This is a genomic window from Serratia sp. PL7, from assembly GCF_945957435.1.
Genome location: NZ_CAMFLB010000009.1, coordinates 113,022 through 228,364, shown reverse-complemented (window position 1 = coordinate 228,364; position 115,343 = coordinate 113,022). Strand labels below are relative to the sequence as shown.

At 59.5% G+C, this 115,343-nt stretch carries 101 protein-coding genes, 2 tRNA genes and 1 other RNA gene (2 of these 104 cut by a window edge); 63 read left to right on the top strand and 41 right to left on the bottom strand.

Annotation, left to right across the window (positions count from 1 at the left end):
• The 4 genes from N6G83_RS30210 to N6G83_RS30195 form a co-directional block, all read right to left on the bottom strand.
• Positions 1 to 452, bottom strand: the 5' end (the start) of a protein-coding gene (locus tag N6G83_RS30210; RefSeq protein ID WP_260516049.1) for a LacI family DNA-binding transcriptional regulator. It extends 565 nt beyond the left edge of the window; only the first 452 of its 1,017 coding nucleotides appear in the window; the start codon lies at positions 450 to 452; the stop codon falls past the left edge of the window.
• A 142-nt stretch (positions 453 to 594) separates the two neighbouring features.
• Positions 595 to 1,257, bottom strand: a complete 663-nt coding sequence (locus N6G83_RS30205; protein ID WP_016929583.1) for an OmpA family lipoprotein — start codon at positions 1,255 to 1,257, stop codon at positions 595 to 597.
• 246 nt (positions 1,258 to 1,503) lie between these two features.
• Positions 1,504 to 1,956, bottom strand: coding sequence for an N-acetyltransferase (locus tag N6G83_RS30200; protein WP_043140746.1), 453 nt, complete (start codon positions 1,954 to 1,956; stop codon positions 1,504 to 1,506).
• The gene (locus tag N6G83_RS30195) at positions 1,953 to 2,519 is read right to left on the bottom strand and encodes a DNA-3-methyladenine glycosylase I (protein ID WP_025304776.1); all 567 of its coding nucleotides are present in this window, start codon (positions 2,517 to 2,519) and stop codon (positions 1,953 to 1,955) included. The genes N6G83_RS30200 and N6G83_RS30195 overlap by 4 nt, the downstream gene beginning before the upstream one ends.
• 196 nt (positions 2,520 to 2,715) lie before the next feature.
• Between N6G83_RS30195 and N6G83_RS30190 the strand changes: the two genes are divergently transcribed.
• The 8 genes from N6G83_RS30190 (at position 2,716) to N6G83_RS30155 (ending at position 13,759) form a co-directional block, all read left to right on the top strand.
• Positions 2,716 to 4,704: an autotransporter outer membrane beta-barrel domain-containing protein gene (locus tag N6G83_RS30190; RefSeq protein ID WP_260516016.1), complete on the top strand. Its 1,989-nt coding sequence runs from the start codon at positions 2,716 to 2,718 to the stop codon at positions 4,702 to 4,704.
• Between the two features lie 330 nt (positions 4,705 to 5,034).
• Complete coding sequence (locus N6G83_RS30185; RefSeq protein WP_127146956.1) at positions 5,035 to 5,214, top strand: hypothetical protein; 180 nt, start codon at positions 5,035 to 5,037, stop codon at positions 5,212 to 5,214.
• 221 nt (positions 5,215 to 5,435) lie between these two features.
• The gene (gene glyQ / locus N6G83_RS30180; RefSeq protein WP_043140757.1) at positions 5,436 to 6,353 is read left to right on the top strand and encodes a glycine--tRNA ligase subunit alpha; all 918 of its coding nucleotides are present in this window, start codon (positions 5,436 to 5,438) and stop codon (positions 6,351 to 6,353) included.
• A 9-nt stretch (positions 6,354 to 6,362) separates the two neighbouring features.
• Positions 6,363 to 8,432 carry a glycine--tRNA ligase subunit beta gene (gene glyS, locus N6G83_RS30175; RefSeq protein WP_025304779.1) on the top strand — a complete coding sequence of 690 codons (2,070 nt, stop codon included), beginning with the start codon at positions 6,363 to 6,365 and terminating at the stop codon, positions 8,430 to 8,432.
• A 295-nt stretch (positions 8,433 to 8,727) separates the two neighbouring features.
• Positions 8,728 to 9,447, top strand: coding sequence for a DUF3053 domain-containing protein (locus tag N6G83_RS30170; protein ID WP_025304780.1), 720 nt, complete (start codon positions 8,728 to 8,730; stop codon positions 9,445 to 9,447).
• A 542-nt stretch (positions 9,448 to 9,989) separates the two neighbouring features.
• Positions 9,990 to 11,909 (top strand): PTS mannitol transporter subunit IICBA, encoded by a 1,920-nt coding sequence (locus N6G83_RS30165; RefSeq protein ID WP_025304781.1) that lies wholly within the window; start codon positions 9,990 to 9,992, stop codon positions 11,907 to 11,909.
• Positions 11,910 to 11,967: 58 nt separating this feature from the next.
• Positions 11,968 to 13,113, top strand: a complete 1,146-nt coding sequence (locus N6G83_RS30160; RefSeq protein ID WP_049209024.1) for a mannitol-1-phosphate 5-dehydrogenase — start codon at positions 11,968 to 11,970, stop codon at positions 13,111 to 13,113.
• A 94-nt stretch (positions 13,114 to 13,207) separates the two neighbouring features.
• The gene (locus N6G83_RS30155; RefSeq protein WP_016929575.1) at positions 13,208 to 13,759 is read left to right on the top strand and encodes an MltR family transcriptional regulator; all 552 of its coding nucleotides are present in this window, start codon (positions 13,208 to 13,210) and stop codon (positions 13,757 to 13,759) included.
• On the opposite strand, the gene N6G83_RS30150 is transcribed toward N6G83_RS30155, so the two are convergent.
• A complete protein-coding gene (locus N6G83_RS30150; RefSeq protein WP_025304783.1) occupies positions 13,756 to 14,364 on the bottom strand; it encodes a LysE family translocator in 609 nt (202 codons plus the stop codon). The two genes, N6G83_RS30155 and N6G83_RS30150, sit on opposite strands and share 4 nt — an antisense overlap.
• A 142-nt stretch (positions 14,365 to 14,506) precedes the next feature.
• On the opposite strand from N6G83_RS30150, the gene N6G83_RS30145 reads away from it, so the two are divergent.
• Positions 14,507 to 15,973, top strand: a complete 1,467-nt coding sequence (locus N6G83_RS30145) for a PLP-dependent aminotransferase family protein (protein WP_025304784.1) — start codon at positions 14,507 to 14,509, stop codon at positions 15,971 to 15,973.
• A gap of 73 nt (positions 15,974 to 16,046) precedes the next feature.
• Positions 16,047 to 16,409 carry a YibL family ribosome-associated protein gene (locus N6G83_RS30140; protein WP_025304785.1) on the top strand — a complete coding sequence of 121 codons (363 nt, stop codon included), beginning with the start codon at positions 16,047 to 16,049 and terminating at the stop codon, positions 16,407 to 16,409.
• An 11-nt stretch (positions 16,410 to 16,420) separates the two neighbouring features.
• Here N6G83_RS30140 and N6G83_RS30135 read toward each other — a convergent pair whose 3' ends face one another.
• The 4 genes from N6G83_RS30135 to sodA all read right to left on the bottom strand — a co-directional run bounded on the left by N6G83_RS30135 (position 16,421) and on the right by sodA (position 20,747).
• The gene (locus N6G83_RS30135) at positions 16,421 to 17,200 is read right to left on the bottom strand and encodes a class I SAM-dependent methyltransferase (protein ID WP_060448332.1); all 780 of its coding nucleotides are present in this window, start codon (positions 17,198 to 17,200) and stop codon (positions 16,421 to 16,423) included.
• A gap of 102 nt (positions 17,201 to 17,302) precedes the next feature.
• Positions 17,303 to 17,974, bottom strand: a complete 672-nt coding sequence (yiiM, locus tag N6G83_RS30130; protein ID WP_025304787.1) for a 6-hydroxyaminopurine reductase — start codon at positions 17,972 to 17,974, stop codon at positions 17,303 to 17,305.
• Positions 17,975 to 18,072: 98 nt separating this feature from the next.
• Positions 18,073 to 20,001, bottom strand: coding sequence for a methyl-accepting chemotaxis protein (locus N6G83_RS30125; protein ID WP_025304788.1), 1,929 nt, complete (start codon positions 19,999 to 20,001; stop codon positions 18,073 to 18,075).
• Positions 20,002 to 20,126: 125 nt separating this feature from the next.
• Positions 20,127 to 20,747, bottom strand: a complete 621-nt coding sequence (sodA, locus tag N6G83_RS30120; RefSeq protein ID WP_004934003.1) for a superoxide dismutase [Mn] — start codon at positions 20,745 to 20,747, stop codon at positions 20,127 to 20,129.
• A 417-nt stretch (positions 20,748 to 21,164) separates the two neighbouring features.
• Here sodA and fdnG point away from each other — a divergent pair, with 417 nt between their 5' ends.
• The 8 genes from fdnG (at position 21,165) to selB (ending at position 31,413) form a co-directional block, all read left to right on the top strand.
• Entirely contained in the window at positions 21,165 to 24,212 is a 3,048-nt protein-coding gene (fdnG, locus tag N6G83_RS30115) for a formate dehydrogenase-N subunit alpha (protein WP_144334737.1), read from the top strand.
• A gap of 12 nt (positions 24,213 to 24,224) precedes the next feature.
• Complete coding sequence (gene fdxH, locus N6G83_RS30110; RefSeq protein ID WP_033649532.1) at positions 24,225 to 25,127, top strand: formate dehydrogenase subunit beta; 903 nt, start codon at positions 24,225 to 24,227, stop codon at positions 25,125 to 25,127.
• Positions 25,124 to 25,759 carry a formate dehydrogenase cytochrome b556 subunit gene (fdoI, locus tag N6G83_RS30105; RefSeq protein WP_004934017.1) on the top strand — a complete coding sequence of 212 codons (636 nt, stop codon included), beginning with the start codon at positions 25,124 to 25,126 and terminating at the stop codon, positions 25,757 to 25,759. Before fdxH ends, fdoI begins: the two co-directional genes overlap by 4 nt.
• Positions 25,759 to 26,688: a formate dehydrogenase accessory protein FdhE gene (gene fdhE / locus N6G83_RS30100; RefSeq protein ID WP_043140774.1), complete on the top strand. Its 930-nt coding sequence runs from the start codon at positions 25,759 to 25,761 to the stop codon at positions 26,686 to 26,688. The genes fdoI and fdhE overlap by 1 nt, the downstream gene beginning before the upstream one ends.
• Before the next feature lie 114 nt (positions 26,689 to 26,802).
• Positions 26,803 to 27,450: a DcrB-related protein gene (locus tag N6G83_RS30095; protein WP_025304791.1), complete on the top strand. Its 648-nt coding sequence runs from the start codon at positions 26,803 to 26,805 to the stop codon at positions 27,448 to 27,450.
• 40 nt (positions 27,451 to 27,490) lie between these two features.
• Complete coding sequence (locus N6G83_RS30090; protein WP_025304792.1) at positions 27,491 to 28,096, top strand: glutathione S-transferase; 606 nt, start codon at positions 27,491 to 27,493, stop codon at positions 28,094 to 28,096.
• Positions 28,097 to 28,165: 69 nt separating this feature from the next.
• Positions 28,166 to 29,560, top strand: coding sequence for an L-seryl-tRNA(Sec) selenium transferase (gene selA, locus N6G83_RS30085; protein ID WP_238968827.1), 1,395 nt, complete (start codon positions 28,166 to 28,168; stop codon positions 29,558 to 29,560).
• On the top strand, positions 29,557 to 31,413 hold the full coding sequence (selB, locus tag N6G83_RS30080) for a selenocysteine-specific translation elongation factor (protein WP_260516007.1): 1,857 nt from the start codon (positions 29,557 to 29,559) through the stop codon (positions 31,411 to 31,413). The genes selA and selB overlap by 4 nt, the downstream gene beginning before the upstream one ends.
• On the opposite strand, the gene N6G83_RS30075 is transcribed toward selB, so the two are convergent.
• Positions 31,403 to 32,314: a LysR family transcriptional regulator gene (locus tag N6G83_RS30075; protein ID WP_049209019.1), complete on the bottom strand. Its 912-nt coding sequence runs from the start codon at positions 32,312 to 32,314 to the stop codon at positions 31,403 to 31,405. The genes selB and N6G83_RS30075 overlap by 11 nt on opposite strands.
• Positions 32,315 to 32,435: 121 nt before the next feature.
• Here N6G83_RS30075 and N6G83_RS30070 point away from each other — a divergent pair, with 121 nt between their 5' ends.
• Entirely contained in the window at positions 32,436 to 33,062 is a 627-nt protein-coding gene (locus N6G83_RS30070) for a LysE family translocator (RefSeq protein WP_260516006.1), read from the top strand.
• A gap of 54 nt (positions 33,063 to 33,116) precedes the next feature.
• Here the strand turns inward: N6G83_RS30070 and N6G83_RS30065 are convergent, their stop codons facing one another.
• A complete protein-coding gene (locus tag N6G83_RS30065) occupies positions 33,117 to 34,364 on the bottom strand; it encodes an MFS transporter (RefSeq protein WP_049204735.1) in 1,248 nt (415 codons plus the stop codon).
• Positions 34,365 to 34,581: 217 nt separating this feature from the next.
• Here N6G83_RS30065 and N6G83_RS30060 point away from each other — a divergent pair, with 217 nt between their 5' ends.
• Positions 34,582 to 35,574 (top strand): acyltransferase, encoded by a 993-nt coding sequence (locus tag N6G83_RS30060; protein ID WP_197835789.1) that lies wholly within the window; start codon positions 34,582 to 34,584, stop codon positions 35,572 to 35,574.
• Here N6G83_RS30060 and N6G83_RS30055 read toward each other — a convergent pair.
• From N6G83_RS30055 to N6G83_RS30045, 3 genes are all read right to left on the bottom strand, one after another.
• Positions 35,569 to 36,492, bottom strand: a complete 924-nt coding sequence (locus N6G83_RS30055) for a GlxA family transcriptional regulator (RefSeq protein ID WP_141996943.1) — start codon at positions 36,490 to 36,492, stop codon at positions 35,569 to 35,571. The genes N6G83_RS30060 and N6G83_RS30055 overlap by 6 nt on opposite strands.
• Before the next feature lie 2 nt (positions 36,493 to 36,494).
• Entirely contained in the window at positions 36,495 to 37,046 is a 552-nt protein-coding gene (locus N6G83_RS30050) for an isochorismatase family protein (protein ID WP_033652293.1), read from the bottom strand.
• A gap of 100 nt (positions 37,047 to 37,146) precedes the next feature.
• Entirely contained in the window at positions 37,147 to 38,535 is a 1,389-nt protein-coding gene (locus N6G83_RS30045; protein WP_033652292.1) for an amidohydrolase family protein, read from the bottom strand.
• Positions 38,536 to 38,742: 207 nt separating this feature from the next.
• Between N6G83_RS30045 and N6G83_RS30040 the strand changes: the two genes are divergently transcribed.
• Together N6G83_RS30040 and N6G83_RS30035 are read left to right on the top strand one after the other, a co-directional pair.
• A complete protein-coding gene (locus N6G83_RS30040) occupies positions 38,743 to 39,363 on the top strand; it encodes a nucleotidyltransferase domain-containing protein (protein ID WP_197828555.1) in 621 nt (206 codons plus the stop codon).
• Positions 39,314 to 39,754, top strand: a complete 441-nt coding sequence (locus N6G83_RS30035; protein ID WP_260516004.1) for a DNA-binding protein — start codon at positions 39,314 to 39,316, stop codon at positions 39,752 to 39,754. The genes N6G83_RS30040 and N6G83_RS30035 overlap by 50 nt, the downstream gene beginning before the upstream one ends.
• A gap of 6 nt (positions 39,755 to 39,760) precedes the next feature.
• Here N6G83_RS30035 and N6G83_RS30030 read toward each other — a convergent pair whose 3' ends face one another.
• Positions 39,761 to 40,615, bottom strand: a complete 855-nt coding sequence (locus N6G83_RS30030) for a LysR family transcriptional regulator (RefSeq protein ID WP_260516003.1) — start codon at positions 40,613 to 40,615, stop codon at positions 39,761 to 39,763.
• Positions 40,616 to 40,741: 126 nt separating this feature from the next.
• Here N6G83_RS30030 and N6G83_RS30025 point away from each other — a divergent pair, with 126 nt between their 5' ends.
• The 3 genes from N6G83_RS30025 (at position 40,742) to N6G83_RS30015 (ending at position 43,553) form a co-directional block, all read left to right on the top strand.
• Entirely contained in the window at positions 40,742 to 41,941 is a 1,200-nt protein-coding gene (locus N6G83_RS30025; RefSeq protein WP_308317717.1) for a cyanate transporter, read from the top strand.
• A gap of 75 nt (positions 41,942 to 42,016) precedes the next feature.
• Positions 42,017 to 43,360, top strand: a complete 1,344-nt coding sequence (locus tag N6G83_RS30020) for an esterase-like activity of phytase family protein (RefSeq protein WP_025304806.1) — start codon at positions 42,017 to 42,019, stop codon at positions 43,358 to 43,360.
• A 98-nt stretch (positions 43,361 to 43,458) separates the two neighbouring features.
• Positions 43,459 to 43,553 (top strand) — tRNA-Sec (locus N6G83_RS30015).
• A gap of 938 nt (positions 43,554 to 44,491) precedes the next feature.
• Here N6G83_RS30015 and N6G83_RS30010 read toward each other — a convergent pair.
• On the bottom strand, positions 44,492 to 45,280 hold the full coding sequence (locus N6G83_RS30010) for a MipA/OmpV family protein (protein ID WP_260516001.1): 789 nt from the start codon (positions 45,278 to 45,280) through the stop codon (positions 44,492 to 44,494).
• A 127-nt stretch (positions 45,281 to 45,407) separates the two neighbouring features.
• Here N6G83_RS30010 and N6G83_RS30005 point away from each other — a divergent pair, with 127 nt between their 5' ends.
• Positions 45,408 to 46,106, top strand: a complete 699-nt coding sequence (locus N6G83_RS30005; protein WP_043140865.1) for a response regulator — start codon at positions 45,408 to 45,410, stop codon at positions 46,104 to 46,106.
• Entirely contained in the window at positions 46,103 to 47,278 is a 1,176-nt protein-coding gene (locus N6G83_RS30000; protein WP_049295041.1) for a sensor histidine kinase, read from the top strand. Before N6G83_RS30005 ends, N6G83_RS30000 begins: the two co-directional genes overlap by 4 nt.
• Positions 47,279 to 47,313: 35 nt before the next feature.
• Here N6G83_RS30000 and N6G83_RS29995 read toward each other — a convergent pair whose 3' ends face one another.
• Positions 47,314 to 48,216, bottom strand: a complete 903-nt coding sequence (locus N6G83_RS29995; RefSeq protein ID WP_025304814.1) for a LysR family transcriptional regulator — start codon at positions 48,214 to 48,216, stop codon at positions 47,314 to 47,316.
• Between the two features lie 140 nt (positions 48,217 to 48,356).
• Between N6G83_RS29995 and N6G83_RS29990 the strand changes: the two genes are divergently transcribed.
• From N6G83_RS29990 to N6G83_RS29970, 5 genes are read left to right on the top strand one after another with little or no spacing between them, the layout of a single operon-like run.
• Entirely contained in the window at positions 48,357 to 49,892 is a 1,536-nt protein-coding gene (locus N6G83_RS29990; RefSeq protein ID WP_260516000.1) for an MFS transporter, read from the top strand.
• Between the two features lie 41 nt (positions 49,893 to 49,933).
• Positions 49,934 to 50,977, top strand: coding sequence for an HlyD family secretion protein (locus tag N6G83_RS29985; protein WP_043140870.1), 1,044 nt, complete (start codon positions 49,934 to 49,936; stop codon positions 50,975 to 50,977).
• Positions 50,974 to 52,419, top strand: coding sequence for an efflux transporter outer membrane subunit (locus tag N6G83_RS29980; protein ID WP_025304816.1), 1,446 nt, complete (start codon positions 50,974 to 50,976; stop codon positions 52,417 to 52,419). The genes N6G83_RS29985 and N6G83_RS29980 overlap by 4 nt, the downstream gene beginning before the upstream one ends.
• Positions 52,400 to 53,173, top strand: coding sequence for a siderophore-interacting protein (locus tag N6G83_RS29975; RefSeq protein ID WP_025304817.1), 774 nt, complete (start codon positions 52,400 to 52,402; stop codon positions 53,171 to 53,173). Before N6G83_RS29980 ends, N6G83_RS29975 begins: the two co-directional genes overlap by 20 nt.
• A gap of 21 nt (positions 53,174 to 53,194) precedes the next feature.
• A complete protein-coding gene (locus N6G83_RS29970) occupies positions 53,195 to 53,638 on the top strand; it encodes a universal stress protein (RefSeq protein ID WP_025304818.1) in 444 nt (147 codons plus the stop codon).
• 14 nt (positions 53,639 to 53,652) lie between these two features.
• On the opposite strand, the gene N6G83_RS29965 is transcribed toward N6G83_RS29970, so the two are convergent.
• From N6G83_RS29965 to N6G83_RS29890, 16 genes are all read right to left on the bottom strand, one after another.
• Positions 53,653 to 54,282, bottom strand: coding sequence for a hypothetical protein (locus tag N6G83_RS29965; protein WP_060434853.1), 630 nt, complete (start codon positions 54,280 to 54,282; stop codon positions 53,653 to 53,655).
• Positions 54,275 to 55,942: a hypothetical protein gene (locus N6G83_RS29960; RefSeq protein WP_260515997.1), complete on the bottom strand. Its 1,668-nt coding sequence runs from the start codon at positions 55,940 to 55,942 to the stop codon at positions 54,275 to 54,277. The genes N6G83_RS29965 and N6G83_RS29960 overlap by 8 nt, the downstream gene beginning before the upstream one ends.
• 12 nt (positions 55,943 to 55,954) lie before the next feature.
• On the bottom strand, positions 55,955 to 56,482 hold the full coding sequence (gene tadF, locus N6G83_RS29955) for a tight adherence pilus pseudopilin TadF (RefSeq protein ID WP_197832504.1): 528 nt from the start codon (positions 56,480 to 56,482) through the stop codon (positions 55,955 to 55,957).
• Positions 56,466 to 56,933 carry a TadE/TadG family type IV pilus assembly protein gene (locus tag N6G83_RS29950; protein ID WP_260524078.1) on the bottom strand — a complete coding sequence of 156 codons (468 nt, stop codon included), beginning with the start codon at positions 56,931 to 56,933 and terminating at the stop codon, positions 56,466 to 56,468. The genes tadF and N6G83_RS29950 overlap by 17 nt, the downstream gene beginning before the upstream one ends.
• Positions 56,930 to 57,688, bottom strand: coding sequence for a tetratricopeptide repeat protein (locus N6G83_RS29945; RefSeq protein ID WP_260515996.1), 759 nt, complete (start codon positions 57,686 to 57,688; stop codon positions 56,930 to 56,932). The genes N6G83_RS29950 and N6G83_RS29945 overlap by 4 nt, the downstream gene beginning before the upstream one ends.
• Positions 57,688 to 58,599, bottom strand: a complete 912-nt coding sequence (locus tag N6G83_RS29940; RefSeq protein WP_260515995.1) for a type II secretion system F family protein — start codon at positions 58,597 to 58,599, stop codon at positions 57,688 to 57,690. Before N6G83_RS29940 ends, N6G83_RS29945 begins: the two co-directional genes overlap by 1 nt.
• Positions 58,596 to 59,501 carry a type II secretion system F family protein gene (locus tag N6G83_RS29935; RefSeq protein ID WP_049205748.1) on the bottom strand — a complete coding sequence of 302 codons (906 nt, stop codon included), beginning with the start codon at positions 59,499 to 59,501 and terminating at the stop codon, positions 58,596 to 58,598. The genes N6G83_RS29940 and N6G83_RS29935 overlap by 4 nt, the downstream gene beginning before the upstream one ends.
• The gene (locus tag N6G83_RS29930) at positions 59,494 to 60,747 is read right to left on the bottom strand and encodes a CpaF family protein (protein WP_043140903.1); all 1,254 of its coding nucleotides are present in this window, start codon (positions 60,745 to 60,747) and stop codon (positions 59,494 to 59,496) included. The genes N6G83_RS29935 and N6G83_RS29930 overlap by 8 nt, the downstream gene beginning before the upstream one ends.
• A 4-nt stretch (positions 60,748 to 60,751) precedes the next feature.
• Positions 60,752 to 61,765, bottom strand: coding sequence for a hypothetical protein (locus N6G83_RS29925; RefSeq protein WP_260524077.1), 1,014 nt, complete (start codon positions 61,763 to 61,765; stop codon positions 60,752 to 60,754).
• 128 nt (positions 61,766 to 61,893) lie between these two features.
• Positions 61,894 to 62,358, bottom strand: a complete 465-nt coding sequence (locus tag N6G83_RS29920; protein ID WP_260515992.1) for a hypothetical protein — start codon at positions 62,356 to 62,358, stop codon at positions 61,894 to 61,896.
• Positions 62,345 to 63,616, bottom strand: a complete 1,272-nt coding sequence (locus N6G83_RS29915) for a type II and III secretion system protein family protein (RefSeq protein WP_142105465.1) — start codon at positions 63,614 to 63,616, stop codon at positions 62,345 to 62,347. The genes N6G83_RS29920 and N6G83_RS29915 overlap by 14 nt, the downstream gene beginning before the upstream one ends.
• The gene (locus tag N6G83_RS29910) at positions 63,597 to 64,556 is read right to left on the bottom strand and encodes a hypothetical protein (RefSeq protein ID WP_049205749.1); all 960 of its coding nucleotides are present in this window, start codon (positions 64,554 to 64,556) and stop codon (positions 63,597 to 63,599) included. Before N6G83_RS29910 ends, N6G83_RS29915 begins: the two co-directional genes overlap by 20 nt.
• A 12-nt stretch (positions 64,557 to 64,568) precedes the next feature.
• Entirely contained in the window at positions 64,569 to 65,012 is a 444-nt protein-coding gene (locus N6G83_RS29905) for a prepilin peptidase (protein WP_072269879.1), read from the bottom strand.
• Between the two features lie 56 nt (positions 65,013 to 65,068).
• A complete protein-coding gene (locus tag N6G83_RS29900) occupies positions 65,069 to 65,299 on the bottom strand; it encodes a Flp family type IVb pilin (RefSeq protein WP_049205753.1) in 231 nt (76 codons plus the stop codon).
• A 145-nt stretch (positions 65,300 to 65,444) separates the two neighbouring features.
• Positions 65,445 to 65,957, bottom strand: a complete 513-nt coding sequence (locus tag N6G83_RS29895; protein WP_141996979.1) for a hypothetical protein — start codon at positions 65,955 to 65,957, stop codon at positions 65,445 to 65,447.
• A complete protein-coding gene (locus N6G83_RS29890; RefSeq protein ID WP_049205755.1) occupies positions 65,899 to 66,624 on the bottom strand; it encodes a transcriptional regulator in 726 nt (241 codons plus the stop codon). Before N6G83_RS29890 ends, N6G83_RS29895 begins: the two co-directional genes overlap by 59 nt.
• Positions 66,625 to 67,034: 410 nt before the next feature.
• Here N6G83_RS29890 and N6G83_RS29885 point away from each other — a divergent pair, with 410 nt between their 5' ends.
• On the top strand, positions 67,035 to 67,547 hold the full coding sequence (locus N6G83_RS29885; protein WP_127146890.1) for a DUF962 domain-containing protein: 513 nt from the start codon (positions 67,035 to 67,037) through the stop codon (positions 67,545 to 67,547).
• 1 nt (position 67,548) lies between these two features.
• Positions 67,549 to 68,292 (top strand): nucleotidyltransferase domain-containing protein, encoded by a 744-nt coding sequence (locus N6G83_RS29880; protein ID WP_089181517.1) that lies wholly within the window; start codon positions 67,549 to 67,551, stop codon positions 68,290 to 68,292.
• A gap of 31 nt (positions 68,293 to 68,323) precedes the next feature.
• Here the strand turns inward: N6G83_RS29880 and N6G83_RS29875 are convergent, their stop codons facing one another.
• Entirely contained in the window at positions 68,324 to 69,424 is a 1,101-nt protein-coding gene (locus N6G83_RS29875) for an alkene reductase (protein ID WP_025304821.1), read from the bottom strand.
• A 379-nt stretch (positions 69,425 to 69,803) separates the two neighbouring features.
• Here N6G83_RS29875 and N6G83_RS29870 point away from each other — a divergent pair, with 379 nt between their 5' ends.
• A complete protein-coding gene (locus N6G83_RS29870) occupies positions 69,804 to 70,970 on the top strand; it encodes an MFS transporter (RefSeq protein ID WP_260524076.1) in 1,167 nt (388 codons plus the stop codon).
• A gap of 33 nt (positions 70,971 to 71,003) precedes the next feature.
• Here the strand turns inward: N6G83_RS29870 and N6G83_RS29865 are convergent, their stop codons facing one another.
• Positions 71,004 to 71,753: an NAD-dependent epimerase/dehydratase family protein gene (locus N6G83_RS29865; RefSeq protein WP_043142321.1), complete on the bottom strand. Its 750-nt coding sequence runs from the start codon at positions 71,751 to 71,753 to the stop codon at positions 71,004 to 71,006.
• A 93-nt stretch (positions 71,754 to 71,846) separates the two neighbouring features.
• Positions 71,847 to 72,710, bottom strand: a complete 864-nt coding sequence (locus tag N6G83_RS29860; RefSeq protein WP_260515989.1) for a LysR family transcriptional regulator — start codon at positions 72,708 to 72,710, stop codon at positions 71,847 to 71,849.
• A gap of 114 nt (positions 72,711 to 72,824) precedes the next feature.
• Between N6G83_RS29860 and N6G83_RS29855 the strand changes: the two genes are divergently transcribed.
• From N6G83_RS29855 to N6G83_RS29840, 4 genes are all read left to right on the top strand, one after another.
• Positions 72,825 to 73,583: an SDR family NAD(P)-dependent oxidoreductase gene (locus tag N6G83_RS29855; protein WP_043142316.1), complete on the top strand. Its 759-nt coding sequence runs from the start codon at positions 72,825 to 72,827 to the stop codon at positions 73,581 to 73,583.
• Positions 73,584 to 73,843: 260 nt separating this feature from the next.
• A complete protein-coding gene (gene bglF / locus N6G83_RS29850; RefSeq protein WP_025304826.1) occupies positions 73,844 to 75,706 on the top strand; it encodes a PTS beta-glucoside transporter subunit IIABC in 1,863 nt (620 codons plus the stop codon).
• Between the two features lie 14 nt (positions 75,707 to 75,720).
• On the top strand, positions 75,721 to 77,124 hold the full coding sequence (locus tag N6G83_RS29845; RefSeq protein WP_049295046.1) for a glycoside hydrolase family 1 protein: 1,404 nt from the start codon (positions 75,721 to 75,723) through the stop codon (positions 77,122 to 77,124).
• Positions 77,125 to 77,275: 151 nt separating this feature from the next.
• Positions 77,276 to 78,646 (top strand): carbohydrate porin, encoded by a 1,371-nt coding sequence (locus N6G83_RS29840; protein ID WP_373276040.1) that lies wholly within the window; start codon positions 77,276 to 77,278, stop codon positions 78,644 to 78,646.
• Here the strand turns inward: N6G83_RS29840 and N6G83_RS29835 are convergent, their stop codons facing one another.
• Positions 78,647 to 79,246: an HD domain-containing protein gene (locus N6G83_RS29835; protein WP_025304829.1), complete on the bottom strand. Its 600-nt coding sequence runs from the start codon at positions 79,244 to 79,246 to the stop codon at positions 78,647 to 78,649.
• A 96-nt stretch (positions 79,247 to 79,342) separates the two neighbouring features.
• Here N6G83_RS29835 and N6G83_RS29830 point away from each other — a divergent pair, with 96 nt between their 5' ends.
• The 14 genes from N6G83_RS29830 (at position 79,343) to dppF (ending at position 94,768) form a co-directional block, all read left to right on the top strand.
• Positions 79,343 to 79,807, top strand: a complete 465-nt coding sequence (locus tag N6G83_RS29830; RefSeq protein ID WP_025304830.1) for a MarR family winged helix-turn-helix transcriptional regulator — start codon at positions 79,343 to 79,345, stop codon at positions 79,805 to 79,807.
• A 160-nt stretch (positions 79,808 to 79,967) separates the two neighbouring features.
• Complete coding sequence (locus N6G83_RS29825) at positions 79,968 to 80,393, top strand: organic hydroperoxide resistance protein (RefSeq protein ID WP_004934114.1); 426 nt, start codon at positions 79,968 to 79,970, stop codon at positions 80,391 to 80,393.
• A gap of 225 nt (positions 80,394 to 80,618) precedes the next feature.
• Positions 80,619 to 82,313: a kdo(2)-lipid A phosphoethanolamine 7''-transferase gene (eptB, locus tag N6G83_RS29820; protein WP_099816926.1), complete on the top strand. Its 1,695-nt coding sequence runs from the start codon at positions 80,619 to 80,621 to the stop codon at positions 82,311 to 82,313.
• A gap of 123 nt (positions 82,314 to 82,436) precedes the next feature.
• The gene (gene uhpA / locus N6G83_RS29815; RefSeq protein ID WP_025304832.1) at positions 82,437 to 83,027 is read left to right on the top strand and encodes a transcriptional regulator UhpA; all 591 of its coding nucleotides are present in this window, start codon (positions 82,437 to 82,439) and stop codon (positions 83,025 to 83,027) included.
• Positions 83,024 to 84,568: a signal transduction histidine-protein kinase/phosphatase UhpB gene (uhpB, locus tag N6G83_RS29810; RefSeq protein WP_060434829.1), complete on the top strand. Its 1,545-nt coding sequence runs from the start codon at positions 83,024 to 83,026 to the stop codon at positions 84,566 to 84,568. The genes uhpA and uhpB overlap by 4 nt, the downstream gene beginning before the upstream one ends.
• A gap of 95 nt (positions 84,569 to 84,663) precedes the next feature.
• On the top strand, positions 84,664 to 85,995 hold the full coding sequence (locus N6G83_RS29805; protein WP_089181519.1) for an MFS transporter: 1,332 nt from the start codon (positions 84,664 to 84,666) through the stop codon (positions 85,993 to 85,995).
• 120 nt (positions 85,996 to 86,115) lie between these two features.
• A tRNA-Pro gene (locus N6G83_RS29800) sits at positions 86,116 to 86,192 on the top strand.
• A 36-nt stretch (positions 86,193 to 86,228) separates the two neighbouring features.
• Positions 86,229 to 86,357, top strand: a non-coding RNA gene (locus N6G83_RS29795) — RtT sRNA.
• A 424-nt stretch (positions 86,358 to 86,781) separates the two neighbouring features.
• Complete coding sequence (locus N6G83_RS29790) at positions 86,782 to 88,473, top strand: glycosyl hydrolase family 18 protein (protein ID WP_049203656.1); 1,692 nt, start codon at positions 86,782 to 86,784, stop codon at positions 88,471 to 88,473.
• Positions 88,474 to 89,074: 601 nt separating this feature from the next.
• On the top strand, positions 89,075 to 90,682 hold the full coding sequence (dppA, locus tag N6G83_RS29785) for a dipeptide ABC transporter periplasmic-binding protein DppA (RefSeq protein WP_025304836.1): 1,608 nt from the start codon (positions 89,075 to 89,077) through the stop codon (positions 90,680 to 90,682).
• 170 nt (positions 90,683 to 90,852) lie between these two features.
• Positions 90,853 to 91,872 carry a dipeptide ABC transporter permease DppB gene (gene dppB / locus N6G83_RS29780; RefSeq protein WP_038630050.1) on the top strand — a complete coding sequence of 340 codons (1,020 nt, stop codon included), beginning with the start codon at positions 90,853 to 90,855 and terminating at the stop codon, positions 91,870 to 91,872.
• 11 nt (positions 91,873 to 91,883) lie between these two features.
• Positions 91,884 to 92,786, top strand: a complete 903-nt coding sequence (gene dppC / locus N6G83_RS29775) for a dipeptide ABC transporter permease DppC (RefSeq protein WP_025304838.1) — start codon at positions 91,884 to 91,886, stop codon at positions 92,784 to 92,786.
• A 15-nt stretch (positions 92,787 to 92,801) separates the two neighbouring features.
• Complete coding sequence (gene dppD, locus N6G83_RS29770; RefSeq protein ID WP_004934132.1) at positions 92,802 to 93,782, top strand: dipeptide ABC transporter ATP-binding protein; 981 nt, start codon at positions 92,802 to 92,804, stop codon at positions 93,780 to 93,782.
• On the top strand, positions 93,779 to 94,768 hold the full coding sequence (dppF, locus tag N6G83_RS29765) for a dipeptide ABC transporter ATP-binding subunit DppF (protein ID WP_260515988.1): 990 nt from the start codon (positions 93,779 to 93,781) through the stop codon (positions 94,766 to 94,768). Before dppD ends, dppF begins: the two co-directional genes overlap by 4 nt.
• A 297-nt stretch (positions 94,769 to 95,065) precedes the next feature.
• Here the strand turns inward: dppF and bcsG are convergent, their stop codons facing one another.
• The 3 genes from bcsG to bcsE are packed head-to-tail and all read right to left on the bottom strand — an operon-like array spanning position 95,066 to position 98,476.
• Positions 95,066 to 96,721: a cellulose biosynthesis protein BcsG gene (gene bcsG / locus N6G83_RS29760; protein ID WP_260515986.1), complete on the bottom strand. Its 1,656-nt coding sequence runs from the start codon at positions 96,719 to 96,721 to the stop codon at positions 95,066 to 95,068.
• Positions 96,718 to 96,921: a cellulose biosynthesis protein BcsF gene (bcsF, locus tag N6G83_RS29755; RefSeq protein WP_004934139.1), complete on the bottom strand. Its 204-nt coding sequence runs from the start codon at positions 96,919 to 96,921 to the stop codon at positions 96,718 to 96,720. The genes bcsG and bcsF overlap by 4 nt, the downstream gene beginning before the upstream one ends.
• Entirely contained in the window at positions 96,908 to 98,476 is a 1,569-nt protein-coding gene (gene bcsE, locus N6G83_RS29750) for a cellulose biosynthesis protein BcsE (protein WP_149570506.1), read from the bottom strand. Before bcsE ends, bcsF begins: the two co-directional genes overlap by 14 nt.
• Positions 98,477 to 98,665: 189 nt before the next feature.
• On the opposite strand from bcsE, the gene bcsR reads away from it, so the two are divergent.
• The 9 genes from bcsR (at position 98,666) to N6G83_RS29705 (ending at position 114,701) form a co-directional block, all read left to right on the top strand.
• On the top strand, positions 98,666 to 98,857 hold the full coding sequence (bcsR, locus tag N6G83_RS29745) for a cellulose biosynthesis protein BcsR (RefSeq protein WP_043142275.1): 192 nt from the start codon (positions 98,666 to 98,668) through the stop codon (positions 98,855 to 98,857).
• A gap of 3 nt (positions 98,858 to 98,860) precedes the next feature.
• Entirely contained in the window at positions 98,861 to 99,601 is a 741-nt protein-coding gene (gene bcsQ / locus N6G83_RS29740) for a cellulose biosynthesis protein BcsQ (RefSeq protein WP_025304844.1), read from the top strand.
• The gene (gene bcsA / locus N6G83_RS29735) at positions 99,598 to 102,201 is read left to right on the top strand and encodes a UDP-forming cellulose synthase catalytic subunit (RefSeq protein ID WP_260515984.1); all 2,604 of its coding nucleotides are present in this window, start codon (positions 99,598 to 99,600) and stop codon (positions 102,199 to 102,201) included. Before bcsQ ends, bcsA begins: the two co-directional genes overlap by 4 nt.
• A gap of 62 nt (positions 102,202 to 102,263) precedes the next feature.
• A complete protein-coding gene (bcsB, locus tag N6G83_RS29730) occupies positions 102,264 to 104,570 on the top strand; it encodes a cellulose biosynthesis cyclic di-GMP-binding regulatory protein BcsB (RefSeq protein WP_260515983.1) in 2,307 nt (768 codons plus the stop codon).
• A 5-nt stretch (positions 104,571 to 104,575) separates the two neighbouring features.
• Positions 104,576 to 105,688, top strand: coding sequence for a cellulose synthase complex periplasmic endoglucanase BcsZ (bcsZ, locus tag N6G83_RS29725; RefSeq protein ID WP_025304847.1), 1,113 nt, complete (start codon positions 104,576 to 104,578; stop codon positions 105,686 to 105,688).
• Positions 105,670 to 109,143: a cellulose synthase complex outer membrane protein BcsC gene (gene bcsC / locus N6G83_RS29720; RefSeq protein ID WP_260515982.1), complete on the top strand. Its 3,474-nt coding sequence runs from the start codon at positions 105,670 to 105,672 to the stop codon at positions 109,141 to 109,143. Before bcsZ ends, bcsC begins: the two co-directional genes overlap by 19 nt.
• 228 nt (positions 109,144 to 109,371) lie before the next feature.
• A complete protein-coding gene (gene hmsP / locus N6G83_RS29715; RefSeq protein ID WP_025304849.1) occupies positions 109,372 to 111,378 on the top strand; it encodes a biofilm formation regulator HmsP in 2,007 nt (668 codons plus the stop codon).
• 273 nt (positions 111,379 to 111,651) lie between these two features.
• Positions 111,652 to 112,938, top strand: a complete 1,287-nt coding sequence (locus N6G83_RS29710) for a dicarboxylate/amino acid:cation symporter (protein WP_016929514.1) — start codon at positions 111,652 to 111,654, stop codon at positions 112,936 to 112,938.
• A 260-nt stretch (positions 112,939 to 113,198) separates the two neighbouring features.
• Entirely contained in the window at positions 113,199 to 114,701 is a 1,503-nt protein-coding gene (locus tag N6G83_RS29705; RefSeq protein WP_025304850.1) for a M16 family metallopeptidase, read from the top strand.
• A gap of 26 nt (positions 114,702 to 114,727) precedes the next feature.
• Here N6G83_RS29705 and ppiC read toward each other — a convergent pair whose 3' ends face one another.
• Positions 114,728 to 115,009 carry a peptidylprolyl isomerase PpiC gene (gene ppiC, locus N6G83_RS29700; RefSeq protein WP_004934175.1) on the bottom strand — a complete coding sequence of 94 codons (282 nt, stop codon included), beginning with the start codon at positions 115,007 to 115,009 and terminating at the stop codon, positions 114,728 to 114,730.
• A gap of 109 nt (positions 115,010 to 115,118) precedes the next feature.
• On the opposite strand from ppiC, the gene rep reads away from it, so the two are divergent.
• On the top strand, positions 115,119 to 115,343 hold the 5' portion of the coding sequence (gene rep / locus N6G83_RS29695; protein WP_043142264.1) for a DNA helicase Rep. Its footprint extends 1,800 nt past the window's final position; only the first 225 of its 2,025 coding nucleotides appear in the window; its start codon is at positions 115,119 to 115,121; its stop codon lies beyond the right edge, outside the window.

Here is a 115,343-nt window from a genome sequence, read left to right as displayed (position 1 = left end):
TCGATCAGCACCATGGGCAGCATCGACTGTTGCAGCGTGGATAATGCTTCCTCGCGCATGCCGACCGCGTTGACCACGATGCCTTCTACCCGGTAACTGCTGAGCAGCTGCAGGTAGTGCTGTTCCTGATTGACTTCGTTGTTGGTGTTACACACCAGCAGGGTAAAACCGTGTTGACGGCAGGCGGCCTCGATGCCGCGCATCACGTCCACCGAATAGGGGTTGGTGATATCGGCGAGGATCAGGCCGATCAGGCGGGTCTGGCCGCCCTTCAGGCTGCGCGCCATCTGGCTTGGCCGGTAGTCGAGCTGCTGGATAGCCTGTTCGATGCGCTGTTTGAGATCGTCGGAAAGCAGGTGCTGTTCACCATTCAGATAGCGCGATACGCTGGTCTTGCCGGTTTTGGCGATGCTGGCCACATCGCTGATGGTGGCGCGTCCTGAGGTGCGCATTGCCTTGCCTGTGCTCACAGCCGATCCCTCCTGCGGTTAATTGCCAAGGAGACTACCATACCCGATGTGCGAGCGGGAATATTGAAGGATAAGGAGAAAGTCGGGAGGAAGCGGCGGGGCACCGGTGGCGCCCCGCACGGGATTACTGCAGCGGGCTGAGGGTGATCTCGACGCGGCGGTTTTGCGCCTTGCCTTCCGCGGTGCTGTTGGAGGCGATCGGGTTGTCCGGGCCGGCACCGGTGGTGCGGATACGGTTCGCCGCCACGCCCTGGGTGATCAGCGCGCTGGCTACGCCGTCGGCGCGCTGCTGCGACAGGTTCATGTTGAGCGAGCGGGAGCCGGTGCTGTCGGTGTAGCCGACCACGTTGACCGCGGTTTTCGGATACTCTTTCAGCACCATGGCGACGCCGGTCAGGGTGTTGGCGCCCGCCGGTTTGAGCGTGGCGCTGCTGCTGTCGAAGGTCACATTATTCGGCATGTTCAGCACGATGTTGTCGCCCTGGCGGGTGACGCTGACGCCGGTACCTTTCATCTTGTCGCGCAGTTTGGCTTCCTGCACGTCCATGTAATAGCCTGCGCCGCCGCCGAGGGCTGCACCGGCCGCTGCGCCGATCAGCGCGCCCTTGCCGCGATCTTTCTTGGAAGAGGACAGCACGCCGACGCCGGCGCCCAGTGCGGCACCGAGGCCCGCGCCGATGCCGGATTTACCGACTTCGGATTCGCCGGTGTAAGGGTTGGTGGTACAGGCCGACAGCGTGAGCGCGACGCTCACTGCGCCGGCAATAATTGCAATGCGTTTTTTCATGTTCTTGTCCTTAATGGCATCAATTCTGTACGCGCCGGCCCAACACGGGGGCGCAAAAAGTAGGCGACGCAGGTGGGGCCCGCATCACCGCGCTACTATGACGCGTTGGCTCGCCGGCAGTTCCGGAGAAAAACGTGACAAATGATGAGCGCGGGTAAGTGCTGGGGGAGTTATGCGATAAAACGCCGGGCGGCGCCATGCAGCGGATTCCTAATTGCGCGCCGCCAGGGCGCGAATGCGCCTTTTTTAACCGTAACCGGTTGAATTCTCGATTGCCGGCCAGTTCATGATCAGCGTATAGGCTTGGGTTTCGTCGTTAAACAGGCGTTGCGTCACCTGAAAACCGTGCTTGTGGTAGAACGCGCAGGCTCGCAGGTTCTGCTGATACACCTCCAGGCTGAGCCGGCGGTAGCGCTGCTGCACGTGCGTCATCAGCGCCTGGGCGACGCCGCGGCCGTGATACGCCCGATCGACGAACAGCGCGCCGATGAACTGCTCGTCCAGCACGCTGATAAAGCCGACGATCTCGTCGTTATGCCAGCAGGCCCAGCTTTGCGCGCGCGGCAGGTAGTTTTCCCGCACCAGTGCGGCGCTCTCATGCCAGTATTTTTCCGCCACGAACGGATGGGCGGCGATGGTGCTGGGCAGCCACAGCGCCATCAGCCGTTCGATATCCTCCGGGCCACAGGGGCGGATCACCGTGGCTTTGGGTAGCACATGCACCCCGTGAGATGATCGTTCACCAGCCCGCTGGCCTGCATGAAGGCGTAACAGATCGTGGAGCCGATAAACTTGAAGCCGCGCTTTTTCAACGCTTTGGACATGGCGTCGGACTGCTCGGTTTTAGCCGGCACCTGGCTCAGCGCCTGCCAGCGGTTGAGCTGCGGCCGGCCGCCGACGAAGTCCCAGATGAAGGTAACGAAATTCTCGCCGGACGCCTCCATCGCCAGATAGGCTTTGGCGTTGGTGATGATGGCTTCTATCTTGCCGCGGTGGCGGATGATGCCGCTGTCCTGCAGCAGGTTTTCCACGTCCTGCTCGGTCATGGCGGCGACCCGCTGCGGATCGAAACCATGGAAAGCACGCCGGTAATTCTCGCGCTTTTTCAGGACGGTGATCCAGGAAAGGCCGGCCTGCTGCCCCTCCAGACACAGCATTTCAAACAGCTCGCGCGCGTCGGTGGTGGGCGCGCCCCATTCCTTGTCGTGATACTCGAGATACAACGGATCGGCCGTCACCCAACCGCAACGTTCGTCTGCCATCCTGACTGTCCTTATGCTGTGTTTATGAACAGTAATCATCGCTCGAAGCGCCGAACTTGGCAAGCCTCTGATTGTTTTGTCATCAGCCTGCTTGACGTGGTGAAAAAGCCGACAATAGTTACTACATGGCCGGTGGAAAACCGGCCAACGATAAAAACGACATTGCCTTCATTTGCAGGCTCTCAGGAGTCGATTCATGCCTCTAAAAATAACGTGCATGCCCCGCCCGGCGGCGCTTGCAGTGGCGTTGCTTTGCAGTATGACCCTTCCGGCTCAGGCGTACGATCAACTGTACGTCTTTGGCGATAGCCTGAGCGATACCGGCAACAACGGCCGGTTCACCTATGACGGCAGTCAGCACCTGCTGTACGACGAAGCGTTGGCGCAACGCATCGGCGCGGCGCTGGTGGCCTCGGACAACGGTGGTGAAAACTACGCCGCCGGCGGCGCCGTGGCGGTGCCGGGCCTGAACCCGGTCGACAACACCCAGGATCAGGTGCAGCACTACCTGAATCGGGTTAACGGCCAGGCCGATGGCGACGGTTTGTATATTCACTGGATCGGCGGTAACGATTTGGCGGCGGCGGCGCTGAATGCCGCTACCGCGCCCGGCGTGGCCTATAACAGTGCCGCGGCCGCCGCCGCGCAGGTGCATTCGCTGCTGAACGCCGGTGCCGGCACGGTGATCGTGCCGACGGTGCCGAACATCGGCTCCACGCCGCAGCTGATGGAACTGATCATTCAGCAGGCGCTGCCGCCGGTACAGGGGGCGGCGATCCAGGCGGCCTATGCCACGCTTAATTCGGTGGCTACCCCGGACAACGCTTCGCGCACGCAGGCGATCCACGCGGCGTTGGCCGCCGCGGCGAAGCAGGGCAGCGCCATTCCTCAGGTACAGCAGGCGATCGCCGCGCAGCTTATCGCGGCGTATGACAGCCTGAGCGCGCAGGCCGCCCAGCTGACCGATTTCTATAATCAAAGTGAAGACCGTCTGCTGGCGCAGGGCAGCGGCAATATCGTGCGGGTGGACGTCAACAAGCTGTTCGCCGAAGCGATCGCCAATCCGGCGCAGTTCGGCTTCGCCAACACGACCGGCATGGCTTGCCCGGCGGGCGTTTCCTCGGCGGTTTGCCGTTCCGACATGCCCGGCTTCGACGCCGGCCAGTCCTATCTGTTCTCCGACCATTTCCACCCCAGCCCGCAGGCGCACCTGCTGATTGCGGATTATATTCAGGCGGTGTTGGATGGCCCGGCGCAGGTGGTGGCGCTGAATCAGGCGACGGCGGCGATGGCGCGTGACAGCCGCGCCACGCTCGACAGCCGTTTCCAGCAGCTGCGCAACGGCGACAACCCGCAGGGCTCGCTGGGCGTGTTCGGCGGCTACGCCGGCCAGCACTACGACTATGCCGATAATCGGGCGGCGGGGGACGGCAACGCCACCACCCACAACCTGACCGTCGGCGTGGACTATCAACTGACCGACAGCTGGTTGATCGGTGCGTTGATCGCCGGCTCCAACGACGATCAGCATCCTTCCAGCCGTTTTGATTACAAGGCGCGTGGGCTGCTGCTGTCAGCCTTCAGTTCGCTGGCGCTATTCGAGCAGGGCTGGGTCAACGCCGATCTGCACTATGCGACGATGGACTATGACGACATCCGCCGCAGCATGCGGCTGGGGCCGCTGACGCGTACCGAAACCGGTTCGACCACCGGCAAGCAGTGGGGGGCGCGCGTGACCGCCGGCTATGACTTCCCGATCGCCTCTTACCTGACCACCGGGCCGGTGGCGCAGTTCGCCTGGGACTACAGCCGCGTTTCCGGCTACAGCGAAGATGGCGATGACAGCACCGCCATGCGCTTCAACGATCAAACCTATCACTCGCAGATCGGCGCGCTGGGTTGGCGGCTGGATACGCAATTCGGCGTGTTTAACCCTTATGCGGAAGTGAGTTATCAGCATCAGTTCGGCGACGACGTCTACCGCGCCGGCGGCGGCCTGAAATCGACGCAAACCTCGTTTACCCGCGACAGTGCGGGCCAGGACAAAAACTGGGTGGATGTCACGCTGGGGGCCAACATGCCGTTGACGGACAGGGTATCGGCCTTCGCCACCGTTTCGCAAACCGGCGGGCTGAGCAGCGGCGAGCAGTTTATGTATAACGTCGGCGTCAGCGCGCGTTTTTGAATTGGTCATCGGCGCGCTCAAGGGCGCAGGATAGTCATAAGGTCTGATAAGGGATTTATGAGGAAGGCGGCCTGGGGTGAATTATGCGGGCCGCAATGACGTTGGCGGAAATACAAAAAAAAACTGATCCTATGAAAGGATCAGGTAGCCACTTGGCCAACACCAGGGAAAATTTTATTTATTATTGTATAACCAAAGATTAACTGTCAATTTGTTTCTGTGGCCCGTTAGCGCCGTCTTTCATCCCTGGCCGTTCCTCCCATGCCCCGACCGTCGGCACGCCGCGTGATATCGCCTTATTGTTCACGATAATAAGAAATAATCTGGCACTTGATCACATTATCTCTCGATGAGGGGAGTTTTTTAGTTGATAAAATTAACAAAAATAACATTGTCGCAACTTTATCTCGTGGCAAATATAAAGATACACGCACGGAAATCAGCCTGAATTTGACCGGCGAGGGGAGAAATAGCGTTCAGCTAATTGACTATTTAAACGGCGGTGAGTGATATTTTTGTTTAGATACTCTAATGTTTTTGCCGGGTGTGTCTTTCTGGACGGCGAGGCGACCGGCCGGCGCGTTGTCCTTCCCTCGGTGCCCGCCGCGTGAAAATCCAGCGCTTCTCACCCCGATTCGCACTTGTTGCCGGATTCTGGCTGTATATCTTACGGTCAAAGGGTATACTGGCGCATTCCATCTAAATCCACTTGTATCGCGTGCGAATTCAACATGCAAAAGTTTGATACCAAGACCTTCCAGGGCCTGATCCTGACACTGCAGGATTATTGGGCGCGCCAGGGCTGCACCATCGTTCAACCATTGGACATGGAAGTCGGCGCGGGAACCTCACACCCGATGACGTGCCTGCGCGCACTGGGGCCGGAGCCGATGGCGACCGCCTATGTGCAGCCATCCCGTCGCCCGACCGACGGCCGCTACGGCGAAAACCCGAACCGTCTGCAGCACTACTACCAGTTCCAGGTGGTGATTAAGCCATCGCCGGACAACATTCAGGAACTCTACCTGGGCTCGCTGAAAGAGCTGGGTCTGGATCCGACCATCCACGACATTCGCTTCGTGGAAGACAACTGGGAAAACCCGACGCTCGGCGCCTGGGGCCTGGGTTGGGAAGTGTGGCTGAACGGCATGGAAGTGACGCAGTTCACCTACTTCCAGCAGGTCGGCGGCCTGGAGTGCAAGCCGGTGACCGGCGAGATCACCTATGGTCTGGAGCGTCTGGCGATGTACATCCAGGGCGTGGACAGCGTATACGATCTGGTGTGGAGCAACGGCCCGCTGGGTGTCACCACCTACGGCGACGTGTTCCACCAGAACGAAGTGGAGCAATCCACCTACAACTTCGAATACGCCGACGTCGACTTCCTGTTCTCCTGCTTCGAGCAGTACGAGAAAGAAGCCCAATCGCTGCTGGCGCTGGAAAAACCGCTGCCGCTGCCGGCCTACGAACGCATCCTGAAGGCGGGCCATACCTTTAACCTGCTGGACGCGCGCAAGGCGATTTCGGTAACCGAGCGTCAACGCTACATTCTGCGCATCCGCACGCTGACCAAAGCCGTTGCCGAAGCCTACTACGCTTCCCGCGAAGCGCTGGGCTTCCCGATGTGCAACAAGAAGAACGAGAACTAAGAGGCAGCCATGACTCAACAGACTTTCCTGGTGGAAATCGGCACGGAAGAGCTGCCGCCGAAGGCGCTTCGTTCCCTGGCGGAATCTTTCGCCGCCAACTTCACCGCCGAGCTGGACAACGCCGGCCTGGAACACGGTGACGTGAGCTGGTTCGCCGCACCGCGCCGCCTGGCGCTGAAAGTGGCCAACCTGAGCGCGGCACAGGCCGATCGCGAAATTGAAAAACGCGGCCCGGCGATCGCCCAGGCGTTCGACGCCGAAGGTAAACCGAGCAAAGCGGCCGAAGGCTGGGCGCGCGGCTGCGGCATCACCGTCGATCAGGCTGAACGCCTGGTGACCGACAAGGGCGAGTGGTTGATGTACCGCGCCCACGTTAAAGGCCAGTCGGCGCAACAACTGCTGGCCGGCATGGTCAGCACCGCGCTCGGCAAGCTGCCGATCCCGAAACTGATGCGTTGGGGCGACTCCGACGTGCAGTTCGTGCGTCCGGTACATACCGTCACGATGCTGCTGGGCGCCGATCTGATCCCAGGCACCGTGCTGGGCATCGAATCCGCGCGCACCGTGCGCGGCCACCGCTTCATGGGCGAAGCCGAGTTCACCCTCGACAATGCCGACCAATACCCGCAGATCCTGCTGGAGCGCGGCAAAGTGGTCGCCGACTACGAAGCGCGTAAAGCCCTCATCAAGCGCGATGCCGAACTGGCGGCGCAGAAGATTGGCGGCAAGGCCGATCTGAGTGAAAGCCTGCTGGAAGAAGTGGCTTCGCTGGTGGAATGGCCGGTGGTGCTGACCGCCAAATTCGAAGAGAAATTCCTGGCGGTGCCGGCGGAAGCGCTGGTGTACACCATGAAGGGCGACCAGAAGTATTTCCCGGTGTACGACGCCGCGGGCAAACTGCTGCCGAACTTTATCTTCGTAGCCAACATCGAGTCGAAAGACCCGCAGCAGATCATCTCCGGTAACGAGAAGGTGGTGCGTCCGCGTCTGGCCGACGCCGAGTTCTTCTTCAACACCGACCGCAAGAAGCGTCTGGAAGACAACCTGCCGCGCCTGGAAACCGTGCTGTTCCAACAGCAGCTGGGCACCCTGCGCGACAAGACCGACCGCATTCAGGCGCTGGCGGGCTGGGTTGCCGGCCAGATCGGCGCTGACGTCAACCACGCCACCCGCGCGGGCCTGCTGTCGAAGTGCGACCTGATGACCAACATGGTGTTCGAATTCACCGACACCCAGGGCGTGATGGGCATGCACTACGCGCGCCACGACGGTGAGGCGGAAGACGTCGCCGTTGCGCTGAACGAGCAGTATCAGCCGCGCTACGCCGGCGATGCGCTGCCGCAGTCGCTGGTGGCCTGTTCCCTGGCGATCGCCGACAAGATGGACACCCTGGCCGGCATCTTCGGCATCGGTCAGCATCCGAAGGGCGATAAAGACCCGTTTGCGCTGCGCCGTGCCGCGCTGGGCGTGTTGCGTATCATCGTCGAGAAAAACCTGCCGCTGGATCTGCAGACACTGACCGAAGAGGCCGTGCGCCTGTACGGCAGCAAGCTGACCAATGCCAAGGTGGTCGACGAGGTGGTGGAATTCATGCTGGGCCGCTTCCGCGCCTGGTATCAGGAAGAAGGCCACGCGGTCGATACCATTCAGGCGGTGTTGGCGCGCCGTCCGACCAAGCCGGCCGACTTCGACGCGCGCGTCAAGGCGGTATCCCACTTCCGCACGCTGGACGAGGCGGCGGCGCTGGCTGCGGCCAACAAACGCGTCTCCAACATTCTGGCGAAGTCTACCGAAACGCTGAACGACACCGTGCGCGCCTCGGTGCTGAAGGACGCGGCGGAGATCCAGCTGGCGACTCACCTGGTGGTGCTGCGCGACAAGCTGCAGCCGTACTTCGCGGCGGGCAACTACCAGGAAGCGCTGGTGGAACTGGCCGCGCTGCGTGAGCCGGTGGATGCGTTCTTCGACAACGTGATGGTAATGGCGGACGATGCGGAAGTGCGCGTAAACCGCCTGACGCTGCTGAGCAAATTGCGTGAACTGTTCCTGCAGGTGGCGGATATCTCCGTACTGCAGTAAACGGCTCTGTGCTGTGAAAAGGCGCCTGCGGGCGCCTTTTTTATTTCCGTTTCCTGGGTGCGAAGGCAAGGTCGCCTGGCGACTTGGGGAAATTGAAGCGTCCGGTCGCCGACGGCAATGAACCTCAGTGCGTTTTGCGCACGATGTTCAACCGCCTCCGGCCGAGACAATGTTCACCGCAAACGGAATCGCGTATCGGAACGCCGCCAGTTGATCTATTCTTATAGGCGCACGGAGTGCGCAAAAAGGGGCGGAGTCCAATGAAAAAGCAGGTTTATAACAGGAGTTATGTCACATGGCGGTAGGGATCCAGAGCAGAGGTTTCGCGCGTTGGTTGGCACCGGTATTGGCATTGTTGGTGGTCATGCAATTGACCGCCTGCGGCGATAAAGAGCCGGAACAGCGCAAAGCATTTATCGATTACTTACAGAATACCGTGATGCGCAGCGGGGCGAATATCCCCACGCTGAGCGAAGACCAGAAGCAGAAGTTCGGCAACTATGCCGGCGATTACGCGATTTTGGTCGGCTTTTCACAGCAGCTGTCCAAGTCGGTCGGCGCCAGCCTGACCCCGGCGTTGGATCAGATTAACCAGATCCGCACCGCGCAGGACTATCTGAACAAACGCGATGCGCTGCAGCAATCGGTCGGGGCGTTGAACCTGCTGGGCCAGCAGATCCAGTCGGCCAAATCGCAGGCGGATACCGCCCACGCGGCGCTGAAACAGCCTGACGATCTGAAGGCGGTGTACAACCAGGCCTATGACAAAATCGTCACCGCACCGGCCAACGCCTTGATGCCGGCGATCCCGACCACCGCCAGCTTTGTGCAGGATCTGGTGCAGGTCGGCGATTTCCTGCAGAGCCAGGGCAATCAGGTCAGCTTCAACAACAACGGCGTGCAGTTCCGCACCGCGCAGCAGGTGGCGCAGTACAACACCATGATGTCGAATCTGGTGGCCAAACAGCAGAACCTGATGAATGCGCAGAAGACCATTCAAAGCGTGACGCAATAATAACGCGTCCAGGCGCGAAACAGGCCGGCATTGCCGGCCTGTTTTATTTACCCTCAGCGTTTCCAATAGCTTGCTGGTTTATTGCGCAGGCTTCTGTACTACACTTCAATTAATCCATTCATTAGGCAATGTAGTTTTCTTTCATTCATCACTTCGCTAGTTCCCGGCGGGATGAGTGCTCACAGGGAAGATCAAACAGAGCGTTGCGATCGGCGCTGCAGCTAAAAATAAATTGTGACTAATGTCACAATTCAAAAACAAAACGCCAATTTAAAAATGTGATCATAGTCACTTTATTGGGGGTTTTGTGGCGACTTTTTTCTCACTGTGCTTTTTTTACACGTCATAAATGTGATCTTTATCACTATAAATGAGGGTTTGCTGGGGTGTTGTGTGTGACTTGTATCACAAAAAATTCGTGAAGTTCGCGTGACAAAAACAGCGTGATAGAGTCCGTTTCGCATACAGCGGCAACACGGCTGGATCGTCACAACAATAATCACGCGCTCTATTGTCAGCGCGTAACAATAGGGGTGTGTTTTATGTTTTCACCAGACATCAAGGTTAAAGTGCAAAACTTTGGCCGCTTCCTGAGCAACATGGTGATGCCCAACATCGGCGCCTTTATCGCCTGGGGGATTATCACCGCGCTATTCATTCCAACCGGCTGGCTGCCGAATGAAACCTTAGCCAAGCTGGTCGGCCCGATGATCACCTACCTGCTGCCGCTGCTGATCGGTTATACCGGCGGGCGGCTGGTGGGCGGCGATCGCGGCGGCGTCGTGGGTGCCATCACCACCATGGGCGTCATCGTCGGTGCCGACATGCCGATGTTCCTCGGCTCGATGATCGCCGGCCCGCTGGGTGGCTGGGCTATCAAGCATTTCGACCGCTGGGTGGACGGCAAGATCAAAAGCGGCTTTGAAATGCTGGTGAACAACTTCTCCGCCGGCATCATCGGCATGCTGCTGGCGATCCTGGCCTTCCTGGGCATCGGGCCGCTGGTGGAGGTGCTCTCCAAGCTGCTGGCGGCGGGCGTGCACGTGATGGTGAAGAACAACCTGCTGCCACTGGCGTCCATCTTCGTTGAACCGGCGAAAATCCTGTTCCTGAACAACGCCATCAACCACGGCATCTTCTCGCCGCTGGGTATCCAGCAGGCCACGGAAGCCGGCAAGTCGGTGTTCTTCCTGATTGAAGCCAACCCAGGCCCGGGCATGGGCGTGCTGATGGCCTACATGTTCTTCGGCCGCGGCAGCGCCAAGCAATCCGCCGGCGGTGCGGCGATCATTCACTTCCTGGGCGGCATCCACGAAATCTACTTCCCTTACGTGCTGATGAATCCACGTCTGCTGCTGGCGGTGATCCTGGGCGGCATGACCGGCGTATTCACCCTGACGATGCTGAACGGCGGCCTGGTTTCTCCAGCTTCCCCGGGTTCGATCCTGGCGGTGCTGGCGATGACGCCGAAAGGCGCCTACTTCGCCAACATTGCGGCGGTGTGCGCAGCCTTTGCCGTCTCCTTCGTGGTGTCCGCTTTCCTGCTGAAAACCTCCAAAGTGAAAGAGGATGACGATCTGGAAGCCGCGACCCGCCGCATGCAAGAGATGAAATCGCAGTCCAAAGGCGGCGCAGCGGCGCCAGCGTCGGTCGACGGCGATCTGAGCACCGTGCGCAAAATCATCGTCGCCTGCGATGCGGGCATGGGTTCCAGCGCCATGGGCGCCGGGGTGTTGCGCAAGAAAGTGGCGGACGCCGGGCTGAAGAACATCTCGGTGACTAACAGCGCCATCAACAGCCTGCCGGACGATGTGGATCTGGTCATCACGCACCGCGATCTGACCGAGCGCGCGATGCGCCACGCGCCGCAGGCCCAGCACATCTCGCTGACCAACTTCCTCGACAGCAAGCTGTACAGCGATCTGGTCGACCGTTTGGTAGCGGTCAACAAAACCACCGACAACCAGCAGAAGGTGCTGGGCGCGCTGGACGACAGCTTCGAAGCCGGGGAACCGAACCTGTTCAAGCTGAGCGAAAGCAATGTGTTCCTCAACCTGCAGGCTAGCGACAAAGAGCAGGCGATCCGTTTCGCCGGCGAGCAGCTGGTGAAAGGCGGCTACGTCGAGGCGGAGTACGTGCCGGCGATGCTGGAGCGCGAAAAGCTCACCTCCACCTACCTGGGCGAGTCGATCGCCGTGCCGCACGGCACCATCGAGGCCAAAGACCGGGTGCTGCGCACCGGCGTGGTGTTCTGCCAGTACCCGCAGGGCGTGCGCTTCGGCGATGAAGAGGATGAAGTGGCTCGCCTGGTGATCGGCATCGCCGCGCGCAACAACGAGCATATTCAGGTGATCACCAGCCTGACCAACGCGCTGGATGACGAGAGCGTGATTGAGCGGCTGGCGAATACCACCAGCGTCCAGGAAGTGCTGGACCTGCTCGGCGGCAAAAAAGCTGGATAACAGAATCATTTTAAAGGGTGCAGCTTGCTGCACCCTTCGACATTAAGAAGGTAGAGTTATGAAAGCATTACATTTTGGCGCAGGGAATATCGGCCGCGGTTTTATCGGCAAGCTGCTGGCGGACGCCGGGGTTGAACTGACCTTCGCCGACGTCAATCAAACGGTGCTGGATCTGCTGAACAGCCGTAAAAGCTACGCGGTGCACGTGGTGGGCGAGCAAGAACGCGTGGAGCGCGTCAACAACGTTAGCGCCGTCAACAGCGGCAGTGAGGCGGCGGTGGCGCTGATCGCCGAAGCGGATCTGGTGACCACCGCCGTTGGCCCGCAAATTCTCGCCAAAATCGCCGGCACGATCGCCAAAGGGCTGGTGCTGCGTCATCAGCAGGGCAATGTGCAACCGCTGAACATCATCGCCTGCGAGAACATGGTGCGCGGCACCAGCCAGCTGAAACAGCATGTGTTCGCCGCGCTGCCGCAGGATGAGCAGGCATGGGCTGAGCAGCATGTCGGCTTCGTCGATTCGGCGGTCGATCGCATTGTGCCGCCGGCGGACAGCAACGACCCGTTGGAAGTGACGGTGGAAACCTTCAGCGAATGGATCGTCGATCAGACCCAGTTCAAAGGCCAGCCTCCGGCGATCGCCGGTATGGAGCTGACCGATAACCTGATGGCGTTCGTCGAGCGCAAGCTGTTCACCCTCAACACCGGTCACGCCATCACCGCCTACCTCGGCCAACAGGCCGGGCTGCAAACCATTCGTGACGCCATTCTCGACCCGGCGATCCGCCGCGTGGTGAAAGGGGCGATGGAAGAGAGCGGCGCGGTGCTGATCAAACGCTACGGCTTCGACGCCGACAAGCACGCCGCCTACATCAACAAAATCCTCGGCCGCTTCGAAAACCCGTATCTGCACGACGACGTCGAGCGCGTGGGCCGTCAGCCGCTGCGCAAACTGAGCGCTGGCGATCGCCTGATCAAACCGCTGCTGGGTACGCTGGAATACGGCCTGCCGCATGCCAACCTGATCCAGGGCATCGCCGCCGCCATGAGCTACCGTAGCGAACAGGATCCGCAGGCGCTGGAGTTGGCGGAACTGCTGAACACGCTCGGGCCGAAAGCCGCGCTGGCGCAAATTTCCGGCCTGCCGGCGGAAAGCGAGGTTGTAGAAGAGGCCGTTGCTGTGTATAACGCCATGCACAAGTAGAATCGTGATGATGAACACCCGAGCGCAGCTTGCTGCGCTCCTGCAACCCGAGTTCGGCATCGACGGCCCTCCCCACGCCTTTCGAAAAGCGACGATGGAAGAAGCACAGGCATTTGAAAACCAGGTTCTGGAAAAGCTGAACGCGGGCAAAACGGTGCGCAGCTTCCTGATCGCAGCGGTAGAGCTGCTGGCGGAAGCGCTCAACGTGCTGGTGGTGCAGGTATTCCGCAAGGATGACTACGCGGTGAAATATGCCGTCGAACCGCTATTGTCCGGCAGCGGCCCGCTGGGGGAGCTGTCGGTGCGCCTGAAGCTGATGTACGGCCTGGGGGTGATTTCCCGCCACGAATATGAAGACGCCGAGCTGCTGATGGCGATGCGCGAAGAGCTGAACCACGACGGGTCGGAATACCGCTTCGTCGATGACGAAATTCTCGGGCCGTTCGGCGAGCTGCACTGCGTGGCCGCGCTGCCGCCGGTGCCGACCTTCCTGCAGCCGGGCGAGGCGGATGAAGCGCTGATCGCCATGCAGCGCCAGCGCTATCAGCAGATGGTGCGCTCCACCATGGTGCTGTCCATTACCGATCTGATCGCCGGCATCGGCGCCAAACAACCTTCCCGACTCTCTCCTCTCGGCCGCGGCTAAGCAAAGGCCGCGCGCCACTCGTCGAACAACAGCCACAGCGCGGTGGCGGCCATCAGTCCGGACATCACGCCGTTGAAGGCGCGCAGTTTCCAGGTCACTCGCAGCGCGTTGCGCAACCGGTCGCCCAGCACCGCCCACAGCAGCACGCACGGCAGGTTCAGCAGCGCGAAACCGGCGATGACCGACAGCGTATGGACGAAGGTGGCGCCTTCGCGCGGGGTGAACAGGATCGCCACGTTGATCACCATCAGCCAGGCTTTGGGATTGACCGCCTGAAACAGTGCACCGTTGAGCAGGCTCATCGGCTGCGCCTGCTCTTTGGCGTCCGGCGAGGCCGCCTGAAACAGCTTCCATGACAGCCACAGCAGATAGGCGCAGCCGATCACCGCCAGCGGGAGGCGGATGACGCCGGCCCAGCTCAACGCCAGCGCCAGCAGCGGGATAATGATCGCCAGCTGTACCGCACAACCGACACAGATGCCAAACAGCATCGGCAGGGTGCGGCGCAGGCCGAAGTTGACGCCCGACGAGGCCAGCAGCAGGTTGTTGGGGCCGGGGGTGATCGACATGACGGTGACGTAGCTGACAAAGGCGGAGTCCAGCATGGCAGGTTCCTTGAAAATGACGGTGATAACGAGAGGATCAGCATAATCGCTGCAATGGGATGGTGACAGAACCAAAAATCGGATATTGTCATGGTTACAGTTGTGCAAAATGTAAACTGTACCCATTACTTGGAGAGAAACTGTGACCTTGCTCGATGAAACCCCGGATACCCGTTACCTGCAGCTGGCGGATACGTTGGCCGAGGCCATTCGACGCGGCACGCTGCTGCCCGGTGACCGCTTGCCTTCGGTGCGGCGCTGTGCGCAAACGCACCGCGTCAGCATCAATACCGTGGTGTCGGCTTACCGCACGCTGGAGGATCGCGGGCTGATCGAAGCGCGACCGCAGTCGGGGTTTTATGTCCGCAGCACGCTGCCGGCGCTGAAGATGGCCTCGGCGCCCAGCGGCCGTATCGAGCCGCCGGCGGACGACGTGCTGGCGCTGATCGATACGGTATTCGCCGCCCAGCAAAATCCGGCCTTCACTAACATTGCGCTGGCCTGCCCGCAGACCAGCGACTTCTATCCCGGCGGCAAGCTGGGGCGTATGTTGTCTTCTCAGCTGCGCCGCCAGCCGGATCTGATCGGGCAGTATCCGTTGCCGCCCGGCAGCCTACGGCTGCGCCAGCAGATCGCCCGCCGCTCGATGACGCTGGGCATGTTGCTGGAGCCGGGCGACGTAGTGCTGACCCATGGCTGCATGGAGGCGCTGCAGCTGGCGCTGCGCGTCACCACCAAACCGGGTGACTGCGTCGGGCTGGAGTCGCCAACCTATTTCTATCTGCTGCCGCTGCTGGCCAGCCTGGGGCTGAAAGCGCTGGAAATCCCCACCGATCCGCAGCTGGGGCTGTCGCTGGACGCGCTCGAGTTGCTATTGAACGAGAAGCGGCTGAACGCGGTGATCGCCATGCCGACGGTGCAAAACCCGCTGGGTTGCACCATGCCGCTGGCGGCGAAAAAGCGGCTGGCGCGGCTGATGAACGATCATCAGGTGCCGTTGATTGAAGACGGGCTGTATGCCGAGATCCAGTTCGGCGGCGCGCTGTCGCCGGCGGTGAAGGCGTTCGATCGCGACGGCTGGGTGCTGTTTTGCTCCAGCTTCACCAAAACGCTGGCGCCGGATTTTCGCGTCGGCTGGATCTGCGGCGGCCGTTTTCACGAGGCGTTGCGCAAGCTGAAGGCGGTGTCGTCGATGTCCGAGTCGCAGCTGCTGTCGGAAACGCTGGCGACCTTCCTGGAGAGCGGAGGCTACGATCACCATTTGCGCAACCTGCGCAAGCGCTATGCGGCGCAGGTCGACGAGGCGCGGGCGCTGATCGCCCGGCATTTCCCACGCGGCACGCTGGCCACGCAGCCGGCGGGCGGCTTCGTGTTCTGGGTCGAATTCCCTCCCGGCGTGGACAGCGTGGCGCTGTTCCACCAGCTGTTGGAGGAGCAGATCTGTTTGACGCCGGGCACCCTGTATTCCCCCAGCGGGCGCTACCGCAATGCGCTGCGGCTCTCCTGCTGCTACCCGTTCAACGCGCGCTACACCCAGGCGTTGGCCCGGCTCGGCGCCAAGGCCTGCGAGATGAGCGGCCTGCCGCCCGGTATTGCGCAGGACGGGTAACGGCGCGCGCCTTTTGCTACAATGCCGGTATCATTGATTAGCGTGCCATTTTGGGCACAACGGGCCAGAGACCATGAAAGAGAAAGAAAAGGCAGAGATCAAGCGCCTGAGCGACCTGCTGGACGCCTTGAACCACAAAGACGCGACCGTGATCCAACAGGGCAACCCTGAGTTGATCGCGCAGCACACCAAAGAAAAAGAGAAACTGGCGACGGAGATCGAGCGCCTGAAAGACGTGCGTGGCGAGAAGCTGAGCGCCGAAGCGCAGAAGCTGAGCAAGCTGCCGTTCAGCCGCGAGATCACCAAGAAAGAGCAGGCCGATATGGGCGCGCTGAAGAAAAGCGCGCGCGGGCTGATTGTGGTGCACCCGATGACCGCGCTGGGCCGCGAGATGGGCCTGAAAGCGGTCACCGGTTACGCCAAGAAAGCGTTCTGAACCCCCGGGCGTCAGACCTTGGTGGTGAAATACGCCTTGGTCTGATAGGGCACGGTGACCGTGTCCTGGCCCCGCAGTTCCTCTTCTTCCGCCACCAGCTGGCGCAACCGCTCGATAACCTGCTCCTGTTGCGCCTGTGGCAGTGCGGCGATAAAGCTGGTTGAACGTACCCGGTTGTAGATCACGTCCTCCACCGCGCCGCGGTGGCCCAGCATAAAGACCTGCTCCTGCAGCGGTTCAAAGCCTTTGAACGGGAAGAATTTGCGCCATTCGCCGGTATAGAAACGCGGCGCATCCCCTTCGTGGCTGTCGACGATCTGATTCAGTTTACGCACCCAACCGACGCGCGCATCGCGCATGTTCCACACCAGACCGAGTTTGCCGCCGGGCTTGAGAATACGCTGGATTTCCGCCAGCGCCTGCGGCGTGGCGAACCAGTGGAAGGACTGGGCGCACACCACGGCATCGACCGACTCGTCCGGTAGCGGGATCGCGTCGGCGGTGCCCGCCAGCGTTTTCACCTGCGGCAGCGCCGCCGACAATTTTTCCAGCATTTGCGGCACCGGTTCGACGGCGATCACCTGCGCGCCGGTTTCCAGCAGGCGCGGAGTGAACTTGCCGGTACCGGCGCCGAGATCGATGACCGTCATGCCGGCGTGCAGGCCGATAGACTCACGCAGCCAGGCGGCGATTTCCGGCGGGTAATCCGGCCGGCCTTTCACATAGCGATCGGCGTTGGCCTGATAGCCCTCGGCGGCGGCGTGATGAATCGAATGGGTCGGGGTGGTCATATACCTGGCTCCTGGCTGAAAAACACGCGGCTACAGTATAGGCGGAAGAAGAGGGTTAACGCGGCATTCGGCGCACGTTTTTCATCTTTTCCGCCAGCGATTTCAACGGCCGAGCAGGCGACGGTTGAAGTCCTCGAGGCGCCCTTCGGCAAGCCGCGTGAGCATGGTCTTGCTCCAGCTGGCGGAGAGGCCGGCCACCGCCAACAGGCGGCGATATTGTTCCGCGTCGAACGGCATGTGCCAGGCGATGGCGATGGCTTCGGCCACCGACACGTCGCTGTTGCGCGCCGCCAGCTCCAGCGGACGATCGCCGCTGACCGCACCCGGCGAGACCACCCGATACAGCCAGCCGCAGCGGCCGCTTTGCTGCATCAGCACCGAAATATCCTCGATGGCGAAGTGGTAGTTGAGCTTGAAGCACGGCGAGCGCGGCTGGGTGACCTGGATCAGCGCTTCGCCCCAGCGGAAGATGTCGCCCATAAACACATTGTGTTCGGTCAGTCCTTCGGTGGAGATATTCTCGCCGAAGGCCGGGGCGCAAAACTGCTCGGCCTGCGCCGGAAACTGTTCGCGCCAGTGGGCATAATGCTCGCGCGGGTAGTGGCACAGCGCGCGATCCGGCCCGCCGTGGTAGCTTTTCTCGGCTTGCTCGTCGCCTTCCAGGCCGAGCGGCGTGAGCCGGATGGCGCCATCCACCTGGCGTTTGGCGATGGCGCTGGGGCGCCCGCCTTCATAGGGTTGAATATTGCCGATGTAAACGTCTGGGTGATGCATGTGCGCCTCCGTGTCTCGCGTCGAGGGCTCAGCATAGCCTGAGTTGTGTCAGGGGGACATAACAACCCGCCCGAAAATCCTCGGGCGGGGGCGTGGCGTCAGAAGGTGGTCCAGTTCTCCTCCGCTGCGGCGTTGGCGGCCGCGGTTTTTACGGCAGGCGCTTTCGGCGCGGCGGTTTTCACGGCGGTGGGTTCGGTCTGCTCCGCCAAACGGAACACCGAAACGCTCTGCAGCAGCATGTCGGCCTGTTCTTCCAGCGAATCGGCGGCGGCGGCGGACTCTTCCACCAGCGCGGCGTTCTGCTGGGTGGTGTGATCCATCTCGACGATCGCCTGGCCAATCTGGGCGATGCCGCGCGTCTGCTCATCGGAGGCGGCGGCGATTTCAGCCATGATGTCGCGCACGTGGGTGACCGAGCGGACGATCTGTTCCATGGTGTTGCCGGTGCTTTCCACCAGTTCGGTGCCGGTTTTCACCCGGCTGACCGACTCGGCGATCAGCCCTTCGATCTCCTTGGCCGCTTGGGCGCTGCGGCTCGCTAGGCTGCGCACTTCGCTGGCGACCACCGAGAAGCCGCGTCCCTGTTCGCCGGCGCGCGCCGCTTCCACCGCGGCGTTGAGCGCCAGGATGTTGGTCTGGAAGGCAATACCGTTGATCAGGGTGGTAATTTCAGCGATACGCTGCGAACTGCTGGAGATATCGCGCATGGTGCTGACCACGTTCTCCACCAGCTTGCCGCCCTGTTGCGCGGTCTGCGAAGCGTCGGTGGCCAGCTGATTGGCGTGATGGGCATTGTCGGCGTTTTGTTTCACCGTGGCGGTCAGCTGTTCCATGCTGGCCGCGGTTTCTTCGACCGCCGCCGCCTGCTGTTCGGTGCGGGAGGAGAGATCGGTGTTGCCGGCGGCGATTTCCGCGGAGGCGGTGGAGACCTGGCTGACCCCCATCTGGATCTTCTCAATCATGGTGCGCAGATTTTGGCTCATCGCCGCCACCGCGTTCAGCAGTTGTCCCAGCTCGTCGCGGCGGGTGCTGGTCTGCGCCTGGCGCAGATCGCCGCTGGCGATGCGTTCCGCCATCGCCAGCGTGCTGTGCAGCGGACGGGTGATCTGCAGCGTGATACGCCAGGCGATAAGTATCCCGGCGATGATGGCGATCAGGGTGGTGATGCCCATCTGCAGCTGCGCCAGGTTGATGTTGCTGCGCGTCTGCGCCAGTTCGTCCTGCATAAAGGCGTTCACCAGCGTGCCGATCTCATGCGCGCGTTCACCGAGCTGCCGGCTGATCTGCTGTTCGTGCTCATAGGCCGGCAGGTAGGCCGCGATGCGGTTTTTGTAATCGTCCAGGGCGGCCAGCAGCGGTTGCAGCTGCGGGCGCTGCGCGTCGCTGACCCGGCGGCTCAGGGCGTTGGCCGCGTCGCGTGCGTCGTCGATGGCCGCCATCAGCGGCGCTTCGGTTTCTTTGTTCAGGCTCAGCAACAGACCGCGCGCGCCGTAGCGCACCTGGGTCAGCTTCTGGTTCAGTTGAATGAAGGCCAACTGCAGATCGCCGTTGGTGAGCTGGCGCTCCACCTGGCTCAGGCTGGCCTGCACTTCCGACATGTTCCAGCTCTGGCGCACCGCGTCTTTCGCCGAGACCGCCTGCTCAAAGATTTTTTGCTGTTGCTGATATTCCCCAATCAGCGTCACCAGACGCTGCAGATCCTTGCGGCTTTGGGCGTCCCAGTCCAACGCCTGGCCCTGGTCTATCAGTTTGACGGCGTTATCGATATTGGCGCGATTGTTCTGCAGATACTCCGGCTGGTAGGTCTGGCCGTACATGGCGCGGTTGTATTTGGCCTGGTTGATTTCCTCGTTCAGCCGGTTGCTGAAGTCGATGCGATCGGCGCGGGATTCGATGATGTGCAGGTATTGCGCCCCGGTGCCGGCGATGACGACCGCCAACAGCAACAACAGCGCGAAGCCGAGGCCGAGCTTTTTACCTACGGTGAGATGAGTGAACTTTCCTGCTAATGCTTGCAATGCCGCCATAGCGTTTTTCCTTCTCCGGGCGAACGTCAATTGAACAAACCATCGGCAAGAAGTGGTCAAACTTTAGCGGATTTCAGGCAAAAAAATACCCGCCGGCGGCGGGCATCTTCATCAACGGGGGCGAATTACTTCTTCGCGGCGAAGCGTGCGGCGGCTTCATCCCAGTTGACCACGTTCCAGAACGCCTTGATGTAGTCAGGGCGTTTGTTCTGGTATTTCAGGTAGTAAGCGTGTTCCCACACGTCCAGGCCGATGATTGGGAAACCGGAAGCGCCGGCGACGGCTTCGCCCATCAGCGGGCTGTCCTGGTTAGCGGTAGACACCACGGCCAGCTTGCCGTCTTTCAGTACCAGCCAGGCCCAACCGGAACCGAAGCGGGTGGCTGCGGCTTTCTCGAACTCTTCCTGGAATTTCTCAACGCTGCCGAAATCGCGCTCGATGGCCGCTTTCAGATCGCCGCCCAGCGTGGTGCCGGTTTTCAGGTTTTTCCAGAAGAAGCTGTGGTTGGCGTGGCCGCCGGCGTTGTTGCGCATGAAGGTGCGTTTGTCGGCAGGCACTTTATCCAGATCCTGGATCAGCTCTTCAACGCTGTATTTGGCCAGCTCAGGGTAGGCTTCCAGCACGGTGTTGGCGTTGTTGACGTAGGTCTGGTGGTGTTTGGTGTGATGGATTTCCATCGTCTGCTTGTCGAAATGCGGTTCCAGTGCGTCGTAAGCGTACGGCAGGGATGGCAGTGAATAACTCATAATCATCATCTCCAGTGGTGTATGGGCGGCGCAAAGGGCGAGCACCGCGTAAGCAGTCGGATCATTATAGTTAATTAAATGATATTGAAAATGATTATCAATGCCCTGTGAAGTGTGTGGTTAATGAACAAATCGATGCGCTAACATACTGATAGAAGAGGGCGGCGGGTGGCCGCATCAAGCCATCGCCCCGGCACGTGGGTTACTCTCTATACTGTAGGGAGCGCCAAGGTCGAAATGTATCGAAATGTGCCAATGCGTTCACTGAATGAGCACGAGTGTGTAACAACCACAAGCACGCTGTGGTAATATGGCCGGCGTTCGTAGCAAGCATAACAACAGTGACATTCGCGTTTGCCGCGCTAGCGGGGCAGGCGCATTTGAACAATGTGACAATCGAGAGTAAAGGAGACCCCCATGCAGGTCAGCAGAAGGCAGTTCTTTAAGATCTGCGCTGGCGGTATGGCAGGAACGACGGTGGCCGCGCTGGGCTTTGCCCCCGAAGTGGCGTTGGCGGAAACCCGGCAGTACAAACTGCTGCGCGCCCGTGAGACCCGTAATACCTGTACGTATTGTTCCGTCGGCTGTGGGCTGTTGATGTACAGCCTTGGTGATGGCGCCAAAAACGCCAAAGAAAGCATTTTCCATATCGAAGGGGATCCGGATCACCCGGTAAACCGCGGCGCGCTTTGCCCGAAAGGCGCCGGCCTGGTTGACTTCATCCACAGCGAAAGCCGCCTCAAGTACCCGGAATATCGGGCGCCGGGGTCGGACAAATGGCAGCGCATCAGCTGGGACGACGCCTTTACCCGCATCGCCAAGCTGGTGAAAGAAGACCGTGACGCCAACTTCATCAAAACCAACGACCAGGGCGTTACCGTCAACCGTTGGCTGACCACCGGCATGCTGTGCGCCTCGGCCGCCAGCAACGAAACCGGTTTTCTGTCGCAAAAATTTAGTCGCGCTCTCGGCATGCTTGCCGTAGACAACCAGGCGCGTGTCTGACACGGACCAACGGTAGCAAGTCTTGCTCCAACATTTGGTCGCGGTGCGATGACCAACCACTGGGTTGATATCAAGAACGCGAATTTGATTATCGTCATGGGCGGTAATGCGGCGGAAGCGCATCCGGTGGGGTTCCGCTGGGCGATGGAAGCCAAAATACACAACAATGCCAAGCTGATCGTGATCGATCCGCGCTTTACCCGAACCGCATCGGTGGCGGACTTCTACACGCCGATCCGCTCCGGGACCGACATCGCTTTCCTGTCGGGCGTGTTGCTGTATCTGATGACCAACAACAAGTTTAACCGCGAGTACGTCGAGGCCTACACCAACGCCAGCCTGCTGGTGCGGGAAGACTTTGCCTTCGAAGACGGCTTGTTCAGCGGCTACGACGCGGAAAACCGCAAGTACGACAAAACCACCTGGAACTACCAGTTCGACGAGAACGGCTTCGCCAAGCGCGACGTCACGCTGCAGGATCCGCGCTGCGTGTGGAACCTGCTGAAGCAGCACGTGAGCCGCTACACGCCTGACGTGGTGACCAACATCTGCGGCACGCCGAAGGACGATTTCCTCAAGGTGTGCGAATACATCGCCGAAACCTGCGTCGCGGATAAAACCGCTTCGTTCCTGTACGCCCTGGGCTGGACTCAGCACTCGGTCGGCGCGCAGAACATCCGTACCATGGCGATGATCCAGCTGCTGCTCGGCAACATGGGCATGGCGGGCGGCGGCGTCAACGCGCTGCGCGGCCACTCCAACATCCAGGGTCTGACCGATCTCGGCCTGCTGTCGCAGAGCCTGCCGGGCTACATGACGCTGCCGTCGGAGAAACAGACCGATCTCGACACCTACCTGAAGGCCAACACGCCGAAGGCGCTGCTGCCGGGCCAGGTGAACTACTGGGGCAACTACCCGAAATTCTTCGTCAGCATGATGAAGACCTTCTACGGCGACAAGGCGCAGAAGGACAACAGCTGGGGCTTTGACTGGTTGCCGAAGTGGGACAAAGGCTACGACGTGCTGCAGTACTTCGAGATGATGGCGCAGGGCAAGGTCAACGGCTACTTCTGCCAGGGCTTTAACCCGGTGGCGTCGTTCCCGAACAAAAACAAGGTAGTGGCTTCGCTGTCCAAGCTGAAGTTCCTGGTGACCATCGATCCGTTGAACACCGAGACCTCCAACTTCTGGCAGAACCACGGCGAGTTCAACGAGGTGGATCCTTCGCAGATCCAGACCGAAGTGTTCCGCCTGCCGTCCACCTGCTTCGCCGAAGAGAACGGTTCGATCGTCAACTCCGGCCGCTGGCTGCAGTGGCACTGGAAAGGCGCAGACGCCCCGGGCGAAGCGCTGAACGACGGCGAGATCCTGGCGGGCATCTTCAGCCGCCTGCGCGAGATGTATGCGCGCGACGGCGGTGCGGTGCCTGAACAGGTGCTGAACATGACCTGGGACTACCTGACGCCGGACAACCCGGCGCCGGAAGAGGTGGCGCAGGAGAACAACGGCAAGGCGCTGGCGGATCTGCTGGATGCCGACGGCAAAGTGCTGGTGAAAAAAGGCGAGCTGCTCAGCTCGTTTGCGCAGCTGCGCGACGACGGCACCACCGCCAGCGGTTGCTGGATCTTCGCCGGCAGCTGGACGCCGGCCGGCAACCAGATGGCGCGGCGCGACAACGCCGATCCGTCCGGCCTCGGCAATACGCTGGGCTGGGCCTGGGCATGGCCGCTCAACCGCCGCATTCTTTACAACCGCGCCTCGGCGGATCCGCAGGGGAAACCGTGGGATCCAAAACGCCAACTGCTGGAGTGGGACGGCGCCAAGTGGGTCGGGGCCGATATCCCGGACTACAGCACCGCCGCGCCGGGCAGCGACGTCGGGCCGTTCATCATGCAGCCGGAAGGCATGGGCCGCCTGTTCGCCACCGACAAGATGGCGGAAGGACCGTTCCCTGAACACTACGAGCCGTTCGAAACGCCGCTCGGCACCAACCCGCTGCACCCGAACGTGGTGTCCAACCCGGCGGCGCGCGTGTTCAAGGACGATCTGGCGGCGATGGGCAAATCCGACAAGTTCCCGTACGTCGGCACCACCTATCGTCTGACCGAGCACTTCCACTACTGGACCAAGCACGCGCGGCTGAACGCCATCGCGCAGCCGGAGCAGTTCGTGGAGATCGGCGAAAAGCTGGCGGAGAAGAAGGGCATCAAGCAGGGCGATACCGTGAAGGTCAGCTCCAACCGCGGCTACATCAAGGCCAAGGCGGTGGTGACCAAGCGTATTCGCACGCTGCAGGTGCACGGCCAGGAAGTCGACACCATCGGCATCCCGATCCACTGGGGTTACGAAGGGGTGGCGAAGAAAGGCTTTATCGCCAACACGCTGACGCCGTTCGTCGGCGACGCCAATACGCAAACGCCGGAGTTCAAGGCGTTCCTGGTCAACGTGGAAAAGGTGTAACGGAGACGAATCATGGCCATGCAATCTCAAGACATCATTCGTAAATCCGCCACCAATGGTTTCACGCCGGCGCCGCGCGCCCGTGACCACCAGGAAGAAGTGGCCAAACTGATCGATGTCACCACCTGTATCGGCTGCAAGGCCTGTCAGGTGGCCTGTTCCGAATGGAATGACATCCGCGACGAGGTGGGGCACAACGTCGGGGTGTACGATAACCCCGCCGATCTGACCGCCAAATCGTGGACGGTGATGCGCTTCTCCGAGGTGGAGGAAAACGGCAAGCTGGAATGGCTGATCCGCAAGGATGGCTGCATGCACTGCGCCGATCCGGGCTGCCTGAAGGCCTGCCCGTCGGAAGGCGCGATCATTCAGTACGCCAACGGCATCGTCGACTTCCAGTCCGAGCACTGCATCGGCTGCGGCTACTGCATCGCCGGCTGCCCGTTCGACGTGCCGCGCATGAACAAGGACGACAACCGGGTGTACAAGTGCACCCTGTGCGTCGACCGCGTGGACGTCGGCCAGGAACCGGCCTGCGTGAAAACCTGCCCGACCGGCGCCATTCACTTCGGTACCAAGGAAGCGATGAAGCAGGTGGCGGCGGATCGCGTCAGCGAGCTGAACACCCGCGGCTACCAGAACGCCGGTCTGTACGATCCGGCAGGGGTGGGCGGCACGCACGTGATGTACGTGTTGCACCACGCCGACAAACCGCAGCTGTACCACGGTTTGCCGGACAACCCGAGCATCAGCCCGGCGGTGACCTTCTGGAAGGGCGTGTGGAAACCCCTGGCGGCCATCGGTTTTGCCGCCACCTTCGCGGCCAGCGTGTTCCACTATGTCGGCGTCGGGCCTAACCGCGTCGACGATGAGGATGAGCACGACGAGTCGCATGACGAGGAGACGCGCAAATGAGAAAGGAAAAGCCCATTCAGCGTTACAGCGCACCGGAGCGCATCAACCACTGGATCGTGGCGTTTTGCTTCGTGTTCGCCGCCATCAGCGGGCTGGGGTTCTTCTTCCCCTCCTTCAACTGGCTGATGAACATCTTCGGGACGCCGCAGCTGGCGCGCATTCTGCACCCGTTTGTCGGGGTGATCATGTTTGCCGCGTTCCTGCTGATGTTCCTGCGCTACTGGAAGCATAACCTGATCAACCGGGAAGATATCGTCTGGGCCAAGAACATCCACAAAATCGCCATGAACGAGGAAGTGGGTGACACCGGGCGCTATAATTTCGGCCAGAAGTGCGTGTTCTGGGCGGCGATTATCAGCCTGGTGCTGCTGCTGGCCAGTGGCGTGGTGATCTGGCGGCCGTATTTCGCGCCGTCGTTCTCCATCCCGCTGATCCGCATCGCGCTGCTGGTGCATTCGCTGGCCGCGGTCGGCCTTATCATCGTGATTATGGTGCACATTTACGCCGCATTGTGGGTAAAAGGCACCATTACCGCGATGGTGGAAGGCTGGGTGCCGGCGGCCTGGGCCAAGAAACATCATCCGCGCTGGTACCGTGAGGTCCGCGAGAAACGACAGGAAGATAAACCCTGATGAGTATCCGCATCGTTCCTAAAGAGCAGTTAGGGGCACAGCGTGAGAAGTCCACAACGGCGGAGAACATCCCGCCGTTACTTTTCGCCAACTTGAAAAGCCTGTACAGCCGCCGCGCCGACCGTCTGCGTCAGCTGGCGGTCGACAACCCGCTGGGCGACTACCTTAACTTCGCCGCCGAACTGGCGCAGGCGCAGCAGCATGCGCTGCACGATAACCCGCTGGCGCTCGATCTGAGCGAAGCGTTGGCGCAGGGCGCCGCCAGCGGCAAACCGCCGCTCGATCTGAGCGTGTTCCCGCGCAGTGAGCACTGGCGCAAGCTGCTGACGTCGCTGATCGCCGAGCTGCGCCCGCAGGCGCCGGAGCACATTCTGACGGTGCTGGACAACCTGGAGAAAGCCTCGGCGCACGAGCTGGAGCTGATGGCCGACGCTTTGCTCAACCGCGAGTTCGGCAAGGTGGGCAGCGAGAAGGCGCCGTTCCTCTGGGCCGCGCTGTCGCTCTATTGGGCGCAGATGGCCAGCCTGATCCCCGGCAAGGCGCGCGCCGAATACGGCGAGCAGCGCCAGTTCTGCCCGGTGTGCGGCAGCATTCCGGTCTCCAGCATGGTGCATATCGGCACCGTCAACGGCCTGCGCTACCTGCACTGCAACCTGTGCGAAAGCGAATGGCACGTGGTGCGGGTGAAGTGCAGCAACTGTGAGCAGACCCGCGATCTCAACTACTGGTCGCTGGACAGCGAACAGGCGGCGGTGAAGGCGGAAAGCTGCGGCGACTGCGGCACTTACCTGAAGATCCTCTATCAGGAAAAAGACCCGCAGGTTGAAGCGGTGGCCGACGATCTGGCTTCGCTGGTGCTGGACGCCCGCATGGAAGAGGAAGGCTTCGGCCGCAGCAGCATCAATCCGTTCCTGTTCCCGGCGGAGTAACCGCCCGGCCCCGTTCGCGCGGGGCCGGACCCGCAATTTAAGAACGGGCTTCTGGCATTCGCCCGGGCGAGTTGCTACGTTTAGGCCATGACGCGCCAAGCGAAAGGAACCACGATGTTAAATACCCTGGCAAAACTGACCGCGGTCGCTGTGCTGGCGATCGGACTGGCGGCCTGCGACAACAAGGATGACACCAAACCGGCGGTGCCGCCACCGGATACCAAACCGACCGTGACGCAGCCCGCGCCACCGCCGCCTGCGCCGGTAGAAACCCCGCCCGCGCCGCCGGGGCTGAACGTGTCGCTGCAGAAGGGCAAAATCACCTTCGAGTTGCCGCCAGGCTTTAGCGATCAAACGCTGAACAGCGGCATCGTCAATGACAGTACCTCCACCATCCAGCGCTTCCTCGATGGCAAGTCGCGCCAGAGCGCGGTTTCGTCCGAAGTGATCCCGCCGGACGGAATGAAGATCAACACCAGCGACAAAATGCTGAAAGAGCTGACGCAGAGCGCCATCACGGTGCTGGCCGAGCGCTATCAGAATATCCAGACCACCAAAGAAGAGAATTTCACCGTCGGCAAACAAAAGTTTCGCCGGGTGGATACCGAGCAGACCGTCAACGGGCAAAAGGTGGTTTCCACCCTGGTGTTGACGGTGTTCAACAAGCGAGTAGTGACGCTGCAAATGCTGTCGCCGGCCAAAACGCCGGAAGTGCATCAGGCGCTGGTGCAGCGGATTATCGATACTCTGGCGGTGAAGTAAGGGCATTGCGCCGCGGCCAGGACGAAGCGGAGGAGACCGGATGAAGCTTATCGGCAGTTACACCAGCCCCTTTGTGCGCAAGATTTCCGTGATGCTGCTGGAGAAGGGGATCGCGTTTGAATTCGTCAACGATCCGCCGTATGAGCCCGGCAGCCGGGTGAAGGAGCTGAACCCGCTCGGCAAAGTACCGGTGCTGATCGCTGATGATGGCGAGGTGTTTTACGACTCGCCGATCGTGGCCGAATACCTCGAACTGCTGACGGTGGAGCCGGCGTTTTTGCCGGCCGATCGCGCCACCGCGCTGCGCGTCCGCCGGGTGGCGGCACTGGCGGACGGCGTGACTGAAGCGGCGGCGACGCTGTTCCGCGAAAGCCGGCGCGCGCCGGAAAAGCAGGACGAAAACTGGATGCTGCGCCAGCGTGACAAGCTGACGCAGGGCCTGGACGCATTGGAGGCGCTGGCGCAGGAAAAAACGTGGCTCAATGCCGAGCGGCTGACGCTGGCGGATATCGCCACCGGCTGCGCGTTGGGCTACCTCAATTTCCGCCACATTCTGCCCAACTGGTGCGTCCAACGTCCGGCGCTGGTCAAGCTGGCCGAACGCCTGTTCGCCCGCGAAAGTTTCGCCCGCACGGCACCGCCCTGAACGTTCTTTTCTCCCCGCCGCGGCGGGGTTTTGCTATGCCGATACGTCTAAATTGAAAACCGAGCGACCATGAGCACTGAATCCCACCTTCTTTACAGTCAACTGCCCGCCATCGACCGTCTGCTGCGTGAACCCGCGATTGAACCGCTGGTGGCTCAGCATGGCCAGACGCTGATCGGCGAACTGTTGCGCCGGCTGCAGGCCCAGGCGCGTGACGCTATCAAGCAACAGCAACGTTTACCGGCCTGGTGCGGCGACTGGCCGCAGGCGCTGCGGGCGGAGCTGGCCCGGCAGCAACGCCCGGCGTTATTGCCGGTGTTCAACCTCAGCGGCACCGTGCTGCACACCAACCTCGGGCGCGCCCTGCTGGCGCAGCCGGTGAAGGACGCGGTCAGCGCGGTGATGGGAGAGGCGGTGACGCTGGAGTACGATCTGGACGGCGCCGGGCGCGGTCATCGCGATCGGGCTGTGGCGAGTCTGTTGTGCCGGCTGACGGGCGCGGAAGACGCCTGCATCGTCAATAACAACGCGGCGGCGGTATTGCTGATGTTGGCGGCGATCGCCCCCGGCAAAGAGGTAGTGGTGTCGCGCGGCGAGCTGGTGGAAATCGGCGGCGCGTTTCGCATTCCCGACGTGATGCGTCAGGCCGGCTGCCAATTGGTGGAAGTCGGCACCACCAACCGCACCCATCTGAAAGATTACCGCCAGGCCATCAGCGAGCAGACTGGCCTGTTGATGAAAGTGCACACCAGCAACTACAGCATTCAGGGCTTTACCGCGGCGGTCGACGAGGCTGAACTGGCGCAGCTCGGGGCCGAACAGGGCGTGCCGACCGCCACCGATCTGGGCAGCGGCTCACTGATCGATATGGCGCAGTACGGCCTGCCCGCCGAACCGATGCCGCAGCGGCTGCTGGCCGCCGGCGTCGATCTGGTGACGTTCTCCGGCGATAAGCTGCTGGGTGGCCCGCAGGCCGGCATCATCGTCGGCAAGAAGGCGCTGATCGCGCGCCTGCAGCAGCACCCGCTCAAGCGCGCGCTGCGCGTCGGCAAGCTGACGCTGGCGGCCCTGGAGGCCACGCTGCGGCTCTATCTGCAGCCGGAAAAACTGGCTGAGCAGCTGCCGACGCTGCGGCTGCTGACCCGCCCGCAGCAGGAGATGCAACAGGCGGCCGAGCGGCTGCTGACGGCGCTGACGCCACGGTTTACCGCCGATTTCGATCTGCGCGCCGAACCGTGCTGGTCGCAGATTGGCAGCGGTTCGCTGCCGGTGGATCGCCTGCCCAGCTATGCGCTGACCTTCACGCCGCGCGACGGCCGCGGCGCCACGCTGGAAGCGTTGGCTGAGCGCTGGCGCCGCCTGCCGCAGCCGGTGATCGGCCGCCTCGGCGACGGCCGGCTGTGGCTGGATCTGCGCTGTCTGGAACATGAAGGGGCGCTGATCGACGCGTTGAGCGCATCATGATCATCGCCACCGCCGGCCATGTCGATCATGGCAAAACCACCCTGCTGCAGGCGATCTCGGGGATCAATGCGGATCGCCTGCCGGAAGAGAAGCGCCGCGGCATGACCATCGATCTGGGCTACGCCTACTGGCCGCAGCCGGATGGCCGGGTGTTGGGCTTTATCGACGTGCCCGGCCACGAGAAATTCCTCGCCAATATGCTGGCGGGCGTCGGCGGCATCGACCATGCGTTGCTGGTGGTGGCCTGCGATGACGGCGTGATGGCGCAGACCCGCGAGCATTTGGCGATCCTGCGCCTGAGCGGGCGCCCGGCGTTGACGGTGGCGCTGACCAAGGCCGACCGGGTGGAGGCGGCGCGTGTTGACGAGGTACGCCGCCAAGTGCGTGATGAGCTGGCGCGCCAGGGCTGGCCCGATGCGCCGCTGTTTGTCACCGCGGCGGCGGCGGGAGAGGGCATCGAGGCGCTGCGCGCGCATTTGCTGGCGCTGTCGCCCGGCGAGCACGCGCTGACGCGCCGTTTTCGCCTGGCGGTAGACCGTGCGTTCAGCGTCAAAGGGGCGGGGCTGGTGGTGACCGGCACCGCGCTCGGCGGCCGGGTGAAGGTGGGGGATACGCTGTGGCTGACCGGCGCCGACGCGCCGGTGCGGGTGCGCGGCCTGCATGCCCAGAATCAAACCGTGGAACAGGCGCAGGCCGGGCAACGCATCGCGCTTAACATCAGCGGCGATGTCGATAAAGATCGGATCGCGCGCGGCGATTGGCTGCTGGCGCAGCGCCCGCCGGAGGCGGCGGAACGCATTCTGGTGGCGCTTGAGACGGATCGGCCGATCCGCCATTGGCAGCCGCTGCATCTGCACCATGCCGCCAGCCACATCACCGGGCGCATTTCGCTGCTGAACGACGGACTGGCGGAACTGATCCTCGATCGCCCGCTGTGGCTGGCGGAAAACGATCGGCTGGTGCTGCGCGATATCGGCGCGCGGCAAACGCTGGGCGCGGCCCGGGTGCTCAGGCTGAATGCGCCCAAGCGCGGCAAGCGTCAGCCGGACTATCTGGCATGGCTGCAGGCCTTGGCGCAGGCGCAAGACGACGTGCGGGCGCTGGCGCTTGAGTTGCCGCAGGGCGCGCTGTCTCTGGCGGCGTTCGCCTGGGCGCGTCAGTTGACCGACGACGGCCTGGCGGCACTGCTGGCGAACCGCGATCTGCTGATCGTCGGTGACCGGGCTCTGGCGCAGGATCAGGTGCAGCAGGCGGAAAGCCGCCTGCTGCAGGTGCTGGCGGAGTATCACCAACAGCACGCCGATCAGCTGGGCTTAGGACGCGCCCGCCTGCGGCGTATGGCGCTGCCTCAGCAGCCGGAAGAGCTGGTGTTTATGATGATCGATCGGCTGCTGAAGGCCGGCGCGCTGCGCAATACGCGCGGCTGGCTGCACTTGCCGGAACACGGCCTGGCGTTCAGCGCCGACGAGGCGCCGCTGTGGGCGCGCATCGAACCGCTGTTCGGCGACGAGCCGTGGTGGGTGCGCGATCTGGCGAGCGAACTGGGCGAGGAAGAGAGCCGGGTACGGGCGCTGCTGCGCAAGGCGGCTCAACTGGGCCATGTGACGGCGGTGGTGGTGGATCGCTACTACCTCAGCCGGCGCATCGATCAGTTCGCGGCGCTGATCCGCGAGCTGGATGCGGAGCGCGGGGGCGCCAACGCCGCCGATTTCCGCGATCGGCTCGGCGTCGGGCGCAAGCTGGCGATCCAGGTGCTGGAGTTCTTCGATCGCAGCGGCTTTACCCGCCGCAAGGGCAACGAGCATCTGCTGCGCGACGGCGGGCTGTTCGGTAGCGAGTCCCCTACCCGATAAACCTGACGGCGGCCCGGCTGACGTCGGGCGTTTGGGCGGTGAGAAACGCCTGTAAACGTTCGATCAGCGGCCGTTTTGCCGATTCTTCCGGCCAAACCAGATAGTAACCGTCGCCGGTACGCACGGCGGCGTCACAAGGCAGCGCCAATAACCCCTCCTCCATCGTCCGCAGGCTCAGCGCCAGATCGCCGATCGAGACGCCGTGCCCGGCGATGGCCGCCGCGTTGCCCTGTTCCAGTGAATCAAATACCTGGCCGCGTGTGAGATCGATCGGGGCTGCGATGCCGCTTTTTTGCAGCCAGCGTCGCCAGTCGCGCCGATCGGGCGAAGGATGGATCAGCGGGCAGGTGGCGAGATCGCGCTGCGCGTCGGCGAGCAGCGCGGGGGCGCAAATTGGGATCAGCCATTCGTCGAACAGCTTGGCGGCGGCGGTATTGGCGCCGAAATGGCCGTTGCCGAGCAGGATGGCGCAGTCGTAGGGTTCGCTGAAAAAATCCACGCTGTCGATGTCCATCCACACGCTGGCTGCCTGCACCTCGAACGCCTGCGCCGTTTGCCGGAATCGGCTCAGGCAGTCCAGCAGCCAGCGTAGGGTCAGGGTGGAGGGCGCCTTCATCCGCAGCAGATCGCGGTGGCTTCTGAACAGCTCGCAGGCTTGTTCGATGCGGCCAAACCCTTGCTGCAGCTCGGCGGCGAAGATTTTTCCCTGCGGGGTGACCTCGATGCGTGGGCCGTTGCGCTGGAACAGCCGACAGCCGAAGTGCTGCTCCAGCGTTTTGATGTGCTTGCTGACGGCGCTGGGGGTGAGATGCAGCTCGTCGGCGGCCAGCGTGAACGAGCCGGTGCGGGCGGCGCTCTCGAAGGCGCGCAGAGCGTAAAGCGGCGGAAGGGAACTGGCCATCGCGGCGTCTCTAAGAATGAGTCTGGCTCACAGTAAACGACAGGATTACTCCTTTTTCAAGGCGGGGGCTACGGCATCATAATGATCCGACGCCAACCGCCTGAATGTGAGTGAAATAAAGATGAACCTGTCGTTGCTGGCGGCGTATTTCGCCGCCATTTTCTTGCTGATCGCCACGCCAGGGCCGGTGGTGATGATGGTCGCCAACACCGCGGCGCGCTTTGGCGCCCGGCGCGCGCTGTTGACCGCGCTGGGCAGCAATGGGGCCTCTTTGTTGCTGATCGGTATTGCCGCGCTGGTTGTCACCGGGCTGTTCGCGGTGGATATGCGCTTGCTGCAGTGGATAGGCCTGCTGGGTTGCCTGTTTATCGGCCGCATGGCGATCGCCTCGCTGTATGAGGATTTATCCGCACGAACCCCCGATGCGCAGCCCGTTGCACCGTCGCAAAAACGCTCGGCGATCGCAAACGGTTTTCTGGTAGGCATCGCCAATCCCAAGGACATCATCTTCTTCGTCGCCTTTTTTCCGCAGTTTATCGCCGTCACCCCTTCGGTCGGCGCCAGCCTGACGCTGCTGACCGCGCTGTGGGTGCTGGCTGATTTCGCCATCTTGCTGGCCTATATCACCCTGCTGTCGGGAACGGCGCTACAGCGCGCGCGGCGGGCGATCTCTGTCCTGTCGGCGTTGCTGCTGTTGGGGGTGGCGGTAGTGGGAGCGGGGTATGCGCTGTGGGAGCTGCTCGGCTGAGGCCGCATAAAAAAACGCCGTTCGGGAAACCGGACCGGCGTTTTATCGTCGCGTTTACACCGCGCCGGTCGGCTGCGGTGTGGGGTCGCCGTTGCGGCGTTTGCCGAGGAACAGCGCCACCAGCGTCAGCCAGCACAGGCCGCTGATGAGGTTGAACAGGTTGAACAGCCCGCTGCCGCCCCAGACGTAGGCGACCTTGGCCAGCTCGATGCCGACGGTGAATACCATCATGCTCAGCATGCCCATGGTGGCGGACACCGTGCCTTTGCTGACATTGCTGGAGAACAGCGTCAGGCGGTACAGCCCGGCGTTGGCGAGGCCGATGCCGAAAGCGTACAGGCTCAGGCCGGCGGTCATCCACAGGTAGGCGTGGCTGGAGAACTGGGTCGCCAGCGCGGCGATCAGCAGCCCCAGCAGCATCGGGCCCGCGCCCAGCTTGATCAGGCGCTCCACGCTGTTTTTGCCGGTCAGACGCGCCAGCGTCAGGTTACCGAGGATCAGCGCGCCGAACACCGGGATCTGCAGCAGGCCGTAGTCCAGCGTCGACAGCGACTCACCGCTGATCAGGATCACCGGCGACTGGGCGATCCAGGCCAGCAGCGGCAGGCTGGCGAAACCGATCGCCAGGGCGCCGCACAGGAAGCGGCGGTTGCCCAACACCTGGCGGTAGTCGCGCCATAGGTTGGCGGCGGAAAACGCCTCGCCCTGCAGCGTGGCGGTTTCCGGCATGGCTTTCCACAGGCCGTAGAAGGCGATGGCCGCCAGCGCCGCAAACAGCACGAACATGCTCTGCCACGGCGCGACGTGGATCAGCGCCGCGCCGGCCAGCGGCCCGAGCAGTGGGGCGATCAGCGCCACGTTGGCCATCAGGGCGGTGATTTTGATGCACACCGATTCTTCAAACGACTCCTGGATGGTGGCGTAGCCGACCGCGCCGATAAAGCATAGGCCGATGCCCTGCAGGAAACGCATGGCGATGAACTGCTCGATGGTGGTGACCAGCAGGATCGCCAGGCAGGAGACGATAAAGAACGCCACCCCGGCCAGCATCACTGGGCGACGGCCGCGGCGATCCGACAGCGGCCCGAGCAGCCACTGCAGGAAGATGCCGCCGGCCAGATAGGCGGTCATCGAGGTCGGTACCCACTCTTCGCCGGCGTTGAAATCCGCCACGACGGCCAGCATGCCCGGCTGAATCATATCGTTGCCGATATAGGTGGCGAACTCGAACAGCACCAGACAAAGAGGGAATAAAAGCGCCTGTCGGCCCAAACGTGCCGCAGGTGGTAATGTCGTTTTCATATTATTGTACTGATAGTAAAAGAGAAAAAGGAACTGCCAGGGCGGGAAGCGCAAACTGAGCGAGTTATGGCGGCTATTTTGCCGCCAATTGTTCACCTTCGCAATCATAAGGTGTTGTTTAAGTGCATTCTGATATTTCGCTTTTGGGTTGTCGCCGAACGCCGTGCCCGATAACCTCTTCTTAACATATCAATATGACACAAGATCGGGCGAGCGTTTGAGCGAGAAAATCGGCTGGATAGACAACCTGCGGGCGATGGCGTGCATGATGGTGGTGATGATCCACGCCACCACCTATTACGTCACCAACGGCGTGGCAATAGGGTTGCACAACTGGGACATCGCCAACGTGCTGAACTCGCTGTCGCGCGTATCGGTGCCACTGTTCTTTATGATTTCCGGCTACCTGTTCTTCGGCGAAAAGAGCGCCGGCCGCCGGCATTTCACCCGCATCGTCAGCTGCATTCTGTTCTACAGCGCCATTGCGCTGATCTACATCGCGGCTTTCACTAAGATCGGTTTCTGGCCGTCGCTGCGCGGCATGTTGCAAAAGCCGGTGTTCTATCATCTGTGGTTTTTCTACGCTATCGCGGTGATTTACCTGCTGTCGCCGCTGATCAGCGTCAAACCGGTGTCGCGCCGCTACCTGGCCGCCGCGCTGGTGGTGTTGGCGGCGATCGCCAACCCGAATACCGATAAGCTGACCTTCGGCAACGCGCACCTGCTGCCGGTTAACCTGTATATCTACGGCGATACCTTCTACTACCTGCTGTATGCGCTGGCCGGGCGGGCGATTGGCATGATGGAGGCGCGCGGGCGCGCCGTGGGCTGGCTGGCGGCATTGGGATTTGCGCTGTGCGTGGCGCTGATCGCTCGCGGCACCAAACACCAATTGTTCATCAACGGCAACTTCGCCGATACCTACTACATCTACAGCGGCCCGCTGGTGTTTATGGCGGCGGTGGCGCTGCTGGTGTGGGTGAAACACTGTCTGCCGCAGCCGATCGGTTGGTTGAGCGCGTTTTCCCGCCATTCGCTGGCGATTTACGGTTTTCACGCCCTTATCGTCAACGTGATGCGCAGCCGGCACCTGGACTTCACCGGCCACCCGCTGCTGGATATCTTCTGGGTGTTCGGCGTGGCGCTGGGGCTCAGCCTGCTGCTGTCTGTCGGCCTGCAGCGGCTGGATACCCGCCGGCTGGTGTCATAGCGGCGAGTGCTGACGCTGCTGGGCGCGGCGCAGCTGCCGCCCGGAAGAAAAACCGGCCGCCAGCGCGGCCTTCTCCAAGCCATACCCTTGCTGCAGGCGCTGTTGCGCCACCGCCAGCCGCAGCTGCTCATGATATTCCCGCACGCTGATGCCGACGTGGCTGCGAAACAGCCGCGCCAGGTGGCGGCTGCTGACGTGCGCCTTCTCCGCTATCTGCGGCACCGACCAGTCGGCCTCCGGCTCGGCGGCCATCACGTCCTGCGCGCGGTGCACCGCCGGGTGCAGGTGGTTGCGGTAGCGCAGCCAGGGCGACAGCTGCGGATCGTCCCCGGCGCGGCGGAAATAGACCACCATATCGCGGGCGACGTCGCGCGCCCGGCCGGAACCGCAGTGGCGGTGGACCAGGTGCAGCGCCAAATCGATGCCGGTGGTGATGCCCGCGCTGGTGTAGACGCCGCGATCTTCGACGAAGATACGGTTCTCTTTCACCTGCGCCGCCGGCGCCTGCCGGCGGATACGTTCGATGACGTCGTGGTGGGTAGTACACTGATAGCCGTCGAGCAGCCCGGCCTGCGCCGCCAGCAGCGCGCCGGAACAGATGCACACCAGGGTGATGCGCTGCCGCTGCAGGTCGGGCCGCAGCGTCGCCAGCCAGCGGCGCGCCTGCTCGGCCTCTTCCCCGGCGAAATAGCGCTGCGAATCGCCGACGCCCGGCAGCACCAGGATGGCGCCGTCTTCCAGGCGCTCTGGCAACGGCTGCAGGCCGCTCAGCGTCATGCCGATGGAGCAGACGATCTGCGGCGCCGGGCTGAGATAACGTAGGGTGAACTGCCCGGCGAGGCGCAGGGTTTCCGCCGGGCCGCTGACGTCCAGCGACAACACGTTGGGCAACAGCAGAAAATAGACGGCCTGCGACATGGTTACTCCTGTGCGAGTTGCGCCAGCGCCTCATCCACGCTGGCGATGCGGGCAAAACGATCGACCAGTACGGTTTCAGTATGCCGTTTCAACTGCGCGGGGGTAAAGACTTCGCCGTCGGGATGGCGCATCGGGAAGGTTAACGTCGCCTCGGTGACGAAAGTCACCCGATAACCGAGATCGGACGCCACCCGGGTGGTGGTTTCGCAGCACTGCTCGGTGCGGATGCCGGAGACGATCAGATGGTTGATATCCCGCGCGCGCAGCCAGGCGTCGAGGCCGGATTCGGTCAGCGCATTGTGCACATGCTTGTGCACGGTGATATCCGCCTGGTGGGTGAGGAACGGCAGGCGCTGCACATGGCCTGAAGCCAGTGAGAACGGCCCCTGCGGCGAGACGTGCAGCACGTCGACCAGGGCCGCGCCGCGCTGTCGGCAGCCTGCGATCAGGCGGGTCAGCGCCTGTTGAAACGCCGGCAGATCGTCCTCCTGCCAGAATGGACGGTGCTGGAATGATTGCTGGACATCGATGATCAATAACGCGCTCTGTGACATTTTCGGCCCTCCGCCAGTGTGTGTTGCGACCATCTTGCGCCGCGCCTTACTCTGGCAGAAGGCCAAAAACGGCCATCATGATGACAACAACGGACCGACCTTAGGCTTTGCTCACCTGGCCGGCGACCAGGCGCCCCTGATGGAAGGTGGCGCTGCGCGCCGGCAGACGGGCGACCGCCTCGGCGGAACAGCTGGCGTTGACCAGCACGAACTCGGCGGCATCGCCGGCTTTCGGCCAGGCGCGCTGCCCCTTATCGTCCAGCGGCAGCACGCCGCCGGTGGAGATGGCCATGGCACGCGACAGGTGATACTCGTCGGAACCGCGGTACAGCTGGGCGTACAGATTGGCCTTCTCCAGGATGTCGCCGGTGCCGAACGGCGACCAGTGGTCGATCACGCTGTCGGTGCCGGTCATCACGAACACCCCTTTCTCGCTGAGCTGCGGCAGCGGCATCATCAGGCCGCCGATCGGTACCGTGGAGGCGATGGTGATCTGCTGCGCCGCCAGCCGGGTGGCGGTTTCCGCCAGTTCGCCCGGCGTCAGCGTGGTCAGGGCGAAAGCGTGGCTGATGGTGACCTTGCCGCGCAGCGCCGGGTTTTTCTCCACGGTGGCGATCATGTAGTTAATGGCGGCGACCCCAGCCGGGCTGGTTTCATGCAGGTGGATATCCACGCCTTTGCCGGTATCGAGGGCGATCTGGAACATGGCGTCGAGCGATTTCTCCATCGCACCGTCGACGTTGGTCGGATCGAGACCGCCGACGTACTGCACGCCCATCTGCATCGCTTCGCGCATCAGCGCATCGACCTTGGAGTGCAACAGACCGTGCTGCGGGAAGGCGACGATTTCACAGCTAAAATCCGCCCGGTGGTTTTCCAGCGCGCGCTGCAGGTGTTCCAGGCTTTTCAGGCCGCTGACCGGATCGATATTGCAGTGGCTGCGCGCCACGGTGCTGCCTTTGGACTGCAGCAGGGCGATCAGGTTTTCCGCCCGCTGCTGCGAGGTGGGCAGCAGTGTCGGGATCAGCGTCTGCTCCAGCGCGATCATGTCCATGATGGTCTTGCCCTGGCGCGGGCGCGGTGCCTGCCACGGGCCGCTGTAGAAGGTTTTGTCCAGATGGATGTGCATATCGCGAAACGCCGGCAGCAGCAGCTGGCCCTGTGCCTTATAGCGGGGCACGCCGGCGGGCAACGCGGCGTTGGCGGCGTGAATGGCGGCGATCTTGCCGTCTTTGATCTCAAGCGTATACAGCGCGGTGCGGGTGCCGATCACCGTTTCGCCGTCGTATTCAAAGCCGTCTTCCAGCCGCACCTCACTCAGGCAGTAGTGACGATCGGTCAGGGTCATCGGCGTTGGCGCACACGGCTCGCCGCCAGGCGAAGCGGCCTGCGCCATGCCGCCGGTCAGGCCGATCACCGCGCAGGCGGTGGTGAGTTTGCCGGTTTGGCTGAGGAAGGCTCTGCGGCCCGGTTGCTGAGGGTTTTCCACGTTCGGTTCCTTAATCCAGAGGTGAGGGAGTGAAAACATCCTCCAATTTAGGAGAGGAACCGACAGGTTGGCAGCGACATTTGCCACTGGTGACTATTCGATTTGGTAATGATCGGCGTCTGCCGGCGGAATGGTGCTCTTGGCTTGCTCTTTCGCAGCTTTAATGGCTACATTTGTAGTCATTAAAGCTACATTGAGGTCAGCGTGATGCACGATCCGATGCTCGAATTACTGTTCAGCGAATACCGTAGAAAAGTGCTAAGCCTGCTGTTTATTGAAGCCGGGCAGGCGTTTCATGTGCGAGAAATTGCGCGGCGCACCGCAACTCAGGCCGGGACTTTACATAAAGAGTTGAGCCGGCTGGCTGAAGGCGGCATCTTGCTCAGGCAGCGGCAGGGCAACCAAATTTGCTATCAGGCTAACGCCGATTGCCTGATTTTTCCCGAGCTGGCGGCGATTTTCCGCAAGACCTGCGGCCCGGCTGCGCGCTTACGGCAGGTGCTGGCAGGATTTGGGGAGGACATTGAACGGGCTTTCATCTTTGGTTCCGTCGCCAGTGGCAAAGCGACGGCGGCCAGTGATATCGATGTTCTGATCGTCGGCAAACTGTCTTTTGCGGAGGTGATTCAGGCGGTTTACCCGCTGCAGGCAACGCTGGGTCGGGAAATTAACCCCAAACTGTACTCGCCTGAAGAGTGGCGAGCGGCTTTGGCCGAGAACTCCGCGTTTATACAGGACATTATGCAGAAACCCCAACTCTGGATTGTGGGAGACAAGGATGACGCTGGACAATCTGGTCGGGCTGGGACTGGAGGTGATAATGCCTGACGCGGGGGCGATTAAAAAATTGCTGGCCGCCGCCGCTCGCAACCGACGCGATGCGGGTATCACTCAGCTCAGCAATGAGAGCCGTTTCGACACGGCATATAAAGCGGTCATGCAAATGGCGAATGCCGCTTTGCAAGCCAAAGGATACCGCACGCTGACCAGCAGGCCTGGCCATCACCAGACCATGATCCAAACGTTGCCGCTCACTGTAGGGTTGCCGCGTGAGGCAATGATCTGCCTGGATGTATTGCGAAAACAGCGCAACGTGGCGGATTATTCCGGCGACTTGGTGACGGACGCGGCGGTACAGGCTTGCCTTGAGCAGACAGAAGCGCTGTGGGTACGGGTTATCGACTGGCTGCAGCGCGAACATCCGCAGATAGTGGCGTAAGCTGCCTTACTTCAGCCCGCAAAACGCCGCCAGCCGCTGGGCCAGCGCCAGCGTGGCGGCGGGAGCGCCGTCGCGGTAGTAGAGCGCCAGTTCGAAGCTGTCTATCGGCGGCAATCCTTCGGCCGCGCCCAGCACCCGGTGCGCGGGCAGACGGCAGCCGGCCGGCAGCAGGGTGACGCCCAGCCCGGCGGCCGAAGCGGCGGTCAGCGCCGCCAGGCTGGCGCTGCTGTAGCCGATGCGCCAGCGTTTGCCGAGGGTATCCAGCGCCTGGCAAAGCTCGTCGCGGTACAGGCCGTTCAGTGGAAATACCGCCAGCGGCACCGGCGATTGCTCGATGGCCGGGAAGGCCAGGCTGTCCAGCCACAGCAGCGGTTCCGGCCGCGCGGCGCGCGGCGGTTGCCGGCGGCGCTGCTTCACCAGGATCAGATCCAGCTCTTCACGCGCGTAGGCGCTGTGCAGATCGGCGCTCAGGCCGCTGGCGACGTCCAGCCGCAGGTGCGGGTGCTCACGGCTGAAGTCGGCCAGCAGCTCGGTGGTGGGCACGGCGAAATCCTCCGGCATGCCGATCCGCAGCACGCCGTCGCGCCAGATGCCGGTCAGCGCGTCGTGGGCTTCTTCATTTAGCGCGATAATGCGGCGCGCGTAGCTCAACAGCTTGACGCCTTCTTCGGTCAGCAGCACCTGATGCGAGGAGCGCTCAAACAGCGGCTTGCCCAGCATCTCTTCCAGCCGGCGCACCTGCTGGCTAACGGTGGACTGCGACAAAAACACCCGCTCTGCGGCGCGGGTGAAGCTGTTGCTGTCGCATACGGCGACGAAGCTGAGCAGCAGCTGCGGATTGAACATCGGGTAGCGATTCATTTTCCCACTGTTGGCTATTTTATTATTTAATTTCCCAATACTAGCGGCGTTGCCTACAGTAACGCAACGCTGCGGCGATCGCGCTGTGACGCCGCACTCTTCATTTCGCAGTACCAGGAATATGCCGTGTTAAATCATTCTGTTAATTCACCTTCCCCGCGCCGCTGGCTCAACCCTCTGCTGCTGGCGCTGGTGTTGATCGGCCTGAACATGCGGCCGCTGTTGACTTCGATCGGCCCGTTGCTGCCGACGCTGCGCCAGGTCACCGGGCTGAGTTTTGGCGGCGCGGCGCTGTTGACCACGCTGCCGGTGCTGATGATGGGGCTGATGGCGCTGGCGGGCGGCACCATCAATCGGCTGTTCAGCGAACGCAGCGCCGTGACGTTGAGCCTGCTGGCGATCGGGCTGGGCGCGCTTTGGCGCGAACTGGCCCCCGGCAGCGTGCAACTGCTGATGAGCGCGGTGCTGGGCGGGCTCGGTATCGGGGTGATCCAGGCGGTGATGCCCGGCATCATCAAGCATCACTTCCTTAAAAGCATGGCGCTGGTGGCCGGGCTGTGGTCGGCGGCGCTGATGGGCGGCGGCGGGTTGGGGGCGGCGATCACCCCGTGGCTGATGAGCGTAGGGCACGACTGGCACAGCGCGCTGGCCTGGTGGGCGTTGCCGGCCCTGGTGGCGCTAGTGGCCTGGTGGCCGGTCAGCCGTGGGCTGTCTCGCCTGGGCGCGGCGGGAGAACACCGCGGGCCAGGCCTGCTGCGCAACCGGCGCGCCTGGCTGCTCGGCGCCTATTTCGGCCTGATCAACGGCGGCTATACCAGCCTGATCGCCTGGCTGCCGCCGTATTACATGCAGCTCGGCTGGCAGCCGCAGGCCAGCGGTTCGCTGCTGGCGTTGATGACCTTTGGCCAGGTGGTGGGGGCGCTGCTGCTGCCGGCGCTGGCGCGCAATCATGACCGGCGGCCGCTGCTGTTGCTGGCGCTGATGATGCAGCTGATCGGCTTTATCGGCCTGATTTATCTGCCGCAGACGTTGCCGTGGCTGTGGGTGTTGCTTTCCGGGCTGGGGCTGGGCGGCGCGTTCCCGCTGTGCCTGGTGCTGGCGCTCGATCACCTGCACCAGCCGGCGGCGGCCGGGCGACTGGTGGCCTTCATGCAGGGCGTCGGCTTCCTGCTGGCGGGCGTCACGCCTTACCTTTCCGGCCTGCTGCGCGACTACAGCGGCGGCTTCGTGCTGGACTGGCAGATCCACGCGCTGCTGGTGGTGGTGCTGATCGCCATCACCTGGCGCTTCCATCCGCACAGCTACCGGCGGGCGTTCGCCGAATAATATTTCTGTCATTGCCGCTCCCTATAGTGACGTTGCTTTTACTTCTGGGCGATAACAACGAAAAGGGACAATGACATGCACAACACCAAAACCCGGTTGGCGCTGCTGGTCGGCTGCATGGCGCTGAGCGCCAACCTGTGGGCCGACGCGCAGCCGGTGCAAGCGACGCTGGCCGGGCATGCGCTGCTGCCGGTGAAATCCGCCGTTTCCACGCCGAAGGACGCGCCGAGCGATCTGCAGCAGAGCGGCAAATACACCAGCGGCAAACGCGTCACCGAGCTGGGCAGCGTGGCGGGCAAATCCGCCGATCGCCTGACCGGCCTCGGCCTGCCGATCGACGGCCAGCCGCTGCAGGGCCACTCCGGCATCAAACACATGCCCGACGGCACCTACTGGGTGCTAACCGACAACGGCTTCGGCAGCAAGGCCAACTCCCCGGACGCCATGCTGTACCTCAACCACTACAAGATCGATTTCAAAGACGGCACGGTCGCGCCGCTGAAGACGGTGTTCCTGCACGATCCGGATAAAAAGGTGCCGTTTCACATCATCAACGAAAGCACCGAGAAACGTTATCTGACCGGCAGTGATTTCGATCCGGAAAGCTTCCAGTTTGCCGATGATGCCTTGTGGATCGGTGAAGAGTTCGGGCCTTACCTGATCAAGGCCGACCTGAACGGCAAGGTGCTGGCAGTGTTCGACACCCAGGTAGACGGCAAGGTGGTGAAATCGCCGGACAACCCGACGCTGACCCTGCCGGGCGCGCCGGACGGCAAGCAGAACTTCCAGGTGGCGCGCTCCAAAGGCTTTGAAGGCATGGCCGCCTCGCCGGACGGCAGCAAGCTGTACCCGCTGCTGGAAGGGGCGCTGTGGGACGGCGAGCAGTTCGAGAACGTCGGCGGTAAACGCTACCTGCGGGTACTGGAGTTCGACGTCAAACAGCAGGCCTGGACCGGCCGCAGCTGGCAGTACGTGCTGGAAGACAACCAGAACGCCATCGGCGACTTCAACATGATCGACGCCACCCACGGGCTGGTGATCGAGCGCGACAACGGCGAAGGCACGCCGGATAAAGCCTGCGCCGCCGGCGCGCCGACCGACAACTGCTTCAGCCAGGTGGCCAAGTTCAAGCGGGTGTATAAAATCGCCTTCTCGGACGCCAACGTCGGCAAACCGGTCGAAAAACTGGGCTATATCGACCTGATGAACATTCAGGATCCGAACAAGCTGGCGCGCAAGCCGCTGAACGACGGCGTGCTGACCTTCCCGTTCTTCACCATCGAGAACGTGGACGTGGTGGACGCCAACCACATCATCGTCGGTAACGACAATAACTTCCCGTTCTCCTCCAGCCGCCAGCCCAATATGGCGGATGACAACGAGTTCATCCTGCTGGACGTGAAGGATTTCCTGAAGTAGCGCTCCCCGGCCGCCGAATCGCCGGCGGCCGCCATTTCCCGCTTAGCGCAACGAACAAACTGCGCTATAATCAGCGCCTTGCTTCTTCTCTTCTCCAAGGAAGATCCTCGTCCCCGGTGGGGCGGCCGGACTTCAAATCCGGTTGGGGCCGCCAGCGGTCCTGGGCAGGTTCGACTCCTGTGATCTTCCGCCAATCATCGTCTCCCTTGTTCTTCTGTGTTAGCCGAGCTCTGCAGCATAAATGACCGTCCACCTAGATGGATATGAGATCTTGCAGCCAGACAATGAGATTGTCCGGCTGCGCGAGGGATTATTACGGCTACTTATTGAATAGGTGCGTGCCGATGGATAAACAGCCGCTGAGTAAAAAAATGGATGACAGAACAGAAATGTAAATGAGTGACTTCATTCAGGCCTCTGACGATTAGAAAAGCGAAACGCAACCGGATAACGCAAGCGTTGATGATAGGGTTAAAAGGTAATAGGCAATCTTTAGAAACATAAATTCATCCTGTTTTTGCGGTATCGACTCTCGGTTTGATAACGTCTGATTCATTTTGTAGAAAATGAATAACTGCATATTTAATCCGGCTATCCGGGTCTGGAAGACCGGGGTATTTTCACTTTGGCGCCATGTTGAGCGTTTCTTTGCAGTGGATTGACACTGGGTTGATGATTTTTTGGCATGCTTTCATTTTGGGTGAATAAACCATTCAGACAGTTAAACTGTAATGAGGAAAGCCATCGTGAAAACCATGTCGTTAATCTTTTTACTGGTATCAATATTCATCACCGCGATTCATTGTCATGAAAGCCCATGTTCTGGCATTCAAAGCGGTATTGCCATACTCGGCAACGGAGCAGGAGCAATAACCTGTGATTTCAAGTCGTGCTCTTCTCATGATGTACCGCAATGCGTTAATGCCCCCAGGATTTATATATTCAAACCGTTACTAAAGCGTTTGAAAACCGCGTTAAAACCCCAGTTTTTAACTTCATCAGTCAAATTTTCCTGAATCGTCGGTTGAAGGGTAATGAAACTTTAATTACAGCAAGCTATTGAGTGGAGGATCTTTAAAGTCCCATTACTCTTCTGAACGTCACTTTGCGGTTTCAGGTTTTTGCACTGGCTTAGAACGTGTAGCTTATTGCCACGACTCCCGTTGTCCCCTCCTTTTGTTTAACGATAGGGCTATTGGCGGCGTTATCCCCCAGCCAGGTATGGTTAATGCCAACCCATCCACCCCAGGTTTCGGTAAACTGATGCGCCCACGTCAGGCTCACGTCGGTACCGTAATAACCGCCCGAGCTGTTATAACGTGAGTAACCCGAATTAGCGCTTTGCGTGCTATTAACGCCGTACCAGGTGTTCATATAGCGAGAGTCTGCAAATAATGCGCTGATTTTTAGCGCGACGGTATCCTCCTCATCCAGAACAGGAATGAAATCGACGGAGGTCGCGTAAGATATCCCCTGGCCATCACTCAGCGGCAGGATGGCTTTTCCCTCTAAGACCAACCATGGCGTTACCGCCCATCCCAAGGCTAAGCCAGTGTTAACGGTTGCTGAAATATCCCCCATGCCTTTAAGCGCGTCAGAGCCCTTACGCCAACCTGAATCTTCATCGGTTCGCCCTGAATCATAGCCTATCGTTGGAATGAAATATAAACCGTTCTCGCTTTGGAAACGAAAACCAGCACCATTCATTGAATCGACAAAAAAGTTATCCTGTTGGAAATGAAATTGCGGTGCGGCTCCCCAGGTTTGCTCATTCGAACCACTGTATTTAGGCGATGATGCCGCGCCAAGGCTCACGGTAAATGCCGTTCCGCTGTTATCGTTATTACTTGCATGGCTGGGTGGAATGCTGGATATTATCAGCAGAGCCAACGTATTTTTAATGATTTTCTTTTCTAACATTATGAGCCTCGGTATTATGTGTATCGGTATGATAAGACTGTTCACGCAAGGCGGAGTATGCCGATGATTTGTCAATTAACCGTCAATGAATAATCAATAAATAGCCAAGATCCTTCAGGGGAATGAGATGCAAAATAAACGGGTTCTAGTCATTGAAGACGATGTCGATGCGGCAAATGTACTGGAGGCTTACCTTAAGCGTGAAGGCTATAATGTCGCGGTGGTGGGGAATGGGCTGATTGGTTTGAATACGGCTTTAACCTGGAAACCCGATCTCATATTACTAGATGTGATGTTGCCTGATATGAATGGAACGGAAATATTGGCGGCGCTCAGGCGCAAGGTGAATACGCCGGTTATCATGATCACGGCCATGGGGGAACCTCATGATAAAATTGGCGCTCTTCGTTATGGTGCGGATGATTATATCGTTAAACCCTATAACCCCGGTGAAGTTATGGCACGTGTGCAGGCAGTGTTAAGACGAAGCGGCGGAAGTCAGCTGGCTGGCGAAGAAATATTGCGCTGGGAAAGGCTCGAACTGGATATCGCTAATATGGTAGCGAGAGTCATCACGAGCGAGGACGGCGCCCATGTTCTGGATTTAACATTAACCGAATTTTCCATTCTCAGTACGTTAATGAAAGCGTCGACACGGCCACTGAGTCGTCAGCTATTACTTGAAAAATGTTTACCTGAAAGCGATGCGCTCGAAAGAGTGGTGGATACGCATGTTTATAATCTAAGACGAAAGCTTGAAGCGGCAGGCGTTGATAACGTGATTTTTAATGTGCGCGGCGTCGGCTATAGGTTTTGCAAATCATGAAAAGGAAAAATAAATCTCTTTTGTTTTGGGTGTCTGTTCGTATCGTCATCGTCGCCATCGTGACGCTTTTTACCATTATTCTGGCGATGTGGGGCATTTTTGCTGCCCAGTATTTTTATGTCATTCATGAAATGCCGGCATCGGTTTACGAAAGATTCTTGGTGCTGCGCGAGAACCCCAGCCTGGACATAGAGGCGTTTCATGAGATCGTCGATACGTATTGGGGGCTGGATTACAGTACACCTTCGCTGACTTCTTTAAATTGGGGATGGCTGCTTATTTTCCTGATCGTTGTCGTTCCATTGATAACGTTAATGTGCGTGCGCATCGCACGCCCTCTTACCGCCCAATTCCGAAATCTCACCGACGTTGCGGAAACCGTGGCTCAGGGAAATTTTAAGCAACAAGCCGAGCTGGTCCAGGCGTGTCCTGATGAAATAATAAGGTTCTCAATAAATTTCAATGAGATGGTCAATAAACTCGCTTTATACGAGCGTGAAATAAAAGCGTCGCATGTGGCGTTGGCCCATGAGTTGCGTTCACCGTTGACCGGGGCTATGGGCCGCCTTCAGGGCATGATAGACAACGTGTTTCCTGCAAGTCAGGCACAGCTGAATATGGTGATGACGCAATTAAAAAACCTGAGTTATTTGACTGACGATCTGTATTTCCTCTCTCTGGCCAGTGCGGGCCAACTGAAATTAAGTAAAAACGTTTTTACTATCAATAGCGTGTTAAAGGAGAGAGTCGCCTGGCTTAAACCTCAGTTGGAGGCTGCGGGCATGTCCATCTCTATCGAGGAGGGCGGGCCGCTTCATTTTATTGGGGATGAATTCAGATTAGGTCAGGTATTCAGCATACTTATCGAAAATATGCTTCGTTATTGTAGCCAGGGCGATCGAATGTGCATTCGTCTCGAACAGACCGCACAGGAAATCGTGTTGGCTTTTCAAGATACGGGGCCTGGCGTTGCACAGGATTATTTGCCGCAAATGTTTGAGCGTTTTACTCGCGGTGAGACTTCCCGCGCGCGCGATTCCGGCGGCAGCGGGCTCGGGCTCTCCATTGCGAAGGCGATTTGCGTTGCCCATCACGGAACGATAAAGGCCAGTCTGCCGGCCGGCAAAGGGCTGTTAATCACGATAAACTTGCCCCTGCCGGCAGTGTCATAATGCGCTGAAGGGGGCATTATGGGCGGCGAACCCCCTCACTCCCGCTGCAAAAAGAACTGCTTGATGGTCTGCCGCAGCCAGCGGTGCGCCGGATCGCGATCCAGGCGCGGGTGCCAGGCCTGGACGATAAACACCGATTCCAGCTCGAGCGGCAGCTCGAGCTCCGCCAACGGCAGGTGGATGTTGCTCACCCCCTGCAGCACGTGGCGCGGCAGCGGCAGGATAAAGTCCGATTTCATGGTCAGCATCATCGCCGAATGAAAGCCCGGCAGGGTCAGGGCGACGTTGCGCTGCAGGCCGAGATCGCGCAGCGCGTCGTCGATCGGCCCCTGCGTGCGTCCGCGGCGAGAAACGCTGATATGCGGGTAATGGGTCAGGGTTTCGGGCGTTACCCGGCCTATGATCGGGTGCCCAGGGCGCACCAGCGCCTGAAAGGTGCTGGTGAACAGGCTCTGCGTCTTGATTTCCGGGTGCCAGTCGCGTGAGGAACCGATCACCAGATCCACTTTGCCGCTGCGCAGCGCATCATCCTCGCCGTCGCTTTCGGCGATGAATTTCAGGCCGCTCAGCGGCGCCGATTCCCGCAGCGTCTCCAGCAATCCGCCCGCCAGCGCGCCGATAAAGATATCGTTGGCGCGAATGGTGAAGGTTCTGGTCAGCTTGCCGGGTTCGAACGCATCACTCGGTGCGATCAGCGCAGTGGCCTGCTCGATGATGTCGCCGAGCTGGCGTTTCAACTCCAGCGCACGCGGCGTCGGCACCAGATGCTTACCGGCTCTGACCATGATCGGGTCGTCGAACTGCCGGCGGATGCGCCCGAGAATGCGGCTCATTGCCGGCGCGCTCAGATTCATCTTCTCGGCGGCGCCGCTCACGCTCCCTTCTTCCAGCAGCAGATTCAGCGCATAGATCAGGTTGAAATCAATTTTTTGCGGCATGGCCTCTCCGGGGGGGGTGCGCTCAATGGGTTGCGTTTTGTGCAACTAGTTAATTACATCATTTCATTTTAAACAATCGAAATAACTCCGGATACTGCCCACGACAACAAAGATTGAGGCTGAAACAGCAGGAGTGGGGAATGGTTGAGGTGTCTGTTACGCCGCACCACAAAAATCGATGGCTCGCCAGCGCCGGTGAAATCAACGGCCGTACCTGGCTGGGGTTGTTCGGCGTGTTTTTGGCGGTGATGGCCAGCGGCGTGGGGGAAAACGCCAGCAAGTTTGCGCTGGCGGATATACAGGGTGGCATGCTGCTGAGCTTCGATGCCGGCAGCTGGCTGACCACATGCTACGTCACCGGCTTTGTGATCGGTTCCGGGTTCACGCCCTGTTTTTGGCCGACCTTTTCGCTGCGCCGGGTGGCGTTGACGATGTGCGGCATTTACCTGGCCGGTGGGCTGTTGACGCCCTGGTTGGGAGATCAGTATGGCGTGCTGCTGGCGGTGCGCAGCCTGCAGGGCTTCGCCGGCGGCGCGTTGCCGCCGATGCTGATGACGGTGGTGCTGCGTTTTATGCCGCCGCTGATCAAGGTGCTGGGGCTGGGTGCCTACGGCTGGGTCTCGGCCTGGAGCGCTACGTTGGGCGCTACCGCCGCCGCCTTTGCCTTTCACTGGGGCTGGAGCGGGTATTTCTACTGGAACCTGCCGCTGATGGCGATCGCCGCCGTGTGCATCGGTTACGGCCTGCCGCAGGATCCGTTGCGGCTGGAGCGCCTGCGGCAGTTCAACTGGCGCGGCCTGCTGCTCGGCGGCATGGCGCTCGGCATGTTGACGGTGGGCATTTCACAGGGGGAGCGCCTCGACTGGCTGAACTCGCCGCTGATCTACGTTTTATTATTGGGCGGCGGCGGATTATTGGCGTTATTTCTGATTAACGAATGGTATCACCCGCTGCCTTTTTTTAATTTGCAGCTATTAAGCAAAAGGAATTTGTCTTTCTCCTTAATTACGCTGGGTGGCGTGCTGTTAATTATGGTGTCGCTGGTTAATATCACGTCGGGATATTTAGCCGTGATTCAGGGTTATCGTCAGGAACAAACCTCCGACTTAATGCTGTGGGTCGCATTGCCGCAATTAATTACGCTGCCGATCGTCGCCATAATTTGCAATACGCCGCGGGTGGATTGCCGCTGGGTGCTGGCGATCAGCCTGCTGTTGATGGCCACCGCCTGCGTGCTGGCGGCTCAGCTGACGCCGGAATGGAACGGCGACACGTTCCGCGTCATCGCGCTGTTGCAGGCGGTCGCTCAACCGATGGCGATCATCCCGTTGCTGATGCAGGCGACCGGCGGGCTGTTGCCGACCGACGGGCCGTTTGCGGCGGCCTGGTTCAACGCGGTGAAAGGTTTCGCCGCCACCGCTGCCGGCGGCGCCATCGCGCTGCTCAGCCGGCAGCGCGGGGATTATCACGCCGGTACGATCGCCGACGGCTTCGGCTCGGCCTACAGCCGCGCATCGGGGTCGGCGGAGCAGCTGGCGCAGCTTGCCGCCCGGCAGGGCCACGTGCTGGCCAGCGCCGATCTTTATCTGTTGGTTGCCGGCCTGGCGTTATTACTGACCGCGCTGATTTTAGTTATGCCGACCCGTATTTATCCGCCGCGTTCGGTCGCTGCCTGACATTTTATCATCAGAAATAAATATTAATTGGAGTCACTTTTATGGCTAACAAGAAAGTCGCCGTCGCCGTATTGGCGGTTGCCGTCATTACGCTGGGGTTATTAATCAATAAGTTCTTTATTAAAGAGACACAGCAGAATACCAACGACGCCTATATTCGCGCCGATATCTCGCGTATTTCTCCGCAGATTGCCGGTGAAATTGCGCAGGTGTTGGTCAGGGACAACCAGTGGGTCAAACAGGGGGAATTGCTGGCGGTGATCGATCCGCGTGAATTCAACGTCGCATTGGCGCAGGCGACGGCGCAGGAGCAATCCGCCCGCGCCCGCCAGGACGACGCCAGGGCCAACCTGACCCGACAGAGCGCGCTGATCGCCGCCGCGCAGGCGGAGCGGCAGGCGGCGCAGGCGGAGCTGGCGTTTGCGCGCCAGGAGCAGAACCGCTACCAGAGAATGGCCAGCAGCGGCGCGGGTTCACAGCAGGCGGCGCAGCAGGCGACAACGCGAGTGCACACGCTTTCCGCCAATGTGGCGCAGGCGGAGGCGACGCTTAAAGCGGCGCGAAACATGGAGCAGGTGCTGCAAGCCAAGCTGGCGGACAGCGATGCCGAGCTGATGCTGGCGCAGGCGAAGAAAGCGATGGCCGAGCTGAACCTGTCTTACACCCGCATCACCGCGCCGATCGGCGGCGTGATCGGCAAGAAAAGCCTGCGGGTCGGGGAGTTCGTCAAACCGGGCGATGCGCTGCTGGCCATCGTGCCGCAGGACAAGCTGTACATCATCGCCAACTACCAGGAAACCCAGTTGGAAAACATTGCGCACGGGCAGTCGGTGGACATCCATATCGATACCTTTCCCGGCCAAACGCTGAAAGGGCAGGTGGACAGCATCGCGCCGGCTTCCGGCGTCAGTTTCGCGGCCGTGGCGCCGGAGAACGCCACCGGCAACTTCACCAAGATCGTTCAGCGCATCCCGGTGAAAATTGTATTTGATATCAACAAAGAGCACGCCGCTTTGTTGAGCGCCCTGCGCGTCGGCATGTCTGCGGACGTCAGCATCAATACGCTGGACGGGGGCCTGCAATGAACAGAGCCGTGATCCCGCTGCTGTTGATTGCGCTGAGCGGCTGCCGGGCGGTAGGGCCGGACTACGCTCGGCCGCAGAACGCGCTGCCCGAGAGCTGGGGTGAGCAGGCCGGCGGCGGGGCGCTGCCGGTGGCCTGGTGGTCGATATTCAACGATGCGTCGCTGTCGCAACTGGTGCAGCGCGCGGCGGCCGGCAACCTGGATCTGCAGCTCGCCACGGCGCGCATGCAGCAAAGCCGCGCCTTGCTGGGCGTGACAGAGGCGGCGCTGATGCCGGATCTGAGCCTGGACGGCGCCTATCAGCGCCAGCGCGCCACCTCGGTGGGCAGCATGGATCCGTCCGGCAACGGCGGAGAGGCGGATTATAACCTCTGGCGCGGCGGATCCAGCGCCACCTGGGAGCTGGACATGTGGGGCAAGCTGCGTCGCGCGTCGGAAAGTGCGCGCGCCGGCTTTGCCGCTTCGCAGGAGAACCGGCGCGCACTGCTGACGTCGGTGACGGCGGAGGTGGCGAGCGACTATCTACGCCTGCGCGCCACGCAGCAACAGCTGGCGGTGGCGCAGGAAAACCGCGCCACGGCGCTGCGCACGCTGCAGCTGACGCAAAGTCGTTATCAGAGCGGCGCGGGCAACGAACTGGATGTCGATCAGGCGCAGGTGCAGTTGGCGCAGGTGGATGCCCTGCTGCCGACGCTGTTCGATAGGCAGGAACGCTTGATCAACGCCATCAGCCTGCTGTTGGGCGAGCGGCCGGGCGCGCTGAAAGCGATGTTGGCGCCGACGAAGCCCCTGCCGACGCTGGCGCGCGCGGTGCCGATGGGCGTGCCGTCGGATCTGGCGCTGCGCAGGCCGGATATTCGCGAAGCGGCGGAGCGTTTGCATCAGGCAACCGCCGAGATCGGCATCGCCACCGCCGACTACTATCCGCGCATCACGCTGACCGGCAATGCGGGCTATCAGGCACTGGCACTGGCGGATATGGGCAGTTGGTCCACGCATACCTTCGCCATCGGCCCCGCCCTGTATTTGCCGCTGTTCGACGGGGGGAAAATCACCCAACGGGTGCGCCTGAGCGAATACCGGCAGCAGGAAATGGCCATCGCCTACCAGCAAACGGTGTTGCGCGCCTGGCACGAGATCGACGACGCGCTTTCCGGCTATCGCGCCCAGCAGCGCCGCCAGACGCACCTGACCGAGGCGCTGGCCGCCAACCGACACGCGTTTGCGCTGGCGCGCGACAGCTATCTGAACGGTGCGAGCGATTTTATCCACGTTCTGAGCACGCAGCGTGCGCTGCTGGATCTGCAGTCCGCGCAAATTGTTTCAGAGGAGGAGACGGCGATCGCCGTGGTGAATATCTATCGAGCGCTGGGCGGCGGCTGGGAACACACCTACCCGTCGGCGGCGCCACAGGAGAAGGCTGATGCACAACACGCTGAATAAGATTGTCGACGAGATGCTGGAAAGAGACACCCGCCGCAAACGGGAGGCCCGGGTGAGCGCCGTGCGGCAAGTCACCGCCCGGATCCGCCGCATCACGTTGAGCGGCGACGATGTGGATAAGTTTATCGCCGATCCGCGCGCGCAGGAGCCGGCCAGTTGGGTCAAAGTGTTCTTCCCGTGGCGCGACACGCTGGCCGGACGGGCTTACACCCTGAGCGGCATCGACAAACTCGCCCGCACTTTCGATATCGATATGGTGCTGCACGGCGAAGGCCCGGCGTCGAACTGGGCGCGCGACGCGATGCCGGGCGACAAGCTGGGGTTCGCCGGCCCTTGCTCCGGCGGCTTCCGGTTGTTGCCGCAAACTCGCTGGCTACTGTTGCTGGGCGATGAGACCGCGTTGCCCGCCATGCGCACCATTCTCGCCTCGCTGTCCGACCCGTTGCCGGTGCTGTGGTTCGCCGAAGTGGGCGATGCGCAGGAGATTCAGGATGTCGATTATTCCTTTTTGCAGGTGAACAGCTGGCAAATTCGCACCCGACATTTTGACAGCGTGATGAACAGCCCGCTGGTGCAGGCCGTCAGCCATTGCGAACTGCCGTCCGGCGAAGGGCAGGTATGGCTGGCCTGCGAACACCAGATTGCCGCGTACCTGAAGGCGCGCTTTATCAACGAAATGGGTATCTCCCGCGCTGCGCTGTTTGCCAAGGGGTATTGGAAAAAGGGCGAAGCCAACTTCAAGGGCGCGATTTAACTCAGGCGAGTGAGGATGGTTATGATTGAGAGAGTGTTATTGGCGGTGGACTGCTTTGAACACAGCGGCAATGCCCTGGATTTTATGGCGCGCCTGCAAGGCTGCATCGGCGACGTGATCGTGCTGACGGTGGTAGACAATGCCTTTACGCTCAGCCGCAGCGGCCTGCGTTTCGACAGCGATGAGCGCGAGGAGTACCCCGCCGCTCAACGGGAAGAGGCGCTGGCGGAAAAGCAGGTCGGTCAGGTGACGCGGGCGCTGAAGCAGCAGGGTTTCAACGCCCAGGGCTTGCTGGCAGCGGGGACGCCCATCGAGGTGATCCCGGAACAGATGGCGCTGTTCAACTGCGATTTGCTGATCATCTCGCACCGCCACCTGTCTTCGTTGGGGCGCTGGCTGAACGCCTCCGTCACGCGTGGCCTGCTGGATGAGATTGGCCAACCGGTATTGGTGATCCCGCGCTAAGCCGGAGGGGGATTTCACTGGCGCTGATAGAGATAAATGTCGGCGCGCCGATCGTTGGGGTTGGCGATCGGCCTCTGGCCGCTGCGCGCTGGCCTGGCGCCGAGCGCAATCAGGTGAATGGGGCTGGCCTGAGGTAAGCGCTCGGCGATACGGTAGCCGCGTTGATATGACAGTGCTCGGTTGTGGCTCGCGTTGCCTATTGAGTCCGTGCGGCTGACAATAAATATGCCGTCGTAGTCGGACGTCTGGCTGATGTGCGAGCAGCAACGCGCCAGCGTCGCCTCATCAACCAGGGCGCTACCGCTTGCGAAATGCACCGTGCCGACATGGCTCATGACGATGTTTTCCTTGGTCAGTAGCAAGGCGCCGAGGCTGTTGGCGTCGTAAGCGTTTTCCTGGTGGCACAGTGTGCCCAGGTACTCGTGCAACACGGTGACGAATCGATACTGCACCAGCTGGCTACGGCTCAGCCGTGCGTTGGTGCGGCCGTCGAACCGGAGCAGACCGGCCTGGCGTTTTGCGTCGCCGAAGCGTTCATATATCGGGCCGGTTTGGCAGCTGGACTGATTGAGCTCGTCGCTGCTTTTAGCATAGGAAAAAGGGGCGCAGAGCAGCATCAGCGCGATCGTTATAACTTTATTCATGTGCGTTAATGTTCCTGGTGGTGGATTCTTGCGAGAAGATAAAGTTGAATTGCTCTTCCAGCGTTGGCGTGGATTCGTTGTTTATATCTTCAAGGTTGATATAGCCCGGATCGGTGAACCACTGGGTAGCGCAGCTCAGCTCTTCGAACTTATCTCGGCCATCCTGATTCTGGGTAACGACGATCAGCTTGGCCGACTTATTATTGATAAAGCCGGTCTTAATGGCTGCGCAGCTCTGTCGGATGCCGGTGACCTCGTCGGGATCGATAACTTCTTTTGTGTCCGACGCAAACAGAATAATGACGTTGCGTGCCATGCCGCGAGAGGCAGAAAACGCGGTGCGCCCCGCCCACAGTAGCCCTTCCAGCGTTTTAATCTTATTGGTGCTAAAGTCGATGCCGGAAAGCGCGCTATTCACATTTTGGGATGAGGTCAGGCCATACTTTACGGTGCTGGCGGGGCAGGTGCCGGCATCGCCAAAATAAACGCCGCGTTTGACCGCGAGGGAGGATAGATATTCCGCACTTTGGTAAGTCGCTCTGGTGGCACGCTCAAAGTCATTTTTAGTAATGGAGAAGATGCCTGAGTTGGCAAAGTCGTCCAGATAGTCTTCCAGCAGCCTGTAGTTCTGATATCTTTTGGCATAGTGTTTAGCCAGAGGGAAATAATCAATATATTGCTGTTGCTGTTTGAGGTTCTCGACCCACTCTTTCTGCGCCTTGACGTTATCTTTAGCCGTTGTCACGCTGTCAAGGGCGCTAGGGATCTGCTCCTCGCCCAGCTGAATCTGCTGTTGATAATATTCAATATACTGCGTCAGGACCTGATATTGCTGAGTGCCGGGGTCATATTGGCCACGCTCGTTCAAGGTGCTTTCCACCATTTGACGACTGGTCTCAATCTCTGCCTTTAGCCTGGCCAGGTAGTTCTCGGCGTTTTTCAGCCGGTTTTCCAGTTCGGCAAGGTAGTCATCTTGCGCAAAGAAGCTTTCCCACCAGACAAATGAAAAGGCATCGCTCCGGGCGATCCCGGTATAGCATTTGCCCCCGGAGTTGACGCGAAAAGAGTATGGGATCACCGTCGTTCGGGTAGCCGGCGCTTCGGCATACAGGCGGGATAGTGAGCTCATTAGCGCCGCCCGCGCCTGCATCACGTTTGCACGGTTAAGACTGCTGGCCTCGACGGCGATAATCACGTGTAACGGTCTAAAAACTTTGACGGCGTTATCCGCCGTGGAGATCCTGACCTCTGGGTCGAGGCCAATGGTTTTGTTTATTTCATCGAAGGGAACGTTAGTGTTTTGACTGACGTTGGAAGTGGTCGCGAGCAGTTCGCTGATCCGCTTATTTTCTTTTAGCTCCTGAAGCTTTTCCAGCGTAGTTTCTTGCAGCTCCGCCGAGAAGGCATGGGTTGCCTGATTCATATTGGCGCCTGTCGCTTCGGCTAGCCGCCCGGCATTGGCGGTCACCGTTCCTCTTTCTACCATCGAGGTACGGGTCACGACGGAGGTCAGCCGCATTTCTCGCGTTTTTTCCATGATTGTGGAGGAGTAGTTTTCGACCCAAAAAATAGAGATCACCACCATCATGCCGCCAATCGCCCACAGCGGCATTAATCCACCCTGTTCATCACCTAAAAAACGCTCGAATTTATTCTTCATGATTATTATCTTCTAATGATGATGGCCAATTTGGATGGCACTTTCTGCCAGCAGCGTTTTATTTTTAGAGAATAATCCCGGTTCTGTTTTTTTACAGATGGAAACCCGATACACCGAGTTAGATTTGCCGAATGAGGTTTTGATATCGATGCCATAGTCAGTCAGCCGCTTGGTGAGCTGGCAGCCTTCTTTGCTCCCGGGTAGCTTATACATGCTGTATTGCCCCGTTGCGTAGGCGATTTCCTCAACGAAAACGTCGAAAAACGGCGCTTCTCCGCCGTTCTTGATCTGGCTAAACATTTTAGCGACGTTAACGACGTCGCCTTGGCTTAAATTGGCATTGCCAAACAGGCTGTCACGATGGGAAATAATATTCACCATTTGATCGGCCAGTTTATTAATACTAAACTGTACTGACATGACCAAAGCCTGCTGCATGGTATAAATCAGCAGCACGGACAAGAATAGGGTAACAAAGGTGCCTTCAACGGCGACGCTGCCATCCTCCTTATCAACAAGCCTGTTAATGGAAGTAATCATTGACGATAAATACCTCGCGATCAAATTGTTGTGGGAAAGACAGTAGGTCGCTTATCCAATCGCTGCTGTATTCACGTTGGATCTGATAGGCGATGTTAATCAGCTTGGTTTTCTTTCCGCACTTTTTGCTGACTTTGATATTGACATCCTCATAGCAGGTTATCTTTGGCTCCGAATAGATCAGCGCGCTGAAATAAAACTCACTGCCGCTCTTTTTTAAATCGGCCAGGAAGTTTTCATTTATCTTTTCGACATCGTTGTCTAAAAACGAGAGATCGACGCGCTGTGACGCAAACTCTTCGTTGAAATAAATGATTGAGATATCGTTCTGAAACCTCAGCACCTCATAAATCATCATCAATATGATAAAGAGGATCGGCAGCAGCACGCTGGCCTCGATGGTTGAGATACCTCGCTCCTCACTCCCTACTCTAGTGAATAGACTTATCATTTTGCGATTTTCATACCGTTAAGATCGTTGATGATCGTCATGGAATCCTCGCGGGAATAGCGCATGCTGAGCAGCTCAAAGGCGCGGGTCTCTTGGTCACCGCGAATCAGCGCCATGATCAGGTTGGCATACATCTCTTTAGATTCCGTATTGCTATAGCCGGCATACAGCAGAGAAGGGTCTATATCCCCTGTGCTGGCCTTGGCCATGTATTGTGCAATCTTCAGGTTGTCGGCCAGCGCCGGGTCTCCCGGCAGGTAGGTTCTGGCGCGCTTCAGTTCGGCGATGCAGGTTTCATACTTATTCTGCTTACAGTAGGCAATGGCGGCATACATCAGCGATTTGCCGCGCATAGTGGCGCTTTGGGTAAGCGCCATTTTCCCTTCGGCAAAATTCTGTTTATACAGAGAGATAGTTTCCTGATATTGATGCCGCATCAGACTGTTCTTCATTAGTTCGATAATCACCCTTGGGTAATTCTCATCTGCGCGGCTAATTTTTCCCTGAATAATCTCCAGTTCCTGGCCCTCCATATCATATTTATTCATCTTGGAATAGATATCGGCCAGGTAGAAGCGTGTCTCGATATTGTCTGGTTGCGCTTGCAGACTATCTACCGCGATCTCCCTGGCCTTTTCAAAGGCGCCGACGCGGACCGCCAGCTGAGCCGTTTCCCGATCGTTTCTCAACATATCGGGCGTGCCGTTGACGCAGGCAGCAAGAAAGACTATCGAAGTGAGGACTAACTTTTTCATTACGAGATCATCTCCAATGACAGGCTGCCCATGGCGCGTAGCAGGCCAGGAGCAATGATTTCAACAATAACCGGGAACATGATAAAGAGAATGAGCGGTATCCCCATCTTGGCGTTGACGGAGCCAATTTTTTCTTCGGTTTCTATAAAGTGAAACTGGCGGATCTCTTTAGATAACTCTTGCAGACCGGACTGCATGCCAGCGCCGAACTGGGCGGAGTTACGCACGGTTGCGATAAACTCCTTGACCTCGCTTAGGGGAACCTCTTCATAGAGCTTTTCGCAGGCGATGTTTATATCGCTGTATTTCAGCGTGCGTGAAAAGTTCTGCATGCTGTTGCCTAACAGACCGGAGAAGCGATAGAGCACCGGGGAAACGGTTTCTAAAGCGGCCGTCAGCGTCATGCCGGTTTTGATACAGGTGGCGCACAGATCGAGAAAGTAGACGAAGTTGATCCTGAACTTTTTGATCTCGTTCTTATGTTTTCTCTCGAGATAAATCTTTGAGCCAATGTAGTACACGATCATGAAAACAGGAATGACATAGAATGACAGATTATCCAGGCAGGCTAACAGCGTTAGGGACAGAGTTGAAAAGAGAAATATGCTAGAGATATAAATATAAAATAGGGTGCTTTCTTGCAGCGAGTAATATCCTGCCTTATTAATGAGAGCATGGTATTTCGTATGGGACAGGTTGTTTTCAACGTAGAATGATAGCTTTCTCATTAATAAAGAGAACAGGTCTTTAATCCTGTTTTTCAGGCTGAGGTAGTCATCGAGGTTCTCGTGTGAGGAAACGATAAAGTAAAATTTATCATAATACTCTTCTTCTTTCTTGTGGCTCTTTAATCCCCAGATAAATACAATAACGCCGACGATAAAGAGCGAGGTTGAGATAAAGAAAATCACAGTTCAACTCCCTTAATCATGCGTGAAATAATGAAAAACCCGATGCTGACGCTAATGACCACGTAAATCACCACGTAGCGGCCATAAAGCTCATCGAAGAGGTAAACGAAGTTCCAAAAGGCGAACTTATAGAGTACGACCAGCATCAGCAGCGGTAAAAGCGCCAGGATCTTTGCCGCCCCGCGTGCCTCTGAGGTTAACGCCTTGGTTTTTTTCTTAATGACTTGAGCGGCGACCAGGTCATTGGCCAGGGACAGCAGGGTATCTTTCAGACTGCTGCCTTTTTGTATGGAGATACGAATATACGAACTAAAAACAAAGTAGCCTTTATAGGGGTAGATTTTCTCACCCCGGCTGAGTATGTCATCAAAGGACACGCCGTTTTTCAGTTGGAATGAGATGCGGGTAAATTCTCGCTTCATGATATCGCTCAGGTTCTCCGCCGCTGCATCAATGGCCGCGTATATCGTCTGGCCCACGGCCAGGTTGCGGCTGATAAGCCGCAGCGCATAGGGGAACTGTGCTTCGAAATAGTCGCTGAAACGGCTCTGGTAGATGCCGTACAACGCGGCAAACGAAATAGCTACCAGGATCACGGTGCCAAATACATAGGCAAACGACGAGGCGCTGAAGGTCAGGCAGCAGAACCACCAAAACAGGATGTAGCCGCCGCTGACCACCAGAGACATCACCAGGCTTTTGGTGCCAAAAATAAACACGAAGTCGGGTAGGTAAGACTTGCCGATGAGCTTTTTTATTTCCTTTGTTTTCTCTTTCTCAGCCGGCTTCGCTTTACCGAAAAAGTTCTCCCACTTTTTCTTCTTCGCGGCCTTTTGCCTGACGTATGAGAACATCAGCAGCAGAAGCAGCAGGGTGATGAGGAAGCCCGTCAGGTTAGTCATGCAGGATGCCTTTGAGCTCTGGGAGCAGCCCGGCGAACGCGGCCTTTGATTCCAGAATGGAGTAGGCGATATTCTGCTTATGCGCATACTTCGTGACCGTATCCGACTCTTTTCGCCTTTCGAGCAGGAACACGTCCTGGCTTTGAATGACCTCACCCTCCAGCGTGCCGATTTCCGTAATGTTGGTAATCTTCCTCGAGCCGCAGGGCAACCTTGCGCATTGAATAATAATATCAACGGCCTGCGATATTTGGCCGCGAATGGTTTTGGCCGAGATATTGGAGTTCGCCATGGAGAGCATGCTTTCCAGGCGCACCAGCGCGTCTTTTGGCGTATTGGCGTGAATGGTTGAGAGCGAACCTTCGTGGCCGGTGTTCATGGCCTGAAGCATTTCAAAGGTTTCATCGCCACGACACTCGCCCACGATGATCCGGTCTGGGCGCATACGCAACGCGTTGATCACCAGGTCACGAATCGAGACTTCACCGCCGCCGTCAACACCCTTAGGGCGCGACTCCAGGCGCACGACGTGATCTTTTTGCAGCTGCAGCTCGGCGGCATCTTCGATGGTGACGATGCGGTCGCCATCATCGATTTCGTTCGAAATTGCATTGAGCAGGGTGGTTTTCCCTGAACCCGTCCCCCCCGAGATGATGATGTTCGCCTTGGCCCTGACCATCAGGCTCAGGTAGTGCCCCATCGCCTCACTCATCGAGCCAAAGTTGATCAGGTCGATCAGGTCTAATTTATCCTCTTTAAACTTTCGGATGGAGATGGTGCAGCCATCTAGGGCCACGGGCGGAATGATGATGTTGACGCGGCTACCGTCGGCCAGGCGGGCATCGACCATCGGCGAGCTTTCATCTACCCGACGCCCAATCGGCGCAACAATACGCTGCGCGATACGCAGGATCTGCTCATTAGATTTAAACTGAGAATCTTGCTTGATGAGTTTGCCCGCCCGTTCGATGTAGATGGATTTACACCCGTTAACCATGATGTCGTTAACGCTGGGATCGGCCAGCAGATCTTCGATGGGCCCCAGCCCGAAGATGTCGTCATAATAGCTTTTGATCAGCTCATCAAACTTTCTTCTGGTTAATATAATATTTTCCAGATCGAGCGCCGGTATGAGCAGTTCTTCAATTTTCATCAGCGCTTCATGAGTGGCAGAGCTGTCATAGTTTTCTATTTTTATTTGCTCTAACAGCGCGTTTCTGATTTTTTCATAGGTTTTTATATCCATGTCATCACCTAAATATGCTGTCTATAATGTTTTTGCTTTCTTTCTTACGGTTGAAAGCGGTTAACAACCCCCCCAGCAGGTTGGCGTTATTGTTGAAGTCCACCTTGATGCCCAGCTTGGTGTGGATTTCTTTATCCGTGATTTCAGTTGCCAGCTTACCGGCCTGTTTTCGGATGGAGATCAGCTTGTCCCTTCTTTTCTCCCCTTTATCCTGCTTAAAGCCAATTCGGTTCTTGAGATAGTTAAGGTTATAGATAGACTCGATCTGCCCATTGGTCATCAGCACACGGATGTCGCTCTCATTGAGCAAATTAATTCCGCCGTGCAGCGTGAGAAAATAGTAGGGGATATTAATAAAAATAAATCCATAGGAGTTTGCCAGCGATTCGATGAATTTCTCAACGCCGTTGAGGAAGGCGTCAACGTTGTCAACGTGCGCCTCGTCGTTGGCAATGTTGAAGGAAACGTAGTCGAAGTGATCTTTTATTTTCATCACCAGTTTCAGGGACGAGGTGGTATCCAGTTCATTCTCATAGCCCAGCACGTGCTCAACGGTGTTTTTATTGGCCTTTACCCCCAATGCGGCATCAAAGAAAATGTTTGCGATGTCGCAGTTAACAAACAGCATTGAATAGCCTTTCATCATTTCGCTGTTACAGAGATCGTGAAAAACGCGATAATTAATGTCGATATCAGGCGAGGTATTGCACAACCCAATCACCAGAGAGGTTCTGGAGCGCACATAGCCGAAGTGTTCCACTATCCCCAGCAGCAGCAGGCGGATCTCACTGGTGCGGGTAAAATAGCTGCTGAACCCCAGCTCGCGAGCCTGCCACGTTGCCTGGATCGAATCCTCGTTGCCGATCAGCATGGAGGGATAGCGACCACGCAGCATCATGGCGATGTCCGCGATTTCAGTCTCGCTGTAGCTCTGGGCATCCAGCACAAAATAATTTTTCCCCGTCAGGGCGTTATTAATAAACTCCAGCAGGTCGCCAGCGGGGATGTGCTTGATCATCGTATCGACGTCGTACAATGAGAGTGGTTCTGAGAGTGATAAAAAATCAGTCTCAGTTTTGGTTAAAACAATCACGCTGGCCTTTTTCTTTTTGGCCTCGTTTTTTCTCTTTAGTTTTTCTATGAACATTAACGTGCTCTCTCAGCGAAATCATTACCATTGGTCGAGCAAACTTCTCGCTCCGAATAGTTATCCAGAGCCTGCTCGTCGGAGCTGTACCAGTTAAAATCAGAGAGCCGGAACCGATAGCAACCTCGCTCGGTTTTATGCCGGTTACCGATAGCAATATAGTTTGCGTCAAGCTGGTTCATGCTCTCTTGCAATACAGCATTAATGCCATACTGTTTCTGTATTTCTTCTTGCATCCTGATCGCACGGTCATAGTGGTTATCGCTATAAATAATCGCCAAGCTGCTGATGGAGCCGATTTTCTTGCTTAAAACAAAGTTTTCAAGCTTTGCCATCTTGGTGCGGTCGGGGTTGCCGACAAACTTAACGTAATACGCCTTTCTTTCGTCGGGCTGCCTTTCGAACGCGCAGCCGTTTAAGCCCAGGCAGATAAAAATAAGGAGCAGCGAATTAGTTAATGACATAGTCGGCTCCTTTGACAAAGACATCGGTAATGCTGTTATCACTGTGCCCGAGATCGAAAAAGACTTCCCACGGGCTGGAGAATTTGGCGTAGGGGAGCTTGATGTAGTTTCTCTCTACGGGTTTGACATACTCAACGGTGGCGAAGATGACTAATTCACTGCGCCCAGATGTGAACCCGGTTGACTTGAACAAGGCGCCCAGCACTGGAATGTCGGCAAATCCTGGAACTTTATTAACATATTGCGTTTGGCTGTTGTCGATCAGTCCGCCGAGGACGAAGCTCTCTCCATCCCGCATTCGTACTGAGGTCTTCACGTTGCGCACGTTAATCGTCGGCAGCTCGGTGTTCTCATATTTATAGTACCCGCCGATCTGAGATGATTCGACGCTCACGTCCATGCTAATCGAGGAGTCCGAATTGATCACCGGTGCAAAGTTCAGCATGACGCCATAGTTTTTCCATTCAACCGTTGAGCCATTTTCACTGCGCTGAAAAATAGGTATCTGCCCGCCGCCGTGAAATGATGCGGTCTTCCCGTTGGTGACCGTGATACTTGGCGTGGTCAGCACGTTAGCCAGGCTGTTTTTCGCCAGGGCGTTGATGGCTACGCCCAGAGAGTCGAAGTTAAACCCCTTAACCAGGCTGCTGTAGATGCCGTTGTTGATAGTCAGATCGTTACTCACGCCGGTGCTGATCTTGCCCCGCCCCCAGTCAATGCCCAGGGTTTCCGTCACGTCCTTCGAGACTTCCGCGACCGTAACCCTGATCTTAATTTGCTGATTTTTTTGGGTTACTAAGGAGTACCTGACCTGATCGCTATCCACGTACTCTTCGATCAGCGACTTGATCCGTGCGCCATCTTCAGTGGAAAATACCGGGCCGCTGACCAGCAGCGAGTCGCTCATGTCGATGACCTTCACGTCTTTAAACCCCTCGCTGATCAGCAAGGTATTCAACATGACGGATTTCTTTTGCAGATCGTTCACGGTGATCAGCAGCGTTTGACTCTCACCGTTGGTACCATTAACGGAGAGATTGGTTTGCCCGCTTTTTTTACCGAAGACATAGATGTGGTTCTCATCGACCACCCGGAAGTCGGCAATTTCCGGTGAGCCAACGACGATTGACTTCACGCTGAAGTCAATCTCAAGATCGGTCGTTTTATTGATGTCCACGTCGAGCGCCGCAGCGTTAAAGCTGGCGGTTAACATCACAATAAGAAAAACCGCCAGCCTGTTAATATTTACGAATTTCACTTTGCGCTCCCCTGATTTCAACCACGCGGCTTTGCCTTTCCGAAATGGGCGCCCCAGAGACAATGTCTGACGGGGTAATCTCTCTTGTGCTGTTATTTATTTTGGCGATGCCCTCATTGATATTGTGAACCTTGGTGGGCGTGATGAAGAACATCCCCATAATTTGCGCCTGAATGACTTTATCCACGTCCTCGGGCTTGAAGTAGGCATAGACGATGGTCGTTGAGGACTTGTCATCGCTGACGGCCCGGTTGCTGTGCACCTCATTCGCCAGCGAATTCTCCCCGCTGGTTGTTTTCATCAGGCTGGAAACCAGCCCCGACTGATCGAACTTTTGCAGCTTATTGAGGTTGCCGTTGCCCATAAAGAACCACACCTTGCTGGCGAACTGTTTGACCCGCGTGTCCTTGTAGTCTTTCCCCGTGGTACCGTTATCGCTGCGCGATTTTTGATAAAGATCGTCCCGGTAGGCTTTGTTATCATTGGAGACCAGGAACAGATCGATAAAACCAAAGTCCGCGATGTTAGGGTTCTTCAGGCTGGCGGTGGTGACAGAAATAGGCAATATCGAATAGCTCGAATCGATTTTCTGCAACAGGTTGCCAAGGTTATCTTTCGAGGCCCGTTCGCCGGAGGCAATATTTTGATATGCCACGCCGCCGGACGCCATTAGTCCGCGAAAGTCCTTTTCGCCAAAAATCGTGTCTAGCCAGGCGGGGGGCGAGCCTGGTGGATATTTTATCTCTTTCTCGGCGAAGTCATCCGTGGTGACGATGGCACCCACATCAATATTATGCTTTGCGGTATAATAGATAAGGCTTTTATTCACTATGAGGTTCTTAGTCTTTTCCTCGTCCTCGTTGCCTTTATCGCTGTATATACCTACTACGCCGGCTAACATGGTTAGCAGTGCGACTATTGCAATAAATTTAAAGCGCACAGATGCTCCTTATCAAACTGCACCGATAAACGTATAGGTACATAAACTGATTAAAATAGGGATGGCGTAGGGTACGCCGCTCCTTACTTTATCATAGCGCTTGATCAGCGAAATTTTTGACAGGGCATATGTCCATAAGATTGCCCATACGCCACCCATAAAAACAGTCAGGTAAATAACGTTAACGTATTGTTCCGGCGGCACCACCAGCATGGTGATGAACAGCAGTTTGGTATCGCCAAACCCCAGTATGTTGCAAGATGAAAGAATGATACCAACCAAGAGCATGGCAAACGGCCATATCAGCACCTGGCCCGCACCAATAATGCCTGGGTGGGAAAAAATATAGCAGTATGCCACCGTAAGTATCATAAAATGCGCTACGTTAGGTATTCTTCTTTCTGTGATATCTTTAAGTGATATGTATAAAGATATGATTATTATCGCTATGAACATATAGGTTTTAAATATAGCCCTCGAAGAGTCGAAGGCTATATGACGAAAGTTTACTATTACTTCAGGATGTTGCCTGAAGCAGTGATCTTCGTGGCCATGGTGTTCCATGCCGCGCTCAGGGATTCAATGAACCCGCCTTTGTCAAAGATGAAGAACAGGGCAGAGGCCATCGCTACACCGATGATGGCGTATTCGATAGCGGTGATGCCACGCTCGTTTTGTTCTGCGTTTTTGACGTTGCGGCAAGCCATAGAGACATACGCTTTCAGAGCTACATTTTTCAACATTTTTTATTCCTTTAAATATATTAGTAGGATGGTTATGACGCTAAAAACTCGCTTTTAATTGAAGCGTGTTGTTTAGGCCGGGGGTATCCTACTCAGTGATAAAAAAAACGTCATATCATATTTAATAATGAAATATAAAATTGCATCATTTATCAGGAAAAATGAGGAAAATCAGTTCATTAATATCATTATTACCTGTTGGAATATAGAAGTCATCCTTGTTTATAACCAAAAAATATTGTTTGCTGTTCTTGTGCAACAAAACCGATACCAGACGATTGCGACTGTCGGAGCTGAATGCGCTCTCTGTCATATTTCGCTCATGCAAATCCACTTTTGCTGTGGCTATTGAATGCGTTAACAATGCATTGAGTTCCATTTCGGCAGTGATATAACGTAAGTGATTGCCATCACTTTGAATCAATCTGATGTAGGCGGTTTCTCTATCTTTGTTTAAGTATAGGTTTAGCTTTATTTTTTCTTCGCCGTCCAGAAATAATAACCCATGGTAACTATTGCTCATTGATTCTAAAATATATTGTTTATAACTTAGAGTTCCACAGATGAAAAGTAATATGCAAGCAATTAAAAATAATCCCTTAACCTTCATTTTTACAAGTCGTGATTTCTGTAAGGTAGTCTCTTTTTTTATTGTCATTTATATTGCTCTTCATTCGATAACAAACGGTTTTTTTTTCACCGTGAACGTATTCTATGCGATCGCCAGTAGAGTGAATCCTGTATCCATCAAGGTATAAGGTTTCTTCATTTTTATCTTCATTTATTTTTACGGAAAACCAAACGCCTATAATATAGCTGCATATCAATACGGCTATCATCAGCATGCTTCTTTTTACTTTATCACGTTTGGATGTCGCTTTTTCTGATGCAGTTTCGTGAACCTCACGAGTCTTCTTAAATCGATGAGGAGATATCTCTTCTTTATGTTTTGAATCATTATCCGAATTGCTCCCCAGTTCCGCTGTGCCAGTGCTCGTATTGGGTATTAACTCGGTTTCATCATCAACTTTAATGATGACCTTCTCTGCATTAATCGTATACCCTTTTTTAGGAACGGTAATGATAATTTCACGTGATGCATCACCAATCTTTCTTCTCAATGAATTTATCGTTTGGTTGATGGCGAAATCTGTCACATAACGCCCTTCCCATATATGTATACCGAGATCTTTTCTTGATGATACATTAGGGCTCTGTTCAATAAGAAAATGCCATAGCTTCAATTCTTTATTCCTTAAAATAATCTGCTGATTGTTTTCTGGTATTAAAATAGCCATTCTTTCCCGGTAATAAACGATCATCATGACACCTTCCTTGACTGTGACTTCTTATAATACAATCCTGTTTTTTATTGTAAATACTAATTTAAGTTTTTTTATTTATATTTTATTTTATATTAATCGGTATGTTTGATATGTTTTTCATTTTAATTTTATTATTATTATAAATAATATTTTTTTTAAGATAAAACAAGGCGGGCGGTGTGTTTTATCTTAGAGGATATTTTTTCTTGTTAGTGTTTTTGGATGTTTTATTTTATATTTTATGTTATCCATCTACCTCTATTGCTTTCTATAATTCTGGCAGATAGGCGCGGCCTGCTGGATGAGATTGGCCAACCGGTATTGGTGATCCCGCGCTAAGCTATGGGTAAGGGCAGCCGCATGCGGCTGCGCGCGTTCGGCGACGAAGGCCGTACATACCGGAGGTCAACATGCGAAGTCTGGAAGATCAACTTGCCGCTTACGCCGCCTATCATCGTGATGCGCGCAATATCGTCACGCACTTTATCGGCATCCCCCTGATCGTCGTCAGCCTGCTGACGCTGCTCTCCCGGCCGGCATGGGGTGCGGGGTGGCTGCCGTTCTCGCCGGCCTGCGCGGTGGTTATCGTTTCGGCTCTCTATTACCTGCGGCTGAGCCTGCGCCTTGGCGTCATGATATTGGCGTTGCTGCTGCTGTGCCTCGGGGTCGGCGCCTGGGTGGCGTCGCTGTCGACGGCGGCGTGGCTGAGCGTCGGCATCGGCGGCTTCGTCATCGGCTGGCTGTTTCAGTTTGTCGGGCATTTCTGGGAGGGACGAAAACCGGCGTTTATGGACGACGTGACGGGCCTGATCATCGGCCCGCTGTTCGTGCTGGCGGAAGCCTGCTTCTTGGCCGGCGGGCTGCGCGAACTGCAGCGGAACATCGAAATGCGCTCGGGCAAAGTGCGCAACGGGAGGGCATGAGGTGGCGCTGATTCCCACGGTGGCGGCATTTCCGCTGCAGCGGGCTTTTATCCCGCTGCTGGAAGCGCTGACGGCGGGGCTGCCACGCCAATTCCCGGCACTCATCCACAGCATTTACCTCTACGGCAGCGTCGCGCGTGGCGAAGCCCTTCCAGGCGTGTCCGATCTGGACATCACGCTGTTGCTCAACAAGCCAGCCGATAGTGAGGCGTTACAGCGCCTTGAGGCGTGGCGGCAAGCCTTTCAGCTGGAGCAGCGGATCGTGAGCAAGGTCGACTTTGATATCGGCAGCGTTGATGAGGCGTTGGCGCCGGAGCATCACGATTCCTGGGGATTTTGGCTGAAGCATCACTGCCGCTGCCTGTGGGGCGAAGACCTGTCCGCCGCTTTTCCGCTGTTTCAGCCCGATCGGCGCATCGCGTTGGCGGTCAATGCCGATTTGCCCCGCGTATTGGCGCGTTATCGGGAGCAACTGCTGCAGGCCAGGACGGTATCGGATGAGAGGCGCTTAAAGCGCGAAGCGGCCAGAAAACTGATCAGAGCCACCAATATGCTGCGCGCCGAGGGAAGCCCGTTCTGGCCGATAACGTTAACCGACTATGCCGAACAGCTGTTGGCGCTTTATGCAGAGCAGCGAGGTGAAATGGACTATTGGTTAGCGCACGCGGTGGGAGAGGCGAATGACGCGGATTTTAGCGACAGAATGATGCGATTTCTCGACTGGATCGAAGCACAGAAAAAATAACGCCGGCTTGAGCCGGCGTTGTCGGCAATCGTTACCCGACTGTCGGGTAATCGGTGTAGCCTTCCCGGCTGCCGCCGAAGAATTTCTCTTTGATTGGCGCATTCAGCGCCAGCCCGTGTTGCAGGCGGTGGGGCAGATCCGGGTTGGCGATGAACGGGCGACCGAAGCCGATCAGATCCGCCCAGCCTTTGGCCAGCGCTTCTTCAGCGCGTTCACGCGTGTATTTGCCCGAGTAAATCAGCGTGCCGCGGAAAATTAGGCGCAGCGATTCTTTGAACGCTGCCGGCATCACCGGGGCATCATCCCAGTCCGCTTCGGCGATGTGAATGTAAGCGGCGCCGATATCGTTCAGCACGCTGGCCGCTGCCAGATAGGTGGCTTCCGGGGTATCGTCCTGCGAGCCCATCAGGGTGGTCAGCGGCGCCAGGCGCACGCCCAGTTTCTCTTTGCCGATGGCATCCGCTACCGCCTGCGCGACTTCCCGCAGGAAACGCAGGCGATTTTGCAGTGAACCGCCGTATTCGTCGTCGCGCTGGTTTTCCCGCGAGTCGATAAACTGATTGATCAGATAACCATTCGCACCGTGCAGCTCTACGCCGTCGAAACCGGCGGCGATAGCGTTGCGTGCCGCTTGAGCGTAGTCGTTAACGATCGCCGGAATTTCTTCCCGCGTTAAGGCGCGCGGTGCGGAGTGCTGCACCATTTCACCCACGCCATGTTCCGGCCCGCGACCTTCGACATCCACGAACACCTTGACCCCGTCGGCCTGGATGGCGGAGGAGGAGACCGGCGCGGCGTGGCCAGGCTGTAAAATGGTATGCGACACGCGGCCGACGTGCCAAAGCTGCGCGAAGATCTTGCCGCCGGCCTGATGTACGGCGTCGGTCACTTTTTTCCAACCGGCGATGTGTTCCGGGGAGTAAATGCCGGGTGTCCAGGCATAACCCTGGCCCTGCTGGCTGATCTGCGTGCCTTCACTGACGATCAGCCCGGCGCTGGCGCGCTGGGCATAATATTCAGCCATCATGTCGGTGGCGACGTCGCCGGCGCCGGCCCGAGAGCGGGTCATTGGCGGCATGACGATGCGATTGTTCAGCGATAAACCGTTTAAAGAATACGAGTCAAAAAGCATGGCGCTTCCCTCTATGTGAATTAGGTCGTAGGGCATTGATGTTTTACTGAGGCCATTATATTTCGTCGTTTAATTCTAAAAACGCGCACAATAACAAAACACTTTTGCTCTGTGTTCAATAGTTGCGGCAGCCGCCGATGGGTCGGTATGGCGGCTTGCACAGGTGGTGCGAATGAACCCGATGTGCGCTCGGGCGACGGCGGCTATTGCTTGTCGGCGCATTGCTGAGATAGAGTCGGCGGCTGTTTTTCCCCACGATTTTTAACAAAATCGCAAAAGTCTTTTAGCCTCCTGCCTGCTTATCTTTGGTGTGATCAATGTCATACTTTTGGCATCTTAACTTTCCCGCGCTTCGGCAGCGGTTAACCGGAGTTGTTGAATGAAAATTAACTTTCCCTTATTAGCCCTGGCGGTGGGGGCGTTCGGCATCGGCACGACCGAGTTTTCCCCGATGGGGTTGCTGCCGACGATCGCCAAAGGGGTGGATGTCTCCATCCCGATGGCCGGCATGTTGATCAGCGCCTACGCCGTTGGCGTGATGGTCGGTGCACCGCTGATGACGCTGCTGCTCTCGCACCGGGCGCGCAGAAGCGCGCTGATCTTCCTGATGGCGATCTTTACCCTGGGTAACGTGCTGTCGGCCATTGCGCCTGACTACACCACCCTGATGCTGTCGCGCATCATCACCAGCCTGAACCACGGCGCGTCCTTTGGTCTCGGTTCCGTGGTAGCTGCCAGCGTGGTGCCGAAGGAGAAACAGGCCAGCGCCGTGGCGACCATGTTTATGGGGTTGACCATCGCCAATATCGGCGGGGTGCCTGCCGCGACCTGGCTGGGTGAAACCATCGGCTGGCGCATGTCGTTCCTGGCCACCGCAGGGTTAGGGGTGATCGCCATGTTGGGGCTGTGGTTCTCGTTACCGAAAGGCAGCGCCGGCGCGCGCCCGGATGTGAAGCGCGAACTGTCGGTATTGGTACGCCCGCAGGTGCTGTCCGCCTTGCTGACGACCGTGCTGGGCGCGGGCGCGATGTTCACGCTCTATACCTATATCTCGCCGGTATTGCAGCACATCACCGATGCGACGCCGCTGTTCGTGACGTCCATGCTGGTGTTGATCGGCGTCGGTTTCTCCATCGGCAACTACCTGGGCGGCAAATTCGCCGACCGCTCCGAGAGCGCGACGCTGAAGGGCTTCTTGCTGCTGTTGGTGGTCATTATGCTGGTGATCCCGTTCCTGGCGCGCAGTGAAATCGGCGCGGCAGTCAGCATGGTGATTTGGGGCGCGGCGACCTTTGCCGTGGTGCCGCCGCTGCAGATGCGCGTGATGCGTGTCGCCAGCGAAGCGCCGGGCCTGTCGTCCTCGGTCAACATCGGTGCCTTTAACCTGGGCAATGCGCTGGGCGCCGCCGCCGGTGGCGCGGTGGTCTCCGCCGGGCTGGGATACAGCTTCGTGCCGGTGATGGGCGCAATTATTGCCGGATTGGCGTTGCTGCTGGTGCTGTTCACCCACCGTCAGGCCGAAAAAGTGGCCTACGCCAGCAACTAAGTTGTACCTGCACGGCGGAACTCTCCGCCGTGCTCACTCAAAGCCCAGCAGGCTGAACGCATCGTCCTGCGGGGCGTAGCCGAGCAGGCGTCGGGTCTCTTCCAGCGATAAACGTTTGTAGCGGTTGTTGGAAACCCCGTGCACCACCGCATATTGCACCCCTTCGACACGAATGCAGCGCTCCAGCAGATCGGCGGCGTCGCGATGGCTGAGAAAAGCGCTCATGTCGCGGGCGCTAAGCTGTTCGCCCCGGCTCAGGGTGGTGAAGTTGGCGATGCGCACCGACAGGGCGGAAAGCCCTTCCTGATGGGCGAAGTAGGCGGCGATGCCTTCGCCGAAGGCCTTGCTGGCGCCGTACAGGTTTTTCGGCTTTGGTGCGTCATCCGGGCGGATTTGATAGTCGAGCGGATAGCCTTCCACCGCCTGCGCGCTGCTGGCGAACACCACCCGGCGGCAGCCGGCGTCTTTCGCCGCGCGGAAGATATTGAAGGTGCCCAGAATGTTGTTGTCCATCAACGAACCGCAGAAGTCGGCATCGGGGGAGGGATCGGCCGCCAGATGCAACACGGTGTCGATATTGGCGCAGGCCGCGCGGCAGGCGTCGAGATCGGCGATGTTGAAGCTGATGACTTCGTCGCCGGGCTGCCGATCGCGCAGCAGGCTGACATCCCGTTCCGCCAACCGTAGCGGGTAGCGATCGCCCATCGCCTGACGAAACGCCGTGGCTACCCGGCCGCCGGCGCCGGTGATCAGAATCCGTCCTACATCAGTACGCAACACCATGGTGACTGCCATCCCTACTCTCGATTAAGCGTTGACCAGTAATAATCCCCTGCGTGACTTTTGTCCAGTATTTATATTAGTCATTCTGATGCTTTATGCCGGCAATGGGCACGTTTTGCCGAGCGTTTCGGCCAGGAAAATCATCACCGCGCGCACGGCTGCGGTGCGCGCCAAATCGGGATACGTCACCAGCCAAAGCTCACGCGTTGGCGCGGCGTTGGCCGTTGGCAATGCGACCAGCTCCGGATCGCCATCGGCGACGAACGTCGGCAAAACGGCGGCGCCCAGCCCTGAACGCGCCGCCTGTTGCAGTGAAAACAGATCGCTGGCCTGAAAGACCACCGGACGCCCCTGCAACAGCTGCACCAACCATTGCTGATGCGGCTGCTGCCGATAGTGATGGTCATAGGCGAGAAAGCGGCGCGCCGCGTCGGGCAGAGCCGCGTGCTCCGGTGCGGCATACAGCGCGTAGCGCATCATGCCGATGCGCTGCGTCAACAGCTCCGGTTGCTGTGGGCGCACCATGCGCACGGCGATGTCGGCTTCGCCGCGATCCAGCTCGGCGAGCGCCGATTCACCCGACAGCGTGACGACGATCTGTGGAAAAGCCTGGTTAAATGCGGCAATGCGCGGCGCGAGAATATGCGCGGCGATCGACGGCGGCGCACTGATGCGCACCCCGGCCTGTGGCGTTGCGCCGGCGCTGCGCGCATGGCGGGCAATTGCCTGGCTTTGCGCCTCGATCTCCGCCGCCAGCCCGGCAATCGCCTGCCCGTCCTGGGTCAAGGGCGTGCTGCGTGGCAGACGCACGATCAAACGCAGGCCGAGCGCCTGTTCCAGCGCCGCTACGCGTCGCCCGACGGTGGCGTGATCGCAACCCAGCTCCCGCGCTGCCGCCGACAAGGAACCGGTACGTGCCAGCGCCACGAAGTGTTTTAAATCCTGCCAGTCAAACATCGGTGAATTCCTGCACGGTATCGACGTAATTTTCAGGAATATTCACACAGAGCGCGCCGTGATTCAATGTGTGAACGTTCCCTTTAAAACCGAAAAATTAGGTTAGGTTTTCTTATGAATCTACAGTTGCAACACCGTACGGCATTGGTCACGGGCGCCAGCGAAGGGATCGGTGCCGGCATGGTCAGGGTATTGGCTGCTCAAGGGGTCAAGGTGGTGGCTACCGCACGACGCGGTGATCGGCTGCAGGCGCTGGCGGATGAGGTTGAACGGCAAGGGGCGGTGCGCCCGTGGGTAGCCGTTGCAGACGTGACCGACCCCGACGCGATAACCCAGCTGGCGGCGCAGGCGCTGCGCCAGGCGGGGACAGTCGATATTCTGATCAACGCGGTCGGTGCGTTTCACCCCACGACGCTGAACGACAGCGATCGCAGCTGGGATGACGCCTTTGCTTTGAACTTCACACCGGCCCGGCGGTTGACTCAGGCGCTGTTGCCGGCCATGCAGGCGCAAGGCTGGGGCCGGGTGATCAATATCAGCGGATCGATGGAGCCGCGCAGCCTGAGCGCCGCCAGCGCCGCCAAGGGCGCGCTGCATCTGTGGGCCAAAGGATTGGCCAGCGACGTGGCTGCGCAGGGGATTACCGTCAATACGTTACAGCCGGGGCGCATCAACAGTGAACAGATCCGCGAGCGCTTATACGCTTGCGATGAAGCGCGCCGGGCGTTCATTGCGCAACATATCCCGATTGGCTACTTCGGCGAACCGGAAGATATGGCCTATCTGGCGGCGTTTCTTTGTTCCCCGCTCGCGCGATATATCACCGGCGCGGTGATCCCGGTAGATGGCGGCATGCATTATTTCGCGCATTGAGGCCGTTTTGCCCCCGCGATCACAGTTCGGCAATTTGCCGGCGCAAAGCCTTGCCCCGGCAAAATCCACGGTGTTAACGTCATAGCTCAACCGATTTAGGGTTGTTACTGCTGCGGCAGGCAAAACCTAAACCTCGCGTTTCTGTTCCCCGATGGGACAGAGGCCACGAGGTTTAGGTTTTTTTTTGCGCCGCATTTCGCCCCGGCGCCAGGCCAGTGCGGGGAGGGGAGCGGCAGAACGCGAAGTCTAAGGATAACCGTATGAAATATGACACATTAGCCAGTGAGATTTTGGCCGGCGTCGGTGGCCGCGACAATGTGAAAAGCTTGGTGCACTGCGCCACCCGCCTGCGGTTCAAGCTGCGCGACGACAATCGTGCCAACGCGGCAGCGCTGAAGAAAAACCCGGGCGTCATCATGGTGGTGGAGAGCGGCGGCCAGTTCCAGGTCGTGGTGGGCAACCACGTGGCGGAGGTGTTCGACGCGGTCAATCGGGTCGGCGGATTGGCCGAGGGCGCGCCGAGCGACGACGCGGGCGGTAAAAAAGACAACCTGCTCAGCCGCTTTATCGATCTGGTGTCCGGCATTTTTACTCCGCTGCTCGGGGTGATGGCCGCTTCGGGGATCCTAAAAGGCTTCCTGGCGCTGAGCCTGGCCTGCGGCTGGCTGCTGGAGAGCGGTGGCACCTTCAAAATGCTGTTCGCCGCCAGCGACTCGCTGTTCTACTTCTTCCCGATCATGCTCGGCTACACCGCCGGGAAAAAATTCGGCGGCAACCCCTTCGTCACCATGGCGATCGGCGGCGCATTGACGCATCCGTTGATGATGGCGGCGTTCGAAGCGGCGCAGCAGCCGGGCGCGGTGCGCGAATATTTCTTCGGCATTCCGCTGACTTTTATCAACTACAGCTCGTCGGTGATCCCTATCATCTTTGCGGCCTGGGTGTCCTGCCGCCTGGAGCCGTTGTTTAACCGGGTGATCCACAGCGCGCTGCGCAATTTCATCACGCCGCTGCTGTGCCTGGCGATCACCGTTCCCTTGACCTTCCTGCTGATCGGCCCGGCGGCAACCTGGCTCAGCCACCTGCTGGCCAACGGCTATCAGAGCATTTACGCCTTTAACCCGATCATTGCCGGCGCCTTTATGGGGGCGATGTGGCAGGTGTGCGTGATCTTCGGCCTGCATTGGGGATTGGTGCCGTTGATGATCAACAACCTGAGCGTGCTGGGGCGCGACACCATGGTGCCGCTGCTGTTGCCGGCGGTGATGGGGCAGGTCGGCGCCACGCTGGGCGTGATGCTGCGCACCCGCGACGCCAAGCTGCGGGCGCTGTCCGCTTCAGCCATCGGCGCCGGGATCTTCGGCATCACCGAACCGGCGGTGTACGGCGTCACGCTGCCGAACAAACGCCCATTCATCTTCGGCTGCATCGGCGGCGCGCTGGGCGGTGCGGTGATTGGCTACTTCCATACCTCGGTCTACTCGTTCGGCCTGGTGAGCGTATTCACCTTTGCGCAGATTATCCCCGGCGGCGGCATCGACGCCACGGTATGGGGCGCGATCGGCGGCACCCTGCTGTCGTTCGTGTTCGCCGCGCTGGCCAGCTATCTGTTCGGCGTCGCACCGGCGGAAGAGACGGTACAGCCTGAAGCCGCCGCGCCGCTTAACCGCAAACAGGCCATTCTCAGCCCGATCGCCGGCGATATCGTACCGCTGGATCAGGTGAACGACGCGACCTTCGCCAGCGGCCTGCTGGGGAAAGGGGTGGCGATTGCGCCGCAGCAGGGGCGCGTAGTGGCGCCGGTCAGCGGCAGCGTGGCGTCGCTGTTCAAAACCAAACACGCCATCGGCATCGAATCGGACGACGGCGCGGAGATTCTTATCCACGTCGGCATCGATACCGTGAAGCTCGACGGGGCGCATTTCACCGCCCACGTGCGGGAAGGCGAGCGGGTCGCCCCGGGCGATCTGCTGATCGAGTTCGACCAGGCGGCGATCCATGCCGCCGGCTATGACACCACCACGCCGATCATCATCAGCAACAGCGATGACTACGTGGACGTGTTGACCAGCGGCCTGTCTCCGGTGCAGGAACAGGCGCCGCTGCTGACTTTATTACGTTAATTGAGGAGCAAGCGATGAACGGCAAGTTTCCGCAACATTTTCTGTGGGGCGGCGCGGTAGCGGCGAACCAGGTAGAAGGCGCGTATCAGGCTGACGGCAAGGGGCTGTCGACCTCCGATCTGCAGCCGCAGGGCATCTTCGGCGCCATTACGCCGCGCACGGCGGGCGACAGCGGCATCAAGGACGTGGCGATCGATTTCTATCATCGTTACCCGGAGGACATCGCGCTGTTCGCCGAAATGGGCTTCAAGTGCCTGCGCACCTCGATCGCCTGGACGCGCATTTTTCCACAGGGCGACGAAGAGACGCCGAACGAAGCCGGGCTGGCGTTTTACGATCGGCTATTCGACGAGATGGCGAAATACGGCATTCAGCCGCTGATCACGCTGTCGCACTATGAGATGCCTTACGGTCTGGTAAAGCGCTACGGCGGCTGGGGCGATCGGCGCACCATCGATTTCTTCGAGCGCTATGCGCGCACCGTATTCGAACGTTATAAGCACAAGGTCAAACGCTGGCTGACCTTCAACGAAATCAATATGTCGCTGCACGCGCCCTTCACCGGGGTTGGCCTGCCGCAGGAGAGCGACAAGAGCGCCGTCTATCAGGCGATCCACCATCAGTTGGTGGCCAGCGCCAAAGCGGTGAAGGCCTGTCACGAGATCGTGCCGGAGGGCCAAATCGGCAACATGCTGCTGGGTGGCATTCTGTACCCGCTGAGCTGCAAGCCGGAAGATCTGCTGGAAACCCAGCGGCAAAACCGCGACTGGCTGTTCTTCGGCGACGTGCAGGCGCGCGGCTATTACCCGGCCTATATGCAGCGCTTTTTCCGTGAAAACGGCATTCAGGTGACGATCACCGAGGAAGATCGGCAAACGCTGCGCGAAACCATCGACTTCATCTCGTTCAGCTATTACATGAGCGGCTGCGTCACCGCCGACCCGGAGCAGTACGAGACGGCGCGCGGCAACATTCTCGATATGGTGCCGAACCCGCACTTGGCCAGCTCGGAGTGGGGGTGGCAAATCGACCCGATCGGGCTGCGCTACCTGCTCAACGTGCTGTACGACCGCTATCAGAAGCCGCTGTTCATCGTCGAGAACGGGCTGGGCGCCAAAGACCGCGTCGAGGCGGACGGCAGTATCAACGACGACTACCGCATCAACTACCTCAATGACCATCTGGTGCAGGTGGCGGAAGCCATCGACGACGGCGTCGAGGTGATGGGCTACACCAGCTGGGGGCCGATCGATCTGGTCAGCGCCTCGAAGGCCGAAATGTCGAAGCGCTACGGCTTCATTCACGTCGACAGAGACGATGCCGGCAACGGCAGCCTCGAGCGCCGCCGCAAGAAGAGTTTCTACTGGTACCGCGATGTGATCCACAGCAATGGCGCCAGTCTGAAAGACCGACGGTAACCCTTCAGCCCGGCGGCAAGCGCCGGGCGTTAACCTAACGTTATTCGCTGCTGTTCATGATGGGAAATTCTCTCCCAGGGAATGCTGTTGCCCGCAGTCAGCCGTTATGCGGAGAAATATAATAATGATGAAAAGCTTATTACCTCGTTCCATGACCCTGGCGGCGCTGGCGCTGTGGTGCAGCCAGGCGCAGGCGGAAACGCTGCAAACCGGCAAGGACGTTGAAGCCCCCACCGCCAAATGGGAAGGGGTGGCGCTCGGATTTGAACCGCCGCAGCCTGGGCTGTTGGGGGATATGCTGGGGATCAGGCCGATCCTGGAGGATCATGGCTTCCACTATAACCTCGGCTACCTCAGCCAGCTGTCGTATAACGCCGGCGGCGGTTACAACCACGATAAACAGGCGTCGTATATCGACCAATTTTCGCTGACCTTCAGCCAGGATTTGCAGGCGCTGACCGGCATTCCGGACGCGGCGATCGAAGGCAATATCGTCAACCGCAACCATGACAACAACCTGACCCGCGATCGGCTGCAGGATCCGCGCGTCGGCCTGACCGATCTGTCGCAAGAGAGCTATGGCGGACAGTCGATTACCCGGCTGGGTTGGTTGACCTTCAGCCGTTCTTTCCTCGACAGCCGGCTGCAGTGGCGCATCGGCATGATGAACAAGGTGCAGGATTTCGATCAGATTATCCCCTGCGATTTTCAGACGCTGACGCTGTGCGGCGGCAAGTCCGCCAACTCGTTGACCTGGTACAACTGGAACGTGCATTACTGGGGCACCACGCTGCAGTACAAGCTGACCGATGGCCTGACGCTCAAGGGCGGGGTGATGGAGCAGAACCCGAGCGCCCCCAGCCGCAGCCACGCTTGGAGTTGGTCCACCAAGGGCAGCAAAGGCTTCCTGTTGCCGATGGAGCTGGAGTTGAAAACCCACGCCGTCAACCAGCTGCCGGGGGTGTATAACCTGGGCGTGCTGTTCACCAACGCGCGCCAGAGCGATCTTTATGAAGGGGTGTCCGGCGGGCCGGGCGCCAGCGATCCGCAGGGCTATCGCAACCACGATCGCACCTGGTTCATGTATACCGGTTTCAACCAGCAGGTGACGCGCCATGCGGATAACGTCAACCGCGGCTTGAGCGTGTTTTACAGCCTGGGGCTGGGAGATCAGCGCAGTAACTACCTGCACTGGTCTACCTCGACCGGCATTCGCTATCACGGGCTGTTCGATGCGCGGCCGGACGACTGGCTGGGGCTCGGCGTCTCGGTGGTGAAACTGAGCGACCGCTATAAAGACAATCAGCGGTATCTCAACCAGATGAGCGGCATCAGTGATTATCACGATCCGAACTACCGGCCAGTGCCGGGCCATTCGGTGACGGCGGAGCTGTATTACCGCGTTAACGTCACGCCGTGGCTACAGCTGCAGCCGGGCCTGCAGTACTGGCATCACCCGGCGGGCGTCAGCGAGACGCAGGACGCCTGGGTGATGGCGTTGAAAACGGTGGTGACCTTCTGATCAGGCCGCGTCGCTCTCGCGGTAGCGCCGGCGGGCGTGTTCGAACCAGCTGGCCGGCACGTTGTGCGGTGGCTGCTGCAACCTGAGCAGCCCCTGTTCAACGATATGGCTGGCTTGGCGCCACAGCGTCGGGTCGCCTTCGGTCAGCACCTCCAGCAGGCGCTGTTTCTCGATCAGGTAGGTCTGGGCGAAGTGGCTGTCGTAGTCCAGCAGCGAGCGGGTGTTGTCGATTAGATCCGCCAGCTTGATGGTTTTGGCCTGCGGCGACGCGCCGGCGCTGTGGCGCCGATCGCGGTTTTTACGCTCGAAGCGGTTGCCGTCCTCGGCGTGGCTGACGTTGGTCAACATCCGCACCAGTTCCGCCACTTTTGGCCCAAAGTGGCTGTCGATATCGCCGAGGGTGGTGGGTGTGTCTTCCACCGTATCATGCAGCCAGGCGGCCGCCAGCATCTCTTCGGTGTGCGGCACGCTGCGCACCAGCTCCATCACCGCCTGCGGGTGGACGATATACGGATCGTCGGTGTATTTGCGGCGCTGATCGATGGCCGCATGCGCCTTGGTGGCGTAGCGGCGCGCGCGTTCTACAAGCGTGTTCGTCATTTCCTTTCCCTCCGAGCATCCTCTGCATAAAAAAAGGTAGCATACCTCACAAGAAATAGCTTGCGATTACATCGTGCGCTATCTATATTCGTACACATGAAAAGCACCGATACCGAACAACCCAAGGCGAAGAACCTGCTACAGCTCGATCAGCAGCTCTGTTTCGCCCTGTACTCCGCCAACCTGGCGCTGCACAAAGTCTACCGCAAGCTGTTGAGTCAGCTCGAACTCACCTACCCGCAATACCTGGTGATGATGGTGCTGTGGGAACGCGATCGGGTGACGGTATCGGATATCGGCGAGCGGCTGTTCCTCGATTCCGCCACGCTGACGCCGCTGCTGAAGCGGCTGGAAACCGCCGGTTTGCTGGTGCGCTATCGCGCCACCACCGACGAGCGGCAGGTGATCATCGCCCTGACCGAAGCCGGCCGCGCGCTGCGCGAGCGGGCGCAATCGGTGCCCGAGGCGGTGATGTGCGCCACCGACTGCAGCCTGGACGAGATCGTCTCGCTCAAACAGCAGCTGGAAAAGCTGCGCGGCAGCCTGATCGATCAGATTTGACCCGCCGCCGCCGGACGCAAGAACGGCACGGGTGGTCTACACTGGTTAATAAGTGTCAAAGATAAGTAGTGCGCGATTTAATAGCAAAAGATAAATATGTGACCGGCTTTACCTCGTGGAAGCCGTAGTCATCTCGCCAACCAGCAAGAAGGAATGAACGATGTCTATTGAGAAAGTGGTTTACCGCGCTCACGCCACCGCAACCGGCGGCCGCGACGGCCGTGCGACCTCCTCCGACGGTGTGTTGGACGTGAAATTGGGCGTGCCGAAAGAGATGGGCGGCGCCGGCGGCGAAGTTACCAATCCCGAGCAGCTGTTCGCTGCCGGTTACTCGGCCTGTTTCCTCGGCGCGTTGAAGTTTGTCGCGGCGAAGGAAAAGGTCAAAATCCCGGCCGAAGCCAAGATCGACGGCACCGTCGGCATCGGTGAGATCCCGAACGGCTTCGGTATCGAAGTGCAGCTGGATATCTCGCTGCCGGGCATCGAGCGCAGCGTGGCGGAAGATCTGGTGAAAAAGGCGCACGTGGTGTGCCCATACTCCAACGCTACCCGTGGAAATATCGATGTGACTCTGAACGTTAAGTAAGATTTTTGCCGAAATATGGAAAAAATGGAGGGTTTGTCCCTCCATTTTCTTGCGTGCCCTGCCTGAAAATCGTTCAAAAAAACGGTAAATTTTGTCCGTTTTGTGAGAATTCTCTTGATTATTACCCGCAAAATAACGCTTATTGCCGGTTGGCTGAACCAGAAGCCGCAATCAGTGTCTGACTGAGTCAGAACCGCTACACCGCCCCCGGAGCCACCGCGTTACATGAACAAAGTTAAATCGCTATCGCAGCAGAATTTATCGTTATTGTTAGCGATCTATATCGGCATCTTTCTCAACCTGTCCGTTTTCTATCGCCGTTTTGATTCGTTGGCGCATGGCATTCAGGGGATTAAGCTTATTTCGGCGGTGACGGAAGTCATCGCTATCGTCCTGTTCACATTCTTCATCATGCGGCTGGTATCGCTCGGCGGCCGGCTGTTTTATCGCATCGTCGCCTCGCTGCTGGTGTTGATTTCGGTGGCTGCCAGCTACTACATGACGTTTTTCAACGTGGTGATTGGCTACGGCATCGTGGTGTCGGTGATGACCACCGACATCGATCTGTCGAAAGAGGTGGTTGGCCTGCACTTTGTGCTGTGGATGGTGGCGCTCAGCGCCTTGCCGCTGCTGCTGATCTGGAAAAACAGCCTGCGTTACACCCTGATCGAACAGCTGAAAACCCCCGGCCATCGCATCAAACCGCTGATGGTCTTGCTGGCGGTGGTGGCGTTGGTCTGGCTGCCGCTGCGCATGCTGGACGATGAGCAAAGCGTGCAAGAGAAGCTCTCCAACGTCGATCTGCCGAGCTACGGCGGCGTGGTAGCGCACTCGTATCTGCCGTCCAACTGGCTGTCGGCGCTGGGGCTGTTTGCCTACACCCGCTATGACGAAAGCCAGGACCAGAGCACGATGTTCGATCCGGGCAAACACTTCACTTATGTACCACCGGCGGATATCGACGATACCTACGTGGTGTTCATCATCGGTGAGACCACGCGCTGGGATCACATGGGCATGCTGGGCTATGAGCGTGATACCACGCCGCGGCTGTCTAAAGAGAAGAATCTGGTGGCGTTCCGCGGCGAGTCGTGTGACACCGCTACCAAGCTGTCGCTGCGCTGCATGTTCGTGCGCGAAGGCGGCACCGAAGACAACCCGCAGCGCACGCTGAAAGAGCAGAACGTGTTCGCGGTGCTGAAGGATCTGGGCTTCTCTTCCGAGCTGTTCGCCATGCAGAGCGAGGTGTGGTTCTACAACAACACCGAGGTGAACAACTATTCGTTCCGCGAGATGATCGCGTCCGAGAAGCGCAACGACGGTAAGGCGGTCGACGATATGCTGCTGGTGGACGAAATGAAGGAGTCGCTGGCGCGTTATCCGAAGGGCAAACACCTGGTGATCCTGCATACCAAAGGCTCGCACTACCTGTACTCGCAGCGCTATCCGCGCAGCTATGCGCGCTATCAGCCGGAGTGCATGGGGGTGGATGATTCGTGCACCAAGGCCCAGTTGATCAACGCCTTCGACAATACGGTGCTGTATACCGACAGCTTTATCAGTAATGTGATCGACCAGGTGCGGGACAAGAAGGCCATCGTGTTCTATGCCGCCGATCACGGCGAATCGATCGGTGAGAATACGCACCTGCACGGCACGCCGCGCGAAATGGCGCCGCCGGAGCAGTTCCGCGTGCCGATGATCGTGTGGGCGTCGGACAAGTTCCTCGAAAACCCGCAGCACCTCAGCGCCTTTGAGCAGCTGCAGGCGCAGCAGCGCATCGGCAAAACGCATCGCCATGTCGAGCTGTTTGACACCCTCCTTGGCTGCCTCGGATACACGTCTCCCGATGGCGGCATCGTGGATAAAAACAACTGGTGCCATCTGCCACAGGATAAAACGGCGCCAGCCCGTCTGTGATCCCTCCCGCCGGGTGCCTGCCTTGCGCACCCGGTAATTTCACCCAATACATTCTCTTCATCAATTATTCCGGTGTGTGCATACGGTATACTTGCGCACTTCCCCTTCTAACCGGAGATTTCCATGACCCTGCGCGTGGCGTTTATCGACGATCATGACATTGTGCGTTCGGGCTTTGTGCAGCTGCTGTCGCTGGAGGCCGATATTCAGGTGGTGGGCGAGTTCAGCAGCGCGGCGCAGGCGCGCGCCGGCCTGCCGGGGCTGGAGACGGAAATCTGCATTTGCGACATTTCGATGCCGGACGGCAGCGGGCTGGATCTGCTGGCGGACATTCCTTCCGGCATCCGCGTGGTGATGCTGTCGATGCACGATAACCCGGCGCTGGTGGAAATGGCGCTGGAACGCGGCGCCAGCGGTTTCCTCTCCAAGCGTTGCAAACCGGAAGATCTGATCACCGCGGTGCGCACCGTCGCCGGCGGCGGCGTCTACCTGATGCCGGAAATCGCGCAGCAGTTGGCGCGGGTGAAGGTGGATCCATTGACCCGCCGCGAGCGCGAGATCGCGCTATTGCTGGCGCAGGGCCAGGAGGTGCGCGAGATCGCCGCCGCCTTGGGGCTGTCGCCGAAGACGGTGCATGTGCATCGCGCCAACCTGTTCGCCAAGCTGGGCATCACCAACAACGTTGAGCTGGCCAGACGGATGCTGAACCTGTGACGCAGCGCCTGATCACCCAGCTGGCGCTGTTTTTCATCTACGCCGCCAGCGCGTTTTGCCTGTGGGGCATCGGCACCGCGCTGATCGACCCGCCCTGGCAGGCGCTGCTGTTGTTCCCGTTCGGCTTGCGCATGGGCATTTTGCTGCAGAGCCCGTACCGTTTCTGGCCGGGGATCCTGCTGGCCGACCTGCTGCTGATGGCGCTGCTGGCGGACCAGTTCGGTTACGGCCCGGCGCTGTGGGCGTCGGTGGCGGTGCTGGTGCTGACGGTGCTGCTCAGCCTGCTGGCCTCGCCGTGGCTGTTGCGCCATCAGCAGAGCGACAGCGAATGGCGATGGCCGCTGTTGCAGGGCGCGGTGGTGGCCACCGCCGCCTTGCTGCAGGCGCTGGTGTGGCAGCTGGTGAGCGGCGAAGGCGCCCGTGCGCTGCTGCTCGGCCTGACCGGCGGTTTCACCATCGCGCCGACCTGCCTGCTGTTGTGGCACTATCTGGCACGCCAAATCTGGGTGCCGCTGGAGCCGGGGCTGATCCACAAGCCGGTGGAGCTGCGTCTGGGCCACTTGGCCAGCTATCTGCTGCTGTTTGCATTCAGCATCTGGCTGCAGCAGCAGGTGAACGCCGCCGAGCTGCGGCGTTTCGCACCGTTCTGCCTGGCCATTCCTATCGTGTTCATGTCTTATCGCTATGGCTGGCAGGGCGCGTTGTTGGCGACGCTGCTCAACGGCGTGGCGCTGATGGTCAACGAGCCGCCGCAGCCGGAGTCGCACCGCGATCTGCTGCTGTCGCTGCTGGCTCAAAGCCTGACCGGGCTGCTGCTGGGCGCCGGCATTCAGCGCCAGCGCGAACTGAATCAACAGCTGCGGCTGCGGCTGGCGGAGAACCGCCAGCTGGCGCGGGCGCTGGTGACGGCGGAGGAGCAAACCCGGCGCGAGGTGGCGCGCGAGCTGCACGATGAAGTGGGGCAGACCATCACCGTGATCCGTACCCAGGCCAGCATCGTCAAACGCCTGGCGCCGGAACCGGCGGTGATCGGCTGCGCCGACACCATCGATGCGTTGGCGCTGCGGGTCTACGACGGGGTGCACGACGTGCTGACCCAGCTGTGGCCGGCGGCGCTGAACAACCTGCCGCTGTCGGCGGCGGTGGCGGCGATGCTGCGGGAATCGCTGCCGCAGGACGCGTCGCTGGTGAGCAGCCTGCAGTGGCAGGTACCGGACGAGCTGCTGGATGAAACGCTGAAAATCACGCTGTACCGGGTGTGTCAGGAAGGGGTGACCAATGTGTGCCGCCACGCCGGCGCCAGCCGCCTGGAGCTGGACGCACGCCTGCAGCCGCGCAAAGGCGCCGCGCCGCTGATCGCCCTGACCATCCGCGACAACGGCGTGGGCTTCGAGGCGGAAAACCATCAGCCGGGGTATGGCCTGCGCGGCATGCAGGAGCGCATCAGCGCCCTCGGCGGCAGCCTGCGGCTCACCTCGGAGCGGGGCGCCTGTTTGAGTGTGATCTTGCCCACAGTTTCACCGGAGCAAGCGCAAAACTAGGAAAAACTCCTAACTGCGTCGGGAATCCGGCGTAAGCCTCCCGCGCGCGCGGGGAGCATCATAGCGGCACTTTATTCAATCCTCTGAGGTTCCACATGTGGTCTTTCCTTAAAAGCCGCTCGGACGCGCCGCAGGTCACCGATCAACGGCAGATCGACGCCAGCTACAAATACTGGCGCATCCAGCTGATGTGCACCATGTACATCGGCTACGCTGCGTTTTACTTCACGCGCAAAAGCTTCAACTTCATCATGCCGGCGATGCTGAGCGATCTGGGCCTGACGATGTCCGACGTCGGTATCCTCGGCACGCTGTTCTACATCACCTACGGCTGCTCGAAATTCATTTCCGGCATGATCAGCGATCGCTCCAACCCGCGTTACTTTATGGGGTTGGGCCTGATCATGACCGGGGTGCTGAATATCTTCTTCGGCCTCAGCTCGTCGCTGCTGATGCTGGGCACGCTGTGGATCCTCAACGCCTTCTTCCAGGGTTGGGGCTGGCCGCCGTGCTCCAAAATCCTCACCAGCTGGTATTCGCGCTCCGAGCGCGGCAGTTGGTGGGCGATCTGGAACACCTCGCACAACGTCGGTGGGGCGCTGATCCCGCTGCTGGTGGGCTTTATCTCGCTGCACTTCAGCTGGCGTTACGGCATGATCATTCCCGGTATCATCGGCGTGGTGCTTGGCCTGCTGATGTGCTGGCGCTTGCGCGACAAGCCATCCACCCTGGGGCTGCCGAGCGTCGGCAAATGGCGTAACGACGCCATGGAGCTGGTGCAGGAATCGGAAGGCCAGGGGCTGAGCAACCGCGAGATCATCAAACGCTACGTGCTGACCAACAAGTACATCTGGCTGTTGGCGGTCTCTTACGTGCTGGTGTACATCGTGCGCACCGCGATCAACGACTGGGGCAACCTCTACCTGACGCAGGAAAAGGGCTATTCGCTGATGACCGCCAACTCGGCCATCTCGCTGTTTGAAGTGGGCGGTTTTATCGGTTCACTGGTGGCCGGTTGGGGCTCCGACAAGCTGTTCCGCGGCAACCGCGGCCCGATGAACCTGATTTTCGCCATCGGTATCTTCCTGTCGGTGGCGGCGCTGTGGCTGATGCCGGGCGTGACCTACCTGCTGCAGGCCTGCTGCTTCTTCGCCATCGGCTTCTTCATCTTTGGCCCGCAGATGCTGATCGGCATGGCGGCGGCGGAGTGCTCGCACAAGGATGCGGCGGGCGCGGCGACCGGTTTCGTCGGCCTGTTCGCCTACCTGGGTGCAGCGCTGTCCGGCTACCCGATTGCACGGGTGATGGAGATTTGGCATTGGAACGGCTTCTTCGTGGTGATTTCTATCGCCGCTTGCCTGTCAGCGCTGTTCCTGCTGCCGTTCCTGCGTGCGCAGACGCCGGCACTGAAACCGGCCAACGCCTGAGTAAAATACGCTGCGCAGCCCCCGGCGCAGCGCATTATGGCGCTTTTATCATCACTTGAAATGCAGGGGAAAAAAAGTGATTGACGCCTATAACCGCCAGCAGTAAGATGCGCCCCGCATCGGCGAGTAGCGCAGCTTGGTAGCGCAACTGGTTTGGGACCAGTGGGTCGGAGGTTCGAATCCTCTCTCGCCGACCACCATTCGAAAAACCTGCTTTTTAAAGCAGGTTTTTTTTCGCCCGTAGTTTATGAGGATGAGTACCTCCGCAGGAGGTTCGAGCCTCGCGAAGCGAGACAACGTTGCTTTAGCAACGGCCCGCAGGGCGCGCATCAAAGATGCGCGTAATCCTCTCTCGCCGACCACCATTCGAAAAACCTGCTTTTTAAAGCAGGTTTTTTTTCGCCTGTCGTTTATGAGGATGAGTACCTCCTCGCTACGACCGGCTTCGCTTTATGGCGTGCCTCAATCTGCCGTCCTCGTGAAATATATTTATCCTTTACGCTTAATTAATTCACATTCCTTATTCCCATTAGGTTCTTATTTTCATGTTTAAATAAATTCATGCTTGCCAAATAAAACCCGATTGATAGCGCTCTTGTTTTGACGTTTTTTTTACCTATAGTCTAAATGGACAACGCGGGAACTCTTATTCCCGTCGCGTGGGAAATACCGTGATTATTTATTAACGTTAATCTTCGTGGATTATTGCGGAGTTTTTTCGCTTCGGCAATGCGTAGCGACGATTAACTCTTTTATGTTTATCCTCTCGGAATAAAGGAATCAGTTATGCGCAAATTTAATAAACCGCTGTTGGCGCTGTTGATCGGCAGTACGCTGTGTTCCGCGGCGCAGGCCGCCGCGCCGGGCAAGCCGACCATCGCCTGGGGCAACACCAAGTTCGCCATTGTCGAAGTCGATCAGGCGGCCACCGCTTATAATAATCTGGTGAAGGTAAAAAATGCCGCCGACGTTTCGGTCTCCTGGAATTTATGGAATGGCGACGCGGGCACGACGGCAAAAATTTTATTAAATGGCAAAGAGGCGTGGAGCGGCCCTTCAACCGGTTCTTCCGGTACGGCGAATTTTAAAGTGAATAAAGGCGGCCGTTATCAAATGCAGGTGGCATTGTGCAATGCCGACGGCTGCACCGCCAGCGACGCCACCGAAATTGTGGTGGCCGACACCGACGGCAGCCATTTGGCGCCGTTGAAAGAGCCGCTGCTGGAAAAGAATAAACCGTATAAACAGAACTCCGGCAAAGTGGTCGGTTCTTATTTCGTCGAGTGGGGCGTTTACGGGCGCAATTTCACCGTCGACAAGATCCCGGCGCAAAACCTGACCCACCTGCTGTACGGCTTTATCCCGATCTGCGGCGGCAATGGCATCAACGACAGCCTGAAAGAGATCGAAGGCAGTTTCCAGGCCTTGCAGCGCTCCTGTCAGGGCCGCGAGGACTTCAAAGTCTCGATCCACGATCCGTTCGCCGCGCTGCAAAAAGCGCAGAAGGGCGTGACCGCCTGGGATGACCCCTACAAGGGCAACTTCGGCCAGCTGATGGCGCTGAAGCAGGCGCATCCTGACCTGAAAATTCTGCCGTCGATCGGCGGCTGGACGCTGTCCGACCCGTTCTTCTTCATGGGCGACAAGGTGAAGCGCGATCGCTTCGTCGGTTCGGTAAAAGAGTTCCTGCAGACCTGGAAGTTCTTCGACGGCGTGGATATCGACTGGGAGTTCCCGGGCGGCAAAGGCGCCAACCCTAACCTGGGCAGCCCGCAAGACGGGGAAACCTATGTGCTGCTGATGAAGGAGCTGCGGGCGATGCTGGATCAGCTGTCGGCGGAAACCGGCCGCAAGTATGAGCTGACCTCCGCCATCAGCGCTGGCAAGGACAAGATCGACAAGGTGGCTTACAACGTTGCGCAGAACTCGATGGATCACATCTTCCTGATGAGCTACGACTTCTATGGCGCCTTCGATCTGAAGAACCTGGGGCATCAGACCGCGCTGAATGCGCCGGCCTGGAAACCGGATACCGCCTACACCACGGTGAACGGCGTGAATGCGCTGCTGACGCAGGGCGTCAAGCCGGGCAAGATCGTCGTCGGCACCGCCATGTATGGCCGCGGCTGGACCGGGGTGAACGGCTACCAGAACAACATTCCGTTCACCGGTACCGCCACCGGGCCGGTTAAAGGCACCTGGGAGAATGGCATCGTGGACTACCGCCAAATCGCCAGCCAGTTCATGAGCGGCGAGTGGCAGTATACCTACGACGCCACGGCGGAAGCGCCTTACGTGTTCAAACCTTCCACCGGCGATCTGATCACCTTCGACGATGCCCGCTCGGTGCAGGCCAAAGGCAAGTACGTGTTGGATAAGCAGTTAGGTGGCCTGTTCTCCTGGGAGATCGACGCGGACAATGGCGATATTCTTAACAGCATGAACGCCAGCCTGGGCAATAGCGCCGGCGTTCAATAATCGGTTGCAGTGCGTTGCCGGGGGATATCCTTTCGCCCCCGGCTTTTTCGCAGCCGAAAGTTTTTTTACGCCGCACAGATTGTGGGCCTGCCCGGTGCAAAACGCGCTCATCGGACTCACCCTTTTGGGTAATCCTTCAGCATTTCCTCCTGTCTTTAACGGCGATCACAAAAATAACCGTTCAGATATTCATCATTCAGCAACAAAGTTTTGGCGTTTTTTAACGGAGTTAAAAACCAGTAACTTTGTTAGGGTCAGACCAATGCGCTAAAAATGGCCGCTTAGCATAAATTTTCATGCTGGAACTGTTAACAAAAGGTTTTTTTTATGTTTGTTTGCTGTTTCTCACAGTCTGCGTAAATCCCCACTGGTTATATTGACGACACCCCAAACAGTTGGCAACTTGATAGCCTCAGGGGTAAGAGCGAGAGTTGTTTGAGTGAATTCCACGCGCTCAGACGTCCCCGCCGCGATGCGTTCCATCCGGCATTCTCTCCTCGTACGCCTTCTGCCTTCGGGCGCCGATCGCACAGGCCACGCAATAAAAAATACAGGTCTGGCGGCAATTACACACATCACATCACACAATGGAGCACTAACGATGACACGTTCCTTGGGTAAATCGGGGATTCTGAAATTCGGTATTGGGCTGATCGCGCTGACCGTGGCGGCCAGCGTACAGGCCAAGACGTTGGTTTACTGTTCTGAAGGTTCCCCGGAAGGGTTCAACCCGCAGCTGTTTACCTCCGGCACCACCTACGACGCCAGCTCGGTACCGATCTACAACCGCCTGGTCGAATTCAAAATCGGCACCACCGAACTGCAGCCGGGCCTGGCTGAGAAGTGGGACGTCAGCGAAGACGGCAAAACCTACACCTTCCACCTGCGCAAAGGCGTGAAGTGGCAGAGCAACAAAGACTTCAAACCGACGCGCGATTTCAACGCCGACGACGTGGTGTTCTCCTTTGAGCGCCAGTTGGATGCGAACAACGCCTACCACAAAGTGTCTGGCGGCAGCTACGAATACTTTGAAGGCATGGACATGCCTAAGCTGATCGCCAAGATTGAAAAAGTGGACGACAACACCGTGCGCTTCGTGCTGAACCGCCCGGAGGCGCCGTTCCTGGCTGACCTGGGCATGGACTTCGCGTCCATCCTGTCCGCCGAATACGCCGACGTGATGATGAAAGCCGGCACGCCGGAGAAAGTCGACCTGAATCCGATCGGCACCGGTCCGTTCCAGCTGCTGCAATACCAGAAAGACTCCAAGATCCTGTACAAGGCATTCGACGGTTTCTGGGGCACCAAGCCGAAGATCGATCGCCTGGTGTTCTCCATCACGCCTGACGCCTCCGTGCGCTACGCCAAACTGCAGAAAAACGAATGTCAGGTGATGCCGTACCCGAACCCGGCCGATATCGCCCGCATGAAGCAAGACAAGTCCATCAACCTGATGGAACAGCCAGGCCTGAACGTGGGTTACCTGTCGTTCAACGTCGAGAAAAAGCCGCTGGATAACCTGAAGGTGCGCCAGGCGTTGACCATGGCGGTCAACAAGCAGGCGATCATCGACGCGGTTTATCAGGGCGCGGGCCAGGCGGCCAAGAACCTGATCCCGCCAACCATGTGGGGCTATAACGACGCGGTGCAGGATTACGCTTACGATCCGGCCAAGGCGAAAGAGTTGCTGAAAGAAGCGGGCATGGCCGACGGTTTCAGCATCGACCTGTGGGCGATGCCGGTACAGCGTCCTTACAACCCAAACGCACGCCGCATGGCGGAAATGATCCAGGCCGACTGGGCCAAGATCGGCGTGAAAGCCAAAATCGTGACCTATGAGTGGGGTGAATACCTCAAGCGCGCCAAAGCGGGCGAGCACCAGACGGTGATGATGGGCTGGACCGGCGACAACGGGGATCCGGATAACTTCTTCGCCACGCTGTTCAGCTGCGCGGCGGCGAAAGACGGCTCCAACTACTCCCGCTGGTGCTACAAGCCGTTTGAAGATCTGATTCAACCGGCGCGCGCCGAATCCAACCACGACAAGCGCATCGAACTGTACAAACAGGCGCAGGTGGTGATGCACGATCAGGCTCCGGCGCTGATTGTCGCACACTCCACCGTGTACGAGCCTGTGCGTAAGGAAGTGAAAGGCTACGTCGTGGATCCGCTCGGTAAGCATCACTTCGAGAATGTCTCTGTAGACTGATTTCGACCGCTTTACCGGAGACGCACGAATGGACTTGCAGGGGCGCAACAGGTTTGCGCCCCTGCTGACCAGTCTCCGGCGTATGGCCGTCGAATCGTTCAAAGGCATGTGAGCGTTAATAAGCCTGGCGGACGATGAGCTGCCGGGCATTGATACAGAGAGTTCGGGATATGTTGCAGTTCATACTCCGACGTTTGGGGTTAGTTATCCCAACGTTTATCGGCATTACATTGCTGACTTTTGCATTCGTCCATATGATCCCCGGCGACCCGGTGACCATCATGGCCGGGGAACGCGGTATCTCCGCCGAGCGCCACGCGCAGCTGATGGCGGAAATGGGGCTGGACAAGCCGCTTTATCAACAATATTTCTCCTACGTGTCCAACGTGCTGCACGGCGATCTGGGCACCTCACTCAAAAGCCGCATCTCCGTCTGGAGCGAGTTCGTTCCGCGCTTTCAGGCTACGCTGGAGCTGGGCTTCTGCGCGATGCTTTTCGCGGTGCTGGTAGGCATCCCGGTCGGGGTGCTGGCGGCGGTCAAACGTGGCTCGGTCTTCGATCATACTGCGGTGGGCATCTCGCTGACCGGCTATTCGATGCCAATTTTCTGGTGGGGCATGATGCTGATCATGCTGGTGTCGGTGCAGCTTAACCTGACGCCGGTGTCGGGGCGCATCAGCGACACGGTATTCCTTGACGACAGCCAGCCGCTGACCGGCTTTATGCTGATAGACACCCTGATCTGGGGCGAGCCGGGCGACTTTATCGACGCGGTGATGCACATGATCCTGCCGGCCATCGTGCTGGGCACCATCCCGCTGGCGGTGATCGTGCGCATGACCCGTTCCTCGATGCTGGAGGTGTTGGGTGAAGACTACATTCGCACCGCCCGCGCCAAGGGCGTGAGCCGTATGCGGGTGATCGTCGTCCACGCGCTGCGCAACGCGCTGCTGCCGGTGGTGACGGTGATCGGGCTGCAGGTCGGCACCATGCTGGCCGGCGCCATTCTGACCGAAACCATCTTCTCCTGGCCGGGGTTGGGCCGCTGGCTGATCGACGCGCTGCAGCGCCGCGATTACCCGGTGGTGCAGGGCGGGGTGTTGCTGGTCGCCTGTATGATCATTCTGGTTAACCTGCTGGTAGACGTGCTCTACGGCGTGGTCAACCCGCGTATTCGCCACAAGAAATAAGGGGCGCTCTCATGTCTCAAATCACTGAGTCTGCAGTTAAAGGTGCGCCGAAGCCAATGACCCCGTTTCAGGAGTTCTGGCACTATTTCAAGCGCAATAAAGGGGCCGTGGTCGGCCTGGTGTATATCGTTCTGATGCTGGTGATCGCGCTCGGCGCCGGCGTGCTGGCGCCGCATGCGCCGGCGGACCAGTTCCGCGATGCTCTGCTCAAGCCGCCGGTGTGGCAAGAGGGCGGCAGCTGGCAATATATCCTCGGCACCGACGACGTGGGCCGCGACGTCCTGTCGCGCCTGATGTACGGTGCACGGCTGTCGCTGTTGGTCGGCTGCCTGGTGGTAGTGCTGTCGCTGATCATGGGCGTGATATTCGGCCTGCTGGCCGGTTACTTCGGCGGCGTGGTAGACGCGATTATCATGCGCGTCGTCGACATCATGCTGGCTCTGCCGAGCCTGCTGCTGGCACTGGTACTGGTGGCGGTATTCGGGCCGTCGATCGTCAACGCTTCGCTGGCGCTGACCTTCGTCGCCCTGCCGCACTATGTACGTTTGACGCGCGCGGCGGTGCTGGTGGAGGTCAACCGCGACTACGTCACCGCATCGCGGGTGGCGGGCGCCGGCGCACTGCGCCAGATGTTCGTCAATATTCTGCCTAACTGCCTGGCGCCTTTGATCGTGCAGGCTTCTCTCGGTTTCTCGAACGCCATTCTGGACATGGCCGCGCTCGGCTTTCTGGGCATGGGCGCGCAGCCGCCGACGCCGGAGTGGGGCACCATGCTCTCCGACGTGCTGCAGTTCGCGCAAAGTGCCTGGTGGGTGGTGACCTTCCCCGGCGTGGCGATCCTGCTGACGGTGCTGGCATTCAACCTGATGGGGGACGGTTTGCGTGACGCTCTCGACCCCAAACTCAAGCAGTAACAGAGGACGAGAGAGATGGCGTTATTGAATGTAGACAAGCTTTCGGTGCACTTCGGTGACGAAGGCACCCCGTTCCGCGCGGTAGACCGCATCAGTTACAGCGTGGAGCAAGGTCAGGTGGTCGGCATCGTCGGTGAATCCGGCTCCGGCAAATCCGTCAGTTCGCTGGCGATCATGGGCCTGATCGATTTCCCCGGCAAGGTGATGGCCGACAAGCTGGAGTTCAACGGCCAGGATCTGCGCAAGATCTCCGAAAAAGAGCGCCGCCAGCTGGTGGGCTCCGAAGTGGCGATGATCTTCCAGGATCCGATGACCAGCCTGAACCCGTGCTATACCGTCGGTTATCAGATCATGGAGGCGCTGAAGGTGCATCAGGGCGGCAATCGCCGCACTCGCCGCCAGCGTGCTATCGACCTGCTGACCCAGGTGGGCATTCCGGATCCGGCTTCGCGGCTGGACGTATACCCGCACCAGCTTTCCGGCGGCATGAGCCAGCGCGTAATGATCGCCATGGCCATCGCCTGTCGGCCGAAGCTGCTGATCGCCGATGAGCCGACGACCGCGCTCGACGTGACCATCCAGGCGCAGATCATCGAGCTGTTGCTGGACCTGCAGCAGCGCGAAAACATGGCGCTGCTGCTGATCACCCACGATCTGGCGCTGGTGGCGGAAGCCGCGCATCACATCATCGTGATGTACGCCGGCCAGGTGGTGGAATCCGGCAAGGCGGCGGAGATTTTCCGCGCGCCGCGCCACCCGTACACCCAGGCACTGCTGCGCGCGCTGCCGGAGTTTGCCGCCGACAAGGCGCGGTTGGCTTCGCTGCCGGGCGTGGTGCCGGGCAAATACGATCGCCCGACCGGCTGCCTGCTCAATCCGCGTTGTCCGTACGCCAACGAGCGCTGCCGTAACGAGGAGCCGGAACTGCGCAGCATTCCCGGCCGTCAGGTTAAATGTCACACACCGCTGGATGATGCGGGGAGGCCGACCGTATGAGCCAGAATCAACCTTTACTGCAGGCGATTGACCTGAAGAAGCATTACCCGGTGAAAAAGGGCCTGTTCGCGCCGGAGCGGCTGGTCAAGGCGCTCGACGGTGTGTCCTTCACCCTGGAGCGCGGCAAAACGCTGGCGGTGGTCGGCGAATCGGGCTGCGGCAAATCGACGCTCGGCCGCCTGCTGACGATGATCGAAGTGCCGACCGGCGGCGAGCTGTACTACCAGGGGCAGGATCTGCTGAAGCCGGACGTCTCGGCCGAGAAACTGCGACGCCAGAAGATCCAAATCGTGTTCCAGAATCCTTACGGATCGCTCAACCCGCGCAAGAAGGTCGGGCAGATCCTCGAGGAGCCGCTGTTGATCAACACGTCGCTCAGCGCCGCCGAACGGCGGGAAAAAGCGCTGGAGATGATGGCGAAGGTCGGCCTGAAGACCGAACATTATGACCGCTACCCGCACATGTTCTCCGGCGGCCAGCGCCAGCGTATCGCCATTGCCCGCGGGCTGATGCTGAATCCGGACGTGGTGATCGCCGATGAACCGGTGTCGGCATTGGACGTGTCGGTGCGCGCGCAGGTGTTGAACCTGATGATGGATCTGCAGCAGGAGCTGGGGCTGTCCTATGTGTTTATCTCGCACGATCTGTCGGTGGTGGAACACATCGCCGACGAGGTGATGGTGATGTACCTCGGTCGCTGCGTGGAAAAGGGCAGCAAAGAGGCGATCTTCAACAACCCGCGTCATCCGTACACTCAGGCGCTGCTGTCGGCGACGCCGCGGTTAAACCCGGATATGCGCCGCGAGCGCATCAAATTGACCGGCGAGCTGCCCAGCCCGATGAATCCGCCGCCGGGCTGTGCGTTCAATGCCCGCTGCCGCCGCGCTTTTGGCACCTGCGTACAGCTGCAGCCGCAGCTCAAACAGTACGGTGAGCAGAAGGTGGCCTGCTTTGCGGTCGATCAGGACGAACATCCGGGGGCGTAAGGCGTCGAACGTCATCGCTTAAATTCACGCCGGCATCACGCCGGCGTTTTTTATTACTCAATCAAAGGGTTAGTCAGTAAACGATCGCGACAACTCATTTTTTAAATTATTCCCTTAACGTCATTCTGACAAATCGTTATTTTTTAAGAATCTTCGCATGAAAATAATAATCGAATAATAGAATTCAACGGTTTGTTGTTAATAACATTCTGTCGGTCGAGTTGTTTCGCCATTTCTATTATAAAACCCTAATAAAAAAGCACGCCGGCGGCGTGCTTTAGGTTGATGAGGTCGCGCTTATTGCGGATAAGGCACCCAGTCGCCGCCGTTCAGGCGAATGTAAGGCTTGCCCTGATATTGCATCACGATAGCGTTGTCGTTTTCGGAGATGACCGGGGTCTGCGGCAGCGCCTGCGTCAGTGTCTGCCAATCGACGCTGGATTCGCTGAAGACCTTGCCGTCCACCAGGCGCGACACCAGTTCAGACAGCGCCAGATAGCTGCTCGGCGTTTTGATCTGCAGTGGACTGCCCTGATGCGGCGCCTTCATGCCCACCAGTTTGATGCCGACCGGCGTATGGGTGATGTTCGGGCTGGGGATATCGCGCAGGCCGGACATCTGCATCTTGTCACCCACTAACGCCGCCCCGTGTTCCGGCACGATCACCACCACCACTTTGCGGCCGGATTTTTCCAGCTGATCGAGGAAGGTGTTCAGCTGATCGAACAGCTTCTGCGCGCGTGGCTGATAGTCGGCGCTCTTGTTGGCGCCGACGAAGCGGTTGCCGTCGTGCAGCGGGATGACGTTGAAGAAGGTAGCGGTGCGGCCGTCGCCGCCTTTTTGCTGCTGATCCAGCAAGCGGGTCAGCAATTCGAGATCGTTATAAATCGGCTCACCGTCGAACGACGTCAGCTCGTTGCCGATGCCGGCCTGCGACATTAACGGCGCCTGCATGTCGCCCTGTTCACGCAGCTCTTTCAGGTAGTTGCCGAACACCCCGGAGTGATCGAGCATCAGCTGTTCCTTGAAGCCGAGTTTTGTCAGGTTGTCGAATAGGTAACACTGCTGGTTCACCGGCTGGTACAAATCATGATGCGAAAGCTGGCCGCAGCTGGCGCGCAGCAACCGTATCGAGGCCGGGCCGCTGTAGGCGGTGGCCGAATTGAAGCTGTCGAACATGATATCCATCTTCGACCACAGCGGATGATTCTGCAGGTTGACCGCGTCCATATCGGCCCAGGCCAGCGAACAGATGTTGATCACCAGCAGATCGAACGGCTGGGCGTCGGCGGGCAAGGTGGTCGGGAACGCGGTGGCGCGGCCTTTTTCCCGGTCGTAGAACTGGTTCAGGTAGGCCGTCAGGTTGGCGCTGGTCGGCGGCAGGCTGTCCGCCGGCGCAGCGTCCCCCGCCGCCGGCGCGGCCGTGGCCGGCGTATTGGCGCTGCCGGCCGAGGCTGTGGAGGTCGCGGGCAGCAGTGAGACCGCCGGCCCGGCAATGTTGACGATATTGAGCCACACCAGCGCCGCCACGGTGAATACGGTGACGCGCACCCATTGCGCGACGAACAGGTAGGCGATAAACAGTACGAAGGCCGCGCCGATCATCTGCCAGTTGATAAAGCGGTTGACCAGTTCCAGCAGATACTGGGCGCTGAAGCCGGCTAGCTGCGACCCCTGGCTAAGAATGCTGTTGATGCCCGGCAGCCAGGTGTCGTGGTAGAACAAGGCGATGCCAATCGGGATGGCGAGGTAGTGGCGCCAGCGATGCAGGCGTTGCGAAGGGATCGGCATCAGCAGAAACGCCATGAACACCAGGTTCGGCAGCGCGTGGAAATTCAGGTAGCCGAACCACAGCAGGGCGAATTTAGCCAGAAAATAAAGGTTCCAGCCACCCAGCCCACGCCAGTAGCGCCACAGAGCGTTATCGGATTGCGTATTCGAGTTTCGATTCATGGCTGCTTCTTACGTTTAATCTGAGATGAGGAGCCAGTGCGCACCCACAAACCGGCGGATTTCAAATAGCGCGGCGATAACAACAGGTTTTGCCAGTATTGACGCAAATGCGGAAAACGCCGGTGAAAGGCGTAACCCAGCGGAATGAAGATCAGCGCGCACAGCAGGATCAGTTGCACGATATCGTTAAGGTTCAGCATGCGGTTCCTCCTGCGGGTCAAGCGACAGCGTGAAGGCGACCGGCTGCCGCCGTTCCACAGGTTCCTCGGCCACCGCCACGCTGGGGCGCGGCGCGGCGCCGGCGGTACCGGTAGCCGAAAGCTGCCAGTGCCCCTGGGCCATGCGTTTGATTTCTGAAACGATATCGACGTCCTGGTGCCACACCACCCGGTTGCTGAAGGCTTCATCCACCGGCAGCCGGAAGATGAACTTCAGCGCGGTATCCAGATCGTTGATGCGGCAGGTGGACAGGAACAGCACCAGCCGCCCCTGCACCACGGTCATCACGTCGCCGAACCGCCGCAGGTGGCACAGGGTCATCGCCTGTTCGGCGCGTAGGCCGGTGGCCGGGCGCAGCGCCACCATCACGCCTTTGCCGTCCTCAGGCAGCAGCGTGTTGCCCATCAGCGAAAGCACCGCCTGGCTGAACGCCTCCGGCCGCATATAGCCTTTGAGCTGCAGCGGGCGCAAACCGGCCAGCAACGCATCGATGTCGGCGGGCACATGGCGAGAGAAACGCTGCCCCTGGATGCCCTCGAGCATGGTGAGAAAACGCGACAGCGGCGCGACGTGCGGCACGATCAGATTGGCGCCGCAGGCCAGCAGCAGCCGTTCGTCGCTGTAGCGCAGGCTGGCGCTCATCTCGCGCACCGCGATTTTCAGGCCGCTGCCGCGGCTGCGTCGCAGGGTGTGGATCTGGTGCGCCAGGTGATCGATTTGGTCGCTTTGATACAACGCGAAAATCAACGTTGCCGAGAGTCTCAGCATGCCGTGCTGCGCCAGTTCGTCGTTGCTGTCCAACAGCTGCCAGTTGGCGGACAGCGGTGGCGCACCCTCCAGAATGCTGCGTTCGGCCAGATACTGACCTTCGTCGCTGCGCAAGGCGGTGGGGGAGGGTTGACTATTTTCATCCTCGCCTTGCCAGCCGCCTTGCGCGGCGTACAACGTCAGCAGTTGATTGGCGTTGATGCCGTTTTCGGTGCTCCACCAGTTCACCAGATATTGCGCGCTGTCCTGCTGCCATTGCAGGCTGGATAGGCCGTTCAGGATACGATGCTGTGCGCTGAGCTGCCCTTTAAGCTTATTGATGCCGCCGCCGTGGCTGAGGATCAACAGCGTGCAGCCCTGCCGCCGCAGCCAGGCGGCGAGGGTACGTGTCCACTCGCGCAGCTCTTCGGTGGTGAAGGTTTGCCACAGGCTGGCGTGGGCCAGCAGGATAAGCAAGCGATTCTGCGGCCGCAGGGCGCGCATCAGATCGTCGCTCAGCTGCGTCAGCGCGGCTTTTTTCTCTGGTAATTGATACAGCGGCAGCTTTTGCAAAGCGGGCGAAGCCAGCTCGGCCAACAGGCTTTCGGGTTTGTCGCCGCTGCAGATCAGGGCGACTTTGTGAGTGGCCGGCTGGGCGGCGATCACCTGGCGACACAGCAACGCGGCGTCACTTTGCCTGTCGATATTGATCCAATAGAGCCCCGGAGCCTGCATCACCGAGAGCTCTTCCCAAATCTGCCGAATGCCTAGAGAAAAAGAGTGCGCCATAGGATGTGTTCTACTTTCGTTGAAAGCCGACTAAAGGCGTTTATATTTAAAGATAGCCATTTTTACTCTGGCAATAACAAATATCCGACGCTATTCGGCAATATTTGTTGAGAATCATCTTATTGCCTGTCTCTTTTTGTATCGTTGCTATAGTTAATTAACATAGCCTATTTTCGCCAAGGCGGAAGAATGAATAACGCACCTACCCATTTTCGTGCAGCGGCACCTGGGGAGAGCCAGGATGACCTGCAGGCGCTCAGCCAGGCTTTTTCATTGCCGAAATTAAGCTATGTCGATATTTCGCGGCAGGAGCGGCTAACGCACATGATGACGCGCTGGTCACTGTTGGCCGAATTGGCGCAGACTGTGGGGAGCCATTGATCTATGCCGGTGATCGCGCTGCAAGGGCTGCGGGGTGGGATGGGGACGACGTCGGTCACGGCGGCGCTCGCCTGGGCGTTGCAGCAGCTGGGTGAGTCGGTGTTGGCGATCGATTTCACGCCGGATAATCTGCTGCGCTTGCATTTCAACACGCCGTTCGAACTGGCACGCGGCTGGGCCCGCGCGGAGCAGGACGGCGGCGGTTGGCAGGAAGGCGCGCTGCGTTATTGTGAAAACCTCGATTTTCTGCCGTTTGGCCGCCTGAATGCGGCGGAACGGCTGGAAGTGCAGCGTCAGTGTCAGCAGCTGCCCGAACGCTGGCGCGACAACCTGCGCCAACTGAGCGCCGGCGATCCGCAGCGCTGGATCCTATTGGATGTTCCTATCGGGGACGGCGCTCTGGCGCAGCAGGCGCTGCAGCTAGCCGACAGCGTGTTCATGCTGTTGAACCCCGACGCCAACTGCCAGGTACGGCTCCATCAGCAGACGCTGCCGAATGACTGCCGGTTCCTGGTCAATCACTACTCCTCCGCCAGCCAGCTGCAGCAGGATTTGCATCAGCTGTGGCTGCAAACCCTGAGCGGTCTGTTACCGGTGGTGATCCACCGCGATGAAGCGCTGGCGGAAGCGCTGGCGGTCAAACAGCCGCTGGGCGAGTACCGCCCCGAGAGTCTGGCGGCGGATGAAGTGCTGACGCTGGCCAACTGGTGCCTGATCAACCTCAAACGGGGTGTTGCGCCATGAGCCGGGTGCTGAGCCTGCTGCTGGTGCCGCCGGTGCGCCAGGCGGTGCAGGCGCGCTACCGCGCCTATCGCCGCAGCGGGGCGTCGGCGCTGACCGCCTTTTTCACTACGCTGTTGGTGACGCTGGGGTGGATGCTGCTGCGCTTTGAATCACCGGCCTGGCAGCGTGTGCGTACCGGCCGCGCTTACTGGTTCCCGCATCTGTCCGCCGAACGCCCACGCCCGGCGGATGCGCTGCGCTATCTGCTGCAGGGCCTGTGGCTACTGCTGTTCCGCAGCGGCCGCGCGCCAGTGCAGCGTGACTATTTCGCTGGGTGGCGTCGGCTGCAGCAGCGCTACGCCGATTGGCTGCAGGGCCTGCCGCAGCGGCTGAAAAACGCCGGCGTGGAACAGCGTTCGGTAGAGCGCCTCGGCCGCATGAACCGTGGCATGCGACGCGCGCTGTTTATTCTGGTCGGCGTGCTGGCGGCGATCCTCGCCATGCTGTGCATCTCGCAACCGTTCGATCTGTCGGCGCAATTCGTGTTCGTCGTGCTGCTGTGGGGGATCGCGATGGTGGTGCGCCGGGTGCCGGGGCGCTTGCCTGCGCTGATGCTGATCGTGCTGTCGCTGACCGTCTCCTGCCGTTACCTGTGGTGGCGCTATACCGCCACGCTGAACTGGGACGATCCACTTAGCCTGGTGTGCGGCCTGTTGCTGTTGGTGGCGGAAACCTACGCCTGGGTGGTGCTGGTGCTGGGCTATTTCCAGACTATCTGGCCGCTTAATCGCCAGCCGGTGCCGTTGCCCGCTGACAGCGCGACCTGGCCAACCATCGATTTGATGGTGCCGACTTACAATGAGGACCTCGGGGTGGTGAAGCCGACCGTCTATGCGGCGCTGGGCATCGACTGGCCGAAGGAAAAGGTGAATATCTATATCCTTGATGACGGTAATCGCCCCGAATTCCGTGCGTTCGCCGCCGAAGTGGGGGTGAAATACATCGCCAGGCCGACCCACGAACATGCCAAGGCCGGCAACATCAACAACGCGTTGAAGCAGGCCACCGGCGAGTTCGTGGCGATTTTCGACTGCGACCACGTGCCGACGCGCTCTTTCCTGCAGCTGACCATGGGCTGGTTCTTCAAAGACAAAAAGCTGGCGATGCTGCAGACCCCGCACCACTTCTTCTCGCCGGATCCGTTCGAGCGCAACCTGGGGCGTTTCCGCCAGACGCCCAACGAGGGCACCTTGTTCTACGGGCTGGTGCAGGACGGCAACGACATGTGGGACGCCACCTTCTTCTGCGGCTCTTGTGCCATCTTGCGCCGCAGCGCGCTGGACGAGATCGGCGGCATCGCGGTGGAAACCGTCACCGAAGACGCCCACACCTCGCTGCGTTTGCACCGGCGCGGGCATACCTCGGCCTATATCCGCATTCCGCAGGCTGCCGGGCTGGCGACCGAAAGCCTGTCGGCGCACATCGGCCAGCGCATTCGCTGGGCGCGCGGCATGGTGCAGATCTTCCGGCTCGACAACCCGCTGCTGGGCAAGGGGCTGAAACTGGCGCAGCGCCTGTGCTACGCCAACGCCATGCTGCACTTCCTGTCGGGCATTCCGCGGCTGATCTTCCTCACCGCACCGCTGGCGTTTTTGCTGCTGCATGCCTACATCATCTTCGCGCCGGCGCTGGCGATCGCGCTTTATGTGCTGCCACACATGATCCACGCCAGCCTGACCAACTCGCGTATCCAGGGGAAATACCGCCATTCGTTCTGGAGCGAAATCTATGAAACGGTGCTGGCCTGGTATATCGCGCGGCCGACCACGGTGGCGCTGTTCAATCCGCACAAGGGCAAATTCAACGTCACCGCCAAGGGCGGGCTGGTGGAGGAGGAGCACGTAGACTGGGTGATCACCCGACCTTATATGTTCCTGGTGATCCTTAACCTGGCCGGGCTGGCGTTCGGCGCCTGGCGGCTGGCCTATGGCCCGACGGACGAGGTGATGACGGTGATCATCAGCCTGGTGTGGGTGCTGTACAACATGACCATTCTCGGCGGCGCGGTGGCGGTGGCGGTAGAGGCCAAGCAGGTGCGTCAGGCGCACCGCGTGGAGATCGCCATGCCGGCGGCGATCGCGCGTGCCGACGGCCACCTCTACCCCTGCACGCTGCGCGATTACTCCGACGGCGGCGTGGGCATTGAGATGCGAGTGGAAAACGCGTTGAAAGACGGCGACAAAGCCTCGCTGCTGCTCAAGCGTGGCCAGCAGGAGTACAGCTTCCCCTGCGTGGTGACGCGCGCCTTCGGCAACAAGGTGGGGGTGCGTCTGGTCAATCTCACCACCCGTGAACACATCGATTTCATTCAGTGCACCTTCGCCCGCGCCGATACCTGGGCGCTGTGGCAGGACGGGTTCCCTGAAGACCGGCCGATCGAAAGCCTGCGCGACGTGCTGGCGCTGGGCTTCCGGGGCTATGTGCGCATGGCGGACTACGCGCCGCCGCTGGTGCGCGGTTTGCTGGTCGGGGTCACGTCGCTGACCGCCTGGGTCGTGTCGTTTATTCCGCGCGGCGTCGGCAGGGATCCGACCTTGGGTCAACAAGAAACAGTGGGTTAGCTGCGAGTTCAACCGCCCGCTCACTCGCCCGGTGAACAGGCTCCAACATTGATGATGATACGATGACGCGAAAAATAACCTGGTTAACTGCTCTGGCCTTAGGCATCAGTACCTTGTCGCAGGCCGAAACCGTCACCGCGCCGACCGTGGCCGCCCAGCCGCCGATCGCCGCGGCGGCCGATACGGCGACCGCGCCACCGCTGGCCACCGCACCGCAGGATCTGAATGCGCCGGTGCGCGACGTATCGCTGTCGTTTGCGCAGATAGCGCCGCCGCCGGGCACCTTTGTTCTGCGCGGCACCCGGCCGGACGGACAGATCGAATTCGGCGTGCGCAGCGATGAGGTGGTCTCGCAGGCGATGCTCGATATGGAGTTTACGCCGTCACCGGCGCTGATCCCGGTGGAGTCGCACGTCAAGGTCTATCTGAACGACGAACTGATGGGCGTAACCACCCTCGCCAAAGAGCAGCTGGGCAAGCCCAATCGCATCCAGATGGCGATCGATCCCCGCTATATCACCGATTTTAACCGCGTAAGGCTGGTGTTCGTCGGTCATTATCAGAACATCTGCGAAAACCCGGCCAGCACCTCGCTGTGGCTCGACGTCAGCAAGTCCAGCGCGCTGAAGCTGCGTTTCCAGACGCTGCCGGTGAAAAACGAGCTGTCGCACTTCCCTGAGCCGTTCTTCGACAGCCGTGACAATCGGCCGCTGACGCTGCCGATGGTGTTCGCCGGCCAGCCTGACCTCACCCAGCAGCGCGCGGCGGGCATTCTGGCCTCCTGGTTCGGCAGCAAGGCGCAGTGGCGCGGGCAATCCTTCCCGACGCTGTACAACGCGCTGCCGGCGCAGCACGCGGTGGTGTTCGCCACCAACTCGCAGCGCCCGGATTTCCTGCGCGATTATCCGGCGGTCAACGGCCCGACGGTGGAGATGATCAGCCACCCCGACAATCCGTACGTCAAACTGCTGCTGATTCAGGGGCGTGACGACAACGATTTGATCACCGCGGTGAAGGGCATCGCGCAGGGCAACATCCTGTTCCGCGGCCAGAACGTGACGGTGGACAAGGTGGAACAGCTCGCGCCACGCCAGCCTTACGACGCGCCGAACTGGGTGCGCACCGATCGGCCGATGACCTTCGCCGAGCTGCAGCAATATGCCGAACAGCTGCAAACCAGCGGCATCGAGCCTGGCCCAATTTCGCTGACCATGAACCTGCCGCCGGACCTGTTCCTGATCCGCAGTACCGGCATCGATATGCACCTGAAATACCGCTATACCGCGCCGCGCATTCAGGACGGTTCGCGGCTGAGCGTCAGCCTGAACAACCAGTTTGTGCAGGCGTACTCGCTGGTGCCGGAACACGAACAGGGCGCGCAGCTGCTGCGCCTGCCGTTGACGCAGGGGCTGCTCGACTCCGACAAGAACGTCAATATCCCGGCGCTGCGGCTGGGGGCTACCAACCAGCTGCGCTTTGACTTTGACTACACCACGCTGCTGGCCAGCGGCGCGGAAGGGCGCTGCGAAACCTATTCCTTCACGCAAAACCACGCGGTGATCGACGGCGCGTCTACCATCGATTTCTCCGGTTACCGCCACTTTATGGCGATGCCGGACCTGCGCGCCTTCGCCAACGCCGGCTTCCCGTTCAGCCGCCTGGCAGATCTGTCGCAAACGCTGGTGTTGGTGAATCAGAAACCGCAGCCGGCACAGGTCAGCGCGCTGCTGAACGCGCTGGGTGTGATCGGCGCGCAAACCGGCTATCCGGCGCTGGCCTTTACGCTGAGCGACGACTGGTCGCAGGCCAAGGATCGTGACGACGATATCCTGATGGTCGGCACCATTCCTCAGGCGCTGCGCGACGACAAGAAAATCAGCCTGCTGGTGGACGCGACCCAAAGCTGGGTGAAACAGCCGACGCGGCAGCCGCCGCTGCCGAGTGCGGAAGTGCTGGCAGAGGACACCAAGCCGGACAGCAAGACCACCGTCAGCTCCGAGGGCGCAATGTCGGCGATCATCGGCGTACAGTCGCCGTTCAACGACCAGCGCAGCATCGTGGCGCTGTTGGCGGACAGCCCGCGCGGCTATGAGCTGCTCAACAATGCCCTGCTGGACAGCGGCAAGCGCGCCGCGGTGTTTGGTTCGGTGGCGGTGATCCGCGAATCAGGGGTCAACAGCCTGCGCGTCGGCGATATTTACTATGTCGGCCACCTGCCGTGGTGGGAGCGGCTGTGGTATGCCCTCTCCACCCATCCGGTCCTGCTGGCGGTGATCGCGGTGGCGCTGGTGGTGATCCTGGGGCTGATGCTGTGGCGCGGCCTGAAGGCCTTCAGCCGGCGTCGTCTGGCGCCTGAAGATCGGGATTGACGGCGGTGAGCGCGATGCTGCAACGCTTGTCGCTCGGCATGCTGCTGCTGTGTGCGTTCAGCGCGGCGGCGGCCTGCGAGTGGCCGGGCTGGCAACAGTACAAGCAATTCTACATCAGCCCGCAGGGGCGGGTGATCGATCCGAGCAGTCCGAACAAGATCACCACCTCCGAGGGACAGAGTTACGGCCTGTTCTTCGCTCTGGTGGCCAACGACCGGCCGACCTTCGATCGGCTGTTGGCCTGGACGGAGAACAACCTGGCGGCGGGCGATCTCAGCGCCCGTTTGCCCGCCTGGCTGTGGGGCGAGAGCGACGACAAGCAGTGGAAGGTGCTGGACGCCAACTCGGCGTCAGATGCCGATCTGTGGATCGCTTATAACCTGCTCGAAGCCGGCCGCCTGTGGAAAAGCCGGCGTTATCAAACCCTGGGAACGCTGCTGCTGCAACGCATCGGCCGCGAGGAAGTGGCCGACATCCCCGGCCTGGGCCTGATGTTGCTGCCGGGCAAAGTCGGGTTTGTGGCGGAAGATCGCTGGCGGCTGAACCCCAGCTACCTGCCGCCGCAGCTGCTGGCGCGTTTTGCGGCGCTGAACGGCCCGTGGCGCGCGATGCGCCAGGTCAATCAGCGGCTGTGGCTGGACAGCGCGCCGCACGGCTTCTCACCGGACTGGGTGGTGTGGCGAGTCGGCACCGGCTGGCAGCCGGATACCGTCAAGCCGAACGTCGGCAGCTACGACGCGATTCGGGTCTATCTGTGGGCCGGCATGCTGGCGGACGACGATGAGCATAAGGCGGCGCTGCTCGCACGCTTCCAGCCGATGGCGCAGCTCACCGCCAAACAGGGTGTGCCGCCGGAGAAAACCGATACCGCCAGCGGCAAAACCACCGGTGACGGTCCGGTCGGCTTTTCCGCCTCAATGCTGCCGATGTTGGCGACGCAGGCCGAGGCGCTGGCGACACAGCGGCAACGCATCAGCGAACATCCGCCGGGTGACGACGCTTATTTCAGCGCCTCGCTGACGCTGTTCGGTCAGGGGTGGGATCAACAACGTTATCGCTTTAATCGTCAGGGTGAATTGCAACCCTCGTGGGACGGCCAATGCACAACTTCAAAATAAACTGGCTGAATTTGATTCCGCTGAGCCTGGCGATGCTGCCGCAGGCGCGCGCCGCGGAGGCCGTGGCCCCGGAGCAGTGGCTGCTGGAGCAGGTGCGCATTGGCGAGGCCGGCAACAAGGACGATCTGGTGCGCCAGTCGCTGTACCGGCTCGAGCTGATGGATCCGAATAACCCGGACGTGATCGCCGCGCGCATGCGTTTGGCGCTGCGGCAGGGCAACATGGCGCTGGCGCAACAGCAGTTGGACAAGCTGAAAACCCTCGCGCCGCAGTCCAGCGCCTATCGCCAGGCGCAAATGAACATGCTGCTGACCCAGCCGGAAACCCGGCAAAAGCTGCAGCAGGCGCGCCTGATGGCGACCGCCGGCCGGTTGCCGGAGGCCAAGGCGCAGTACGATGCGCTGTTCCACGGCGAGCCGCCGACGCTCGATCTGGCGGTGGAGTATTGGCGGCTGGTGGCGCGTTTGCCGGGGCAGGAGGCGAAGGCGTTAAAGCAGTTGCAGGCGCTGGACCAGCAATATTCCGGCAACGTGGCGCTGCGCATGTCGCTGGCGCGCATGCTGTTCAGTCAGAATCAGGACGCGCAGGCCTATGAACTGCTGCAGAAGATCGCGGCCGATCCGGCCGGGCGCGGCGATGCCGCCGATCTGTGGCTGGACAAGGTCAAAGCGATGCCGGTCAACGCGCAAAGCGTGGCGGCGCTCAACCGTTTCCTCGGCGTGTTCGACACCGGCGATCAGGCGACCCGCGCCCGCGAAGAGCTGGCCAGACAGCAGAAGCTGTTGGCCGATCCGGCTTATCAGGCGCGGGTGCGCGGCCTGGCGCAGGTGGATAAAGGAGGCAGCCGGGCGGCCATTCCTGAGTTGCAAAAGGCGTTGGCGGCGGCGCCGAACGACGCCGAGGTGCTGGGGGCGCTCGGCCAGGCCTACTCGCGCGCCGGCAACCGCCCGCAGGCGCTGAAACTGTTCCGCCAGGCGCTGGCCGCCGACAAGAATGGCTACGGCAGCGGCAAATGGCAAAGCCTGATCAAAAGCACCGGCTACTGGCTGGCGATCGACGAGGGCGACAAAGCGCTCAAGGCCGGCAATCTCGCGCTGGCCCGGCAGAAATATCAGCAGGCGCGCCAGCTCGACGACAGCGACGGCGATGCGTTTATCGGCCTGGGCGATGTGGCGGTGGCGAGCAAGGATGACGCCGCGGCGGAAGGGTTTTATCAGCAGGCGCTGCGACGCGATCCCGGCAACGGCAGCGCGCTGCGCGGCCTGGTGAATATCTATCAACGGCAGTCGCCGGAAAAAGCGTTGGCCTACCTCAGCGGCCTGCCGCGCAGCCAACAGGCCAAGCTGCGCAGCACCTTCGACGGGCTGCGGCTCGACATGTTGAAACAGCAGGCGGAGACGCTGGCGCAGCAGCAACAGTGGCAACAGGCGGTGGAAATTTATCGCCGCGCCCAGGCGATGGATCCCGACGATGTCTGGCTGACCTATCGCTACGCGCAGGCGCTGCGTCAGGCTGGGCAGCCGCAGCAGGCGGACGCTCTGTTCCGGCAGCTGGCGCAGCGCCAGCACGCCAATCCGCAGCTGACCTACGCCTATGCGCTCTATCTTTCCGGCAGCGATCGCGACAGGCAGGCGCTGGCGCAGCTCAATACGCTGCCGGCGGCGCAGTGGAACGACAACATGCGCGAACTGGCGCAGCGGCTGAAAATGCAGGCGACGATCGCGCATGCCGAAGGGCTGCGGGCGGCCGGTGACGAACCGGCGGCGGAAGCCTATCTGCGCCGGCAGCCGGCGGACACGCGCATCGATTTGCTGCTCGCCGACTGGGCGCTGGCGCGCGGGGAGTATGCGGCGGCGCTGGACGACTATCAGCGGGTGAAACGCCGTGAACCGAACAATCCGGATGCGCAGCTGGGCGAGATCGAAGCCTATGTGGCGCAGGGAGATCTTGACGCGGCGCGCCAGCGGCTGAAAACCGAACCGCAGCCGCAAGACGCTTCGCTCAACAGCCAACGGCGGGTTGCCAACGCCTGGAGTGCGGTCGGCGATGCGCAGCAGGCCGACGCGCTCTTCGGCCGGCTGAAAACGGCGGCGGCTTCAGAACCCGTCGGGCAGACCAAGGCGCTGATCTACCGTGACGCCGCCCGTCTGGAGCGGGCTCAGCAACAGCCTGAGCGGGCGCAGCAGGATTTCCGGCAGGCGATGGTGGCCGGCGGCATCACGCCGACGCTGCCGCAGGATAATGACAGCTACACTTATTTGACGCGCAATAACGCGGGCGACGACTGGCTGAAACGCGGCATCCGCTCCGATGCCGCTGATTTGTATCGGCAGCAGGACGTGAACGTCACGCTCGATCACGATTACTGGCGCTCGAGCGGCACCGGCGGCATTTCCGATTTCAATGCGCACGACACCATGCTGCAGGTGGACATGCCGCTGTATGACGGGCGCGCCTTCTTGCGCACCGACACCGTGCAGCTGGATGCCGGCCGCTTCTCGACCGACGGCAGCGGCAAATACTACGAAACCTTCGGCACCTGCCACACGCAAGGGTGCCGCGGCGATGAACACCAGAAAACCACCGGCACCAGCGTGGCGGCCGGCTGGAAAAACGATCGCTGGGCCGCCGATATCGGCACGACGCCGATGGGCTTTGAGGTGGTCGACTGGACCGGCGGCCTGGCCTACAGCGGCGACTGGAACCACATCGGTTGGACGCTGGCGGCCTCGCGGCGGCCGATCTCCAGCTCGCTGCTGGCGTTCGGCGGTGCCAAAGATCCGAACACCGGTACCACCTGGGGCGGCGTGCGCGCCACCGGCGTCAGCCTGAGCGCCAGCTACGATCGCGGCGAGGCGAACGGCGTGTGGGCCGATCTCAGCGCGCACCAGATTACCGGCAAGAATGTGGCGGACAACCAGCGGCAGCGGTTGATGGCCGGTTACTACTACAAGCTGATCAACGAAGACAATCGCCGCCTGAGCGTCGGGCTCAATACCATGCTGTGGCATTACCAGAAGGATTTGAGTGGTTATTCGCTGGGGCAGGGCGGCTATTACAGCCCGCAGCAATATCTGTCTCTGTCGCTGCCGGTCAACTACCGTCAGCGCACCGAGAACTGGTCGTGGGAGCTGGGCGGTTCGGTTTCGCTGTCCCATTCCAAAACCGACAGCCAGCGCCGTTATCCACTGCAGGGGCTGATCCCGGATTCGTTGCCCGATAAGTTCGCCGTCGAGGACGGCAGCTCCTCAAGCGGCGTCGGTTATACCCTGCGGGCAATCGTCGAACGCCGTCTCAGTTCGCACTGGACGCTCGGCGCCGGCATCGACATTCAACAGGCGAAGGACTATACGCCGAGCCACGCGTTGATTTATCTGCGCTATTCCCTGGCCGGCTGGCAGGGGGATCTCGATTTGCCGCCGCAGCCGCTGACGCCTTACGCCGACTTTAAGTAGTCGGAAGGGGAAAGATTCGGAGTGTCGGACGCCGGGGAGTTTTGTTACCCTGTGTCCGGGTCGTGTTTGTTCGCTTTAGGAAAAGACTGAAACCCGCGATTTTCTTGGTTTTGCCTGCGGCATAGCCAGATAAAAACAGCCGATGATCGAGTATACTCAGCCCGGTTCGAGGGGGCGGGTGAGAGTCAGCCCCCTTTTTGTTTTAGCCCGATTTCACGGAGAGCAGGTTTGCGGGTCAGGCGTTCGTTAACGATTAAGCAGATGGCGACAGTGTCCGGCGTGGCGCTGGTCACGATCTGCATCTTTATCGTGATCCAGTTATTCCACTTTGTGCAGCAGCGCAGGGATGACTACGCCCAGCAACTGGAGAATATCGCTCACTCCGTGCGCCAGCCGCTGGCGGAAGCGGTGCTGCGGATGGACGTGCCGGAAGCCAAAAGGGTGCTGAACACCCTGTTGCCGGTCGGCATTCTTAGTCGGGCGGATATCGTCTTGCCGAACGAGTTTCAGGCGCTGCACGCCAATTTCCCGCCGGAGCGGCCGGTGCCGACGCTGATCGCCCGGCTGTTTGAACTGCCTATCCAAATTTCCGTGCCGCTCTATTCGCTGGAACGGGTGCCGGCCAACCAGCAGCCGCTGGCCTATCTGGTGCTGCAGGCCGATTCGTTCCGCATGTACCAGTTTATCCTCAGCATTTTGTCGACCATGCTGTCGACCTACCTGCTGCTGGCGCTGATCCTGTCGGTGGCCATCACCTGGTGCATGAACCGGTTGATGGTGCACCCGCTGCGCGCGATGGCCAAAGAGCTGGAGAACATCTCGCAGGACGAAGCGCCCTATCACCAACTGATGCTGCCGGCGCTGCACCAGGACGACGAGCTCGGCCTGCTGGTGCGCAACTACAACCGCAATCAACAGACGTTGGCCAAGGCGCATGCCGACATGAGCCGCCTGAGCACCCGCCACCCGGTGACCGAATTGCCAAATCCGGCGTTGCTGAACGCGTTGCTGGAACAGCATATCGCCTCCAGCCTGCGCCCCGAGCGTTTTAACCTGTTGGTGATCGGCATCGAGACGCTGCATGAAGCGTCTGGCGTGATGAGCCCGGCGATGCGTGAAGCGTTGCTGCTGGCGTTGGCGAAGAAGCTGCGCGGCTGCATCGACGAAAACGGCGTGCTGGCACAGCTGAGCAATACCGAATTCGCCATTCTGGCCAAGGGCATCGAGCGGCCGTTCCACGCCATGCAGCTGGCGCGGCGTATCATGGCGGAGATCAACGCGCCGTTGACGCTGGAAGGTTTGGCGCTGCGGCCCAACGCCAGTATCGGCATCGCGCACTACCTCAATCAGGGGGAGAGTGCGGAACAGCTGCTGCGCAGCGCCACCTCGGCGATGATGTCCGCGCACCGCGAAGGAAAAAATCAGATCCTGTTCTTCGAGCCCAGCCTGACGGAACGCACGCAGAAGCGGTTGACCCAGGAGAGCGAGATCTTGCACGGCATCGAGCAGCGGCATTTCACGCTGTTCCTGCAGCCGCAGATCGACATGCAGTCCAACGAGGTGATCGGCGCCGAAGCGCTGCTGCGTTGGCAGCAGTATGACGGCAGCTATACCCTGCCGGCCGACGTTATCCCGCTGGCGGAAGAGCTGGGTGTGATCGTGCCTCTCGGCAACTGGGTGTTGGAAGAGTCCTGCCGCATCCTGGCGGACTGGCAGCAACGCGGCATTGCGCTGCCGCTGGCGGTCAACGTTTCCGGTATTCAGATGCAACATGAGGCGTTTGTTCCGCATCTGAAAAACCTGCTGGCGCAGTATCGGATCGATCCGCGCAAGCTGCTGCTGGAGATCACCGAGACGGTACGCATCGACGATCTCGACCACGCGCTGGCGCTGCTGCGTGAGCTGCACGATCTGGGATTGTCTATCGCGCTAGATGACTTCGGCATGGGCTACTCCAGCCTGGAGTACCTGAACCGGTTGAAATCCCTGCCGATAGATTTGATCAAAATCGACCGCAGCTTCATTCAGGGGCTGCCGGCCGACGATGCGATGGCGCGTATCGTCAGTTCGATCTCCGAAGTGCTGGCGTTACCGGTGATGGCCGAAGGCGTGGAAAACGCCGGGCAGCGCGACTGGCTGCTGCAGCACGGCATTCGCAGCGGGCAAGGATTCCTGTTCGCCCGGCCGCTGCCGCGCGAAGCGTTCGAAGCCGAGTTTTGCCGCGCGGCGCCGTGAGCGCCGCGTGACCTTTCCGGTACTTTTCCCCGTCCGAAAATCGCCATTCTTCATCTACCTCTTTTGCGTTAGTGCAAACAAAGGCTTACGCAATTTTCAGCTTTGCACCTCGACTGACGCGTTTCAGCTCTTAAATTCACATCAACCCTCAGGGGCGGGTGCAACAAATTATTTCCATGTTGTTAAGTGGGTGTTATTTTCCGCGCAAGCAATGAACAGGCTGGATTTTTAGACTGCTGCCTGGTGCGTGTCTTCCCCCCATAGGATGTTCATATGAAAACAACGATCTTTAAGAGCCTCTATTTTCAGGTACTGACGGCGATCACGCTGGGTATCCTGCTTGGCCATTTCTACCCTGACCTCGGCGCCGAGATGAAACCTCTGGGCGATGGCTTCGTCAAACTGATCAAGATGATCATCGCACCGGTGATCTTCTGCACCGTGGTGACCGGCATCGCCGGCATGGAAAGCATGAAGGCGGTGGGGCGCACCGGCGCCATCGCGCTGCTGTATTTTGAAATCGTCAGCACCATCGCGCTGATTATCGGTCTGGTGATCGTCAACCTGGTGCAACCGGGCGCCGGCATGAACGTCGATCCCGGCACGCTGGACGCCAAGGCGGTGGCGGTCTACGCCGAGCAGGCACAGCAGCAGGGCATCATTCCGTTCCTGCTGGACATCATCCCCGGCAGCGTGATCGGCGCGTTCGCCAGCGGCAACATTCTTCAGGTGCTGCTGTTCGCGGTACTGTTCGGCTTCGCCCTGCATCGTCTGGGCGACAAAGGGCAGCTGATCTACAACGTGATAGACAGCTTCTCGCGGGTGATTTTCGGCATCATCAATATGATCATGCGCCTGGCGCCGCTGGGGGCCTTCGGCGCTATGGCGTTTACCATCGGTAAATACGGTGTCGGCACCCTGGTGCAACTCGGCCAACTGATCGTGTGCTTCTATATCACCTGCATCCTGTTCGTGGTGGTGGTGTTGGGCAGCATCGCCCGCGCCAACGGCTTCAGCATCTTCAAATTCGTCAACTACATCAAAGAAGAGCTGCTGATCGTGCTGGGGACCTCGTCGTCCGAATCCGCGCTGCCGCGCATGCTGGATAAAATGGAGAAGCTGGGCTGCAAGAAATCAGTGGTGGGTCTGGTTATTCCGACCGGGTACTCCTTCAACCTGGACGGCACCTCTATCTACCTGACCATGGCCGCGGTGTTTATCGCGCAGGCGACCAATACCCACATGGACATCATGCATCAGATTACCCTGCTGGTGGTGCTGCTGCTTTCCTCCAAAGGGGCGGCGGGTGTCACCGGCAGCGGCTTTATCGTGTTGGCCGCCACCATCTCCGCCGTCGGCCATCTGCCGCTGGCCGGCCTGGCGCTGATCCTCGGCATCGACCGCTTCATGTCGGAAGCCCGTGCGTTGACCAACTTGGTGGGCAACGGGGTGGCGACCGTGGTGGTGGCAAAATGGTGTAACCAGCTGGATGAAAAACAGCTGAAAGACACGCTGAACAACAAAAACACCGGCGCGGACAAAACGCTGCCTTCCGCCTGATATCGGCGGTAAATCACCGGCCGCATCCGCGGCCGGTGAGGTTCTTCCCCTGCCTCGTAACGATTTTTTGCATTAAAAACCCCGCAATCCATTATTTTTCACTCTAATGAGTGACATCCGCAAAGGCGCGCGGTCTAACACGGTGGTACACTTTCTGCTTTCCGCCCCACCGTGAAACTCAGGGCGTATTTTTATGATTCCATTGAATGGAATACACGCATTTGCATAAGAAATTGGATAGTCATTAAGTAGGGGTTCACATGCAGGGCACCAGAATTCATCTTATAGTTGGTGGGTTGCTATTGGCTGCAGCCAGTAGCAGCGTGCAGGCTGAAGCACTACAACCCGACCCTGCCTGGCAGCAGGGGGCGTTGGCCAACGGGTTTTCATGGCAGATTCTCGATACGCCGCAGCGGCCGAGTGACCGCGTTGAACTGCGGTTGATCGTCAATACCGGCTCTTTGGTGGAGTCTTCGCAGCAGACCGGCTTTGCTCATCTGCTGCCGCGGCTGGCGTTGGCGCGTAGCGAAAGCTTCACGGCCCCGCAGCTGCGCGCCCTGTGGCAGCAGAGCGTGGACAACGAGCGGCCGCTGCCGCCGGCTATCATCTCGTATGATTTCACCATGTATAACCTCAGTCTGCCGAACAACCGGCCCGACCTGCTGAAAGAAGCGCTGGCCTGGCTGGCAGATACCACCGGCAAATTGGCGATCGACGAGCATACGGTGCATGCGGTGATGAATTCCAGCATCAATCCGGTCGGCACTTTCCCGCCTAATACCCAAGACGTCTGGTGGCGTTACCGCCTGAAAGGCTCGACGCTGCTGGCGCACGATCCGGCGCAGCCGGCAAAACGGCCGGTCAACCTCGAGCAGCTGAAGAAATTCTACCAACAGTGGTATACCCCGGATGCCATGACGCTGTTCGTGGTCGGCAAGGTTGACAGCCGCAGCCTGGGCGAGCAGATCAACAAGGCGTTCTCGCCGCTGCAAGGCAAACGTGAAACCCCGGCCCCGATGCCGACGCTGACACCGCTGCCGCAGCAGCCGGTGAGCCTGATCAGCGAGCAGGTGAAACAGGATACGCTGTCGATCATGTGGGATTCGCCGTGGCACCCGATTCGCGATTCGCAGAGCCTGCTTCGTTACTGGCGTGGCGATCTCGCCCGCGAGGCGCTGTTCTGGCATCTCCAGCAGACGCTGGAAAAAAGCGAACAGAAGAGCCTGCATCTGGGCTTTGACTGCCGCGTGCAGTATCAACGAGGGCAGTGCGCCATTCATCTGGATACGCCGAACAACAATCTGAACGGCAGCCTGGGCTTTATTGCCCGCGAGCTGGCCAACGTGCGTGACAACGGCCTGTCGAAAGAAGAATTCGATGCGTTGCTGGCGCAGAAAAACGATCAGCTGAGCAAGCTGTTCGCGACCTACGCCCGCACCGACACCGATGTGCTGATGAGCCAGCGTCTGCGCTCGCAACAGAGCGGGGTGGTGGATATCGCGCCGGAGCTGTATCAGAAGCTGCGCCAGGAGTTCCTGTCCAGCCTGACGCTGGAGACGCTGAATCAGGCGCTGAAGCTGCAGCTTTCTCAGGAGGCGACGCTAGTGCTGATGCAGCCGAAGGGCGAGCCGGAAATGAGCATGAAGCAGCTGCAGGAAACCTATGACGGCATCATGATGCCGGCGCCGGCGGTGGTGACGGAAGAAGCCAAGCCGGCCGACGCCGCGGTGGCAGCGCCGGCGACGGACGCCAGCGCGCAGTAATTCGCCGCAGGGGGGCTCAGGCCCCCTCAGTTGCGGTACAGCACCTTGATGATGTGGTAACCGAACTGGGTTTTGACCGGGCCGTAAGGTTTGAGCAGCGGGATGCTGAACACCGCTTTATCGAACGCCGGCACCATCGCGCCTTTGTTGAACTCGCCCAGCGAGCCGCCGTTGCGTTTTGACGGGCAGCTCGAGTATTTGCGCGCCAGCGTGTCGAAGCTGACGCCGCGCTTCAGCTTGGCCAGCAGCTCGTTGGCCAGCTTTTCATTGTCTACCAGAATGTGCAGGGCGCACGCCGTTTTTGCCATGGTATTGCCTTTGTCGATGCGAAAATTGCGCTGATTATACCCGCTAAATCTCGTCGGCGCTTTCTGCTACAATTCCCTTCCACGTTTTACAGCCGAGCAAGCCAGCACCATGCGATTAAACCCCAGCCAACAACAAGCCGTCGAATTCGTTACCGGGCCCTGCCTGGTGTTGGCCGGTGCCGGTTCCGGCAAGACGCGCGTTATCACCAACAAGATAGCCCACCTGATCCACCACTGCGGCTACCAGGCGCGGCACATCGCCGCCGTGACCTTTACCAACAAGGCCGCGCGCGAGATGAAAGAGCGCGTGTCGCAAACCCTGGGGCGCAAAGAG

Excerpts from the sequence above, each read along its gene's own strand:
- N6G83_RS29980 (WP_025304816.1), top strand. The coding sequence starts at position 50,974 with ATGAACAGAGCCGTGATCCCGCTGCTGTTGATTGCGCTGAGCGGCTGC.
- N6G83_RS30005 (WP_043140865.1), top strand. The coding sequence starts at position 45,408 with ATGCAAAATAAACGGGTTCTAGTCATTGAAGACGATGTCGATGCGGCA.
- N6G83_RS30135 (WP_060448332.1), bottom strand. The coding sequence starts at position 17,200 with ATGACCACCCCGACCCATTCGATTCATCACGCCGCCGCCGAGGGCTAT.
- bcsC (WP_260515982.1), top strand. The coding sequence starts at position 105,670 with ATGCACAACTTCAAAATAAACTGGCTGAATTTGATTCCGCTGAGCCTG.
- yiiM (WP_025304787.1), bottom strand. The coding sequence starts at position 17,974 with ATGCATCACCCAGACGTTTACATCGGCAATATTCAACCCTATGAAGGC.
- N6G83_RS29840 (WP_373276040.1), top strand. The coding sequence starts at position 77,276 with ATGACCCTGGCGGCGCTGGCGCTGTGGTGCAGCCAGGCGCAGGCGGAA.
- bcsE (WP_149570506.1), bottom strand. The coding sequence starts at position 98,476 with ATGGCGCACTCTTTTTCTCTAGGCATTCGGCAGATTTGGGAAGAGCTC.
- N6G83_RS29900 (WP_049205753.1), bottom strand. The coding sequence starts at position 65,299 with ATGTTGAAAAATGTAGCTCTGAAAGCGTATGTCTCTATGGCTTGCCGC.
- N6G83_RS30155 (WP_016929575.1), top strand. The coding sequence starts at position 13,208 with ATGGAAGAAGCACAGGCATTTGAAAACCAGGTTCTGGAAAAGCTGAAC.
- uhpA (WP_025304832.1), top strand. The coding sequence starts at position 82,437 with ATGACCCTGCGCGTGGCGTTTATCGACGATCATGACATTGTGCGTTCG.
- N6G83_RS30170 (WP_025304780.1), top strand. The coding sequence starts at position 8,728 with ATGGCGGTAGGGATCCAGAGCAGAGGTTTCGCGCGTTGGTTGGCACCG.
- N6G83_RS30040 (WP_197828555.1), top strand. The coding sequence starts at position 38,743 with ATGCACGATCCGATGCTCGAATTACTGTTCAGCGAATACCGTAGAAAA.
- selA (WP_238968827.1), top strand. The coding sequence starts at position 28,166 with ATGAGCACTGAATCCCACCTTCTTTACAGTCAACTGCCCGCCATCGAC.
- bcsG (WP_260515986.1), bottom strand. The coding sequence starts at position 96,721 with ATGAATCGAAACTCGAATACGCAATCCGATAACGCTCTGTGGCGCTAC.
- N6G83_RS29990 (WP_260516000.1), top strand. The coding sequence starts at position 48,357 with ATGGTTGAGGTGTCTGTTACGCCGCACCACAAAAATCGATGGCTCGCC.
- N6G83_RS29930 (WP_043140903.1), bottom strand. The coding sequence starts at position 60,747 with ATGGATATAAAAACCTATGAAAAAATCAGAAACGCGCTGTTAGAGCAA.
- N6G83_RS30020 (WP_025304806.1), top strand. The coding sequence starts at position 42,017 with ATGCACAACACCAAAACCCGGTTGGCGCTGCTGGTCGGCTGCATGGCG.
- N6G83_RS30075 (WP_049209019.1), bottom strand. The coding sequence starts at position 32,314 with ATGGCCAGTTCCCTTCCGCCGCTTTACGCTCTGCGCGCCTTCGAGAGC.
- N6G83_RS30065 (WP_049204735.1), bottom strand. The coding sequence starts at position 34,364 with ATGAAAACGACATTACCACCTGCGGCACGTTTGGGCCGACAGGCGCTT.
- N6G83_RS29835 (WP_025304829.1), bottom strand. The coding sequence starts at position 79,246 with ATGACGAACACGCTTGTAGAACGCGCGCGCCGCTACGCCACCAAGGCG.
- N6G83_RS29975 (WP_025304817.1), top strand. The coding sequence starts at position 52,400 with ATGCACAACACGCTGAATAAGATTGTCGACGAGATGCTGGAAAGAGAC.
- N6G83_RS29925 (WP_260524077.1), bottom strand. The coding sequence starts at position 61,765 with ATGATCAAGCACATCCCCGCTGGCGACCTGCTGGAGTTTATTAATAAC.
- N6G83_RS29895 (WP_141996979.1), bottom strand. The coding sequence starts at position 65,957 with ATGACAATAAAAAAAGAGACTACCTTACAGAAATCACGACTTGTAAAA.
- sodA (WP_004934003.1), bottom strand. The coding sequence starts at position 20,747 with ATGAGTTATTCACTGCCATCCCTGCCGTACGCTTACGACGCACTGGAA.
- N6G83_RS29825 (WP_004934114.1), top strand. The coding sequence starts at position 79,968 with ATGTCTATTGAGAAAGTGGTTTACCGCGCTCACGCCACCGCAACCGGC.
- N6G83_RS30050 (WP_033652293.1), bottom strand. The coding sequence starts at position 37,046 with ATGTCACAGAGCGCGTTATTGATCATCGATGTCCAGCAATCATTCCAG.
- N6G83_RS29905 (WP_072269879.1), bottom strand. The coding sequence starts at position 65,012 with ATGTTCATAGCGATAATAATCATATCTTTATACATATCACTTAAAGAT.
- N6G83_RS29885 (WP_127146890.1), top strand. The coding sequence starts at position 67,035 with ATGCGAAGTCTGGAAGATCAACTTGCCGCTTACGCCGCCTATCATCGT.
- N6G83_RS29845 (WP_049295046.1), top strand. The coding sequence starts at position 75,721 with ATGAACGGCAAGTTTCCGCAACATTTTCTGTGGGGCGGCGCGGTAGCG.
- N6G83_RS30090 (WP_025304792.1), top strand. The coding sequence starts at position 27,491 with ATGAAGCTTATCGGCAGTTACACCAGCCCCTTTGTGCGCAAGATTTCC.
- N6G83_RS29830 (WP_025304830.1), top strand. The coding sequence starts at position 79,343 with ATGAAAAGCACCGATACCGAACAACCCAAGGCGAAGAACCTGCTACAG.
- N6G83_RS29950 (WP_260524078.1), bottom strand. The coding sequence starts at position 56,933 with ATGATAAGTCTATTCACTAGAGTAGGGAGTGAGGAGCGAGGTATCTCA.
- fdhE (WP_043140774.1), top strand. The coding sequence starts at position 25,759 with ATGAGTATCCGCATCGTTCCTAAAGAGCAGTTAGGGGCACAGCGTGAG.
- N6G83_RS29995 (WP_025304814.1), bottom strand. The coding sequence starts at position 48,216 with ATGCCGCAAAAAATTGATTTCAACCTGATCTATGCGCTGAATCTGCTG.
- tadF (WP_197832504.1), bottom strand. The coding sequence starts at position 56,482 with ATGATTACTTCCATTAACAGGCTTGTTGATAAGGAGGATGGCAGCGTC.
- dppA (WP_025304836.1), top strand. The coding sequence starts at position 89,075 with ATGACACGTTCCTTGGGTAAATCGGGGATTCTGAAATTCGGTATTGGG.
- N6G83_RS29960 (WP_260515997.1), bottom strand. The coding sequence starts at position 55,942 with ATGAAGAATAAATTCGAGCGTTTTTTAGGTGATGAACAGGGTGGATTA.
- bcsF (WP_004934139.1), bottom strand. The coding sequence starts at position 96,921 with ATGCTGAACCTTAACGATATCGTGCAACTGATCCTGCTGTGCGCGCTG.
- N6G83_RS29890 (WP_049205755.1), bottom strand. The coding sequence starts at position 66,624 with ATGATGATCGTTTATTACCGGGAAAGAATGGCTATTTTAATACCAGAA.
- N6G83_RS30165 (WP_025304781.1), top strand. The coding sequence starts at position 9,990 with ATGTTTTCACCAGACATCAAGGTTAAAGTGCAAAACTTTGGCCGCTTC.
- N6G83_RS29860 (WP_260515989.1), bottom strand. The coding sequence starts at position 72,710 with ATGTTTGACTGGCAGGATTTAAAACACTTCGTGGCGCTGGCACGTACC.
- N6G83_RS29790 (WP_049203656.1), top strand. The coding sequence starts at position 86,782 with ATGCGCAAATTTAATAAACCGCTGTTGGCGCTGTTGATCGGCAGTACG.
- ppiC (WP_004934175.1), bottom strand. The coding sequence starts at position 115,009 with ATGGCAAAAACGGCGTGCGCCCTGCACATTCTGGTAGACAATGAAAAG.
- dppD (WP_004934132.1), top strand. The coding sequence starts at position 92,802 with ATGGCGTTATTGAATGTAGACAAGCTTTCGGTGCACTTCGGTGACGAA.
- N6G83_RS30010 (WP_260516001.1), bottom strand. The coding sequence starts at position 45,280 with ATGTTAGAAAAGAAAATCATTAAAAATACGTTGGCTCTGCTGATAATA.
- N6G83_RS29965 (WP_060434853.1), bottom strand. The coding sequence starts at position 54,282 with ATGAATAAAGTTATAACGATCGCGCTGATGCTGCTCTGCGCCCCTTTT.
- N6G83_RS30035 (WP_260516004.1), top strand. The coding sequence starts at position 39,314 with ATGACGCTGGACAATCTGGTCGGGCTGGGACTGGAGGTGATAATGCCT.
- dppC (WP_025304838.1), top strand. The coding sequence starts at position 91,884 with ATGTCTCAAATCACTGAGTCTGCAGTTAAAGGTGCGCCGAAGCCAATG.
- glyS (WP_025304779.1), top strand. The coding sequence starts at position 6,363 with ATGACTCAACAGACTTTCCTGGTGGAAATCGGCACGGAAGAGCTGCCG.
- N6G83_RS30195 (WP_025304776.1), bottom strand. The coding sequence starts at position 2,519 with ATGGCAGACGAACGTTGCGGTTGGGTGACGGCCGATCCGTTGTATCTC.
- N6G83_RS30160 (WP_049209024.1), top strand. The coding sequence starts at position 11,968 with ATGAAAGCATTACATTTTGGCGCAGGGAATATCGGCCGCGGTTTTATC.
- fdoI (WP_004934017.1), top strand. The coding sequence starts at position 25,124 with ATGAGAAAGGAAAAGCCCATTCAGCGTTACAGCGCACCGGAGCGCATC.
- dppF (WP_260515988.1), top strand. The coding sequence starts at position 93,779 with ATGAGCCAGAATCAACCTTTACTGCAGGCGATTGACCTGAAGAAGCAT.
- N6G83_RS29935 (WP_049205748.1), bottom strand. The coding sequence starts at position 59,501 with ATGACTAACCTGACGGGCTTCCTCATCACCCTGCTGCTTCTGCTGCTG.
- bcsQ (WP_025304844.1), top strand. The coding sequence starts at position 98,861 with ATGCCGGTGATCGCGCTGCAAGGGCTGCGGGGTGGGATGGGGACGACG.
- N6G83_RS30030 (WP_260516003.1), bottom strand. The coding sequence starts at position 40,615 with ATGAATCGCTACCCGATGTTCAATCCGCAGCTGCTGCTCAGCTTCGTC.
- bcsA (WP_260515984.1), top strand. The coding sequence starts at position 99,598 with ATGAGCCGGGTGCTGAGCCTGCTGCTGGTGCCGCCGGTGCGCCAGGCG.
- N6G83_RS30095 (WP_025304791.1), top strand. The coding sequence starts at position 26,803 with ATGTTAAATACCCTGGCAAAACTGACCGCGGTCGCTGTGCTGGCGATC.
- N6G83_RS29710 (WP_016929514.1), top strand. The coding sequence starts at position 111,652 with ATGAAAACAACGATCTTTAAGAGCCTCTATTTTCAGGTACTGACGGCG.
- N6G83_RS30205 (WP_016929583.1), bottom strand. The coding sequence starts at position 1,257 with ATGAAAAAACGCATTGCAATTATTGCCGGCGCAGTGAGCGTCGCGCTC.
- glyQ (WP_043140757.1), top strand. The coding sequence starts at position 5,436 with ATGCAAAAGTTTGATACCAAGACCTTCCAGGGCCTGATCCTGACACTG.
- N6G83_RS29855 (WP_043142316.1), top strand. The coding sequence starts at position 72,825 with ATGAATCTACAGTTGCAACACCGTACGGCATTGGTCACGGGCGCCAGC.
- fdxH (WP_033649532.1), top strand. The coding sequence starts at position 24,225 with ATGGCCATGCAATCTCAAGACATCATTCGTAAATCCGCCACCAATGGT.
- N6G83_RS30000 (WP_049295041.1), top strand. The coding sequence starts at position 46,103 with ATGAAAAGGAAAAATAAATCTCTTTTGTTTTGGGTGTCTGTTCGTATC.
- N6G83_RS29865 (WP_043142321.1), bottom strand. The coding sequence starts at position 71,753 with ATGGTGTTGCGTACTGATGTAGGACGGATTCTGATCACCGGCGCCGGC.
- N6G83_RS29945 (WP_260515996.1), bottom strand. The coding sequence starts at position 57,688 with ATGAAAAAGTTAGTCCTCACTTCGATAGTCTTTCTTGCTGCCTGCGTC.
- N6G83_RS30190 (WP_260516016.1), top strand. The coding sequence starts at position 2,716 with ATGCCTCTAAAAATAACGTGCATGCCCCGCCCGGCGGCGCTTGCAGTG.
- N6G83_RS30125 (WP_025304788.1), bottom strand. The coding sequence starts at position 20,001 with ATGGCGGCATTGCAAGCATTAGCAGGAAAGTTCACTCATCTCACCGTA.
- N6G83_RS29870 (WP_260524076.1), top strand. The coding sequence starts at position 69,804 with ATGAAAATTAACTTTCCCTTATTAGCCCTGGCGGTGGGGGCGTTCGGC.
- N6G83_RS29805 (WP_089181519.1), top strand. The coding sequence starts at position 84,664 with ATGTGGTCTTTCCTTAAAAGCCGCTCGGACGCGCCGCAGGTCACCGAT.
- N6G83_RS29920 (WP_260515992.1), bottom strand. The coding sequence starts at position 62,358 with ATGTCATTAACTAATTCGCTGCTCCTTATTTTTATCTGCCTGGGCTTA.
- N6G83_RS30055 (WP_141996943.1), bottom strand. The coding sequence starts at position 36,492 with ATGTCGCAGGCCGTCTATTTTCTGCTGTTGCCCAACGTGTTGTCGCTG.
- eptB (WP_099816926.1), top strand. The coding sequence starts at position 80,619 with ATGAACAAAGTTAAATCGCTATCGCAGCAGAATTTATCGTTATTGTTA.
- bcsB (WP_260515983.1), top strand. The coding sequence starts at position 102,264 with ATGACGCGAAAAATAACCTGGTTAACTGCTCTGGCCTTAGGCATCAGT.
- N6G83_RS30150 (WP_025304783.1), bottom strand. The coding sequence starts at position 14,364 with ATGCTGGACTCCGCCTTTGTCAGCTACGTCACCGTCATGTCGATCACC.
- bcsR (WP_043142275.1), top strand. The coding sequence starts at position 98,666 with ATGAATAACGCACCTACCCATTTTCGTGCAGCGGCACCTGGGGAGAGC.
- N6G83_RS30070 (WP_260516006.1), top strand. The coding sequence starts at position 32,436 with ATGAACCTGTCGTTGCTGGCGGCGTATTTCGCCGCCATTTTCTTGCTG.
- bglF (WP_025304826.1), top strand. The coding sequence starts at position 73,844 with ATGAAATATGACACATTAGCCAGTGAGATTTTGGCCGGCGTCGGTGGC.
- N6G83_RS29875 (WP_025304821.1), bottom strand. The coding sequence starts at position 69,424 with ATGCTTTTTGACTCGTATTCTTTAAACGGTTTATCGCTGAACAATCGC.
- N6G83_RS29705 (WP_025304850.1), top strand. The coding sequence starts at position 113,199 with ATGCAGGGCACCAGAATTCATCTTATAGTTGGTGGGTTGCTATTGGCT.
- N6G83_RS29985 (WP_043140870.1), top strand. The coding sequence starts at position 49,934 with ATGGCTAACAAGAAAGTCGCCGTCGCCGTATTGGCGGTTGCCGTCATT.
- N6G83_RS29970 (WP_025304818.1), top strand. The coding sequence starts at position 53,195 with ATGATTGAGAGAGTGTTATTGGCGGTGGACTGCTTTGAACACAGCGGC.
- N6G83_RS30140 (WP_025304785.1), top strand. The coding sequence starts at position 16,047 with ATGAAAGAGAAAGAAAAGGCAGAGATCAAGCGCCTGAGCGACCTGCTG.
- selB (WP_260516007.1), top strand. The coding sequence starts at position 29,557 with ATGATCATCGCCACCGCCGGCCATGTCGATCATGGCAAAACCACCCTG.
- dppB (WP_038630050.1), top strand. The coding sequence starts at position 90,853 with ATGTTGCAGTTCATACTCCGACGTTTGGGGTTAGTTATCCCAACGTTT.